112 protein-coding genes and 1 pseudogene (2 of these 113 running past the window's edge) are annotated in these 115,343 nt (G+C 43.9%); 33 read left to right on the top strand and 80 right to left on the bottom strand.

The genetic code is table 11. The features are described from left to right. From MM817_RS06040 to MM817_RS06030, 3 genes are all read right to left on the bottom strand, one after another. A protein-coding gene (locus MM817_RS06040) for an undecaprenyl-diphosphate phosphatase (protein WP_241712575.1) crosses the window boundary here: on the bottom strand, positions 1-485 show its 5' portion. It extends 355 nt beyond the left edge of the window; the window shows 485 of its 840 coding nt (coding positions 1-485); the start codon lies at positions 483-485; the stop codon falls past the left edge of the window. 67 nt (positions 486-552) lie between these two features. Then, positions 553-3,828 (bottom strand): fused isobutyryl-CoA mutase/GTPase IcmF, encoded by a 3,276-nt coding sequence (gene icmF / locus MM817_RS06035; RefSeq protein ID WP_241712573.1) that lies wholly within the window; start codon positions 3,826-3,828, stop codon positions 553-555. Positions 3,829-3,874: 46 nt separating this feature from the next. Then, a complete protein-coding gene (locus tag MM817_RS06030) occupies positions 3,875-4,501 on the bottom strand; it encodes a TetR/AcrR family transcriptional regulator (RefSeq protein ID WP_241712572.1) in 627 nt (208 codons plus the stop codon). A gap of 199 nt (positions 4,502-4,700) precedes the next feature. On the opposite strand from MM817_RS06030, the gene MM817_RS06025 reads away from it, so the two are divergent. Beyond that, positions 4,701-5,714, top strand: coding sequence for a 3D domain-containing protein (locus MM817_RS06025; protein WP_241712570.1), 1,014 nt, complete (start codon positions 4,701-4,703; stop codon positions 5,712-5,714). 98 nt (positions 5,715-5,812) lie between these two features. Here the strand turns inward: MM817_RS06025 and MM817_RS06020 are convergent, their stop codons facing one another. The 3 genes from MM817_RS06020 to MM817_RS06010 are packed head-to-tail and all read right to left on the bottom strand — an operon-like array spanning position 5,813 to position 11,221. Next, the gene (locus tag MM817_RS06020) at positions 5,813-7,588 is read right to left on the bottom strand and encodes an acyl-CoA dehydrogenase family protein (protein ID WP_241712568.1); all 1,776 of its coding nucleotides are present in this window, start codon (positions 7,586-7,588) and stop codon (positions 5,813-5,815) included. 27 nt (positions 7,589-7,615) lie between these two features. Next, positions 7,616-8,794, bottom strand: coding sequence for an acetyl-CoA C-acyltransferase (locus MM817_RS06015; RefSeq protein ID WP_241712566.1), 1,179 nt, complete (start codon positions 8,792-8,794; stop codon positions 7,616-7,618). A 33-nt stretch (positions 8,795-8,827) separates the two neighbouring features. After that, positions 8,828-11,221, bottom strand: coding sequence for a 3-hydroxyacyl-CoA dehydrogenase/enoyl-CoA hydratase family protein (locus MM817_RS06010; protein ID WP_336605152.1), 2,394 nt, complete (start codon positions 11,219-11,221; stop codon positions 8,828-8,830). Between the two features lie 295 nt (positions 11,222-11,516). Between MM817_RS06010 and MM817_RS06005 the strand changes: the two genes are divergently transcribed. Next, positions 11,517-11,738, top strand: coding sequence for a hypothetical protein (locus MM817_RS06005; protein ID WP_241712564.1), 222 nt, complete (start codon positions 11,517-11,519; stop codon positions 11,736-11,738). Between the two features lie 166 nt (positions 11,739-11,904). On the opposite strand, the gene MM817_RS06000 is transcribed toward MM817_RS06005, so the two are convergent. After that, positions 11,905-12,375, bottom strand: coding sequence for a DinB family protein (locus MM817_RS06000; protein WP_241712562.1), 471 nt, complete (start codon positions 12,373-12,375; stop codon positions 11,905-11,907). A 172-nt stretch (positions 12,376-12,547) separates the two neighbouring features. Here MM817_RS06000 and MM817_RS05995 point away from each other — a divergent pair, with 172 nt between their 5' ends. Together MM817_RS05995 and MM817_RS05990 are read left to right on the top strand one after the other, a co-directional pair. After that, positions 12,548-12,889 carry a histidine triad nucleotide-binding protein gene (locus MM817_RS05995; RefSeq protein WP_241712560.1) on the top strand — a complete coding sequence of 114 codons (342 nt, stop codon included), beginning with the start codon at positions 12,548-12,550 and terminating at the stop codon, positions 12,887-12,889. Between the two features lie 75 nt (positions 12,890-12,964). After that, complete coding sequence (locus MM817_RS05990) at positions 12,965-13,177, top strand: hypothetical protein (RefSeq protein ID WP_241712558.1); 213 nt, start codon at positions 12,965-12,967, stop codon at positions 13,175-13,177. Between the two features lie 226 nt (positions 13,178-13,403). Here the strand turns inward: MM817_RS05990 and MM817_RS05985 are convergent, their stop codons facing one another. From MM817_RS05985 to MM817_RS05950, 8 genes are all read right to left on the bottom strand, one after another. Continuing rightward, positions 13,404-13,718, bottom strand: coding sequence for a cupredoxin domain-containing protein (locus MM817_RS05985; protein ID WP_241712556.1), 315 nt, complete (start codon positions 13,716-13,718; stop codon positions 13,404-13,406). A 299-nt stretch (positions 13,719-14,017) separates the two neighbouring features. Then, the gene (locus tag MM817_RS05980; RefSeq protein ID WP_241712697.1) at positions 14,018-14,569 is read right to left on the bottom strand and encodes a phosphatase PAP2 family protein; all 552 of its coding nucleotides are present in this window, start codon (positions 14,567-14,569) and stop codon (positions 14,018-14,020) included. Between the two features lie 64 nt (positions 14,570-14,633). Next, positions 14,634-15,728, bottom strand: a complete 1,095-nt coding sequence (locus MM817_RS05975) for a phospholipase D-like domain-containing protein (RefSeq protein ID WP_241712555.1) — start codon at positions 15,726-15,728, stop codon at positions 14,634-14,636. Positions 15,729-15,926: 198 nt separating this feature from the next. Continuing rightward, positions 15,927-16,178: a hypothetical protein gene (locus MM817_RS05970; protein WP_241712553.1), complete on the bottom strand. Its 252-nt coding sequence runs from the start codon at positions 16,176-16,178 to the stop codon at positions 15,927-15,929. After that, positions 16,179-16,433, bottom strand: a complete 255-nt coding sequence (locus MM817_RS05965) for a hypothetical protein (RefSeq protein ID WP_241712551.1) — start codon at positions 16,431-16,433, stop codon at positions 16,179-16,181. Positions 16,434-16,510: 77 nt separating this feature from the next. Then, on the bottom strand, positions 16,511-18,214 hold the full coding sequence (locus MM817_RS05960; protein WP_241712548.1) for an ABC-ATPase domain-containing protein: 1,704 nt from the start codon (positions 18,212-18,214) through the stop codon (positions 16,511-16,513). Between the two features lie 28 nt (positions 18,215-18,242). Beyond that, on the bottom strand, positions 18,243-19,142 hold the full coding sequence (gene galU / locus MM817_RS05955) for a UTP--glucose-1-phosphate uridylyltransferase GalU (protein ID WP_241712546.1): 900 nt from the start codon (positions 19,140-19,142) through the stop codon (positions 18,243-18,245). Between the two features lie 25 nt (positions 19,143-19,167). Next, positions 19,168-19,497, bottom strand: coding sequence for a MazG nucleotide pyrophosphohydrolase domain-containing protein (locus MM817_RS05950; protein ID WP_241712544.1), 330 nt, complete (start codon positions 19,495-19,497; stop codon positions 19,168-19,170). 74 nt (positions 19,498-19,571) lie between these two features. On the opposite strand from MM817_RS05950, the gene MM817_RS05945 reads away from it, so the two are divergent. Next, positions 19,572-19,904, top strand: a complete 333-nt coding sequence (locus MM817_RS05945) for a DUF1811 family protein (RefSeq protein ID WP_241712542.1) — start codon at positions 19,572-19,574, stop codon at positions 19,902-19,904. Between the two features lie 24 nt (positions 19,905-19,928). Here MM817_RS05945 and MM817_RS05940 read toward each other — a convergent pair whose 3' ends face one another. From MM817_RS05940 to MM817_RS05905, 8 genes are all read right to left on the bottom strand, one after another. Continuing rightward, positions 19,929-20,339, bottom strand: coding sequence for a hypothetical protein (locus MM817_RS05940; RefSeq protein ID WP_241712532.1), 411 nt, complete (start codon positions 20,337-20,339; stop codon positions 19,929-19,931). An 18-nt stretch (positions 20,340-20,357) separates the two neighbouring features. Continuing rightward, complete coding sequence (locus MM817_RS05935; protein WP_241712530.1) at positions 20,358-20,684, bottom strand: peptidoglycan-binding domain-containing protein; 327 nt, start codon at positions 20,682-20,684, stop codon at positions 20,358-20,360. Between the two features lie 84 nt (positions 20,685-20,768). Then, entirely contained in the window at positions 20,769-21,923 is a 1,155-nt protein-coding gene (locus MM817_RS05930; protein WP_241712528.1) for a homogentisate 1,2-dioxygenase, read from the bottom strand. Positions 21,924-21,938: 15 nt separating this feature from the next. Further along, complete coding sequence (locus tag MM817_RS05925; RefSeq protein ID WP_241712526.1) at positions 21,939-22,997, bottom strand: fumarylacetoacetate hydrolase family protein; 1,059 nt, start codon at positions 22,995-22,997, stop codon at positions 21,939-21,941. Between the two features lies 1 nt (position 22,998). Next, complete coding sequence (gene hppD, locus MM817_RS05920; protein WP_241712695.1) at positions 22,999-24,132, bottom strand: 4-hydroxyphenylpyruvate dioxygenase; 1,134 nt, start codon at positions 24,130-24,132, stop codon at positions 22,999-23,001. 195 nt (positions 24,133-24,327) lie between these two features. Continuing rightward, positions 24,328-25,311: a 4-hydroxy-3-methylbut-2-enyl diphosphate reductase gene (locus MM817_RS05915; protein WP_241712524.1), complete on the bottom strand. Its 984-nt coding sequence runs from the start codon at positions 25,309-25,311 to the stop codon at positions 24,328-24,330. Positions 25,312-25,331: 20 nt separating this feature from the next. Further along, complete coding sequence (locus MM817_RS17240) at positions 25,332-26,897, bottom strand: sensor histidine kinase (RefSeq protein ID WP_241712522.1); 1,566 nt, start codon at positions 26,895-26,897, stop codon at positions 25,332-25,334. Beyond that, positions 26,881-27,639, bottom strand: coding sequence for a response regulator transcription factor (locus MM817_RS05905; RefSeq protein ID WP_241712520.1), 759 nt, complete (start codon positions 27,637-27,639; stop codon positions 26,881-26,883). The genes MM817_RS17240 and MM817_RS05905 overlap by 17 nt, the downstream gene beginning before the upstream one ends. A 118-nt stretch (positions 27,640-27,757) precedes the next feature. Between MM817_RS05905 and MM817_RS05900 the strand changes: the two genes are divergently transcribed. Beyond that, positions 27,758-28,933: a serine hydrolase gene (locus tag MM817_RS05900; protein ID WP_241712518.1), complete on the top strand. Its 1,176-nt coding sequence runs from the start codon at positions 27,758-27,760 to the stop codon at positions 28,931-28,933. 19 nt (positions 28,934-28,952) lie between these two features. Here MM817_RS05900 and MM817_RS05895 read toward each other — a convergent pair whose 3' ends face one another. The 4 genes from MM817_RS05895 to hutU form a co-directional block, all read right to left on the bottom strand. Further along, the gene (locus MM817_RS05895; protein WP_241712517.1) at positions 28,953-30,458 is read right to left on the bottom strand and encodes a nicotinate phosphoribosyltransferase; all 1,506 of its coding nucleotides are present in this window, start codon (positions 30,456-30,458) and stop codon (positions 28,953-28,955) included. Positions 30,459-30,479: 21 nt separating this feature from the next. Next, positions 30,480-31,298 carry an inositol monophosphatase family protein gene (locus tag MM817_RS05890; protein WP_241712516.1) on the bottom strand — a complete coding sequence of 273 codons (819 nt, stop codon included), beginning with the start codon at positions 31,296-31,298 and terminating at the stop codon, positions 30,480-30,482. 149 nt (positions 31,299-31,447) lie between these two features. Next, positions 31,448-32,710: an imidazolonepropionase gene (gene hutI, locus MM817_RS05885; RefSeq protein WP_241712515.1), complete on the bottom strand. Its 1,263-nt coding sequence runs from the start codon at positions 32,708-32,710 to the stop codon at positions 31,448-31,450. A gap of 137 nt (positions 32,711-32,847) precedes the next feature. Next, positions 32,848-34,509 carry a urocanate hydratase gene (gene hutU / locus MM817_RS05880; protein WP_241712514.1) on the bottom strand — a complete coding sequence of 554 codons (1,662 nt, stop codon included), beginning with the start codon at positions 34,507-34,509 and terminating at the stop codon, positions 32,848-32,850. Positions 34,510-34,683: 174 nt separating this feature from the next. Here hutU and MM817_RS05875 point away from each other — a divergent pair, with 174 nt between their 5' ends. The 4 genes from MM817_RS05875 to MM817_RS05860 are packed head-to-tail and all read left to right on the top strand — an operon-like array spanning position 34,684 to position 39,616. Continuing rightward, positions 34,684-35,550, top strand: a complete 867-nt coding sequence (locus MM817_RS05875; RefSeq protein WP_241712513.1) for a MurR/RpiR family transcriptional regulator — start codon at positions 34,684-34,686, stop codon at positions 35,548-35,550. 39 nt (positions 35,551-35,589) lie between these two features. Beyond that, complete coding sequence (locus MM817_RS05870; RefSeq protein WP_241712512.1) at positions 35,590-36,843, top strand: Zn-dependent hydrolase; 1,254 nt, start codon at positions 35,590-35,592, stop codon at positions 36,841-36,843. A gap of 40 nt (positions 36,844-36,883) precedes the next feature. Then, a complete protein-coding gene (locus MM817_RS05865; RefSeq protein WP_241712511.1) occupies positions 36,884-38,209 on the top strand; it encodes an amidohydrolase family protein in 1,326 nt (441 codons plus the stop codon). Between the two features lie 39 nt (positions 38,210-38,248). Then, a complete protein-coding gene (locus tag MM817_RS05860) occupies positions 38,249-39,616 on the top strand; it encodes a purine-cytosine permease family protein (protein WP_241712510.1) in 1,368 nt (455 codons plus the stop codon). Positions 39,617-39,675: 59 nt separating this feature from the next. Here the strand turns inward: MM817_RS05860 and hutH are convergent, their stop codons facing one another. Then, positions 39,676-41,217: a histidine ammonia-lyase gene (gene hutH, locus MM817_RS05855; protein ID WP_241712509.1), complete on the bottom strand. Its 1,542-nt coding sequence runs from the start codon at positions 41,215-41,217 to the stop codon at positions 39,676-39,678. 225 nt (positions 41,218-41,442) lie between these two features. Next, a complete protein-coding gene (locus MM817_RS17235) occupies positions 41,443-43,464 on the bottom strand; it encodes a S9 family peptidase (RefSeq protein WP_241712508.1) in 2,022 nt (673 codons plus the stop codon). A gap of 140 nt (positions 43,465-43,604) precedes the next feature. On the opposite strand from MM817_RS17235, the gene MM817_RS05845 reads away from it, so the two are divergent. The 9 genes from MM817_RS05845 (at position 43,605) to MM817_RS05805 (ending at position 54,243) form a co-directional block, all read left to right on the top strand. Further along, on the top strand, positions 43,605-44,657 hold the full coding sequence (locus tag MM817_RS05845) for a sensor domain-containing diguanylate cyclase (RefSeq protein WP_241712507.1): 1,053 nt from the start codon (positions 43,605-43,607) through the stop codon (positions 44,655-44,657). Positions 44,658-44,684: 27 nt separating this feature from the next. Further along, positions 44,685-44,921, top strand: a complete 237-nt coding sequence (locus MM817_RS05840; protein WP_241712506.1) for a DUF1450 domain-containing protein — start codon at positions 44,685-44,687, stop codon at positions 44,919-44,921. Beyond that, positions 44,921-47,131 (top strand): HelD family protein, encoded by a 2,211-nt coding sequence (locus MM817_RS05835; protein ID WP_241712505.1) that lies wholly within the window; start codon positions 44,921-44,923, stop codon positions 47,129-47,131. The genes MM817_RS05840 and MM817_RS05835 overlap by 1 nt, the downstream gene beginning before the upstream one ends. A 92-nt stretch (positions 47,132-47,223) precedes the next feature. Then, a complete protein-coding gene (gene tenA / locus MM817_RS05830; protein WP_241712504.1) occupies positions 47,224-47,886 on the top strand; it encodes a thiaminase II in 663 nt (220 codons plus the stop codon). Positions 47,887-48,045: 159 nt separating this feature from the next. Then, the gene (locus tag MM817_RS05825) at positions 48,046-48,357 is read left to right on the top strand and encodes a winged helix-turn-helix transcriptional regulator (protein WP_241712503.1); all 312 of its coding nucleotides are present in this window, start codon (positions 48,046-48,048) and stop codon (positions 48,355-48,357) included. Further along, complete coding sequence (locus MM817_RS05820; RefSeq protein WP_241712502.1) at positions 48,330-49,541, top strand: MFS transporter; 1,212 nt, start codon at positions 48,330-48,332, stop codon at positions 49,539-49,541. The genes MM817_RS05825 and MM817_RS05820 overlap by 28 nt, the downstream gene beginning before the upstream one ends. Positions 49,542-49,559: 18 nt before the next feature. Beyond that, positions 49,560-50,672: a tRNA 2-thiouridine(34) synthase MnmA gene (gene mnmA / locus MM817_RS05815; protein ID WP_241712501.1), complete on the top strand. Its 1,113-nt coding sequence runs from the start codon at positions 49,560-49,562 to the stop codon at positions 50,670-50,672. 94 nt (positions 50,673-50,766) lie between these two features. Beyond that, positions 50,767-52,887 (top strand): penicillin-binding transpeptidase domain-containing protein, encoded by a 2,121-nt coding sequence (locus tag MM817_RS05810; RefSeq protein ID WP_241712500.1) that lies wholly within the window; start codon positions 50,767-50,769, stop codon positions 52,885-52,887. Positions 52,888-52,935: 48 nt separating this feature from the next. Continuing rightward, complete coding sequence (locus MM817_RS05805) at positions 52,936-54,243, top strand: hypothetical protein (RefSeq protein WP_241712499.1); 1,308 nt, start codon at positions 52,936-52,938, stop codon at positions 54,241-54,243. A 78-nt stretch (positions 54,244-54,321) separates the two neighbouring features. Here the strand turns inward: MM817_RS05805 and MM817_RS05800 are convergent, their stop codons facing one another. The 3 genes from MM817_RS05800 to MM817_RS05790 all read right to left on the bottom strand — a co-directional run bounded on the left by MM817_RS05800 (position 54,322) and on the right by MM817_RS05790 (position 58,611). Beyond that, complete coding sequence (locus MM817_RS05800) at positions 54,322-55,701, bottom strand: glycine--tRNA ligase (RefSeq protein WP_241712498.1); 1,380 nt, start codon at positions 55,699-55,701, stop codon at positions 54,322-54,324. A gap of 113 nt (positions 55,702-55,814) precedes the next feature. Beyond that, positions 55,815-57,512: a M3 family oligoendopeptidase gene (locus MM817_RS05795; RefSeq protein WP_241712497.1), complete on the bottom strand. Its 1,698-nt coding sequence runs from the start codon at positions 57,510-57,512 to the stop codon at positions 55,815-55,817. Between the two features lie 64 nt (positions 57,513-57,576). Then, the gene (locus MM817_RS05790) at positions 57,577-58,611 is read right to left on the bottom strand and encodes a ThiF family adenylyltransferase (RefSeq protein ID WP_241712496.1); all 1,035 of its coding nucleotides are present in this window, start codon (positions 58,609-58,611) and stop codon (positions 57,577-57,579) included. A 233-nt stretch (positions 58,612-58,844) separates the two neighbouring features. Between MM817_RS05790 and MM817_RS05785 the strand changes: the two genes are divergently transcribed. Genes MM817_RS05785 through MM817_RS05770 form a run of 4 tightly spaced genes read left to right on the top strand, consistent with a single transcriptional unit; the run spans position 58,845 to position 61,723 of the window. Further along, on the top strand, positions 58,845-59,531 hold the full coding sequence (locus MM817_RS05785; RefSeq protein WP_241712495.1) for a thiamine phosphate synthase: 687 nt from the start codon (positions 58,845-58,847) through the stop codon (positions 59,529-59,531). Continuing rightward, complete coding sequence (gene thiO / locus MM817_RS05780; RefSeq protein ID WP_241712494.1) at positions 59,515-60,642, top strand: glycine oxidase ThiO; 1,128 nt, start codon at positions 59,515-59,517, stop codon at positions 60,640-60,642. Before MM817_RS05785 ends, thiO begins: the two co-directional genes overlap by 17 nt. 41 nt (positions 60,643-60,683) lie before the next feature. Continuing rightward, positions 60,684-60,884: a sulfur carrier protein ThiS gene (thiS, locus tag MM817_RS05775; protein WP_241712493.1), complete on the top strand. Its 201-nt coding sequence runs from the start codon at positions 60,684-60,686 to the stop codon at positions 60,882-60,884. Positions 60,885-60,931: 47 nt separating this feature from the next. After that, complete coding sequence (locus MM817_RS05770; protein ID WP_272879748.1) at positions 60,932-61,723, top strand: thiazole synthase; 792 nt, start codon at positions 60,932-60,934, stop codon at positions 61,721-61,723. On the opposite strand, the gene MM817_RS05765 is transcribed toward MM817_RS05770, so the two are convergent. From MM817_RS05765 to MM817_RS05735, 7 genes are all read right to left on the bottom strand, one after another. Next, positions 61,709-61,870, bottom strand: coding sequence for a glycosyltransferase (locus tag MM817_RS05765; protein WP_241712492.1), 162 nt, complete (start codon positions 61,868-61,870; stop codon positions 61,709-61,711). The genes MM817_RS05770 and MM817_RS05765 overlap by 15 nt on opposite strands. Before the next feature lie 16 nt (positions 61,871-61,886). After that, positions 61,887-62,393, bottom strand: coding sequence for an SPW repeat domain-containing protein (locus MM817_RS05760; RefSeq protein ID WP_241712491.1), 507 nt, complete (start codon positions 62,391-62,393; stop codon positions 61,887-61,889). A 6-nt stretch (positions 62,394-62,399) separates the two neighbouring features. Beyond that, complete coding sequence (locus MM817_RS05755) at positions 62,400-64,118, bottom strand: MFS transporter (protein ID WP_241712490.1); 1,719 nt, start codon at positions 64,116-64,118, stop codon at positions 62,400-62,402. Between the two features lie 61 nt (positions 64,119-64,179). Further along, positions 64,180-64,620, bottom strand: coding sequence for a helix-turn-helix domain-containing protein (locus tag MM817_RS05750; protein ID WP_241712489.1), 441 nt, complete (start codon positions 64,618-64,620; stop codon positions 64,180-64,182). Positions 64,621-64,726: 106 nt separating this feature from the next. Beyond that, a complete protein-coding gene (locus tag MM817_RS05745) occupies positions 64,727-65,299 on the bottom strand; it encodes a hydrolase (RefSeq protein WP_241712488.1) in 573 nt (190 codons plus the stop codon). A gap of 129 nt (positions 65,300-65,428) precedes the next feature. After that, a complete protein-coding gene (locus MM817_RS05740; RefSeq protein ID WP_241712487.1) occupies positions 65,429-65,605 on the bottom strand; it encodes a hypothetical protein in 177 nt (58 codons plus the stop codon). Positions 65,606-65,752: 147 nt separating this feature from the next. Then, positions 65,753-65,914, bottom strand: a complete 162-nt coding sequence (locus MM817_RS05735) for a hypothetical protein (RefSeq protein ID WP_241712486.1) — start codon at positions 65,912-65,914, stop codon at positions 65,753-65,755. A 377-nt stretch (positions 65,915-66,291) separates the two neighbouring features. Here MM817_RS05735 and MM817_RS05730 point away from each other — a divergent pair, with 377 nt between their 5' ends. From MM817_RS05730 to MM817_RS05720, 3 genes are all read left to right on the top strand, one after another. Next, positions 66,292-66,912, top strand: a complete 621-nt coding sequence (locus tag MM817_RS05730; protein WP_241712485.1) for a cytochrome b N-terminal domain-containing protein — start codon at positions 66,292-66,294, stop codon at positions 66,910-66,912. Next, positions 66,909-67,997 (top strand): hypothetical protein, encoded by a 1,089-nt coding sequence (locus MM817_RS05725; RefSeq protein ID WP_241712484.1) that lies wholly within the window; start codon positions 66,909-66,911, stop codon positions 67,995-67,997. Before MM817_RS05730 ends, MM817_RS05725 begins: the two co-directional genes overlap by 4 nt. A 131-nt stretch (positions 67,998-68,128) precedes the next feature. Continuing rightward, positions 68,129-68,335 (top strand): hypothetical protein, encoded by a 207-nt coding sequence (locus MM817_RS05720; RefSeq protein ID WP_241712483.1) that lies wholly within the window; start codon positions 68,129-68,131, stop codon positions 68,333-68,335. A gap of 96 nt (positions 68,336-68,431) precedes the next feature. On the opposite strand, the gene MM817_RS05715 is transcribed toward MM817_RS05720, so the two are convergent. Continuing rightward, the gene (locus MM817_RS05715; RefSeq protein WP_241712482.1) at positions 68,432-69,697 is read right to left on the bottom strand and encodes an NRAMP family divalent metal transporter; all 1,266 of its coding nucleotides are present in this window, start codon (positions 69,695-69,697) and stop codon (positions 68,432-68,434) included. Between the two features lie 306 nt (positions 69,698-70,003). Here MM817_RS05715 and MM817_RS05710 point away from each other — a divergent pair, with 306 nt between their 5' ends. Continuing rightward, positions 70,004-70,441, top strand: coding sequence for a Dps family protein (locus MM817_RS05710; RefSeq protein ID WP_241712481.1), 438 nt, complete (start codon positions 70,004-70,006; stop codon positions 70,439-70,441). An 83-nt stretch (positions 70,442-70,524) separates the two neighbouring features. On the opposite strand, the gene MM817_RS05705 is transcribed toward MM817_RS05710, so the two are convergent. From MM817_RS05705 to MM817_RS05645, 12 genes and pseudogenes are all read right to left on the bottom strand, one after another. After that, on the bottom strand, positions 70,525-71,661 hold the full coding sequence (locus MM817_RS05705; RefSeq protein WP_241712480.1) for a radical SAM protein: 1,137 nt from the start codon (positions 71,659-71,661) through the stop codon (positions 70,525-70,527). A gap of 7 nt (positions 71,662-71,668) precedes the next feature. Further along, on the bottom strand, positions 71,669-72,034 hold the full coding sequence (locus MM817_RS05700) for a chemotaxis protein CheW (protein ID WP_241712479.1): 366 nt from the start codon (positions 72,032-72,034) through the stop codon (positions 71,669-71,671). Between the two features lie 55 nt (positions 72,035-72,089). Then, positions 72,090-73,028, bottom strand: a complete 939-nt coding sequence (locus tag MM817_RS16910) for a globin-coupled sensor protein (protein ID WP_336605151.1) — start codon at positions 73,026-73,028, stop codon at positions 72,090-72,092. Between the two features lie 54 nt (positions 73,029-73,082). Next, positions 73,083-75,401, bottom strand: a complete 2,319-nt coding sequence (locus MM817_RS05685) for a chemotaxis protein CheA (RefSeq protein WP_241712478.1) — start codon at positions 75,399-75,401, stop codon at positions 73,083-73,085. Then, positions 75,398-75,760 carry a response regulator gene (locus tag MM817_RS05680; protein WP_241712477.1) on the bottom strand — a complete coding sequence of 121 codons (363 nt, stop codon included), beginning with the start codon at positions 75,758-75,760 and terminating at the stop codon, positions 75,398-75,400. The genes MM817_RS05685 and MM817_RS05680 overlap by 4 nt, the downstream gene beginning before the upstream one ends. Before the next feature lie 340 nt (positions 75,761-76,100). Beyond that, a complete protein-coding gene (locus MM817_RS05675) occupies positions 76,101-77,318 on the bottom strand; it encodes an NAD(P)/FAD-dependent oxidoreductase (protein ID WP_241712476.1) in 1,218 nt (405 codons plus the stop codon). 212 nt (positions 77,319-77,530) lie between these two features. After that, positions 77,531-78,664: an MBL fold metallo-hydrolase gene (locus MM817_RS05670; protein WP_241712475.1), complete on the bottom strand. Its 1,134-nt coding sequence runs from the start codon at positions 78,662-78,664 to the stop codon at positions 77,531-77,533. 99 nt (positions 78,665-78,763) lie between these two features. Then, complete coding sequence (locus MM817_RS05665) at positions 78,764-79,336, bottom strand: hypothetical protein (protein ID WP_241712474.1); 573 nt, start codon at positions 79,334-79,336, stop codon at positions 78,764-78,766. Between the two features lie 39 nt (positions 79,337-79,375). Next, complete coding sequence (cydC, locus tag MM817_RS05660; RefSeq protein WP_241712473.1) at positions 79,376-81,148, bottom strand: thiol reductant ABC exporter subunit CydC; 1,773 nt, start codon at positions 81,146-81,148, stop codon at positions 79,376-79,378. 1 nt (position 81,149) lies between these two features. Next, entirely contained in the window at positions 81,150-82,889 is a 1,740-nt protein-coding gene (gene cydD, locus MM817_RS05655; RefSeq protein ID WP_241712472.1) for a thiol reductant ABC exporter subunit CydD, read from the bottom strand. Between the two features lie 4 nt (positions 82,890-82,893). Beyond that, positions 82,894-83,907 carry a cytochrome d ubiquinol oxidase subunit II gene (gene cydB / locus MM817_RS05650; protein WP_241712471.1) on the bottom strand — a complete coding sequence of 338 codons (1,014 nt, stop codon included), beginning with the start codon at positions 83,905-83,907 and terminating at the stop codon, positions 82,894-82,896. 24 nt (positions 83,908-83,931) lie between these two features. After that, positions 83,932-85,321, bottom strand: a pseudogene (locus tag MM817_RS05645) (cytochrome ubiquinol oxidase subunit I). A gap of 218 nt (positions 85,322-85,539) precedes the next feature. On the opposite strand from MM817_RS05645, the gene MM817_RS05640 reads away from it, so the two are divergent. After that, the gene (locus MM817_RS05640) at positions 85,540-86,652 is read left to right on the top strand and encodes a sensor histidine kinase (RefSeq protein WP_241712470.1); all 1,113 of its coding nucleotides are present in this window, start codon (positions 85,540-85,542) and stop codon (positions 86,650-86,652) included. Between the two features lie 11 nt (positions 86,653-86,663). On the opposite strand, the gene MM817_RS17230 is transcribed toward MM817_RS05640, so the two are convergent. The 3 genes from MM817_RS17230 to MM817_RS05625 all read right to left on the bottom strand — a co-directional run bounded on the left by MM817_RS17230 (position 86,664) and on the right by MM817_RS05625 (position 88,794). Then, a complete protein-coding gene (locus MM817_RS17230) occupies positions 86,664-87,317 on the bottom strand; it encodes a response regulator (protein ID WP_241712469.1) in 654 nt (217 codons plus the stop codon). A gap of 146 nt (positions 87,318-87,463) precedes the next feature. Next, positions 87,464-88,195 (bottom strand): hypothetical protein, encoded by a 732-nt coding sequence (locus tag MM817_RS05630; protein ID WP_241712468.1) that lies wholly within the window; start codon positions 88,193-88,195, stop codon positions 87,464-87,466. Between the two features lie 32 nt (positions 88,196-88,227). Then, on the bottom strand, positions 88,228-88,794 hold the full coding sequence (locus tag MM817_RS05625) for a TlpA family protein disulfide reductase (RefSeq protein WP_241712467.1): 567 nt from the start codon (positions 88,792-88,794) through the stop codon (positions 88,228-88,230). A gap of 268 nt (positions 88,795-89,062) precedes the next feature. Between MM817_RS05625 and MM817_RS05620 the strand changes: the two genes are divergently transcribed. Continuing rightward, the gene (locus MM817_RS05620; protein WP_241712466.1) at positions 89,063-90,325 is read left to right on the top strand and encodes a glycosyltransferase family 2 protein; all 1,263 of its coding nucleotides are present in this window, start codon (positions 89,063-89,065) and stop codon (positions 90,323-90,325) included. Positions 90,326-90,606: 281 nt separating this feature from the next. Here the strand turns inward: MM817_RS05620 and MM817_RS05615 are convergent, their stop codons facing one another. The 22 genes from MM817_RS05615 to MM817_RS05510 form a co-directional block, all read right to left on the bottom strand. Further along, complete coding sequence (locus tag MM817_RS05615) at positions 90,607-90,951, bottom strand: hypothetical protein (protein WP_241712465.1); 345 nt, start codon at positions 90,949-90,951, stop codon at positions 90,607-90,609. Between the two features lie 305 nt (positions 90,952-91,256). Further along, positions 91,257-91,628 carry a hypothetical protein gene (locus tag MM817_RS05610; protein ID WP_241712464.1) on the bottom strand — a complete coding sequence of 124 codons (372 nt, stop codon included), beginning with the start codon at positions 91,626-91,628 and terminating at the stop codon, positions 91,257-91,259. Positions 91,629-91,794: 166 nt separating this feature from the next. Next, entirely contained in the window at positions 91,795-91,932 is a 138-nt protein-coding gene (locus MM817_RS05605; protein WP_241712463.1) for a hypothetical protein, read from the bottom strand. A gap of 125 nt (positions 91,933-92,057) precedes the next feature. Beyond that, positions 92,058-93,029: an electron transfer flavoprotein subunit alpha/FixB family protein gene (locus tag MM817_RS05600; RefSeq protein ID WP_241712462.1), complete on the bottom strand. Its 972-nt coding sequence runs from the start codon at positions 93,027-93,029 to the stop codon at positions 92,058-92,060. Between the two features lie 28 nt (positions 93,030-93,057). Beyond that, the gene (locus MM817_RS05595; protein ID WP_241712461.1) at positions 93,058-93,825 is read right to left on the bottom strand and encodes an electron transfer flavoprotein subunit beta/FixA family protein; all 768 of its coding nucleotides are present in this window, start codon (positions 93,823-93,825) and stop codon (positions 93,058-93,060) included. A gap of 67 nt (positions 93,826-93,892) precedes the next feature. Beyond that, positions 93,893-94,498 (bottom strand): TetR/AcrR family transcriptional regulator, encoded by a 606-nt coding sequence (locus MM817_RS05590; protein ID WP_241712460.1) that lies wholly within the window; start codon positions 94,496-94,498, stop codon positions 93,893-93,895. A 144-nt stretch (positions 94,499-94,642) separates the two neighbouring features. Then, positions 94,643-94,888 (bottom strand): hypothetical protein, encoded by a 246-nt coding sequence (locus MM817_RS05585; RefSeq protein WP_241712459.1) that lies wholly within the window; start codon positions 94,886-94,888, stop codon positions 94,643-94,645. Between the two features lie 36 nt (positions 94,889-94,924). Beyond that, positions 94,925-96,250: an NRAMP family divalent metal transporter gene (locus MM817_RS05580; protein ID WP_241712458.1), complete on the bottom strand. Its 1,326-nt coding sequence runs from the start codon at positions 96,248-96,250 to the stop codon at positions 94,925-94,927. Positions 96,251-96,538: 288 nt separating this feature from the next. Then, the gene (gene opp4C, locus MM817_RS05575) at positions 96,539-97,444 is read right to left on the bottom strand and encodes an oligopeptide ABC transporter permease (RefSeq protein ID WP_241712457.1); all 906 of its coding nucleotides are present in this window, start codon (positions 97,442-97,444) and stop codon (positions 96,539-96,541) included. A gap of 11 nt (positions 97,445-97,455) precedes the next feature. Then, complete coding sequence (locus tag MM817_RS05570; RefSeq protein WP_241712456.1) at positions 97,456-98,421, bottom strand: ABC transporter permease; 966 nt, start codon at positions 98,419-98,421, stop codon at positions 97,456-97,458. A gap of 96 nt (positions 98,422-98,517) precedes the next feature. Then, positions 98,518-100,251, bottom strand: coding sequence for an ABC transporter substrate-binding protein (locus MM817_RS05565; protein WP_241712455.1), 1,734 nt, complete (start codon positions 100,249-100,251; stop codon positions 98,518-98,520). Positions 100,252-100,279: 28 nt separating this feature from the next. Beyond that, positions 100,280-101,287, bottom strand: a complete 1,008-nt coding sequence (locus tag MM817_RS05560) for an ABC transporter ATP-binding protein (protein WP_241712454.1) — start codon at positions 101,285-101,287, stop codon at positions 100,280-100,282. A 12-nt stretch (positions 101,288-101,299) separates the two neighbouring features. Then, positions 101,300-102,271 (bottom strand): ABC transporter ATP-binding protein, encoded by a 972-nt coding sequence (locus MM817_RS05555; RefSeq protein ID WP_241712453.1) that lies wholly within the window; start codon positions 102,269-102,271, stop codon positions 101,300-101,302. A gap of 376 nt (positions 102,272-102,647) precedes the next feature. Then, complete coding sequence (locus tag MM817_RS05550; RefSeq protein ID WP_241712452.1) at positions 102,648-103,112, bottom strand: RrF2 family transcriptional regulator; 465 nt, start codon at positions 103,110-103,112, stop codon at positions 102,648-102,650. A gap of 40 nt (positions 103,113-103,152) precedes the next feature. Further along, positions 103,153-103,461: a Rieske (2Fe-2S) protein gene (locus tag MM817_RS05545; protein WP_241712451.1), complete on the bottom strand. Its 309-nt coding sequence runs from the start codon at positions 103,459-103,461 to the stop codon at positions 103,153-103,155. Next, entirely contained in the window at positions 103,461-104,858 is a 1,398-nt protein-coding gene (gene sufB, locus MM817_RS05540; RefSeq protein ID WP_241712450.1) for a Fe-S cluster assembly protein SufB, read from the bottom strand. Before sufB ends, MM817_RS05545 begins: the two co-directional genes overlap by 1 nt. Positions 104,859-104,957: 99 nt before the next feature. Further along, positions 104,958-105,371, bottom strand: coding sequence for a Fe-S cluster assembly sulfur transfer protein SufU (gene sufU, locus MM817_RS05535; RefSeq protein WP_241712449.1), 414 nt, complete (start codon positions 105,369-105,371; stop codon positions 104,958-104,960). After that, positions 105,358-106,584 carry a cysteine desulfurase gene (locus MM817_RS05530; RefSeq protein WP_241712448.1) on the bottom strand — a complete coding sequence of 409 codons (1,227 nt, stop codon included), beginning with the start codon at positions 106,582-106,584 and terminating at the stop codon, positions 105,358-105,360. The genes sufU and MM817_RS05530 overlap by 14 nt, the downstream gene beginning before the upstream one ends. After that, positions 106,584-107,879 carry a Fe-S cluster assembly protein SufD gene (gene sufD / locus MM817_RS05525; protein WP_241712447.1) on the bottom strand — a complete coding sequence of 432 codons (1,296 nt, stop codon included), beginning with the start codon at positions 107,877-107,879 and terminating at the stop codon, positions 106,584-106,586. Before sufD ends, MM817_RS05530 begins: the two co-directional genes overlap by 1 nt. 12 nt (positions 107,880-107,891) lie before the next feature. Continuing rightward, positions 107,892-108,680, bottom strand: coding sequence for a Fe-S cluster assembly ATPase SufC (gene sufC / locus MM817_RS05520; protein WP_241712446.1), 789 nt, complete (start codon positions 108,678-108,680; stop codon positions 107,892-107,894). A 197-nt stretch (positions 108,681-108,877) separates the two neighbouring features. Further along, positions 108,878-109,183 (bottom strand): metal-sulfur cluster assembly factor, encoded by a 306-nt coding sequence (locus MM817_RS05515; RefSeq protein ID WP_241712445.1) that lies wholly within the window; start codon positions 109,181-109,183, stop codon positions 108,878-108,880. Positions 109,184-109,225: 42 nt separating this feature from the next. Next, positions 109,226-109,516 carry a hypothetical protein gene (locus MM817_RS05510; protein ID WP_241712444.1) on the bottom strand — a complete coding sequence of 97 codons (291 nt, stop codon included), beginning with the start codon at positions 109,514-109,516 and terminating at the stop codon, positions 109,226-109,228. A 109-nt stretch (positions 109,517-109,625) separates the two neighbouring features. Here MM817_RS05510 and MM817_RS05505 point away from each other — a divergent pair, with 109 nt between their 5' ends. From MM817_RS05505 to MM817_RS05490, 4 genes are read left to right on the top strand one after another with little or no spacing between them, the layout of a single operon-like run. Further along, a complete protein-coding gene (locus MM817_RS05505; protein WP_241712443.1) occupies positions 109,626-111,149 on the top strand; it encodes a Ppx/GppA phosphatase family protein in 1,524 nt (507 codons plus the stop codon). Between the two features lie 36 nt (positions 111,150-111,185). Next, positions 111,186-111,902 (top strand): dTMP kinase, encoded by a 717-nt coding sequence (gene tmk, locus MM817_RS05500; protein ID WP_241712442.1) that lies wholly within the window; start codon positions 111,186-111,188, stop codon positions 111,900-111,902. Further along, positions 111,899-112,609 (top strand): dTMP kinase, encoded by a 711-nt coding sequence (locus MM817_RS05495; protein WP_241712441.1) that lies wholly within the window; start codon positions 111,899-111,901, stop codon positions 112,607-112,609. The genes tmk and MM817_RS05495 overlap by 4 nt, the downstream gene beginning before the upstream one ends. Beyond that, a complete protein-coding gene (locus MM817_RS05490; RefSeq protein WP_241712440.1) occupies positions 112,606-113,232 on the top strand; it encodes an HD domain-containing protein in 627 nt (208 codons plus the stop codon). Before MM817_RS05495 ends, MM817_RS05490 begins: the two co-directional genes overlap by 4 nt. On the opposite strand, the gene MM817_RS05485 is transcribed toward MM817_RS05490, so the two are convergent. The 3 genes in view from MM817_RS05485 to cax are tightly spaced (at most 26 nt apart) and all read right to left on the bottom strand, a layout consistent with a single transcriptional unit that may run on beyond the window. Next, positions 113,196-113,855 carry a YjbE family putative metal transport protein gene (locus MM817_RS05485; RefSeq protein ID WP_241712439.1) on the bottom strand — a complete coding sequence of 220 codons (660 nt, stop codon included), beginning with the start codon at positions 113,853-113,855 and terminating at the stop codon, positions 113,196-113,198. The two genes, MM817_RS05490 and MM817_RS05485, sit on opposite strands and share 37 nt — an antisense overlap. 26 nt (positions 113,856-113,881) lie before the next feature. Beyond that, a complete protein-coding gene (locus MM817_RS05480; RefSeq protein WP_241712438.1) occupies positions 113,882-114,658 on the bottom strand; it encodes a TVP38/TMEM64 family protein in 777 nt (258 codons plus the stop codon). Between the two features lie 15 nt (positions 114,659-114,673). Beyond that, a protein-coding gene (gene cax, locus MM817_RS05475) for a calcium/proton exchanger (RefSeq protein WP_241712437.1) crosses the window boundary here: on the bottom strand, positions 114,674-115,343 show its 3' portion. Its footprint extends 386 nt past the window's final position; 670 of the gene's 1,056 nt are visible here — the last part of the coding sequence; its start codon lies beyond the right edge, outside the window; its stop codon occupies positions 114,674-114,676.

Below are 115,343 nucleotides of genomic sequence, written 5' to 3'. Positions count from 1 at the left end.
ATGACAATAGCCTGTCCAAACGTCAATTGATTGGCATTTTTTGTTCCAGTCTTGCGCAACAAACGATCTGCCCAAATCAAAATAAGTCCATTGACGAATAGAAAAACCATAGCCACTTGTGGTGTTGCAAACAGAACTGCAATTTTCTTAGCTCCAAGTCCTCCGATAATGACAGCAGGAATCGTCGCAACAATCAGTAGTACGAATTCTTTACGGGCTATGCGAGTACTTTTTAATTTGCCAGCACTACCTTTTGCAAAGACCGACCGAATGAAAAATAGCCAATCCTTTAAAAAATAAATGAACAGTGCAACTGCAGTTCCCACGTGCAACATGACAATAAACGGCAAAAATGCAGGGCTTGATTGAATGTTGGGCCAGTGAAATAAATAAGGGATCAATACGCCATGACCAACGCTACTGATTGGAAATAGTTCAGTAATCCCTTGAACCAAAGCAAAAATCAAAGTTTGCATAAGATGCATACGAAGCGAATTCCCTCCTTTAAATAATGTTCATCGCTACGTATTGTATCATACACAGACTCACAACCTACATATTGCGACGATATTGTCCTCCAACTTCGTAGAGTGCCCCAGTAATTTGCCCGAGACTAGCAACTTTTACCGTTTCCATTAATTCCGCAAAAATATTGCCATGTTCAACAGCTACGCGTTTTAAGCGCTCTAAAGCACCCTTTGCTTCTTCTTGGTGTTGTTTCTGAAATGCACGTAATGTTTCGATTTGATGCTCTTTTTCTTCTCTTGTAGCGCGTGCTAATTCAATTTCTGGAACTTGATAGTCTGCTTCTAGTGTCGTTGGATCAATGAACGTATTGACCCCTATGATTGGCAATTCACCAGAATGCTTCAGCGTCTCATAGTACATGGATTCCTCTTGAATTTTACCACGCTGATATTGCGTCTCCATCGCACCGAGAACACCACCGCGTTCATGAATCCTCATAAATTCATCGAGAACCGCCTGCTCCACTAGATCAGTGAGTTCTTCAATCAGATATGCCCCTTGTGTTGGATTCTCGTTTTTCGTAAGACCAAATTCGCGATTGATGATCATTTGAATAGCCATCGCTCGCCTTACCGAGTGCTCAGTTGGCGTCGTGATCGCCTCATCATACGCATTTGTATGGAGGGAATTACAATGATCATAAATAGCCAACAAGGCTTGTAGGGTTGTTCGTATATCGTTAAAATCAATTTCTTGCGCGTGCAAAGAACGTCCAGATGTTTGAATATGATACTTCAACTTTTGACTGCGATCATTGCCTTTATACAACATCTTCATGGCTACAGACCAGATTCTACGTGCGACACGCCCCATGACTGTATATTCAGGGTCCATTCCATTACTAAAGAAGAACGATAAATTAGGTGCAAAATCATCGATATGCATCCCGCGACTCAGGTAATATTCCACATAGGTAAACGCATTAGACAGTGTGAACGCTAACTGTGAGATGGGGTTGGCACCAGCTTCAGCAATATGATAACCGCTAATAGAGACTGAATAGTAGTTGCGCACACCTTCGTCGATAAAATACTGCTGAATATCTCCCATCATACGTAAAGCAAACTCCGTCGAAAAAATACATGTATTTTGACCCTGATCTTCTTTTAAAATATCTGCCTGTACAGTGCCGCGTACAGATTGTAATGTGACACTTTTTATCGACAGTTTTTCATCAGCAGTAAGAGGCGCTCCTTTTTCTATCTCATGTTTATGCCATTGTTGATTGATCGCAGCGTTTAAGTACATAGCTAAGATAATTGGAGCCGGTCCATTAATCGTCATCGAGACAGACGTACTCGGATGAACAAGATCAAATCCAGCATACAATTGCTCCATATCATGCAGTGTACAGATGGAAACGCCACTTTCTCCAATCTTCCCATAAATATCGGGTCGATAATCCGGGTCTTCGCCATACAATGTGACACTATCAAATGCTGTAGATAGGCGTTTGGCCACATCATCTTTTGAAAGATAATGAAAGCGTCGATTCGTGCGCTCTGGAGTGCCTTCTCCTGCAAATTGGCGCTTTGGTTCTTCCTCTGTTCTCTTTAGTGAAAAAACACCTGCCGTATAAGGAAAGGACCCCGGCACATTCTCTAACAGCAAATAGCGCACCATATCGCCATAATCGCGTAAACGTGGCAATGCAACGCGCGGAATGGAGAGGCCACTTAACGACGTGATATATAATGGTGAACGGGATTCGCGGTCACGCACTTTTGTAATCAGTTCAGGCTGGCGATACCGCTCCACCAATTCTCCAAAACTCTCAATCATCTTCACATATGATGGTTCTATTCCATCCTTAACATCGTCACGAGCCTGCCGTACAGCATCCATGACTTCCTCAGAAACACCGCGTTGTGATAGTGCTTCTAGTGTTCCTTCGATTTGATACCATTTACTTGCTAGGAGGGACTGTTCTTCCACATGAGTGCGATATTTACTCAGTGTCGTTACCACATCGAGCAAATAGTGCGCACGATCACCAGGAATCACGATCGATCGTTCAGGTGAATGGATCGCTTCATCGATCTGTGCACTCCAATTGCATCCACACTTCTCGTCAATCGTTTTTATCAAGGCGTCGTAAAATGTATTCGTTCCGCGATCATTAAATTGACTAGCCATCGTTCCGTAGACAGGCATGCGATCCAAAGGTTCAGAAAACCGGCCAAAGTTACGCTGTAATTGTTTTCGAACATGAGCCAATGCGTCCAATGATCCTTTGCGATCAAATTTATTGATCGCTACAAGATCAGCAAAATCAAGCATATCAATTTTTTCTAATTGCGAAGGCGCGCCATATTCGCTTGTCATCACATACATGCTCACATCGACGATTTTTGATATTTCAGCGTCACCTTGACCAATACCACTTGTCTCAACAAGCACAAGGTCGTAGTTTGCAGCACATAAAACGGCTATCGCTTCTTCTATTACACCTGAAAGCTCTGAGCGTGAATTACGTGTCGCAAGTGACCGCATATACACTTGGGGTTGATAGATGGCATTCATCCGAATGCGATCACCAAGTAGTGCACCGCCCGTCTTTTGTTTTGATGGGTCAATAGACAAGATACCGAGCTTCTTCTCTGGAAAATCACGAGTAAAACGGCGTACTAATTCATCCGTTAGAGAACTCTTTCCCGCTCCACCTGTCCCTGTGATGCCAACAACCACCGTGTGTTTGCCAGTTCTCTTAGTCTCTTCTGTCAATGGAACCAGAATGTCTTCCACAGGTTGGCCTACATCCACACGTTCTTCTAGTAAACTAATGAACTGTGCAACAAGCTGCCCATTTCTTTCGTCAAAAGTTTCATTTTTTTCTAACCATGCTTTTGCCTTATCTTTTGGCGTAGATGCATCCGATAACCGAACCATGTCGTTGATCATGCCAACAAGACCAAGTGCACGACCATCATCTGGTGAATAGATACGCGTCACACCATAGGCGTGTAGTTCCTCGATCTCACGCGGAACAATAACTCCGCCGCCGCCGCCAAATACACGAATATGGGATGCCCCTTGTTCCTTCAACATGTCAATCATATACTTGAAAAACTCGACGTGTCCTCCCTGGTACGAACTGATCGCAATCCCTTGCACGTCCTCTTGAATCGCTGATTCAACAATTTCTCGCACAGAGCGATTATGGCCTAAGTGAATGACCTCCACTCCACACGCCTGCAATAAACGTCGCATGATGTTGATCGACGCATCATGTCCATCAAATAAACTAGAAGCTGTAACAAACCGCACTCGATGCTTAGGGTGATATACCTCTGTTTCCATCTGCTGTCGCTCCCTTTTCCTCTCGATCTCATAGCCAATCATACGACTATATGCCACATAACTCGCGCATAAGGAGAGAAGTTTGAATTTCAGTAAACGCTTCCAGTGTGTAACTGCGATGCAATGTCCATCTTCGAAACGCCCACATCTGTCCTAATACTGTAATATTGTGAGCCATCAATAATACGACATCTTCCGCAATCGAAAATGATCCATCCGCAATACCTGAATGTAATATACTAGAAAAATAGTTGCTGATTTCTTCTTCTCTTTTAAGAACATAATGCATGTATTCTGATGGCAATGATTTTGTTTCTTGATAGATCAATAGAACAAGCTCTTGTAATTCATCAATCACACGGAAAAAACTAGCTAACACCATCGGTAAAATTTCACTTACTTTGGCATCAGAGATCAGTACAGGCAAAAGTTTTTCCTCGACTTGACTATGAATCATATCACACACCAAATAAAGGATGTCTTCTTTTGAATTTACATATTCATATAACGTTCCAGTCCCCAAACCACTTTCCCTTGCAATTTCACGTGTTGTGGTCCCATGATACCCTTTTTGTGAAAAGAGTTTCGTCGCTGCTTGAACAATTTGTTCCCGGCGCAATCGTACCAGTTCAGGATCCTTTACAGGTGTTGCGATGTTTCGAGTGATCGCCATATCTGTGCTCCTCATTGCAAAGTTTAGAACACCATTCGTTTCCGAGCGAGCGCTCAGTCAAACTAATCATACCACACCCTCTTACATGTCGCTAGAGTACCCATCGACTTGTAATAACATACTTTTTTATGAAACAGGTTTAGTAAGTTAAAAACTGGTGCAAAATGCTAGTACGTTCGCTAGGGAGAGTGAGTTCATATTGAAGCGTGTAGCCGTGTTTGTTTTACTGAGTGGTCTATTATTCATGGGGAAAGCCGCATACGCAGATTCTTTTACACAGAACAACACCAATACAACTCAAACTGCCACTACGACAACAACGTACGTGGTGCAGTCCGGGGATACATTAGATTCGATTGCAGCAGCATTTAACACAAATCCAACTGTTCTTGAAACCTTAAATCAATTGAGTAACCCGGATTTGATCTATACCGGAGAACATCTGTTGATCCCTGCACAACAACCCAATGTACCGCCTAATGCACAAGCGTTAGTCTGTACGTTAACAGCATATACAGATGGATACCAATCCACCGGCAAAGTCCCTGGAGATCCTGGATATGGAATAACATCGACAGGTCAAGTTGCTGAACAAGGGTTATCCATAGCAGTTGATCCTTCTGTTATTCCGTATGGAACCGCAGTTTTTATTCCTGGTATCGGCGTTCGCATTGCTGATGACACAGGCGGTGCCATTATTGGTGATCATATTGATGTTTTTTACAACAACCAGCAAACCGCGATGAACTTTGGTGTAAAACCTGATGTTGTTGTCTATTTGCTACCACCTTCAGATGTGACCTACGAAAATGGTCTGCCTATGTTAGCACAGACCATAGATACCAATGTCGTTGGAACAGCCTTAACAGTAGCTAATTCAACTGCAATCTCACCATTGGTTAAGGGATTGCCAACGCAGAATACTCTATCGCAACCTTCACAGGTAAGTTCTGCGCCTAATACAGTATTACCACAACCTGCTACCTTGGCTTTGTCTACTCCGAATAATCCTCTTGCAGAAAAGCAACTGCTCTCTTTCATGCCAAAGGGGATGCTTAGTATAAAAGAAAAACCTTTGACAAAGTCATCAGTAAGCGCCACAACGCCTCAAATTATATCAGCATCACAAAATGACATTCTAGACGTGTGGGTCATTACGCTTGACCGCGATGTACTGCAACCTGTATTAGAAACAGCCAAACAATCCTTATGACGAAATACCCATCCACTCAATCCATAGCAAGTCACAACTAAAAAACTCATATAAGTACAGAGCATGTTCGCTCTGTACTTATATGAGTCATCAATCTACTATGCTAAGTACTGCTCTGATTCAATGATCCGAGCTGCAATACGGCGCTTTAATTCAACCGTATTGGTCGGAGTCATGCGAGTCAATTTACGAAACACAGAAAGTGACGTCTTTAATTCATCGCTTTCTTGCATGGCTGCCAAGGTATCTTTTGCAATCCGCTCTACCTCAGGGAATGTCTCTGCGACAAACAAACGCACGTAGTCTGCCTGAATGTCAGCTGATGCTGTTTTTTTGCTTGCAGCTGTTTTATCAGCGCGCAACACAGCCGTTTCCATTGCATATAAGGCGATAGAAATGTCTGCTAAATTAGCTAAGATCTCTTGTTCTACTTCTAATTTTTTACCGTATTTTTGAACGGCTAAGCCACCAACAAACAAGAAGATTTTACGGGTCATCTCTACAGCATGACGCTCTACAGCCAGTGGCACAGACTCATCTGCAGGTTCAATCATCCCCATCAATTCTTCCTGCAATCCTTTTGCAGCTTGTAACAGTTCAACTTCACCCTTTAGTGCCTTCTTCATCAATGTACCAGGGATGATCATCCGATTAATTTCATTGGTTCCTTCAAAAATTCTATTAATCCGTGAATCACGATACATCCGTTCAATCGGATAATCTTGAATAAATCCTGCTCCACCATGGATCTGTACCCCTTCATCCACCGTAAAATCAAGTGATTCTGAAGCAAATACTTTGTTGATAGAACACTCAATCGCAAATTCTTCAATCGCTTTAGCTGCGATACGCCCTGAATCTGGACCTGTTAAATCTACTTCAGATAATGCCGCGTCAATCGCTCCGGTGGTTCTGTAAGCAATACTTTCTGTAACAAATGCACGCATCGCCATATCAGCTATTTTTCCCTGAATTAATGGAAAAGAAGCAATTGGACGCTTGAATTGTTCACGTGTATTTGCATACTTTACAGCTGTTTCCATGGCAACTTTAATGCCACCCACACATCCGACGGCCAATTTGTAGCGACCAATATTTAAGATATTGAACGCGATCACATGACCCTTACCTGCTTCGCCAAGTAGGTTCTCCACTGGCACATGGACATCCTCTAAAATTAATGGCCGAGTTGAAGATGCTTTGATGCCCATTTTCTTCTCTTCAGGACCTGTTGAAACACCTTGGAAATTGCGTTCTACAATAAATGCTGAAAAATGCTCACCGTCGATTTTGGCGTACACTACAAACACGTCTGCAAACGCAGAGTTTGTAATATATTGTTTCGTGCCATTTAAAATATAATATTTCCCATCAGCAGATAACTTGGCAACTGTACGAGCACCAAGTGCATCTGATCCAGACCCAGGTTCTGTGAGGGCATATGCAGCAAATTTACGGCCAGAAGCCAAATCAGGAAGGTACTTTTTCTTTTGCTCCTCATTACCAAAATAAACGATTGGTAATGACCCAATTCCTACATGCGCCCCATAGGATAATGCAAAAGAACCTCCACGTGTCATGTACTCTGTAATCAAAGAAGACGTAACCTTATCAAGACCTAGTCCATCATATGCTTCAGGTACATCCACTGCGAGTAAACCCAAATCACCAGCTTTATGCAATAACTTGACAGTAAGATCCCAGTCTTGATGCTCTAATTGTTCAGATACTGGAGTAATATCCCCCAATACAAAATCAGATGCTGTTTTTGCAATCATTTTATGTTCATCTGTAAAATCTTCAGGTGTAAAAACATGTTCTGCACTTTGTGGTGCTACAAAGAATGCTGCACCATATTCTCTTGTTTGACTCATCGTCAATTCCTCCTTGAATCATTTGTATTATAGACGTTCAAAAATACCGGCAGCTCCCATGCCTCCACCAATACACATAGTTACTAATCCATACCGTCCGCCAGAACGCTTTAGTTCCTCAAGAATAGTTACCGTTTGGCGCGCGCCGGTACAGCCGAGCGGATGTCCCATAGCAATGGCTCCGCCATTCACGTTAACAATGCTCGGATCCATACCTAAACGGCGAATCACTTCTAGCGATTGCGAAGCAAATGCTTCATTTAGTTCAATCCGATCTATATCTTGTAGCTGTAGACCTGCTTTTTGTAGCGCTTTTGGCACAGCTGCAATAGGACCAATCCCCATGATATCTGGGTCAACTCCTGCTACTGCAAAGGATCTAAATACACCAATCGGTTGTAATCCATGTTTTGCAGCTTCTTCTGCTGACATCATAACAACTGCCGCGGCACCATCACTAGTTTGTGAAGAATTGCCTGCCGTTACAGAACCACCGACGCGAAATACCGGTTTTAATTTTGCTAAGCCTTCCAGTGATGTATCCGGGCGAACGCCCTCATCCGTATCAAAAACAAAGTTTCTCTCAATGACTCGGCCTTCAGCATCCGTATCTCTCAATACGACGTCGAGTGGAATAATTTCATTTTTAAACTTTCCTTCTGCAATTGCAGCAGCCATCCGTTGATGACTCTGCACCGCAAAGGCATCTTGATCTTCTCGGCTTACATTGTAGCGCATGGCAACTTCTTCTGCCGTATGACCCATCGACATAAAAATTTCCGGATAATGGTCTGCCAAATATGGGTTAGGAGAGATATTGTATCCACCCATTGGTAAACGGCTCATGCTCTCCACACCGCCTGCTACCATCACATCGTTCATACCCGTTTGAATCGACAGTGCAGCCGTTGCAATGGCTTGTAATCCCGAACTACAAAATCTGTTAATCGTAACACCTGATACAGAGGTAGGGAGGCCTGCTCTCGTTGCTAAGATGCGTGCCAGATTCATTCCTTGTTCTGCTTCTGGTGTTGCACAACCGAGAATAACGTCCTCGATCAACGCTGGGTCAAGACTAGGAACTCTCTCTAACACAGCTTGTAAGACTGCTGCCCCAAAATCATCTGGGCGGGTCTGTCGCAATGATCCTTTACCAGCTTTGCCAACGGCACTTCTGCCACCTGCGACAATGACTGCTTCTCTCATGTGTGTCCCTCCTTGCTCTATTTGCTTATCGGACTAATTGCGTAATGGTTTACCCTTTTGTAACATGTGCTGCATCCGAGCTTGTGTTTTTGGTTCACCACACAAGGATAAAAACGCTTCACGTTCCAAATCTAGTAGGTATTGCTCGCTGACAACGCTGCCACCGGGTGCTTTCCCACCAGTTAATACACGGATCACATGATGTGCAATCTTTTCGTCATGATCAGATATATAGCCACTTTTCTTCATACCAAACACGCCAATTTTCAGATACGCTGCGCCATTTTCCCCGACCACTTGCACTCCTGTATGGCGCCTTGGAACAAAATCCCGAGCCAATTCCAAACTGCTCAATTTTGCTTGAGCAAGCAATTGATCGCGCGCCACTGTGATGCGATCGGTAGAACGCAAGAATCCAAGTTCAGATGCTTCTTTGGCACTAGTCGATACTTTTGCCATCGCAATCGCTTCAAATGCCTTTTGAACGAGTGGAATAGGAGAAAGATCGGTTCCATTTGGCATACGCTCCATCCAGCGCATCAGCAACTCTTTATTGCCCCCGCCGCCTGGTAGCAAACCTACACCTACTTCAACTAATCCGCAGTAGGTCTCAGCTGCCATTTGCAATTGCGTACCTGCCATGGCAATCTCTGCACCGCCGCCAAGTGTCAATCCATAGGGAGCAATCACCACTGGTTTTTTTAGGTATTTTAAACGCATATTTGCATTTTGGAATTGGCGGATAACCAGATCGATTTCATCCCAATTATCATCCTGCGCTTCCATTAACATCATCATCAAATTAGCGCCAACCGAGAAATTGGCTGCTTCACTACTGATAACGAGTGCCTCAAAATTCTTTTCTACTTCTTGCGCAGCCTTCATCATCATCGATACTACATCTGGGCCAATAGCTTGTTTGAGAGAATGCAGTTCAAGGCAAGCTACACCATCTCCCAAATCCACTAGACTTGCACTCTTGTTTCCCATAACCAAGTGGCCATTTTCCTTTAAAAGAGCCAAATCAATCTTGCGTTCATCATGTTTTGCTTCTTTATATCCACTACCAATAAAAAAACTTTGCACAGTCTGTCCCTGCTGTGCGTAAAAGGATTCACCCTGGCTCAATAAAGACTCAACAAATGCAGGAATGCTTAATCCTTCTGCCTTCATGCGTTCAACGGAGCGACGAACACCTATGGCATCCCACAATTCAAAAGGTCCCAGATCCCAATTGAAGCCCCATTTCATAGCATTATCGATCGCAACAATATCATCCGCAATCACGCCCACTAACGCAGCACTATAGATCAGCGTTTTTTTCATGACATCCCAAATGAATGTTGCAGCAGCATCTTCGCCATATACTAACGTTTGAAGTTTCTTCTGAAGCGTAGGAGCTGCTTTTGCAGCTTCATATGATGCAGATGAAAGTTTTTTACGCGGACGATATGTCATCGTCTCCAAATCTAACGCAAAAATCTCACGACCTTGAGCCGTTTTTTCGCGTTTAAAGAATCCCTGACCATTTTTTTCACCAATCCAACCTTTTTCCACCATCGTCTGAATCACAGAAGGCACTGCAAAAATAGCTTTTTCTTCCGGATCCGTCGATTGATCGTAAACGTTTTCTGCAACATGCAAAAATGTGTCTATCCCTACAATGTCTAGTGTGCGAAATGTAGCGCTTTTGGGTCTACCTAATACAGGACCTGTTAGTACATCCACTTCATCCACACCAAATTGACTTTTTTGCAGTTCATCAAGCGTTACGAGAAGTCCATATGTTCCAATGCGATTGGCAATAAAATTAGGAGTATCCCTTGCAATGACGACACCCTTACCAAGAACATTCTCACAAAATACACGCATGTCTTGAATTACTTCAGTAGATGTATCATGTGTAGGGATGATTTCTAACAGTTTCATGTAGCGAGGGGGATTAAAAAAGTGGGTGCCTAAAAAATGTCTCCGAAAATCCTCAGAACGTCCTTCAGCCATTGCAGTAATGGAGACACCTGAAGTGTTCGAACTGACGATCGATCCTTTTTTACGAAACTCATCTACTTTAGCCAATACTTGCCGTTTAATATCGAGCCGTTCAACTACTACTTCGATAATCCAATCGCATTCTGCAATTTTGTGAAAGTCATCCTCAAAATTGCCTGTCTCAATCATATCCATATCTTTTGTACTATAAAGTGGAGCGGGTTTGGCTTTCGCCAATCCTAGTTTTCCAAAGTTAGCAAGCCGATTTCGGACTGCCTTGCTCTCCAAGGTCAGACCCTTTTTCTCCTCATCAGGCGTTACCTTATTGGGAACAATATCAAGTAATAATGATGGAATACCTACATTAGCCAAATGTGCTGCTATGGCAGCACCCATGACTCCTGAGCCTAACACTGCCGCACGTTGAATAGAGCTCACTCAGTTCAGCCTCCTAACTCCTGCTGGTTCTATGATAACAAACCACTTGCCTTTTGAACATCCTTTTTTGACTGATTGGTCAATTTTCTTTCTAAAGATTATCTTACACTGATTTCAATGGATTTTCTACACTGAATAATTTTTACCTCCGTTCGTTTAGCCTCTTCCTTTAGAGTAATTGATCTTTTTTACGTTACCCTGAACATATAAAATTACACTTGCTCCTGTGATATCTAAACGCATACTTATCCTTTTTCATGCAAACATTATGTACTGAAGATACAGAGGAAGGATGGTGATTCTAACGAATCCATCAAAAGCCCGCAATCAACATGTTGATCAAATCAAAGAGGTGATTGCTAATACAGAGAACAATATCGCAAAGACGGAAGAAATACTTGCTTCCGTTGCGATGTCAGATCTAACAAGAAATAACCTGCAGTCCACCAATACCAGAAGAGAGCACAGTATACTCGAATCGAAAGAAGCACTAGAAGATGAATTCACTCATTCATGATGTGCTTTTATGAATAGAATGATCCTGATGCATATAGCTTGCAAAGTTTGCTATGTATGCACCAGGATCACTTTGTGTCACAGTCATTACTAAGTTGTGGATAATTGTCTTCTGCTCCGCTTTTTTTGTAACATGTTAGTGCAGAGCTATGAACTTTGACACTTTCCTATTCACTTCGTCTCACATAGAACGGTGGATTGACTACTCCACACAAACGAGCGTAGACAAATAATTGCCCTTTATGATGAATTTCATGCTCGCGCATCGCTTCGATCATCTGCAAGCCTGACAAATTATATTCAAAAGCACTACTTGTGTTCACTTCTGCTGCTAGTTGTTCATCTGTTACTGTCTTGTAGATGTCAATCGTGCGTTTCGTGGTTTCTCTCACTACTTCTCGTAGTTGCTCCATACTATTGACTTGCACTGCCAGAGTTGGTTTTGCCAGTTGTCCTGTAACCACAGCATTCACAAACCACTCGCCTACACCAACGATATGTAATGTCAGTTGAGCATACGTCCAAGCGCCATCCCATGGAGTATAATCTTGACTACCTTCAGGAGTCGCCTCGACAAGAGAAACAAGTGCATCTCGATGACGCAACCACGCTTTCATCAGTGAATCGACAGTTTTCATATTGTTTATCCCCCTATTATCACTATATTAATCCTAGTTAATTATGATTATAAAGTCAATGCAATTACAACAACCGAACATCCCTAAGTCATGTACACCCATTGGTTACACACCCATTATCTGATATAATAGAAAAAAACTCATTTCTATCTTGAAAGGATGCCAAACGCCTATGGACTGTATTTTTTGTCGCATTATCAATGGCGAACTTCCATCAAAAAAAATATACGAATCCGAACATGTACTTGCTTTTGAAGATATTCAAAAAGCCGCACCAATCCATGTACTCATCGTCCCTAAACTTCATGTAGAATCTATTCTCGAATTACCTGAAGATCGTCCAGAGCTACTTGTCGAATTACATAAAGCAATAAAAGAGGTAGCAACATTGACAGGCGTTGCGCAAGAAGGGTTTAGATTAGTTTCAAACAAAGGAAAAGCTGCGGGACAAACTGTATTTCATTTGCATTTTCACATCCTAGGTGGCAGAGATCTAGAACTAACACTCGCTTGATCCATTCACCAAGAACTTGCTACATCCTATCTATATTTAGTGTACACTCTTATCATAGGTCTGGAGGGATCCATCATGCCAAAAGCTGAAAATCGCAAGCGCCCAGCAAATTTGCTTGGCAACGTACCAGACAGAGGGAAGCACACCAAGTCTGATGGAGTGATTAACAACCCCGATCGCGACATGGCACAAAATAAAAAACAAGAATTATTGGAGAAGATGAAAACACTCCAAAAGAACATGAAGGCGGAACGCGAAAAATCAATTGATCACACCTCTAAAAAATAACCATTGTTTGATTGAGTTCTATCCAGTTTTGTTTATCGCCAATCTCACACTTTGACCCTCACCACGATATGCTTACTAACAATGCTGCAGCTTACTCCCTACCTCAGTTGGATATACCAACTGAGGTTTCTATGATGACTTTCAATTCTTCATCCCTCATACAATAACTCATAGCTCCATCTATCTTTGAGATAACTTTTACAAACATAACATTCTTTTGATCCTTCTAATGCACATCTATTTTCCCGACTAATCCTTGTTCCTTCTTTCCTCCAGCATCTGAAAAAAAGTCAAAAACTCCTTTTTTGTCTGGTGTAAATTGCACAGTTGTTGTATGATGCACAGAAAGGTTAGGAGAATAGATATAGAATGCCGGAAGAATAAAATTATGTATTTTAGTCCCTTGATTACTTACAGTGATTGTCACGGGTTGATCTATCTGCCCCACAATTTTTTCAGGTGTAAAATGACGATCTGTAATGATGATATGATAGGTCGCCGCATAAGCAAGATGCCCCATCATTGCCACACTGCTAAGCACACACAAACTCCCGACTATCACTAGTTTATAGAAATTCCCAAACATAATCGATCTCCTTTCCGTTCACTGCGGCAAAGATCAGATGCACTACATGCAGGACACTTCATTGACTGATCCCTAAAACATAAAGATTGACGCGATACGCTAAAAACTAGGGTTCCCCTCTCGCACCACTATATACCATAAATTAGCATATGGTTTGATTTGTGTTCTTAAGTTTTTTGCGTATTGATCCATAACATGACTAGCTTTGTGAACTGCTCCCGCCTTTGCTTCGCGTAGAGGCATGAGCTTCTTGGTTAAAACCATACTTTCCAGTACACAAAAGAAATGCACATTCCAATACAAGCACCTGCAACTACATCCGTCATATAGTGCAGTCCAATATACACTCTAGATAATGCAATGAGCACAGCAAGCCCGAGTGTAAACCATATGATCTGGGGAAATGCGAGCGACAAAATCGTACATAGCGCAAATGCGCCCCCTGCATGATTGGATGGAAACGAAGGGTCATTAGGATCTTTATGGACAAGTGGAATCAGACGTTCTGTAACAAATGGCCTCACTCTCCCTACATGCTTTGCGATCGGATCAATTACAAACTTAGTAGTCAGTGCCGCTGCAATAGCAACAAGCACGGCATATAAAGCATAAGGTGCGTCATATGCAGATCTCCCGAACAAAGAAGCAATAAGGATTAGTCCCATCTCAATAAAATATACGACGGGACCGTATCTCCCTATAAAAGAAGCCATTCGATCAACAGTACGGTATCGTCCATGCAACGATTGTATCGACAAATACCATTGTCGATCTCTCCTTTCAATGTGTCTCATAAAAGTACGCATCACATTCTACACATCCTTCTCACCACTTTAGCCTACACCAACTATTACCATGACATGTCACACATCAATACGTATTCCCACCCGAAACTGCTTGTCCACGCGAAAACTGATCCGCAACATCATCATCGATGCTTTTGCCAAATGCATACGCGTCTGTGAGTTCAACATCACCCTCATGATTAATAGAAAATCCATGATAAGAAAAATTAGCACTTCCGATAAACACAATTCGTCCAGCATCAATGGAGAGGATTTTAGCATGAAGATACTCACTATCATAAGGTTGATAATAACAAACGGCTACGCCTGATGCTAAAAGCTCACTTGCAGTCTTGTGATTATAAGGTTCTTTAGGATCGAGTACTACATTGACTTTAACACCACGTGCAACTGCTGCTGCAAGTGCTGATCGCATATCTCGACTTGTAAAAGCAAATGCCTCTATATCAATCGATTGCGTTGCACTCGCGATGGCTGTAAGCATCGCCGGTTCAATCTCCGTATCGTAGAGAAGTGGCAATGGGTACGCCAATGGAACCTCTGGATTGCCTCCAGCCCGCGCATAATCTTGTTGGAAAAGACCCTCGAACTCTGCGGTGGGGTGCGCAAAATAGACTGAAGCATCGTGATTAGCCCAACTGTATGCTCCAAAATTCATGCCACCAAGTAGAGCCTCCATCCCTCCTTTTGTCATGACAACCAGCGACTTAATGTGAGAAATACCCCCTGGTATCGATAACGTGCGTACCAAAATATGATGTGCACGCAAAAACGGTAGCGCTATGGATTGAGAATGCGGTTCAGTTGCATCGAGTACCACTTCTACATTCACTCCGCGATTCTTCGCTTTATTAAGTGCGTCTAAAATATCCATGTCAGAGAGTTCATACATTGTCAAATGGCAAAATGTTGTACTGTGATTGATCATCTGCAAGGCTTCCGGCTTAATCTCTGGTCCCCACAATAAAGTATCATCTTTACTGGTTACTGAATTTGGAAACTGTTGATTGGATGTTGCATTAAGCGTAGCACAACTTGATAGCAAGCACATCGTGCTTGCACTTAAAAACATCAAAGTCAAGCGTTTACCTTTTTTCCTAACCCATACGTCATGTCCAAAAATGCTACCTAAATACTTTAAAAATCCCTTACTTCTCATGCTTTGTTCTCTCCCCTATGAATCTTTAGTTTCAGTAAGCACAATCATTTCCGTGTGATCTGCTCACCTATTCTGTTAGAGAGTGGAGAGTCAATTCCTCTTTTCAATAGCATGATTCCATATCATCTTGAAAACAATAAAAAATCTCCGCATCTACATGCAGAGATTGTAATCGAAGCAGACCAAAGCTATTCATTTTTAAAGTTGTGCAATAGGTGAATATAGACATTTCTGATCTTGATCAAACACTGGCAACGACATATTTGAACGTGAAATCAACGTGACACCAGTTGTATACAACCGCGACCAATCACCCATGCAAAAGCCAGCACCCATCATCATTGTCGAGTGCGAATCCCAACCGTTTTGAATATTTTGTCCGAAGAATTGACCAGTCGCATTGGTCATCGCCGCATTTTGAATATTGCCCACCTGAATAATAGCCGCCATTTAGGGTCCCTGCCAACTGGGTGAGAAGTTATCCTTCACATCTGTATCTGCAATAGGCTGCAAGATGACAGATGGCGTGTATGATAAAATGGCTGTTGTTCCATTGAAATCATAGTTACCCATTACATACCCGGCACCTATCTGCAAAGGTGAATGAGAATCCCATGCATTTTGCACATTTTGACCATAAAAAAAACCAACATCGTTCGTCATGGATGAAATCTGGAACGCACCAACACTGACAAATGCGGCCATGAATTCTTTTCCCCCTCACTCACCACAAGATACCTTATGCAAAAGAGAGGGCACACGTTCATCGCGCACAAAAATCTTTATGTGAGTATTAAGCCTCGAATTCTATTCCATATCATGGCGATTTCAAATGTCCTTGGCAACGTATAGAAACCTGAACAACCTTCCTGAGAACTAATACATGAAAAGCCGTTTTTATATACCTCTTCGATAACGAGTGTTACCACCTGATGAAGTGGAGTCTCTCCATCCACAAAGTACGACAATGCATAGTGAATCATCGCTACAGCTGCACGTGTCTGTGACTCTTCAATGAGTTGTTCCAAAGCACTTAAATCAACAAACTCATCACCGTACTGAACCGTAAACCGCGACTTTACATCCATTCGCTCAATACGTCCGCCCATAGAGTGTACTTTAGGCGTGCGAACACGTACTTGTGCTAGAGGTGCTTTAGTCTCCACTATTCTTTGCGCAGGGTACTCCGATGTCACGCGTTTCGCTTCCATTGTCACATCAATCGGTTTATATTCATCCATGAGTAAAACCATGTCTGCGACATCAAGATAATCACCTGATCCACCGATGACTAATATACTTGAGACACCAAAATCGCGGTAAAGTTCCCGCACACGATCCACAAACGGTGTAATGGGTTCTCTTCCTTTTGCGACAAGTGCCTGCATGCGTGCATCGCGAATCATAAAGTTTGTCGCACTCGTATCTTCATCCATCAATAATACTCGTGAACCCATTTCCATTGCCTCTACGATTGCCGCTGCCTGTGAAGTCGAGCCACTAGCATCTTGCGTACTAAATGCGGTAGTCGACCGCCCTCGTGGAAGGTTTGAAATGAACCCAGAGATATCCACACGGCTCACTCGACGCCCATCTTCTGCACGCACTTTCACTGCCGTCTCATCTGTAATACACCATTCCCGTCCGTCCCCTGCGATATGATGATATACGCCTCGCATGATCGCTTGGAGTAACGTGCTTTTACCATGAAACCCACCACCGACAATTAACGTGATTCCTTTTCTAATACCCATGCCAGTTATTTCTCGTCCACTTGGAAGTGTCCAAGTAACGAGCGTAGACGCTGGTGCTTCAAACGATTGTGCAACTTTTGCATCCATCGGAAATTCGCTCATGCCATTTAAGCGGGCTAACACAGCACCATTGCCTATAAAAGATACAAGTCCTTGCTGTTCTAGAGAGCGCCTAATAAAACACTGATCCAGATATAAAGAAATGTGCTCTTGTAACTCGTCAAATGGAAATTCAGCCCTAGAAAACGCACGATATAAGATAAATGGCAGATCGTCTAAAAACATAGCCTCAGCATCTTTTGCTCGTATTCGCCGACCATTTGCTGGTAATCCTACGGATAACCGTACCTCAATCCCCGTAGCTGTTACAGATACACTACTTCTAGGCAAAATCACTTGAAGAGGCGAAGCAATGATGATCATCCCACTTCGTCCACTTCCCCTGCGCTTTAATCCAAGTTCTTTAAGCGCAGCAGTTAGCCTCCGAGTTAAAAAGTCTTCTAAAGCCACTCGATGATCCATATCACTAAAAAAACGTTCCTCTAATCGCAATATATCTGCATCCACATGTGCACGCACGCGTGTAGGGGGAGCAAACGGGTCAGACTGAACGCGATCAATGAATAAAATATACGGTCCAATATCAAATACACCTTTTAAGTCTCGATATCCCCCATATGGTTTACCATCTAAATTGCGCAACACCCGTAAAAATTGGGATTTGTTCTCCATGTGTTTCGCTCCCTAATCAGACCGACCATCACATGGTAAAAGGTCCGTGCTCTCGCTCTTCTGATTCTAAAATTTCATGCAGGTAATGTAGAACGTCCACTTTCATATCAGAACGAGTCAATGCAAGACCGATAGTAGCCTTTATGTACCCCAACTTATCGCCAATATCAAAGCGCAGTCCATCTATTTTACATGCATATAGTCCATCTTTACACATCAAACTGCGCAGAGCATCGGTCAATTGCACTTCACCTTGCTTGCCTGGCGGAGTATTTTCAATGATAGAGAAAATTTCTGGAGTAATCACATAGCGACCGACAATCGCTAGATTGGACGGTGCTTCATGTTCAAAAGGTTTCTCAATGAGGTCTGTTACATTGTACTCCACCCCATCCGAACTAAGACCTGCAATAATGCCATAACTTGAGACACTTTCCCTTGGCACCGGTTTGACACCCACTACACTCTTACCACAACGCTCATAGATATCCAATAACTGAGATAATGCAGGTTTTGGAGAATAAATAATATCATCGCCTAGCAACACCGCAAATGGCTCCGAACCCACAAATGATTTTGCCATATATACTGCGTGACCTAGTCCTTTTAACTCTGGTTGACGAATATAGTGAATATTGGCTAGCTGTGATATGTGCTGCACCACTTCTAGTGTTGAACGTTTCTCGTGTTCAGCTAAATGCATTTCTAATTCTAATGAACGATCAAAATGATCTTCTATTGCCCTTTTCGATCGTCCTGTGACAATTAAAAAATCTTCTATTCCTGCAGCGACTGCCTCTTCTACAATATACTGAATGGCTGGTTTATCAACCAAAGGCAACATTTCCTTCGGTTGCGCTTTCGTAGCAGGTAAAAACCTCGTACCTAAGCCAGCCGCCGGAATGACTGCCTTTCGAACTTGTTTCATGTTCTTCATTCCTCTCTATTCCTTTTTATTCCTTCCATTCTCGCTCTACGTTATAGCGCATCTTACGTACATATGAGGTCTCCAAATCAATCCCAACATAATTAGATAATTTCACAATATAAGCCAAACAATCAGCTAACTCATCGCGCAAATGATCGCGCACCTCTTCTTCTTTTTCGCTCGAATCAAATTCTGTAACTGCCCTTTGCAACCTACGAACTTCTTTGGCAACTTCTCCCACTTCTTCTACGAGTAACATCACATTAAGAGGAAGATCTTGGGAAAATCCTTTTTCTTTATCTAACCATTGGTGGAATACCTGGCAGTCTTGCAAAGTTGGTCGATCTGGCAACACGGATCAAACGCCCCCTGTGCTTGTCTTCCTCTTATGGTAACATAGAGTGAGAAATCTTTCATGAGGTGAATATCATGCCGAGTCAACTTCTTAGTGACATGTCAAAGGACCAATTACTAGAAGAAATGTCTTCATGTCAAAGAAAAGCAACCGCAGCGCTCAAGGATGGAGTCACTAATGAATATCAAGTATATGAACAGCGTTATTTTTTAGCCAAGTCTTACCTAATAGATCGTACAACGATTGAGTCTGGAACGACTTATGGACTCGCTACAACAACGGATCTCTTTATCGTTGAATATCTAGATGGGATTATGGCCTACGGTACCATTCTTGGTGCAAAAGAAAAACGCGCATTTCCAATCGGCAGGCTCGTACCTCTCGATTTTACGCGCGATTCTTCCTGATTGAAAAGCGATGCAAATTTGCCGTTAGTCATCCACAAACACACTAGCCAGTGCACCCCAGACCTCATGATGTGGTAGTTCATTGTCCATCTCTTCTACATGATCGACAAATACACTAAATGCATCTTCGTCAAAGTCAATGCTCACACGGAGAGTAGGATCTTCTTTATCTCCTATAACGAGCAATCCAACCGGTGCAAGCACCAACGCATCACATTGCTGTGCAGGTACTAATAGATCAATTCCTCGCCCTTGATTGCGAATCCCAATGACAAGATGAGCTTCATTATCATACGGAGCAGCTGCAAACCGTAAGGACAACGGCTGCCTGTCTTCTTTAACCAGATAATCCCTGATCCATCCTTTTGCATCATATGCGTTTATGACAACGTGTTCATCTGAAAGCGTAGGTAACATCTCTGCTTTTACATGCATCTCTTATATTCCATCCTCTTATCCCATTTGGGCCACTGTAAAATGATTGACAAACTGAGGGCCTACTTCATTTTGCAAGATTTGCTGATGAACTGCAACCCCAATCAGGATCGTCCACATGTGGTGATCCATGCGCCCCGTTATGGTCTGATGTTGACTCATCTGAAAATGTTTTAGCGCTTCTTCTGTCCATTGATTAAAATGTTCTGTTACAGGTCCTTGGTAAAATCCTAGTCTACGCAACATATATTGAACAAATCCCACCGCATGCCCATAATCTTGGAAACCGATATTGTAGAGTACATCATCTGGTCCTGCATTTACATTTTTACCACGCCACATCATGGGACATATCCCCTTCACGATAGTCTATGCCCCATCATATGGTCAACTGCCCAAAGTGTGTGCAACAGTCTGACAATCATTCACTTAACGCCAACTGTACATATAGTGTGGATCTTCTACGGAACAGGCGGCAGCAGATAACCCCAGCGGGTGAAATGTATCCATCATCACAGCTAACTCAGCCGTTTCCGTCGCACCCAAGCTCTTCTCCACAACACCAGGTTGTGGACCATGCGCAATGCCCCCTGGGTGTACTGTGACCGAACCTACTTCAATGCCCTTACGACTCATAAATTGGCCATCTACATAATAAATGACCTCATCACTTTCAATATTTGAATGATGATAAGGAACAGGAATCGATAAAGGATGATAATCTAATTTCCTTGGCACAAAAGAACAGATCACGAAATTAGGTCCTGCAAACGTTTGATGAACCGGTGGTGGCTGATGAATGCGCCCTGTTATGGGTTCAAAATCATCAATATTGAAAATATATGGGTAAAGCGCTCCATCCCATCCAACAACATCAAATGGATGATAAGAAAGGGAGTAACTAGTTACATGTTTGCGCGCTCTTACCCGTACTTCAAAATCACCCCGTTCATCGTGTGTTTCGAGTCTTGGCAACCGCAAATCACGCTCACAGTATGGCGCATGTTCCATCATTTGCCCAGCATCGTTGACATAGTGCTTAGGAGCTGTAATTGCACCTTGCGCTTCAATAACAACCAATCGAGTCTCTTCTCCGACAGTTGGTACAACTCGATATGTGGTACCAACCGGCAAAATGATATAATCACCGGCATGATAGTCAAGATGACCAAATATCGTTTCAACTACCCCGCTACCAGTGTGCACAAAGAGCAGTTCATCACCTTCTGCCGACCGATAAAAGTAGGTCATAGGCTCCGTAACTACTGCCACGCCAAACGCTACGTCTGCATTGCCAAGTAGCATGGTTCGCCCTTCCACAGCATCCTTCTCTTTGGTCTCTACCTTCATCGTCTGCAAATGCCGATGAAGTAATGGTCCCCCTACAGTAAACTCGCGAACGACAGGGCCGAGATCTCGCACCGCCTCCACTTTAGTAGGTGGCGTGATGTGATAAAGCAAACTCTGTCTTCCAGAAAACCCTTCTCTACCAAACAACTCTTCTGTATAGAGTTGTCCATTAGCTTGGCGCATTTGTGTATGTCGCTTTTTCGGAATTGTCCCTTGTGTGGTATAAAAGGCCATTGCAACAATCTCCCTTCACGCGATGACGTTCGTTAAACGTCCAATGCGTTCCACTTCTAGCCGCACGCGATCCCCCTGTACAAGCCAAGGTTGAAGCTCTTCTCCAATCTCTAAGATGCAGCCAGTCCCAACCGTCCCGGAACCGATCACATCTCCCGGATACAGTCTAACGCTTTCAGATGCTCGTGCAATCATATCACCAAATGTAAAATATAGATCGCGCATGTTTCCTTCTGATCGCAACACATCATTGACATATCCGCGCATTTGCAATGCAAAGTTAGGCCCATGTCCATTCTCTGTCACTACTTTGCAGTCAATCAATTCATCCCACGTAATTAAAATAGGTCCCAAGGATGTCGCAAAATCTTTTCCTTTTGCAGGGCCAAGCCCCACTTTCATCTCCTTGGCCTGAATATCACGCGCACTCCAATCATTTAAAATCGTCAACCCCGCAGTGACATCTAGCCAATCCTCTGCCTTTACATCAATCACTGACTGACGAATAATCGTAGCTACTTCGAGTTCATAATCTAACCGTGAACATCCTTTTGGACATGGCACGACATCATTATCGCCAAGCAATGCAGATGCATTAGAAAAATAAAAAACAGGGAACTCATACCACTCCGGTTGCATCTCTAACCCACGACGTGCTCGCGCCTGCATAACATGTGCCTCAAACGCATAAAAGTCGCGAAAAGATGGTGGTTTCGGAAGAATAGCCGCTGCCTCCCCCGAAGAAATGCACGGCAGCTGCTGCTCTCTTGTCAATTGCGTCACAAATAACCGCTCGACACACAGCGCATATTGCCACCACTGCTCTCCAGAAGAAAGAAGTGTTAAAAGGGTGGTTGGAGGTGCCGTCATTGGATCCTCTCCATAAGACTCATCCCCTCCAATCCACTTCGCATATGTGCTTTTGCATATTAGTCCATACTGCTGCGCAGGTAAGACTTGACGTAGCATAGACACTGCTGCGAAAAAATCCACTTCTATTTCTCCTAAATCCGTTCGTGCGAGAAAATGCAACCGTTCTTCTTTTGTAGATGCAATTCTCGTAATGAATTTCATCTTATAAATTGCCTCGCAGTTCTTGCTCGCGCTCAATAGCCTCGAAAAGAGCTTTAAAATTGCCTTTTCCAAATCCACGACTACCTTTACGTTGAATAATTTCAAAAAAGACCGTCGGGCGATCCACCACTGGCCGCGTGAAAATTTGAAGTAAATATCCTTCTTCATCGCGATCAAGCAAGATGTTTAATTCTTGCAATTCATCAAATCCTTCTTCTACTTCCCCCATCTCTTGACGCAAATCATCATAATAGGAGCTAGGGGTCTTTAGAAACTCCACACCAGAGGCTTGCAATTCGCGCACCGTTGTCTTGATATCATGTGTCAATAAGGCAATGTGTTGTACACCAGGTCCCTCATAAAAATCGAGAAATTCTTGAATTTGTGACTTTTTCCTACCTTCCGCAGGTTCGTTAATCGGAAGTTTAATACGACCTGATTGGTTAGCCATCACTTTTGACATTAACGCAGAATACTCGGTGTTAATATCTTTATCATCAAAAGAAATAAATTGAGAAAATCCAAGTGCCTTCTGATAATATTTAACCCATTCATCCATTTTCCCTAGCTCTACATTGCCAACTACATGGTCAAACTGAACAAGTCCTTTATCTGCTATAGGAAAAGGCGCCTGATAGGCCACAAATCCCGGAGCAAATACCCCTTGATACGATTCCCGATCAATCAACGTGTGCACTGTTTCACCATACGTACCAATGACTGCCCGCATGGTCGTTCCATGCTCATCACTCTGCTCATAGGGTGCTGTGATCCCTTTTGCTCCACGATTAGTGGATTCACGATAAGCTTCAACTACATCAGACACAGCAAACGCCACATCTTTCACACCATCGCCATGCTTTTGAACAAATTGGCCTACCTCATGATCGGCAGTCAGCGCTGCAGTTACAACAAAGGTGGTACTACCTTGTTTTAACGCATAACTTACACGGTCGCGTGAGCCTGTTTCTAATCCTTTATAAGCAAATGGTACAAAACCAAATGCGCGAGCTAAAAAATAACAAGATTGTTTCGCGTTCCCTACGTAAAATTCAATATAATCCACATACTTAATTGGCAAATGATCTATTTCTTGTCCTACTGCATGCATAGTTTGAGACTCTGTAATTCCCATCATTGTTAGCCTCCTCGTTGAAGGTGAACTTCTCACACCTTCTGCTACCTTCTCTCTTCATAGTAAGGAGAAAACGTTATCAATACAAGAATACGCGTTGCTACACATGCGTAGCAACGCGTATTCGCTGTACTTCGATCAAGCGATAAAGCATCATACCTTACTCACCATTGACTCAGACACAAGCACCCATCTTCAGTCGCGACTCATTCTTCCAGTCGGCAACAAGTGTTCGTAATCAACGACTTGAGTCCATGTAAAGGTTTCCGGTCGCAGTGGGTCAAATTGCAATAAAAAATCCACCACTGCTCGCGTAATTGGCGTTGGCGTCGAAGCACCTGATGTTACGGCTACAGTTTCTACACCTTCCAACCATTCCAGTTGAATTTCCGTAATATCCGCAATTCGATAAGCTTTTACCCCAGCAATCTCAGTTGCCACTTGAGCTAAACGACCAGAATTATTACTGCGCGGATCACCGACTACGAGACATAAGTCTGCACCTTTCGCTTGAGTTGCAACTGCATTTTGGCGAACTTGTGTCGCATCACAAATCTCATTAAACACTTCTGCACGAGGAAACCGCTGCGTTACCTCGTCTACAAGTTCTGCAATATCCCACTGACTCATCGTCGTTTGATTGGTCACGATGATGCGCTCCTGCCCATTCACCCCTTGCACTCCATCGCGACGACCCAAATCAGCAGGAAGCGCTACTACATCTGCTGATTTTTCAACGAGGAAGACATGGTCAGGGGACACGCCCATCGCACCTTCAGGTTCTGGGTGCCCATGTTTGCCGATATAGACAACATCGTAGCCTATAGCTACTTTCTCCTCAATCAACCGATGAGTACGGGTGACATCGGGACATGTCGCATCAATGACTGTCAGCCCTTTGGCATGTGCGCGTTCACGAACGGCCGGAGACACGCCATGAGCTGTAAAGATCACTGTTCCATGATCAATTTGTTCAAGAATTTCCAGGCGGTTGTCCCCATCTAATGTAATGATGGATTGTTTTTCAAAAGCCTCCACCACGTACTGGTTATGCACAATCATCCCCAAAATATAGATAGGTCGCGGTAAATCGGGTTGTTTGGCAACTTGCGATGCAAGCACCATCGCATCCACTACACCGTAACAATATCCCCTAGGTGTAATCTTAACCACCTTCATACGCAGTATCCCCCACTTCCTCACAGCTCAACAAACATTGTTGTTCCAGCACCTTGTTCACTCTCAGCCCAAATCCGCCCTTCATGCACACGTACGATTTCAGCGACAATGGCCAGTCCAAGCCCAGCTCCACCCGGATTGCGATCACGTGAACCTGAAGCGCGGTAAAACCGATCAAAAATTCGTTCAACCTGCTCTTTTGCAATACCAGGACCATTGTCGGACACCATCAACAAGGCTCCTTTTTTCTTACTAGAACGCAACCGAATCTGTACAATACCATATTCCGGATCTGTATGTTGAATGGCATTTGTAACAATATTATATAAAATTTGTTGTAGCATACTTCGATCACAAGCCACGACAACTTGCGCTAAATCGTAAATGATTTGTCTTGCCCCAGCTAATAGTTGGAACTGTGGCTGAAGCGACTGCACAAGCGCGGCCATCTCAACTTGTTCTAACTGAGGAGTTAAGTTCTCCTCTAACTTCGCTAAATGAAGCAGATCTCGCACGAGTTCCTCTAGTCGAGCGGTTTCTTGTTGCATGGTGCGTAGTCCTAGTCGCATACCAGCTATCTTCTCTGTATTCTGAGCCAATCTTGTTACGATATCTTCTGTCATTATCCCATCTGCTTGTCCGTCGCATTGTATCATTTTTAGTTCTTCCACGTAGGAATCCAGTCGCCGCAACAATACATCTGCAAACCCACGAATCGCTGTTAAAGGTGTACGCAATTCATGCGATGCGTCAGAGACAAACTGCTTCATACGGTCTGTGGCTTCTTTTTCTTTTTTTACGGAATTCGCCATTAGGTCCAACGCATCATTAATCATTTCTGCAAGATGGACCGTCTCAAAGGTTCCAATTACAGGCAGTCTTTCATGGAATTCTCCAGCCTTTATCCGCTCTGCTGTTTCAAACAAACGATTTAACGGACGCAGTGGTTTACGAATAATTGGAATAAGTATCATCGCTGTAAAAATGACAACAAATAAACTAATCACGAAAAATCTCAATGTCTGTTGCAACAACATTGGATATAACAAAGACTCGGAATAACCAAGCTCCACATATCCAACTACATGTCCTGCTGTGCTAACGATTCCTAGTAAAAGCATCTGCCCATGCGATTGCATCACATATCCTGTAATGTTCTGAGAGATGCGCGTTTGATTCTGACTCATCAGCACAAACAGATGGGGTCGTAAAGAGACCAAGTCAACCGGATCAAACCGCGACATCCTCTTCCCTATGAGATGCAAGTGTTCATCATACAATCTCACATTGATACCGCGTAAACTAAGCGATGTAAGTATACGTGGTGCAGCTTTTACAAATGATTGCGCAGAAATCCCTTTCTCGAACGCTGATTCAGAAAGAGCATCTCGCATTGCAAACGATAAATTATTTTCATTAGCTACAACTAGCGCACTATGAAGTGATTCAAATTGAATGGCCGCAACTAGTACAATAAGAATGACTACTACAACGACATAGCGCGCGTATAAATCGCTCGTCAGACTATTCTTGACATGCTCATCCGCGCGAACGCGTAGTTGCTGCCAACTACTGAAGATCGACACGATATCCAACTCCACGAACCGTGCGTATCAGTTGGCGCTTTGTGTCATGTAATTTATGTCGTAAATAACGAATATACACCTCAAGTATATTGTCTTCACCAGTAAAATCATCGCCCCACACACGCGACATAATCTGTTCCCGCGTAAGTGCGACTCCAGGTGTTTCTAGTAAAATCTCAAGCAATGCATACTCCGTTTTCGACAGTCCGATAGGAACACCTTCATAACGGATCAACCTTTGTACCTTGTCCACTTCAAATTTACCAACGCGCGTCACTGCAGAAAGCTCTGGAAACTGATTGCGAAATCTTGCTTCAATGCGCGCTTTGAGTTCAGCAAAGGAAAATGGCTTCATCACATAATCATCGGCACCAATACCAAGCCCTTTCACGCGATCGGTAACATCATCGCGAGCGGTTAACATAATAATGGCTACTCGCGCCCGAGCTCTCATTAAGCGGCATACTTCAAAACCATCAATACCAGGAAGCATCACATCTAGTAATACAACATGTGGTTTAAAACTTTCTAGCAATTCGAGAGACTCTTCACCATCTTGTGCGCACATCACATCATACCCTTCATCGCGAAGGCCAAATAAAAGAAAATCTCTAATACTTTGCTCATCGTCTACGACTAAAATGCGTCCTGGTCGAACTAAAGGTGTATCGCTTGAAGAGGACTTTCCTAGGCCAACTCGAGATGCCTGACTTGTTGGTACAATCATTCGAATATCACTCATTAACAACCCGCCTCCAAAAAGAAGTAATCATCCATCGCCAGTTTGTCATCTATGTGATAGATTAACAACATGGGTAAAGAATAATTGTATAAGTTCAATATAGATTGGATGATTTCACATGTATAGTCCTTTTCACAAGTTTCCAGCTAAAAAACCTGCCACAAAGAAAAAAGAATATGGAAAATCACCAAATGCTAGGAAAAATAGTGTAAAACATTCTTCGTCTTCCTTGCCGACACAAAAGCGCAAGCCAATCCAAACGCTTGCATCTGTGTCTTCAAAATCTATGAACCATGGAACAAAGCAACCCAATCATCGACGCACAACAACTGTTAAGAAAAAAAACAAGACAACCTCTCTCAAAGTCTATCGACGGAAACGTCTGCGCTTATTGCGTGCGACGAGCGTGTTGATCGTGGCCATTCTTTTAGGCCTAGGCTTAAAGTGGATGGCCATGACTGGGTTTTCTCAACTCTATGGATCCCTACGGGCAGATGTCTTGCAATTCACAGAAAAATCGCATCCCCTTCCATACACACAAGGCGCATACCTTTCACTAACGCGCGAGATTGAGCTTTACATACAAAAGCAACCAGGAACCTACGGTATTTCTGGAGCTGATTTGGCCACAGGGGCACAGTTTGGATGGCAGACACATCAAGCTTTTAGCACAGCACAGACACTCGCACTCCCAGTTGTTGTTAACCTGTACAGCGAGATCGCTAACCATCAAATAAGTGCTCATACCATTGTTCACGTACAAACTACAGATAAAGAGGCCGGAACTGGATTCATTGGTGGCTTACCATCTGGTACGCCCTTAACAGTCACACAACTTGCACAAGCAGCCATCGTAAACGGAGATGTAGTTGCAACTAACATGCTCATCCGCAAACTGAGTCCAGATGAAATTGACAGCTTCATCAACGGCGTAGGTAGCCACGAGACGTTATCAGACCCGTATCTCGTCACTTCTTATGATTTAACCTTGTATCTCAGTTATTTGTATACCATGGATCAAGCCCATCCACATGCACTGGCACCACTCATGCAAGATCTCGCTCTCGTGAAACAACCATCGAGAATAGCTGCTGGCTTAACTCCAGGTACTAAGATCCTACAAGTGACAGGTGATTGGCCACATGAGTTTCATAATGCCGCTATTTTTTGGATTGCAAATCATCCCATTGCGCTCTCCATATGTAGCAGTAATGTCAATGAAACAGAAGCTAACCACGTTGAAGCACACATCGCGCAACTCGTTGAAACATTTGTAACAAACCAATCAAGGTAAATGCACGCAGAGGCATGGATTAATTCACATGTCCCCTTCGCGCAACCAGATCTCGTTTTAACTCCCAAAGTGGAAGACTTAAATCGACATGATATACATGTGGATTCTTTGGACGTCGTGTTTCGCTAGAAAGCGTAGCTAATTCAAGCCGCGCAAACGAGCGAATCTGCTCGATGGTCGGCATTTCATATACAATTTCTCCGTCTACAAAGATAGGCACCAATAATTCCTTGACCGTATAGTCTTGAATGACTTTTCGTTTATAGGTGTGTATGGGATCAAATAACGTTACAGGTTCCCCTTGTGGTATGGTCTCTTCATCCAGCATGATTAAGTCTGCACTCGCTTTTTGATCAACATAGAAGCGAATCACTTTCTTTTTCCCAGGATTCGTTACTTTTAACGGGTTCTCCGATACTTTTATCCGCGGAATCCAACTGCCATCTCTTTTTTCTGCTGCCAACTTATATACTCCACCAAGTGCTGGACATCCTTTTGCAGTAATGAGAGCCGTCCCCACACCAAAGCCATCGAGCTTCGCACCTTGTAACATCAGATCGCGAATGGTGTCTTCATCCAAATCATCAGAGGCGATGATTTGCGTGTGTCCAAATCCTTCCGCATCAAGCATTTTGCGCGCAGCTTTGGAGAGATAAGCGAGATCTCCGGAATCTATGCGAACACCTAGTAAATCATAGCCTTGTGCCCGCAACTCGTTCCCCACCGTAATGGCATTTGGTATGCCCGAGTGCAAAACATCATAAGTGTCCACAAGAAGGATCGCTCGCTCCGGAAAAGCGTGTACATACGCTCGAAACGCCTCTATTTCCGAATCAAAACTTTGAATCCAGCTATGCGCCTGTGTTCCCGACACGGGGATTGCAAAATTAAATCCTGCAGTGACATTGCTTGTGCTAGAACAACCCCCAATATACGCGGCCCGCGCGCCAAATACGGCAGCATCGCTGTTTTGAGCGCGTCGCAAACCAAATTCACTCGTAGGATGCGCATCTTCGATGACTCCGCCACTGGTCGCTTGTACGATTCTCGTAGCCTTAGTCGCGATAAGACTTTGATGATTGACAAAACACAACACAGCAGATTCAATTAATTGTAACTCAAAAATTCTACCTTCGATACGCACGAGTGGCTCGTGAGGAAAAACCACTGAACCCTCAGGAATCGCATATACTGTTCCAGTAAAACGAAAATTCTTCAGCTCTTCGAGAAACCCTTCGTCAAAAAGTCCAAGACTCCGTAAATACTGAATTTCATCTGGCTGAAACGCTACTTGGTTCAGATACACAACCACTTGCTCAAGTCCCGCACAAATCACGTATCCGTTATCGCATGGATTACTTCGATAGAACACATCAAATACCACATGTTGTTCCATGCGACCACTTTTATAAAATCCATACATCATCGTAAGCTGATATAAATCGGTTAACAATCCTTCTTGTCGGTTCCTATAAATCGGCATTGCAGCGATTTCTTCAATCCGCTTAGCAATGTTTGCACTCATGCCTTCAAGTCCCTTCTTTCCTCACGCGAGAGGCACATCTAGATCCAAATCGCGCAAAAGCTGATCGTGAATCATCCCGTTTGTTGCAGCCACATGTCGCGTAGCTAACGAATAGACGCTACCCGTTACATCACTCACACGTCCACCCGCTGCTTCAACAAGCACAGCCCCGGCTAAAAGGTCCCATGCATTTAAATCATTTTCCCAAAAACCATCCAACCTACCAGCAGCCACGTACGCCAGATGCAACGCTGCGGACCCAAACGCTCGCACATTGCGAACATGATAACCAAACCGCTTAATTTGCTCTGCATTGCGCCCGCGATATGCGCCTGTCGGAAACCCACTCGCCAATATACAACTAGCTAACTCCGCCTCTTTAGACACCTGTATGGGACGCCCATTGCAACTTGCCCCTTGTCCCCGAATGCCTGAAAACATTTCATCCCGCATAGGATCATAAATTACGCCAACCATTCCAATGGAATCAACCACAAGTCCAATAGACACTGTACACGCTGGTAACCCACGGATGAAGTTCAATGTACCATCAATTGGATCGACAACCCATAGCAACTCTTTGGTCGCCTGTTCCACAGCAAGAGCTGCCGCAGTTGCTCCAGGCGCAACCGATTCCTCACCTAACATCGCGCTCGTAGGATACGCCTGTTGTAATACTTCATAGATCGCTTCCTGACAGGCTTTATCTACTTCTGTCACAAGATCATGCGGCGAAGATTTTTGCGAAGTTTGCGCTGGCCTCCCAATCCATCGGCGAATCTGTTCTCCTGCTACGCGGGCGGCATCTTCGGCTACATGTTGTGCATGGTTAAAATCCACAAAACACACCCCTTTTTGCTTCTACAGTCAGTTGAGATCTGACGTAAATTATACAACAAGTGGTGCTCATCTACACAAAACAGTCGATAGGCAAAGCTTAGATATTCGACACGATTTTTAAGCTTTTCACGTGAAACGAAGCACTCTAGCTATACAAGTTGACCTTGTACGTATACTTTAGACACATGTGAAACCCCATAGTGCGTCAACACATATTCTGGATTAGGGGCATCAAAGATCACCACATCAGCAGACCTTCCCGGTCGCAATACTCCAGACATGTGGCCGCGATTAATTGCACAAGCTGCATTTCTTGTCGCAGCTACAAAAACCTCCTCAGGAGTCATGCGAAGCGTCAGTAGAGCTAAGCTCATCGTGAGTGAGAAGTTTTCAGACGGTGAGGACCCTGGATTATAATCTGTCGCGATAGCAACGCCAAGTTTTGCCTCATCCATCATAAAACGAGCGCGAGCAGGTTGTTTTTGTAAATAAAATGAAGTCCCTGGTAAACATACGGCGATCACTCCAGCTTCCGCCATAGCGAGTAACCCTTTGTCACTGGCTGCAAGTAAATGGTCTGCAGACACTGCACCTAGCTCTGCTGCTAACTCAGCACCACCAAGTGCCACTAACTCATCCGCATGAATTTTTAATTTCATACCTTCGTTTTTTGCAGTCTCTAAGAGATAGCGACCCTCCTCTAGAGAAAAAGCGCCTTCATCCACAAACACATCAGCAAACTCTGCCCCTTGTTTATGTAACTCCACATACATGTCTGCGAGTTCCTGAATCAATTGATCGCGATCACCACGTCGATCTGTGGGCACAGCATGCGCAGGCATAGCCGTATGCACAAACCTCAGTGCCATACTGAGTTCCAAAGCCTTCGCCACACGCAGTTGTTTGAGCTCATCAAGCACATTCAATCCATACCCTGTCTTAGCCTCGACGGTAGTGACTCCAAAGGATCGCATCCGCAATGCACTTTGGTGTGCTTGCTCATACAATTCCCGTTCTGACCGTTCTCGAGTCATAGAAACAGTGCTCATAATGCCGCCGCCCGACCGCAAGATATCTAGGTAATCTGCACCTTTTAACCGTAAAGGCAATTCATGTTCACGCGATCCACCGTGTACAAGATGCGTATGTGGATCGATAAAGCCTGGGCAAACAAATCCCTGATGGGCATCTACAACCTCAGTGGCTCCATCTATGAGTCCCCGAAGCTCCTTACTTTTCCCAACGGCCATAATCATTCCTTCATCATCGATGGCAATCGCCGCATCAGTCATAGCCCCCACGTCTCGCATCGCATCGCGTCCACACAACGGCTGTGCATCTGCCTGCTCACTATCGGAACTCATCGTCCACAATAAACCAATATGATCGATCAACCTTTTTACACGCCTCATAAGTAACCTCCCTAGTCTCCCCATGAAAATGCCCCAGTGCAAAGAGTGCACTGGGGGCCACACGTTACACATGTACATCTTGCACCCATCTCAAACTATGCGTACTTCCGACTCGTATACGCTCAGATCATCAGATACTACTCCCACATCGGCACTCGGACGCCGCGCTCCTTGGCTACCTGTTCTGCACGCTCATATCCTGCATCGACATGTCGAACCACGCCCATACCAGGGTCGGTTGTAAGCACCCGTTGTAATTTGCGAAAGGCACGCTCTGATCCATCTGCCACGACAACCATGCCGGCATGAATGGAGTATCCCATTCCCACACCACCACCATGATGAACAGAAATCCAAGAACCACCTGCCGCAGTATTGAGCAGCGCATTTAAAATAGGCCAGTCAGCTACGGCATCACTACCGTCTTTCATACTTTCCGTTTCGCGATTAGGAGATGCAACTGAACCTGCATCCAAATGATCGCGTCCAATCACGATGGGCCCTTTTAATTCACCCTTTTTAACGAGTTCATTCATAGCTAAGCCAAACTTCACACGTTCACCATAACCCAACCAGCAAATCCGCGCAGGTAGTCCCTGAAAAGCAACTTGTCGCTGCGCTTTTTCAATCCACGTGCGCAAATGAGTGTCTTCTGGAAATAGTTCAAGCACCAGCTCATCGGTCCGTTTAATATCTTCTGGATCACCAGATAATGCAGCCCAGCGAAATGGACCCTTCCCTTCGCAAAATAGTGGGCGAATATAAGCTGGAACGAATCCCGGAAAATCAAACGCATCTTTTACGCCTTCATCAAACGCCACTTGGCGAATATTATTCCCATAATCAAAAACGATAGATCCGCGTTGTTTCATGTGTAGCATCAAGCGCACGTGCTCTGCCATACTTGCTTTTGATCGTGCAAGATAAGTCTCAGGATCTGCTGTACGTAGGCGATCCCCCTCTTCTAGCGACAATCCTTGTGGTAAATATCCATAGAGCGGATCATGTGCAGACGTTTGATCGGTTACAAAATCAGGAATGATACCTCGTTCAAGCAATGCTTTGTACACATCCACTGCATTCATATGGACAGCAACTGAAAGCGGTTGTTTGTTAGCTACTGCATCACGCACAAGTACGAGAGCTTCATCGAGATTTCGTGCTAACACATCCAAATACTTAGTTTCTAGACGCCGTTGTATACGGTGCATATCTACTTCAGCAATCAATGCCACGCCATCGTTCATCGTCACTGCAAGCGGCTGTGCACCACCCATACCGCCAAGGCCTGCAGTCAAAGTCCACGTCCCTGCAAGTGTGCCTCCTTTATGTTGTCTTGCAGCCTCTGCAAATGTTTCAAAGGTGCCTTGCAAAATTCCTTGTGAGCCAATATAAATCCAACTACCGGCCGTCATTTGCCCAAACATCATAAGCCCTTTTTGATCGAGTTCATCAAAATGTTTCCAATTGGCATAAGCCGGTACGAGCATAGAATTTGCCAGTAGAACTCGTGGCGCATCTTCGTGCGTCCGAAATACACCCACTGGCTTACCCGATTGAATTAAAAGAGTCTCGTCATTTTCTAATGTGCGCAATGCTCGCACGATCGCATCATATGCTTCCCAGTTGCGCGCCGCTTTTCCCCGTCCACCATAAATCACGAGATCCTCTGGCCGTTCTGCTACCTCTGGATCGAGGTTATTCATTAACATGCGCAGCGCAGCTTCTTGTTCCCAACCCTTACAAGACAGCTCACTACCACGCGGTGCCCGAATCATGCCACGAGTAGATACAACCATTCAACTCATCCTCTCCGAAACGCTAAGTACAATGATCCATGACCACACATACACGTAACTCTTACCTTACCACTATGCTAGCACAGTCAATTTTGTCTTGCAATTACGTCAATTGAATAGTAGCATTTATTTCAGTCATTTTTATGAATCATTCCATTCACAAGGGAGCCTGTCGTGAACCAACCATCTAGCGTCCCATCCACTCTCGAACAATGGTGGCATATCGCGCGTCACAGTTCAGATGTCAATCGCCTGATTGTTTTATACCTAGAAACTCACTATCGCAAAGCTGCCTTTATGACCTCTGCCGAATTGGCAAAGGAAGTCGGTGTAAGTCAAGCCTCGATCTCACGATTTGCGAGTCTACTCGGGTTTTTAGGATATACAGACTGGAATAAAGCGATGCAACAACTGATACGCCAAGAGCTCTCAGCGACCGAACGGCTATGGTTTGCCAATCATCCACAAAGTGATGAAGGAGACCGAGTGGTTCAAAGTGAGCAACATAATCTCGAACAATTACTACTCATCACAAATTCTGCAGCTTTCTCTGCACTAGCAACACAGATGGCTACCGCCCGTCAGGTGATTTTTGTTAGTGCTCGCGCATCAGCTACGCTCATGCCCTATGCGCACTATTTTCTGAGTAAAGTCCGCCCACAAGTATATCAGGCTCACCCGGGCGATACGCTGTGGGAACATCTTCCTATCGCAGAAGTAGACCGTGAATTGATCGTGGTACTTGGATTCCCTCGCTATCCTCGCATTCTCGTAGAATGGCTACAAGAAGTGCGAAAACAACCTTTTACGATCGCCGTCATAACTGACCATGAAGCCTCTCCATTGGCACGCTATGCAGATATTACGCTCGCTGTTCCTGTAGCCACAGCATCCCTCTTTGATTCGTACGCGGCACCAATGACTGCAATTAATTTATTGATTCGCGAGGTAGCACAACAAACAGCTACTCAAAGTCAAAACCGCCTGCAAGCACTAGAATACATCGATCAAACGAAACAAACCTACTATACAGAACCATAGTTTATATTCTTGAAAACTTGTATTAAAGGGGACATGTTGATGAAAATGATACCTCCTCGCTGTTCAATGGAGCGCTTTGCAGAGCGCTTTGAACGCGTCTCACGAATTGGTTCCACAGGCGATGGCGGCGTCCATCGCCCGTTTGGTAGTACTGCTGATCTAGAACTTCGCCATTTGCTACAGACCATAGCGCAAGATGAAGTCGGACTCGCAGTGCATGTGGATCCCATCGCAAATATCTGGGGTATACACGCAGGCTGTGAACAACTACCTGCTATCGCGCTCGGATCTCATCATGACTCTGTCCCCTATGGCGGACGGTTTGATGGACCACTAGGCATCCTTGTCGCATTAGAAGTCATCCAAACGCTCAAAGAACACGGCTTTCCAAACCGTCATCCACTCGCTTTTATTTCGTTTACTGCAGAAGAGCCTAATCCCTTTGATCTCTCTACCATGGGCAGCAGAACGGTTACAGGCCGACTAACGAAAGAACAACTGCATACATCTAAAGACTGGGATGGTCGATCCCTGCAAGAAGCCATTGCAGCTGCTGGTGGTAATCTCGCTCGCGTACACGAATCACACTTGTCAGCAAGCGATCTCTTTGCTTTCTTAGAGCTACATATCGAACAAGGTCGTCGCCTAGAACAGGCTAACATCCCCCTTGGCGTCGTGAATGGCATCTGCGGTATTTACCGTGAACACGTGACGATCCTAGGTGAAGCAAACCACGCTGGTACCACCATGATGCGCGATCGTCACGATGCGCTGCTAGCTGGTGCAAAAGTAGCGTTAGCACTAGAAGCCTTGATCAAAGAATCCCATCGAGATGATCTCGTCGGGACAGTCGGACGCTTTGCTATAACGCCAAACGCTGCTAACATCATTCCTGGCACCTGTGATCTTGTGGTCGAAATTCGTGGTGCTACGACTGAGGACATGCACGCCACTGCTCGGTCATTTGCACAAGCAACAGCAGCTATCGAAGCTGAATACGGCGTTTCTATCACTCGAGAAATCTTATTAGACCAAGCGCCACAGCCCCTAGCTCACGATGTAATCGAGTTGTTACAGCATGCGGCACAAGAGCAATCCACACCATACAGCACCTTATTTAGCATGGCTGGACACGACGCTACACACATCGCGAGTTTTACACGTGCAGGAATGCTATTTGTTCCAAGCATCGGCGGGAAAAGCCATTGTAAAGAAGAACTCACCGATCTTCAGGACGTAGCACCTGCTATCCAAGTATTCATTCAAACCGTCATGGAATTAGATCAACGGTAATTTTGTTTAGCTCATTTTTACAGATGAAAGGATGAAGATCATGATTACTCTCTACAAAGCAGATTACGCATATATCGCAGGACAATTCGAACAAGATCGCACGATTGCTGTACAAGATGATCTGATTATTGCTATTGGACCCTTTGCCGTACTACGTGCAAACTATCCTGATGCTCCTCTTATTGACTGGTCTGGATACGCTATTATGCCAGGTGCCATCAATGCGCACAATCACTCTTTTCAAAGTTTATTGCGAGGCATTGCAACAGATGAGCCCTTCTTAGTATGGCGTGACCAAGCACTGTACAAATACACACCTGCACTCGATGCAAAAACGCTCTATGCTGGAGCATTACTCGCTTTTGGAGAAATGTTGCAATATGGTGTGACCACTGTAACTGACTTTTTCTATGTACATGGCAATGGAACAGAGAATGACGAAGCCATCATGCAGGCAGCAGATGATCTTGGCATTCGTTTTGTGATGGCACGCACCATGTACGACTGGTCAGGTGCCCCTTTATCCTACCGCGAGACCGTTTCAGACGCCGTGTTACGAACGCGCACACTTGCTAAAAAGTACGATGCACACCCACGGATTAGCGTTCATCCAGCACCACATAGTCCTCATGCTGCATCACCTGAGATGATCAAAGCAGGTCATCGTCTAGCACAGGAACTCGATACTCCCTTCCACATTCATGTAGCTGAAGAAATGTTTGAAGTGAACGATATTTTACGCGATTATGGCGTACGTCCCATTCACTATCTAGACCAGCTAGGGGTTGTCGATGACTCGATGATCGCTATTCATCTTGTTTGGCTAGAACAAGATGAGATCGATTTGCTAGGCGCACGCCGCGCGTCTCTAGCCTACTGCCCATCAAGTAATATGTTTTTAGCAGATGGTGTCACGAAAATTCCAGAACTACTACAAGCTGGAGTGCGCATCGGGCTTGGCACAGACGGTGCTTGTAGCAACAACCGCACAAGTGTATTTGAAGAAATGCGCATGACTGCGCTCTTGCAAAAAGTACACCGCCTAGATGCCACAGCCATTCGTGCAAGCGATACGCTTTTAATGGGAACACAGGCTGGTGCAGACATGTTGCGCCTTCGCACAGGCCAATTAACCCCCACTTATCTTGCAGATTTCATAGCAATCGATACCACAGATTTATCTCTACAACCATTTGCGAAAGAACTACTCCCAGCCCATGTTGTCTACAGCATGCAACCAACGGCCATTAAGCGAGTCGTCGTAGCTGGCAAGGAGGTGATGCGAGACGGCACGCTGCTTACTGTCCATCAAGAGCGCATTCGTACTTTAGTCGCTGAGGCACAAGAACATTTTGCCCGCATCTAATTCTTTTCTCACAACACACATTTTGTAGGAGGGAAGTTTATGAACGTTGAACAACGCACGATCGGATTCGTACCAGAATCCGATCGCCGTGGAAAACCTTCTAGTTTGTTTGCCATCTGGTTTTCTGCCAATATGCAAGTAACGACAGTCGTCACAGGTGGCCTTGCTATTATTCTCGGGCTCAATTTGCTTTGGGCCATAATTGCCATAGTACTTGGCAACCTTATTGGTGGCATTTTCATGGCACTTCACTCTGCCGAAGGCCCTAGACTTGGCATTCCGCAGATGATCCAGTCACGAGCCCAATTTGGCGTTATCGGTGCCATATTGCCTCTCATTTTGGTGATACTTATGTACATTGGTTTCTTTGCTTCAAGTGCAATATTAGGCGGAGAAGCACTAACCTCGTTGCTTCACATTCCTTTCGCCGCCTCCATTATTATTGCAAACTTCGCAACCTTCTTGCTAGTCGTATACGGATACGACATGATTCATCGCTATGAGCGGGTAGTATCCTATTTATTCACTATTGTCTTTTTCTTTTTAACTATCAAACTATGTACTGCACCTTCTTTTTCTGCAAGTCTCCACAATCACAGCTTTGACTTTGGACCATTTTTCCTCGTTCTCTCTATTGTCGCGACTTGGCAAATTACATATGCACCTTATGTAGCTGACTATTCTCGATATTTGCCAAAAGATACATCAATCTCAAGTACCTTTTGGTATACCTATCTTGGTTCTGTGATCGGAAGTATGTGGATGATGATCTTAGGAGCTGTAGGAGCACAAACTGCATCACAAGCATTTAATGCAAGCGCATCAAATTACATTGCATCCATTGCAGGACCTCACTTATCCTGGATAGTCGATCTAATCATTCTACTTGGTATTATCGCTGTCAATGTACTTAATCTTTATGGAGGATTTATGTCTATTACTACAACCGTGAGTGCGTTTTCTAAAATTGGCTTTACAAGCGCTTCTCGCACAAGTATCAGTGGCATCATCGCAATTCTTGGGACAGCCATTGCCATTTGGGGACAAGGTGACTTTTTAAATAACTACTCTAATTTCTTGCTTTTACTTCTCTACTTCTTAGTTCCATGGACAGCCATTAACCTTGTCGATTTTTATTTTGTACGCCATGGTCACTATGATATTGATGCTATTTTTCATTGGCAAGGTACATACGGTGCAGTCAATTGGATCGCAATCATCGCTTATGTAGTAGCCATTGCTCTAGAATTCCCATTTATGAATACCGCGTTATATGTAGGACCCATTTCTAAATACTTAGGTGATGCTGATTTTGCTTGGCTTGTTGGACTCATCATTTCAGCTGTACTTTATTACTTTCCCATGAAAATGAAAATACATTCTCAGCAGAATCATTTACCCATGTAACAAGCATACAACAAACAGGTGAACGCTATAGTTAGCGTTCACCTGTTTGTATTCTCCATTCAAACATACATTGGAATAGAAAATGAACCTCGTAGATACAAAAGTTCTTCAGCTAACATTTCTATTTCTTCAGATAAACTACGATCTTCTACCACACTTGGTACTCGCGTTCGAATCGCATCATACAATTGCCTTGTGCGTGGTGCAAGGCGATCCTCAACCTGCTGTAATGCAACTGCTTGCGCTGCTGCAATTGCCTCAATAGCAAGTACTCTTGATGTATTGGAGACTATTTCATCTACTTGGCGCGCTGCAGTCGTACCCATCGATACGTGATCTTCCTGACCTGCAGATGAAGGGATCGAATCCACACTCGCAGGATGTGCTAGCACTTTATTTTCTGAAACAAGCGATGCTGCAACATATTGCAGGATCATAAGACCAGAGGATAAACCGGGATTCTGGGCTAGAAATGCGGGCAATCCACTTAAATTCGGATTGACCAAACGCTCCACGCGGCGTTCTGAGATATTAGCCATCTCTGCCACGCCAATCTTTAGAAAATCCATGGCAAGCGCTACTGGTTGCCCATGAAAATGACCACCTGATATGACTTCTTTAGAGCCAGCAAAAACAAGTGGATTATCTGTTGCAGCATTTAATTCCACTTCGAGCACACCGCGTACATAATCTAAGACTTGACGACTGGCTCCATGAACTTGTGGCATACACCGCAAACTGTAGGCATCTTGTACACGTAGTTCCCCTTGTGTCGTTGTTAGTTTGCTTCCATCAACCCATTCGCGCAAAGATGTAGCTGCTGACTCCTGCCCAGGGTGTGGACGAAGGGCATGCACATTCTTTGCAAAAGCATCTCGAACACCTTGAAGTGCTTCAAAGGTAAGCGCACCAATACCATCCGCTAACTTGATAATATGTTCTGCCTTACTCCATGCGAGTGCACCAATCGCTGTCATAGCTTGGGTCCCATTGATTAACGCCAATCCTTCTTTTGCTTGCAATACGACAGGTTCTAATCCAGCTCGCTGTAATGCCTCTTTACCAGAATACCACGTACCTCGATACTCAGCCCTACCCTCACCCATAAGCACAAGCGCGAGGTGTGCGAGTGGTGCAAGATCCCCGCTTGCTCCAAGTGATCCTTGTTCTGGAATATAGGGGTGAACACCACGTTGTAAGCAATTGACAAGAAGTTGAAGCGTTTCTTGACGAATGCCTGAGTATCCTTTGGCTAGTGCATTTGCACGCAACAACATCATAGCGCGAACCACAGGCATAGACAGCGGTTTTCCTACTGCACAGGCATGACTACGAATCAGGTTTTTTTGTAATTTTACAGTATCCTCTTTGGCAATCGTCACTTCAGAAAGCCGTCCAAAGCCCGTATTCACACCATATACAGGTTTACCTTCCAGCACCAAATCCTCAATAAGTTCTCTACTTTGGCGAATCCGTGGCCATGCATCCTCTGCAATATCAATCTCTATATCAACCGTTCCACTAGCTCCAATATCTGCTGTGGCAATTTCCCATACTTCATCTAAGGTAAGCATATCTCCACTTAGTAGAATTTGTTTCATAACCTTCACTCCTTTACTGAGTCAGAGACAAAAAAATCGGCCACCTGATAAGATCCCTCTTATCAGGTGGCCCGTAATACCGATATGCGGTTGTGATGAACACTGTCTATGCGGCCTCATCATATCCCCGCCCTTCATATCCTTATATCATACGCGTTCTCTTGGATTGCTGTCAAACCTATTACTACACGAACCTTTCAACCACTCAGATGCATATACAATCATCTACACGTAACGTACAAACCATTCGCTCATATAGCGATAGCGTTCCACTCGAAGTGATGGAATCCCCGTACGTGATAGATCGTGACTTGATTTTGGAAAGCGAATGAAAGACACCTCTTTATCTAACATCTTTAGTGCCACATACAATTGTTCTGCCTGTTCAATTGGACAACGAAAATCCTCTTCTCCATGCAAGATTAAGAGCGGAGTTTCTACATTGGATACATACTTCATCGGGGAATGTTCCCATAATTGTTCTATATCTGTCCACGGCGTCTCATACGACGACCACTTCATCTCCCATTCAGTAAAAAAGTAGCCAATATCACTCACCCCATGAAAACTGATCCAATTAGAGATCGACCGCTGAGTGACGGCTGCTTTAAACCGATTGGTGTGACCGACTATCCAGTTAGTCATAAACCCACCGTAGGATCCACCTGTGACACCAATACGAGTGGCATCAAGTGTCACATCTTGCTCCAAGGCATGATCTAAAAGTGAAAGAAGATCTTCATAATCTTTACCGCCGTAATCACCGCGACACGCATCGACGAACGCTTGCCCATATCCACTGCTGCCACGCGGATTACCGTATATAACCACGAAACCCAATGCAGCTAGCAGTTGAAATTCAAAGACAAACGAATGCGAGTACATGGCATGAGGACCTCCATGCACTTCTAAAATAACAGGCTGTAACCCAGTTCCTACACTTTGAACAGGGGGTGTTACTTTAAATCCTTGAAGGGCTTGACCATCCTTTGCAACTGCAGTAAATGTAGTGACTGTGGCAAGTTCTTTTTCGGCAAGCCAGGCATTGGTCATAGTCAACCTTCGCTCTGCACCACCATGTAGGGAGCGCACAAAGAGATCATTAGGACAGGTTGGATCTGTGGCTACAAATACTAGATCCCCTGTCTTTGCACAAAAGTCGAACGAGTAGATCTCCCGCTCACCTTCAACCAATGTTTTATGTACACCATCTACAGTAAACATCGCCAAAGCTACGGCACCGTGTGCACTATAAGGTGCGATCACTGCCCGACCATCTGACGTAAAGAGCGGACCTGGTACACTTTCATGACCGCGCATATCACTCATACCATCAGCTGATAGTCCATAAGGAAATTGTTCTGAAACCAGCGGTCGTATTTGTTTTTCATTATCAATGAGATACATCGTTTGCTGCGTGGCCCCTTGAAACTTCATATCGTGACCAAAAACGGCGATGCTTTGGCCATCTGGAGCATAGACAGGAGCATAGAGTGCACGCGTACCATCGGTCAGGCACATTTTTTCTTGCGTAGCGAGTTCAAGTGTATAAATATCACTAAAAAAATTTCGATCATCTAGTTTTGACTGCGACGAATAGACGATCTTTGTACCATCTGGCGAAAAAGAGAAATCAGATATAGAAACTTCTCCATCTGTCAGTTGTGTTACTTTCCCTGTAGCAATCTCTAGCCATACCAACTGAGATGTCTTTTGATCCCACAATCCCGATCCATCAGCTTTATAATGTAACCGATGAACTTCATAGGGAAGAATGGCATCCTTCTCCTTGCTAGTGGGAGAACCACCAGCTGTTTCAGATGCAATCTGTGTGTCCACAATAGCCACTTTTTCATCGCTTTTCAATTGCACCAACAACGCCATGTGAGTGCGGTCCGGTGCCATCTTTGCCATGCGGACGCCACCTTTCACCGCACTTACCTGACGAGCTTCCCCACCTGTAAACGGCAATAAAAATACTTGTTGCTCTCCCGAAACTCTATCCGATAAAATCACCATCTCATCATTTGTCACATCGACCAATCGATCCTTGTGTTCACCCTGCGTAAACATACGTATCTCATCTGTCCTAAGATCTACTACGGCCATGCGCGACTTATACCCTTTGTGATCTTCTGTAACTGTCTTTAAGGTATATACGACTCGATCCCCATCTGGCGTAATTCGAGGAGTTCCAATCCATTCAAATTGATATAAATCTTCTCTTTGTAACAATGTCTTTTTCACTAGCGATTCCTCATTTCACAAAGTATGTACTCATCTATTTCGCTATTCGAAATGGATCTCCTGCAAGTCTGTACAGATATTACGCAAAAATATATACTAGTTAATATGTTAGCAAAGATTTGCACAAAGGGGGATATAATATGTTAGAAAAGTCGGCGCTTGAACAAGAAATGATCCGCCTGCGTGCGATTAATCAGCTCCTGCATGCCACGCGCAACTCTCTACAGACCTCAGACATCCTCACTGCAGTACGCGATCAAATATATCCCCTCGTTGCATTTGACCGCATCGGAATTTTACTTGCAGAGCCTAAAGGGAAGTACTGTATCGTTCATGAACTAGTGACAAAGGATGGATTATCCTGTAGTGCTCCTGGCGATATTATGCAGATCGAAGGCACTGCGATCGAGTGGGTATTTCGCGAACAACAAACTCATATCAATCAGAACTTGGCACAGCAGCAAGAATTTCTTGAAGATCCTTTTTTGTATGAGCAATCCATTCAAGCCATCCTACGCATTCCATTGTGTAGATCAGAAGAAACTTTTGGCATTATTACCGTGAAATCCACAGAACCACATCACTTTACGCCGGAAGATATCGCATTATTGGAAGATGTGGCAGCCCATTTATCAGCAAGTTTATATACATTAAAAGTACTCATGGAATTAAAGCTCCAAGCAACGACCGATGGCTTGACCGGTGTGTTTAATCGTCGCGCCTTGCATATGATTCACGATCGTGAAAGTTTGATCTCCTTCATGGATACTTTTGTCATAGAACATGCAGTTGATTATGTTGACAATGCGGCTGTTCTTATGATTGATATCGATGAATTTAAACTTTACAATGATACTTATGGTCATGATCAAGGAGATCAAAGACTGATTGCATTTACACAAATTCTGCGTTACTCCACACCTGGTCACCAATTAATCTTTCGGTATGGCGGAGATGAGTTCATTATTTTACTCCCCAATGCAAGCAAAATTGATGCTCACAACATGTCTACAAAAATCCGCCAATCCGCATTAAAAACAGGCGATCATAAAGGTGCGCCGATATCCGTCAGTATTGGTGTCACACATGCACCTTGGGCTGAATTTAGTAATCTTGTTCGCTCCGCAGACGAAGCGATGTACGTCCACAAAAGGAAGCGTCAAGTTGTGACAACAGATGTTGAGTTTTCATGAGTGCATAATTGAAAGGCGAGGTTCTTTTTGATTATTGAAGTTTGTGCATCCAATGAAATGTCCACATGGATACCAAAGTTAGAAGCGCATAACATAGAAGTGATCACATACTCATGCTTGGATCGCTGTGAGTCTTGTTTATTCCATGCATACGCTTACACAAATGGCAAACTCGTCGAAGATGCAGATGCAGAGATCGTTTATGCTGAACTACTACACATACAAGCAGATGAGGATCAGTTGTTTATAGATGAGGACTGGTAATGATGCAAGATGAGCTAGCTAAAGAACAGGCATACTTAGAATACATCAAAACGCATATCAGCCAAGCCGTAGCTAGTGCCAAAAATGGCATTAAGCAAACAAAAGAGTTCACAGAAATCGTTTTAAATACAGTCCTTCAAAATCAATCATTACAACTAGAAAAATCGAGATCACAGCCTTACTTCTCAAAGCTTGTATTTAGTGAACAGACAGCAAATCCGCAGAACGACAGTGGTAAAACAGAAGAACTCTACATAGGGAGATTTGGCTTATTTGATCGAGAGACGCTATCTCCCTATGTCATTGACTGGCGCTCTCCGATTGCCAATCTCTATTACGAGGATTCATTTAAAGCAATCAACATAAAAGTCGAACACGGCTATGAGTTAACTTTTGATGTTCACTTAAAGCGTCAGTTCGACCTCAAAGATGGACACTTAGTGCAATTTTTTGATAGCACTCAAGCGATCCGTACCAATGAACCACTCATTGAGAGATTACGCGCAAAATCAGAAGATCGACTCAAAGATATTGTAGAAACAATCCAGGCGGATCAAAACAGGATTATCCGATCAGATCCATACCAAGTATTAGTGGTTCAAGGCGTTGCAGGCAGCGGAAAAACGACAATCGCATTACATCGCCTTTCCTACCTTGCCTATCAACATAAACATGAAGAATCCTTTAACCGCTTTCTAATCGTAGGTCCAAATCAGCTTTTTATAGATTATATTTCTGACGTTTTACCCAATCTAGGCGTAGAAGGCGTACGCCAAACCACATGGGAATCATTGCTTCATAGTTATTTACCTAAAAAAGTTCGTATCACCTCACAACACAAAAAAGTTCACTCTCTCTATGAAATAGCACCAACAGATCAAGCTCGCATTGCAGCGCGTGCTTCATTACTGCGTGGTCATCTTGCGATGAAAGAATTAATCGATCGCTATGTCAATCACTTAGAACATACAGCCATTCCAGATGAAGATTTTGTGCTAGATCGAAACCATGTCATGACACGAGATGAAATTTCACGCAAATTTCATCACGACTTTGCACACTACCCCTATGTCAAACGACGAGAACGCCTTTTAACAGCACTCAAACAGTGGACAGCCGATTGCTTACTGACCATCGCAACAAACGTAGAGAAGCAATCCCATACCATGAGCTATACCGCCATGGATGAACATATCGCAAAATATAAAGTTCACTATGAACGCAAGTTACAAGCGTATAGCAAAAAGGTGAAAACAGCAGATATTTTCACTATGTACCGCACACTCCTAACCAGTTCAAAAGGCGTGGCATGGCTATTACACCATAGTGGACACAATGAGTGGATAGAAGATTTGCCAGGCATCGTTTTATATTACAAAGAGGTTTTGCTATCTAACCTTACATTTGAATGGGTGGATCTAGGGGGACTTTTTTATTTAACTGCACGCTTGCACGGATTAGAAAAACACAAGCCTTTTAGTCACATCATCGTAGATGAAGCGCAGGATCTAGGTGCCTTCCAACTTTACGTACTACGTCTTTTATGCAATCAAGATGCATTAAGTATTTTTGGTGACCTTTCCCAATCCATCTACACTTTTAAAGGGTTAACCGCATGGAGAGACATCCCTGGTGAGCTCTTTTCAAAACCTGTCCAATTTGAAGTATTGCAGCGAAGCTACCGTTCAACGATTGAAATCATGAATCTTGCCAATCACGTTCTCCAACATGTCCACCAACCAGATCAAGTACTAGCCATACCAGTCTTACGTCATGGGGAAAAACCTTGTCTAACACAGTGGTCATCACGTACTGAAGCACTCGAAGGAATAGTCAAACGGTTAACAACACTTCAAAATGACGGGTTACACAATATTGCCATTATCAGCAAAACGGCACAAGAGTGTACTCAGGTGGGAAAATGGCTTGCTAGTCACTCTCTTTCTATTCATGTGATTTCTGGTAAAGAGACACATTATGAGGGCGGTATCAGTGTAGTACCTATTTATTTTAGTAAAGGCATGGAATTTGATGCGGTCATCCTATTGAATCCTACAAATAAACACTATGTGCAAGATTCCCCTATCGACATCAAGCTACTCTATGTTGCTATGACACGTGCTTTACATCGATTATATATTGATTCATGGGAGCCACTTAGTGAGTTACTCTCTACCGATTCAACATTACTATCAGTAATCGAACCATAACAGAATGGGAAAGATCATTAAACCAATCTATCCTTAGTTAGATGTCCTTGGTATACTGAGTGTAAAATTCCAGAAAAAAGAAGAGTGACTCGATGACTTTTACTGATCAATTACGCCAGGCAGCAGATGATTTATGGAAAAAAAGCTTGACTCACCCATTTGTGATTGAAATCGCCGACGGAAGCCTCCCCACACAGAAGTTTAGCCATTATGTTCAAAATGATTCTTACTATCTTTCTGTGTTTGCTAGAGTACAATCGCGTGCCGCTTCAAAAGCACGCGACATGCATACGATCGCACGGCTTGCTGTGCATGCACAAAGCACCGTCGAGGCAGAACATCTACTGCATAAAACCTTTTTTAACCTATTAGACATTACACCTTCCCCTTCATTCATTCCTGCTCCTGCTGCATACGAGTATACGACACATTTGCTTTCCATATCGGCAGATGGAACACTGGGAGAAATCATTGCAGCTATCCTGCCTTGTTATTGGCTTTATTGGGAAATAGGAGAGAAATATCGCTATAGCCAACCCAATCACCCTATTTACGATCAATGGATTGCTACGTATGGCGACGAGTGGTATGGAAAGCTTGTAGATGAACAAATTTACTTACTCGATCAACTTGCAGAACAAGCTTCAGAAGAACAACAACATCGTATGAAACAACATTTCATGCGCTCCAGTTACTATGAATTGCGTTTTTGGGACATGGCATACCATCTAGAAGGATGGCCACAAGGCATGTAAGTATGATGGTTACAGAGAGAAAATGACTTGCTTCTCTCTGTAATTCATGGATACGTTCTTTTCCGCAAAAAGTATATAACTTATATTTAGTATGTATAATGATTAATTAACTAACTTTTATCAAGCCACTGTGCTACTATGTTTTTGGAGGGATACATTATGTCAAATGAACATTTATGTCCGAAATTCGAATCTGCCTTTGCATTACTCGGTAAACGTTGGACTGGTCTTATTATTCGCGTACTATTAGACGGTCCGAAACGATTCAAAGATATCTCAGATATGATCCCAAATATGAGTGACCGTATGTTGGCTGAACGCTTCAAAGAATTGGAAATTGCAGGGCTGATCACGCGCAGTGTATTCCCTGAGACGCCTGTTCGCATTGAGTACTCATTGACCGACAAAGGTAGGGCCTTAGAGCCTGTCATGGATCAAGTGCAATGTTGGGCCAATCATTGGATGCAATGATTGCTAGCCATTCTCGTCATACACTGCGTAAAGTACGCGGATACTATTTAATCAATGGTGTGGCTGGTGGTATTTTCGGTCCTTATTTATCATTACTTTTCATTCATAATGGATTTAATAGCACAAAAATCGGGGTTATACTTTCCGTTGCTACACTCATGGGGATCCTTGCACAACCAGTGTGGGGACAGATCGTAGATCGATTCCAGATGACGCGAAGCGCCCTTTTAGTAGGCTCTCTCATTCCTGCTTTACTCGTTGCCTTTTATAATTCAACTTGGTTCTACATGGTTCTTTTTATTGGAGTTACTTCATCACTATTTAGCGTTGCACAAACACCTATTGCTGATGCATACGCCGTTCGAACAGCGCGCGAAGCACAAACATCCTATAGTACTGTTCGGATCTTCGGGAGTTTCGGATATGCTGTGGGAGCTTATACAGCTGGTCTATTTTTAGCTCACATCTCAGTTGTATTTTTGTGGTTGCCCCGCGCCATCATTGGTGTAACAACAGCGCTTATTGCATTGACTCTACCTCGTCCAACGACTGCCATTGAATTTAAGCGTTCTGCACTTACAGGAATGCAACATTTTTTGGCCAATCGGCGTTTTTTATTATTTTTAGTAGGTGGCTTTCTACTCAGTGCAACGTTAACGTCATACGACACCTATTTTGCGCTTGCTTTTCACGATATAGGTGGTCCCTTTGATTGGACTGGTATCGCCTTTATGATCGCTTCGCTTAGCAATATTCCATCTATGCTCATCGCATCCAAATTAATTGTGCGATTAGGTCGAGAAAAAACGTTATTACTTGCTGCTCTTGCCTTTTGTACACGTTTTGCGGTGATGGCATGGGTTAAGATTCCATTAGTTGACGTCTTTATTCAAGTACTACACGGCGCTTCATTTGGCTTCTTTTATATTGCGGCGGTTGATTATGTTGCTTATATCTCCCCATCTGATCTGCAAGCGACAGGGCAAAGTATTTTCGGTATGGTATGTGGTGGCATCGCTGTTATGGTTGGAAATTTATTTAATGGTATATTATTGCATGCAGGTGGGCCAAGCCTTATGTACGGTGTTGGAGTCTTAGCAGCAGGCATTGCCGCGTGTTGCTTTTTTGTGCTTATTGTACTAAACCATCGTAAAAATAGACAGATATTACAAGAACTTCATTGATTGGAGGCGACAGTATATATGAGCAAAAAACCACAAGATACTCGCGTCGTCGTCGGGATGTCAGGAGGAGTGGACTCCTCCGTCACCGCTCTGCTTCTTAAAGAGCAGGGGTACGATGTTGTAGGCATGTTTATGAAAAACTGGGATGAAGTTGATGAATCTGGCGTATGTACAGCTGCTGCTGATTATGAAGATGTGCAGCGTGTGTGTGACCAACTAGACATCCCAAGTTATAGTGTTAATTTCGAAAAAGAGTATATGGATCGCGTTTTTCAATATTTTTTAGACGAATACGAACGTGGACGCACTCCAAATCCAGATGTGATGTGTAACCGTGAAATTAAATTTAAAGAGTTATTGCAAAAAGCATTAGCCATTGGAGCCGATTATCTGGCGACAGGTCACTATGCGACATTGCGCGAACGAGAAGGCGAGTGGCTACTCGGGCGTTCACTTGATCAAACAAAAGACCAAACCTACTTTCTTCACACAGTTGAACAGAGTGCATTTGCAAAGACCCTTTTTCCGCTTGGACAACTAAAGAAAACGGAAGTCCGTGACATCGCGTTACGCTCTGGCCTTGCCACCGCTAAAAAAAAGGATAGTACAGGTGTTTGTTTTATCGGCGAACGCAATTTTGGTGAGTTTCTCAGTCGCTACTTCCCCGCTCAACCAGGTGAGATGCGGACCATGTCTGGAACCCTGATTGGAACGCACCAGGGACTCATGTATTACACCATCGGACAACGGCATGGGCTTGGTATCGGTGGATCAAACGGGAGCGGTGAGCCTTGGTTTGTCGTCGACAAGGATATCCATAAAAACATCCTCTATGTCGAGCAAGGATTTCATAACCCACACCTTTATTCAGAGGGATTAATTGCCTCTGATGTGCACTTTATTTCTAATGAGTCACTACCATTCGCAGATACATTTCGATGCACGGCAAAGATTCGCTATCGACAACCTGATCGTAACGTAACTGTCACTCGTTTACCTAACGGCGAGTATCAAGTGCAGTTTGACGAGAAAGAACGCGCTGTAACTCCCGGGCAGTCGGTTGTGTTTTATGCAGATGATCTATGTTTAGGCGGTGGCGTAATCTCACATCCATTAAAAGTTTTAACATGAGCATTTTCTGTATAGCAACAATAGACTCCTTGTTTTATAGTGAAGAGACATATCATAATCGAGCACTACAAACATAGAGCAAGGACGAGGGCATATGAGGCATCCTATTCGGACAAAATCTTTACAAGTTGGTTTTATCGTGCTAGCAGGGGTCGTTTTGTTTCGGATTTGGCACATCCAAACTGCAGATCAATTTCTTAAAGTTCGCGCACAATCACAATGGGAGGCACAAGACAGTGTCCAACCTATGCGCGGCTCAATTTATGATGCAAATAATGGAATTTTGGCGTATGACGCACCATCTTACGATATGGATATTGATCTCCAAGCGATTCAATCTCAAAGTCAAACGAAACGATCTGAACTTGCACAAGGTCTTGCACAATTGACAGGTGCACCAGTTTCCACCATGACATCTGAACTAGATCAACCAAATACGATTTGGTTACGCATGTATCCCTATCTTGTTCATGTACCTCTATCTACAAAAGAGTCTGTGCTACACTTGTTTTCACAACTTGGCATGTCAAACGATGTACACCCGTATAAAACGTATGAGCGAATATACCCAGATGGTACATTTGCCTCAGAAGTCATCGGATTTACAGATCAACATGGACATGGTGCCGCTGGAGTAGAATTACAATACAACAAGTACTTAGCTGGCGTACCTGGCATTTCAACGTTCACTCAAGATACTTTTGGTGATCCTGTTCCTTTTGATCCGATAACCGTTAAACCTGTCCAAAATGGCGATAATGTTTATTTAACGATTAACTCTGTCATTCAGCACTACGCAGAACAAGCACTTGCTGTCGTTCAACAGCGTTTTTCTCCGGCACACGCAGCTATTATTGTCGCTGACCCAACTACGGGTGCCATTCTGGCGATGGCTACGATTCCTAATTACAATCCAAACTACTTTTGGAAATACCCAAGTTCAACTCTCGATACAAACTGGGCGATTTCCGATCCATTTGAACCAGGAAGTACGTTTAAGACAGTTACTTTGACTGGTGCACTTGCGACACACAGTATACAGCTCAATCAAACGTATATGTCAGGGGTAGATGTAGTCGATGGCGTACCTATTCACGATTGGGACGTATACGGTTGGGGTCGTTTGACGTATCTACAGGCCATGATTTACTCGAGTAATGTTGGATTCATTCATATTGGACAAGCTGAAGGTGTACAAAATTTTTATCATTATCTCAATCTTTTTGGCATGACCCGTAAAACAGGGATTGACCTTCCAGGAGAGGGTAATCCAATCATTTTCCCTGAGGCCAATTTAAATCCAGTTGATTTTGCTACCATGACATTTGGGCAAGGCTTAGCGGTCACCCCCATCCAGCAAGTAGCGGCTGTAGGTGCAATTGCAAATGGTGGTAATTTATTGACTCCTTATGTCGTACAAAAAGTAGTCAGTCCAACTGGTCAAGTGGTATACGATCACCACATACAAGTCGTCGATCATGTCGCTTCCGCATCTGTCATGCAACAAGTGACAAATGCCATGGTGCAAGTAGTCAATGAAGATCCGCAAGGAAATGTCGGCGAACTACCAGGTTACACGATTGCAGGTAAAACAGGTACTGCACAGATTCCAAAACCTACGGGTGGATATTATAAAAATTTATATAACTTATCCTTTATCGGATTTGTTCCAGCACACCACCCACAACTTGAAATTTATGTGACTGTTAGTGAGGCGCACAACACAGGTCAGTGGGGAGATTGGGTAGCGACTCCTGCAGCACGCTATGTCTTACAAAAATCTCTTGCTTACTTGGACATTCCACCGCACACTTCATCAACTACAACTGTAACTCATCAATCACCATATATAACAACGCCAAATGTCGTAGGCTTACCTGTACAGACAGCTATCACCATATTGGAGCGAGCAGGTTTTCAAGCACATGAGATTGGGGCAAGTGGACGAGTCGTTCGCCAGTGGCCTGCAAAACAATTCAAGGCAGCTCCTGGATCCAATGCATGGGTATTAACACCATCTAATCAAATTGCAGGAAAAGTTCAAGTGCCTAATCTTACAGGTATGCTCATGACCGAGGCGATGCACGTATGCTCCCTTCTTGGCATTCAAATCATCCCAAATGGTGCGGGTTATGCGCTCTCGCAAAACGTGACACCAGGTCAGTATATACCCGTTGGAAGTACGCTAACTGTCACATTTGGCCCCACTCCCTAAATCGATTGTAGTTCAATATGCATGTCATGGAACAGGAGCGATAAAAGGTTGGAAACTACAACGACCACATGCAAATCATGTGGTTCAGAAATACCCTTTCACCAGGGTTATGTAACATGGTGCGAATGTGGCTGGCATCTGGAACTGCCTCTAGAGTGGAAAGAAAATAAGTCATTAAAAAAGTGGTATCAGCGCGTTGCAGAAGTGCATCAAGACATGATCGCTCAATCACACGCGCACGTTCATTTTAAAGGACCACAGCGATTTGTAGTAACCATGACGATCATTGTTGTTATCTCTCTAGCGATCTACATTGGTCTTGCAATTGCCTTATTTCAGGTACACCTATGGCTTGTCACTCTTTTGGGATTGCTTCTCATTGCAGGGCTACTCATTCCTATACAAGCAGCATGGAAATTTCCAAGTTCTACGAATACAATCATTGATCGCAAACATGCACCGCTCACTTTTGAACAGATGGATCAACTTACAACGACACTTGACACTGCTCCCATTCACCATATATGCATAGAACAACATGGATTTCATATACGCGCCACGCAACCATGGCTACGACGCACAACCGTTTTGACCATCAGTCTTCCCTTGTTATCCATGCTAGATGATGAACTGTTGCTTCTTAGCATGGCACGAGAACAGCTTATTCAGCATTCCTGGCATCACTCTCGAATCGCGAGTGGTCAATGGGCACAAATTATGTTAGATACGGCCTATGAAATCATCATGAACGAGACGCATGCAGAGCATTTAGGAGTTCCAGATGAGCCAGAGCAAGAAGACAATTTGACAGATCAATATCGAACGGTCGTTCGACATGCAAAACGCCGCTCAATGATTCGTTCCTTTCGCCTACTGTCTATTCCATTTGCACTCATTCCAAAATCACTTTCTGGCATGATGGCACAACAACTTACGCTTTTAATTCATCAGTCCATCTATGAAGTAAACGCAAAGGTATCTGAACGTTTTGGCGACCAAGTATGGATGCGTTATATTCAGATGTTGAGTTTAGCCGAACCTATTGCCTATTACTCTAACGTTTTACCAAAAGATATGGGACGAGTAGCGCACAAAGACGCTGTTTTAAACACATTATCCACAATGCCAGAGCGAGAACGCGAACGACTTTTGCGCACGGCACCAGAGGATGGACTCATACGACCTATGCTGTGGTGGCAAGTGACATACACACAAAAAGTGCGAGAACATCCTCCTATCTCTCTAGGACAAAATCAACACGCATCATCTATAGTACTTTCACCATCCTCTAAGCTCTGTGAGGAGTTAATAGAACAAGCTACACGATTACAACGACGCGATGATGACTTCCTATAGAGTACAAATAGCGGCAGAGCGTATGATGCGCTCTGCCGCTATTTGTACTCTATATATCTGACCCAACATATTCTTACATTAAAATGCAGTTTTTTCAAAAAAATATTGCTTTAACTCAGTGACCGGAATACGCACTTGTTCCATGGAATCGCGATCGCGCACCGTCACTGCATGATCATCCTCAGACTGAAAATCATAGGTTACGCAAAACGGTGTACCAATCTCATCATGCCGACGATAACGCTTGCCAATGGATCCACTATCATCATAGTCTACTGAAAAGTCAGCTGCAAGCATACGATAAATCTCATTTGCCCCTTCTGCTAATTTTTTAGACAGAGGAAATACAGCTGCAGTATAAGGCGCTAAGGCCGGATGAAAATGCAAGACCGTCCGTGAATCCCCATCTGGTAAAGACTGTTCTTCATATGCGTCTGCAAAAAAAGCGAGTGTTAAACGATCTGCTCCAATCGAAGGCTCAATACAAAAAGGAATATACGGTTCTTTACCTTCTTCACTCACAGTAAAATCTGTGTGCGCATGCTTACTATGCTGACGCAAATCATAATCTGTCCGATTGGCAATGCCAAGCAGTTCGCCCCATCCAAAAGGAAAACGATACTCCACATCCGTGGTGGCCTTGCTATAATGGGAAAGCTGTTCCACTTCATGATCGCGCAGGCGCACGAACTCATCGCGCAATCCTAAGCTTTGGACAAAGTCCGCACAAAACTGCCGCCAATACGAAAACCACTCTTCATCCGTACCTGGTTCACAAAAAAATTCAACTTCCATCTGTTCAAATTCACGCGTGCGAAAAGTAAAATTACCTGGTGTAATTTCATTGCGAAAACTTTTCCCGACTTGTCCAATGCCAAATGGGAGCTTTTTACGCATCGTGCGTTGAACATTTTTAAAATTAACAAAAATCCCCTGTGCTGTTTCCGGACGTAAATATACTTCATTTGTTGCGTCTTCCGTTACACCAGCATGTGTTTTAAACATCATATTAAATTGTCTAATAGGCGTAAAATCATGAGCCCCACACTGTGGACATTGTACGTTCATCTCTTTCATCAGCGCTTCCATTTCAGAAAACGACAGTCCATCTACAATGCGCTCTTCACCCCGCTCAAAAAGCACGTCTTCAATCAGCTTATCTGCACGGTGACGAGCTTTACAAACCCTACAGTCTGTCATCGGATCATTAAAATTACCGACGTGCCCAGACGCCACCCACACTTCCCGATTCATTAAAATAGCCGTATCTAATCCTACATTGTACGGAGATTCTTGAATGAATTTTCTCCACCAAGCGCGCTTAACATTATTCTTTAAGAGCACACCAAGCGGTCCGTAATCCCACGTATTTGCAAGTCCACCATAGATCTCCGAACCAGGAAAGATAAATCCGCGGTGCTTTGCGAGTGACACCAACTGCTCCATCGTTACAGCCATACAAAATAACCTCCACATTAAGTGACAAAACTGTTCGATCCACGCTCATACCATCTGATTATCGAATCCGCATTTGCCTTTTCTAAGAAGATACCAGATTCGCGATCCCAATGCTACAAACTTTGATCATCCACTTGATCTAACCAAGATTCAATCTTTCCAATGACAGACTCAACACACCCAGGTTCAAATGGAGAGATCAAACCAGCCTTTGCCACTAATTGAGTAAACGACTGGCTACCTCCTGCACGACACAAGCGAAGATAACTATCCCATGCTTGCTCACGATCTTCTTGCATACGCACCCAAAATTGAAAGGCACAAAGTTGTGCGAGTGTGTAGTCAATATAATAAAATGGAACGCTAAAAATATGGTTTTGCTGATGCCAGAATCCACCTTGCTCTAGATAGCTATTGTCTTCGTAATCTTTCGTGGGCAAATATATTTTTTCCAATTGACGCCATTTTGCTTTTCGTTCGAGCGGTGTCGCATCTGGGTTTGCATAGACATAGTGCTGGAAATCGTCAACCAATACGCCATATGGAACAAAGAGTAAGGCTCCACTCAAATGCGCAAACTTATACTTTTGTGTGTCTTCCTCGAAAAACAATTCCATCCACGGCCATGTAAAAAACTCCATACTCATCGAATGAATTTCTGCTGCATCATACGTTGGCCACAAGTATTCAGGAACTTGATACGAACGACTAGAATACACTTGAAATGCATGACCTGCCTCGTGAGTTAACACGTCGACATCACCAGAAGTCCCATTAAAATTAGAAAAAATAAAGGGAGCTTGATGGCTCGGAATATAGGTACAATACCCACCGCCTGCCTTACCCTTTTTGCTAACTAAATCAATTAATTGATGATCTAATAAATAGGAAAAAAATTCATCGGTTTCTGGAGATAATTCACTGTACATGTTGCGTCCATTCTCCACAATCCACTCCGGCTCACCCTTAGGCTTCGCGTTGCCTGATAGAAAGTTAAACCCTTCATCATAGTAACGCAGACTATCCACTCCAATACGACTGCGTTGTCGCTCGCGTAAACGCGTTGCTGCAGGCACTATGTATTGTTTTACTTGCTCGCGAAATACGGCTACTGCCTGTTCATCGTAATCCGTACGATTTAACCGAGCATAAGCCAATTCCACAAAGTTACGAAAACCCAACTGATGAGCAATGCGCGTGCGCGTCTTCACCAATTCATCGTATAACCGATCCAATTCAGCTTCATTTTCTGCCATAAAGCCATACTTGGCTTGCGCTGCTTGTTTACGCACTGCACGATCTGTAGATTGCAAAAACGGAGTCATCTGAGAAAGATTCCGTTCTTCCCCATCAAACAAAATCTTAGCCGAGGAGAGCAACTGCACATATTCACTAGCTAAACGATTCTCTTGTTGTAGATCTTCTATAACAAGCGGTGAGAATGTGCGCAATGTCTGATCAGCCATACGAAATAACTGATCACCCCACTTTGCTTCAAGTTCTCTCCGAAAAGAAGACTGCACGAGAACTTGATAATACTCATTGACAAGGCCTTGATACACAGGGCTCATTTCATCGAAAAAATCTTGTTCTTCTCGGTATACTGCATTGGTTGTATCAATGGAATGACGAATGTATACGATTTGACTCAGTGAATCGAATGTATTTCGCAAATCATTAATGCGTGCCATTACCAGATCTTGTTGTGTGAAATCACTCGCATGCTGAAAAGCATCTAGTTCTTCTCGAAACTTTCGCGAAAAATCCTCCATATCGGGCCGTTGATATGGTAAATCGATAAATGTGAACATTCAACCACCACCTTCTCTATAGTATATCATCACCTGTTAACACATAGAGCACCTCTTATATAACTCATACACCAATATAACGAGCATATAGACTGCGCGCTATTGCAATATCATCCGTTCCATGTATAAGTGCCCTGCCATCTGCAAAGAGAGTGATATGAATATCATCTTCTAATTCCAGGCGTAGTAAGTATTCATTGTAACGGATTGGATATTTCATTTTTAGACGATTGGCAATCTTTTCGATCGGCGTGAGAACGGGTAGTGGCGGTTTTATCTGAATGGTTCTTCTTCCACACATGGATACTGTAAGTGTATCCCTTTTGTCATTGAGTGAACGATAATCACCTTTAACGCAACAAGAGCATTCCTTTTGTGTCTCTCCAAAAACAACCTGTTTAATTTCATTGCGCCAGAGATCAAAATACAATACCCCTTGACGTAAATCGTCAATATTACCAGTTAGGTATTTGATCGTCTCTACAACCTGAAACGATGCAATGATTGATACAATAGGCGCGATTACTCCAACTGTATCACAGGTATCGTGACCTGGATTAGATACCGTTCCAAAGAGACACACCAGACACGGCGTTTCATGTGGTCGGAAAAAAGCAGTCGTTCCATGTGCACTTACTGCCCCACCATAGGCCCACGGAATCCCATGCTTGACTGAGACGTCGTTGATCAAATAGCGCACTTGAAAGTTATCTGTACCATCCAATATGACATCAACATCTGTCAATAACTCCTCTGCATTTTTTGCAGTGACATCGATTACGACAGCCTCAATTTCTACATCACTGTTTGCCTGAAATAACTTTTCTCTTGCGGCAATTGCCTTTGGCATCCCATTGATCGCATCTTGTTCATCGTAAAGCGTCTGCCGTTGTAAATTTGAAGCCTCAATAATGTCACGATCAATAATCCGCACATATCCAATGCCTGCGCGCACGATCTGTGTAGCCATTGCCGTTCCGAGCGCTCCCATACCCACAATAGCCACTCTCGCCTTACGAAGGCGCTCCTGCCCCTCTGAACCGATAGGACTAAATAATACCTGCCTCGAGTACCTTTCCATCTGTTGATCAATGTTCATCATATAATCTCCATCCTCACCTGTTATCGTGGTATCTATTGTACACAAAAACTTGACGAAATGGCAGAACAAGTGTAAATTTTAATAAGATTATAGTTCATTAGACTAAAAGAATACATACCGGTAACGTTTGTTGAATCCAAACTAGAGATTCGGCCGTACCCCTTCTATGGGTGCGGCCTTTATTATGTTTTGATATACTCAATTGCACTTGTCTAAAATGAGGTGACGCCATGCAAGCAGTTCTTCATGTCATTAGTGATCGCAAGCGACACGTCCACCCACTCTTTGATGCACTTCTAGAAAGTGCTAGGGGTGGAGCAGATATCATTCAAATTCGCGAAAAAAAAGCACCAAGTTTAGAGACGTTTGATCTATGCGCGTCACTCGTCGCGTCTTGTACCAAAGAAAGACTAGCAACTCAACTATTTGTTAATGATCGTGTAGATATTGCACTTAGCTTGCCTACGGCAGGTATTCACCTTGCTGCAAAATCACTGCCACTGGAACAAGTCCTCAAGTTACGTGAACAAACTCTGTGGAAAGGGCACATCGGTTGTTCTGTACACAGTGTGGAAGAAGCATTGCAAGCGCAAGAACGCGGCGCAGACTATGTCACCTTTGGACATATCTTTGCGAGTTCATCGCACATTGGACTCCCCCCTAAAGGTGTCTATGCATTAGCAAGAGTTGTAGACGCACTGTCCATTCCCGTGATAGCAATTGGCGGAATCGATGCAACCAATGTACAATCTGTGCTTGCTTCAAAATGTAGTGGCATTGCTGTGATCAGTGCTGTTTTAGCTTCTGATCAACCAAAGCAAACGACACAACACATAAAAAAACTCATGTTACAATCTACTATAGAAGTAAAGATCCCTTGGTTTAAGGAGAGTTTACCGCTTGAAACGAATCTATGATGTGATTGTTATTGGTGGCGGAGTGATTGGTTCAACGATTGCTTGGCAACTAGCCAAAACAAAGCGATCCGTGTTGTTACTAGAACGTGGACAACTCGGACAAGAAGCATCTAGCGCCGCCGCAGGAATGCTAGGTGCAGAATTAGAGATCGACAGAGCCGGTGCATTTTTTCAATTGTGTTTAGAGAGCCGCTCTATGTACCCTGCTTTTTCAGATGAGTTAATAGAACAGACTGGCATTGATATCGAATTAACTCATAATGGAATTTTACGTGTGGCCATGTCTGAAGAACAAGCCATTCACTTGCAACAAACAGCAGATTGGCAACGCGCCGCCGGCGGATCAGCCACGTTCCTATCTGCGGACGATATGATGAACCAGGAACCAGCATTGGCGAAAACATCGGGTGGTCTTTTATTGCCAAAAGACGGTAATGTGAACGCTACCCTAGTGGCCAGAGCAGTAGGAAAGGCAGCTAGCCTCACTGCAGACGTGCTAGAAGGTGCAGAAGTTTATGACATACACAGTTCTTCTGATGAAGTCACCGTACGCACAGCTACAAGCTGCTTTGTAGCAGAGCAAGTCGTCGTTGCAAACGGCGCATTTGCTAATCAATTTCTCCCTGCATTGCATATGCAACCGACATTGATTCCTATAAAAGGACAACTCCTACGCATTCTACCTGTCGGCAGGAGCAAACTGACTCGGACCATCTCACAAGGCCATCACTACTTTGTCCCTAAACGCGATGGTTCAATCATCGTGGGTGCGACTGAAGAACAAGCCTTATATTCTCACACCAACACAGTAGCTGGCGTTGCGCAACTTTTGCAAGCCATTCAAGAAACGCTCCCTGGGTTAGAGCAAGCAACATTTGTCTCCGCCTGGACGGGGCTACGGCCAGCGCTTCCAAGCAAAGAACCACTGATAGGTCCAACTGCCATGAGTTCACGGGTATTACTTGCAGTCGGTCATTATCGCAATGGTATTCTACTTGCTCCAGTAACCGCTTCTATGATGACAGCGATACTGGATGAAAACCCTCAGCCCATGTGGCGTGAGTCATTTCTTCCCGCAAGGAGTTTGATGAGTGAGGAATCGTTGATCTGATGGAGAGTCTGGGCGCTATCACACATAAGGGGGCTACCATTGTGCAAATACATGTCAATGGACAAAGTAAGATTTTGCAAGAATCGATTACGGTGAGTGATCTAATACACAACTACGATTTACAAGACGAATTAGTTGCAGTTGAAAGAAATGGCGACATTGTTCCGAAAGAACAGTTTATCACCCAATTCATCCTTGATGGCGACCACATTGAAATTGTCCGTTTTGTTGGTGGAGGTTGACTTCCATTGTCATTGAGAAAAAAGACCATTGTATGGAGGGATAGAGTATGAACATGCAGCAAGATTCACAGCTTACTATTGCAGGCCGATCTTTTCATTCGCGACTGATGGTTGGCACCGGAAAATATGATGATTTACATCAGATGAAAGAAGCGTTAGACGTATCTGACACAGAGATTGTCACAGTGGCTGTTCGCCGAGTCAATCTGGACCAACAAGAAGAGTCGCTTCTCCACTATATTGATCGCGAACGCTACTTCATTTTACCAAATACTGCAGGCTGTCAAACGGCTTCTGAAGCCGTACGCACAGCACGACTTGCCCGTGCAGCAGGGTTATCCAATTGGGTTAAACTAGAAGTGATCCCGGCAGATGGTACTCTTCTACCCGATCCCATTCAAACCATAGAAGCGGCTCAAATTCTCGTTGAAGAAGGTTTTATTGTCCTCCCGTATACGACAGATGATCACTTAGTAGCCAAACGTTTACTGGAGATTGGTTGTGCAACCATTATGCCTTACGGTTCCCCCATTGGCACTGGACGTGGACTTGTCAGTCAAGATCGACTACGCAGAGTGATCGACCAAGTGGCAGGGCGCGTACCCGTGGTCATCGATGCTGGCATTGGATCCCCTTCAGATGCAGCGCTTGCTATGGAACTTGGTGCAGATGCTGTATTAATCAATACGGCGATTGCAAGAGCCACTGATCCTGTAGGCATGGCTTATGCGATGCAACTTGGCGTAAAGGCTGGTCGTGCCGGATATCTTGCTGGGCGCATACAGAAAACAGACATAGCACAGCCTAGTAGTCCCACCAGTGGCTTAATCAACGCGTAACTGATCTAACCAGGTTCGAACGAGCATAGCCCAACTCAAATGATGCTCTACATATTGACGACCATTACTACCGTATGTAGTAGCCATTTCAGGGTCCTCAATAACCATGCCTAGATCATCGTCTCCATGATTCTGCGATGTAGGCATGGTTATATGACTCAATTTAGTGTGCTCTTTTATCCTCATGGGTTTGTAATTCTTGTAAAAGATTCTGTGCTAATTGCAACAACTCAGTTTGTGAATAGCCAGTCACACTCTCCTGAAGATTGACCCGTTTAGTATTTGAAGTTTGCATCTGTTTAGCGTGTGTATCCAATGATAATTGATCTTGCTGTTTTTCATATAGAGTTTCACGTTGTTCATCATGTACACGCAACGTTTGATGCGATCGGGCATCATTTTCTGTACTTGCAACTGATTTTCCGGGTATATCTAATGCAGACAAGCTCCGAATTTTTTGCGCTTGCACCTGAAATGCAGCCACTACAAATCCTATCGCCGTAACAATCCCAAGTACAGCGATGCACAATCCGGTGTACAGGGTAACATGTATAGCAGATTGGCTATTGTATGCGTGATGAAACCCCGTGATCCAAGGTGATGCCATTAACCATAATCCTATGACAAACTCCACCACGCCGCCAATTCCAGCCCACAAAAAACCCTTCATGTCATATCAATCCTTTCTCACCACGTGTGACGACAAGGAAGAGTGGAAAACCTGACGTTTTGGTTCATGGACATCCATTTCTACAGGATACGGACGTTCAGCCCGGCGTGGTGCTCGATTCTGCACGGGTGAAGATATATGCACACCTTTTGTTTGTTGAGGAAGAGCATTTTGAAGCTGTACAGTAGCAAAATGTAGAATTTCTCCATCAAGTTTACTTCGGCTTTCCTCAGGAATATCTAGAATTCTACGTGCTTCAATGCCTAACACGACGGCTCGCAACAATGCCTCATCAACTCGCTTCTTTTCACCACGCATTGCCGACATTATTGTAGCTATTAACATCAGTCCTGCCATCACCCAAAACGCCATTTGAAGCCCATGGATAAAACCTTGCAGGGAGCTAGACTCTCCTTTCAATCCGACAGCGGTACCTGAAAATATAGCTAACATCGCTTGATGTGGAATGCTAGCTGTCACGATAGGAATCGTAAATGCAATACTCAACATCATGCCCGAATTGGTCGTTAATGACCGAATACCCGAAGCTTCTCCTCGATATTTCGGACCTGCAGAGTTCATAATACTGCTCGAATTTGGGGAATTAAAGAATCCAGATCCAACGCCAATGACTGCCATCCAAACAGCAAGTTGCCAGTAAGGCGTAGTAAGCCCAATGGCAAGCGCAAGACCTGCGAGCCCAACCAGCGTGATCAATAATCCTCCCGTAGTCGGTGCTGTAACGCCTAGACGGTCACTAATCCACCCTGAAAAAGGTGAAACGACAAGCATACCAGCTGCCAGTGGAATCGATAAAATTCCAGCTTCGAGTGCAGTATCTCCCATAGCCCCTTGAAAATAAAAAATCAGCATAAACATAACGGCCATTCTTGCAATTGAATTTAAGGTAGCGGAGATGATCCCCATACTAAAGGCACGATTGCGAAACAAAGGCAAATGCAATAATGGTTGTGGATGCTTGATTTCAATAATCATCCACAGAGGTAAAAATACAACAAAAATTATGCCTCCGATCCAAACCACTGGTGAACCCCAATTTTGGATGGCACCCCACGTCAGAGCAATTAACAATCCTAATGCCGTAAATACATAAGTAACAATTCCCCATACGTCAATTTGGCGACTTCTCCGTTCCCCTACTTCTCTTAAACCCATGACATACAAGGCCCATAGAACAGCGACAATGCCAAATGGAACATTAAACCAAAAAGTCCATGACCATCCAAACGCAGTGGTTAACCATCCGCCAAGCACCGGCCCGATAATCTGTCCGACAGCAACGACCATGACATTGACCCCAAGGGCACGACCAAGTTCTTCCTTAGGAAAGACATCAGCCACAATCGCTGTACTATTCGCCATAACCATGGCACCGGATATTCCTTGAAACACCCGCAAAACAATGAGCCAGGAAGCGTTTGGAGCAAATCCAGCTGCAAACGACACAATCGTAAACAAGGCCATGCCGAAAATATATAATTTCCTGCGCCCAAATAAATCTGCCAAGCTCCCTGCCATAAGGACCATAATGGTTTGTGCCACCATATAGGACAGCATGATCCACATCGCTTGTAACAACGTTGCATGTAGATCGCGTATCAGATCCGGCAATGCAATAATGAGCGTACTAAAATTCAAGGCACTGAGAAGTGCACCAAGACTTGTGACAGATAATATCCACCACTTACGCCGATTGCCCGCCATACAATCCACCCCCACAAAAACCACTGATTACTTTCCATGTCTACTTCGCGATCGTATTATCTTAACGTCGCAGGGTTTTTACGTGTTCAAGACGTTCTAATAGATTTTTTTTCATCTCTTCTAATTTGTTCATTTTCCCATCAATTTGGTTCATAACTTCCATCATCAGATCGATCGATTCATCCACGATCTGTTGACGTTCATCTTCAGATCCACTCTGATAACTGACACGCAAACGATCTAACGCTTCTTGCGCTTGTAAGACATTGCGTATTTCCTGTAAAGAATACCCGAGGTTATCTTTGATTCGTAAAATATAGGATAACTTCTCCACCACATCCTTATCATATAAGCGATGCCCCCCACTCGTTCGGCAGCTAGGTGTAATCAACCCTACTTCTTCGTAATAATGCAATGTCCGCGCAGTCACACCACATTTTTTCACTACATCCTCTACTGAAAAAAGAGTTGAATCGTCCGTAACAATCACCTCTTGCATCATCTTAGCAATGTTGAATCCTTACGTCAACGTATAGTTTATAGAAAATAAGCAGACAAGCACACCTCACGACAACGATTGCCGTGAGGTGTGTTTGTCTGCTTGACGATTACTCTATGGCATTTACAACTTGTTCGGTGGTACGAATGCGCCCAATCCGGGGGAATATATAGCGTAGTGTATGATCGTGTTCGATCTCTGACAACCCTGTCATGGCATCAGATACAAAAATCTGTTGATATTGTCGCTGATAAGCCTCACGAGCTGTTGTTTCTACTCCGATATTCGTTGCAATACCACATAAAACAATCGTGTCAATAGAACGTCGACGCAATTGTAAATCTAAATCCGTTCCAAAAAATGCACCCCATTGATGCTTGGTGACCAAGTGATCCGTAGGCTGCACCTGTAATTCTGTCACAAAATCCGCAAAATCTGCAGGTCGATTCATCGGTGCTTGAGGTGCTGCATCGGTTATTGGATGCAACATATCCTTCCCATCACGCGATCCAACATGAACAAGAACTACAAAACCCTCATGTTCGCGAAAAACTTTCGCAAGCTCTGCACAACGCGAAACTACATCTGACGTAGCATAGGGTGCCCCCTGTAATCCGACAATCCCTTTTTGCAGATCGATCACAACTAAAGCTGTGGATGCTATATTTACTTTTAATTCCATGCAGGTGCCTCCATGTAGGAACTAGATCCTGACCCGATCAGTTCGAGTACTTGTAACTCTCCCTATGGTAGCATGGATCACTTGATCATGCACGAAGACCCCGTGTAATAAAGCGGTATTCTACATGAGCTAATGCCACGTTCTCTTTCGACACACAATAATTAAGTGATCGCGATTTCTTTGCACGTCGATAATTTTAATTTCTGAGCGCTCTACCCGCTCTTTAATCTCCTCGAGAATCGATGTTCTTTCGTCACACGCCTGGCGAGATACCACGTATCGTTCAAATAACTCCGCCGTTTGCATGCCATCTCCCCCAGTCACATAGTATGTTATTATATATAACATACTATGCTAAAAATGACTCGGTTTTTTTGAAATTTTTTTATATTTAATGCATTTCTCGATAATGATGTCATGTATTATTACATTGCCGACTTTTCAACTACTTCGTTAGACGTCATCTTCCATAGCTTTTGTTTTACCACGGATCGCATGTTCCGATATGATTTGGTCTTTTGCATATTGTTCTTTTATTTCTTTATCTGTGAGATCGGTTTCTAAACGATACCTAGATCCATCTTTACGTTCCATCTCTATGCTCCGTACATGCATATTCCATTCCCCCTTCAAAGCTTACCTATATATTACATCACAATCTAACCCTATGGTAATCCGTATGGAATAAAAAACGTTCTATACACTACGTTTCCATGCTCTACAGTGCTTAAAAGACTAATGTCCATAGTTCATATTGACTATGCGTTTCATCCGTAGATTCTATCCACATTGACCAGAGAAAGTAGTCATTATGATCCTTACCGTAACATCACCCATCCATTACCATGAAAATATCGAAAGCGAAGGGAGTGGCACGCGATGGTGAACTTCTCAAATGCGTGGCCCAATTATTACGTCGGCTATCTATGGCTCATTGTTTTCATGATGTTTGTTGCAGCCAAATATCCTCACCATGATCGAGGCGATAAAAAATGAACTGGACCAAAAGCATGCGCACCACTGTTACAGAAAAGTTGACGTGGGATAATCTCTTGCCTTCAGAACAACCCATTTACGTCTCATCACTCGTCTATAGTTTTGGTGTTTTTACATTAAGCAGTCTAGTCTTCACGATTATGTCAGGTGTCATCATGGCGGCATACGGCCCCACTTGGTATCAATATTCTGCTGCGGGGGCGTTTTTTCGTTCGGTGCACTTTTGGAGTGTTCAGGCCTTTTTCTTCTTTATGACAATGCATCTGGTAGGTCAGTTTTTTATGGGATCGTGGCGTGAAGGTCGCGCCATGACATGGGTACTTGGAGCGCTCTCCTTTGGTGTTTCCGTGATCACCGCCTTCACCGGATACCTATCCCGTGGCGACTTCTTTGCACAGTGGAATCAGGTACAAAGTAAGGATGCCTTCAATGGCGCTGGACTCGATGGGTTTTTGAACATCTTAAATAACGGGCAAGTCTACGGTCTCCACATCGCCGTATTGCCACTGATCTTAATCGTTCTTGTCGGTTGGCATATGGTTGCCGTTCGAGCCAAAGGTGTTGTACCACCCTATCAAGCAGTACATGTTCAAAAGAAAGAAGGGGAGAAAAGATGATTCGAAAAGCGCGCTTTGAACGCAATACTCTGCGCTTTCCCCAAAAAGACTTCGATATGGTGAAAGAAGGCATTGTTAGTCTTGGCATCATAGGCGTCGCAGTTGTGATCGTAGCAGCTATTTTCGGTGCGCCGTATCGCCCTGCCATTACCAACCAAGAGATCGCGAATCAAAAACCGATACTCGTGATGCAAACAGCCATGGGTGACCTTGATGGTCAAGGAGAAATGGCCGCCTATGGTCCACCATACAATAACGGTTGGCACGGTGTCGCACAAAACATTCAATCCATTGGTCCCTTTTCACCGCAAACATGGTGGGGTACTCCCTACCATCTCTATACGCCAAATGCGGATGTCATCACACCCTTAACCATGCTTGCAACGGCATCCAACGACACGCCGTTGCAAGCCGCTATACAAACCTACAACGCAGCTTCCTACACGCAGCAGCAAGCATGGGATAACAACTTTACTAACGCATTAAATAAAGCCACTGTGCAAAACGGGCAAGTCGTTGTGCCAAGTGGTCAATACGGCCCGGTGCAACTCATGATGAACGATGAATTGGCTCTCGCGAAGTCTGGATTATTATCTGGTGCACTCGATCGCGAGACCAACAATGGGGTTTATCGTTGGAACATCCAAAATGATCTCTTGTTTTTGCAAGGTCCAGCACTTCATCAATATGCTAAAACGATCGACATGAGAGGTGGGCAATGGGGCATCAACCACGATGAACAAGCGTATCCTGGCCCCTGGTGGTTGACTCCGTACACTTTCTTGTATCAAGTACCGCCAGGATCCACGTCGCCATCCGGCGATGAAATCGTAGCGTACACCATTGCTATTTTGTTCGGACTACTCGTTTTACTGCCGTTTATTCCCGGTCTCAATAAGTTGCCACGCGTACTTCCTGTGCACCGTGCTATCTGGCGAGATTGGTACAAACGGTTAGAGACAACCAACGCCTGTGCATCTTGTCCTCTAGCTACATCGTGCAATAAAGAGTTTCATGGTCCTATGACCGCTGCAGCAGACCATGAGATACCAGCATGCTATGATCAGACAACATCAGTAGGGTAAGGATCGCGTTTCGTATCACAAGATTCTGGCATCCAACCGCATGCATAATCCAGCGAATGAGTAGTTGCCATTGTAAATGAAACCATGGGTGGTGTAAACCATACACCACCCATACAGAGGAGACGACGAAGATGAGTAAGGGACTCAAGTTATGGGTGATTTGGATACTCGCGTTACTTGCAGGAGTCTATGGAACGGCTGTCGTATACCAAGCGATCACGACCACAGCGAAAATAGATTATGTATACGGGATTCCTATTCTCCTCTTTGGCATCTGGGTGACAGGAAACATCTGGGCTTCAGCACGTCAGGCATATCGCCGGCAACGCGTGCAATAATCAACACGAAGATTCACTTGGATCATTCTCATCAGTTCCCCTAATGAAACCAAATCATTAGAGGAACTGATGACAAAAAGTAAGCACTACCTTTCATTAAAAGGTAGGAAAACCAGGTATAACAGTTAACCCGCCGTACACACCAAGTCCTGCAGTCAAAATGACTGTGAAGATCACTACCCATTTGTACCATCCGCGCAAACGATGTTCTAAAGGCAAAGACTTAATGGCGAGTCCAACCAATAACCCCAAGACCAAAGGAAGTAAAAATGCATTGACTACTTCAACTACAATATCTAACGAGATCAAATTATGAACAAGAATGACTACACCTGCTGCTACGATTACAATACAGGTAAAAACACCATAAAACCAAGGAGCTTCCATCACGTGATGCTCCAAAGAGTGCTTTACCCCAGTAACTTCCCCAAAACCCCATGCAAATCCAAGTGCTTCTACCATAGCCGCAACTGCTCCAGCACCTATCATTCCAATAGCGAAAATGTCTCTCCCCAATTGGTGCCCTAAAAATGGTGTGAGCGCCTGTGATAACTGCCCCACGGTATTGAGTGATGCATCCGGGTGAACACGCCCAATCGTAGCTGCAGTAGCGATTAATACAGCTGCCATGATTCCTTGAGTAACCACCGCACCAATCGCCGTATCTAGACGCGCATGGCGATACGAATCTGGACCAAGTCCCTTATCAGTGACCGCAGACTGTTGATAAAAAATCATAAACGGCATAATCACAGCTCCAATACTTGCTGAGATTAAAAAGAGATAGCTTGAATTTGTAAGTGGAATTTGCCCGAGACTCACAAGAATTGTATGTAGATTAGGATGACTAATGATAGCGATTCCAAAGAACACTAATTCAAATAAGCCTACAAATAATGCAATTCGCTCAACACGTCGATACGATCCTGTATAGACCACTACCAATAGAAAGACTGCACCTAAAAGAACGCCAACGATACGAGGAATGCCAAAAAGGACGCTCACTCCTGCCAAACCGGAGAATTCCGTTAATAGCCCACCTGCAGCTGAGATGGTAAGTCCAGTCAGTGAAATCCATGCCCAGATAGGACCAAATGTTTCTCTGATCAGTTCCCCATGTCCTTTTCCAGTGAAAATACCCAATCGAACGGTCAATTCCTGTACCATGTATAAAATAGGCATCAAGATAAATTGTACTAAAAGTAGCTTATATCCCCACTCTGCACCACACTGAGCTGCAGTAATCACACTACCTACATCTGAATCAGCTAACATAACTATCATACCAGGGCCCATCACAAGCAAAAATGATTTCCAAGCTATACCCCTAAAACGTGATGGGGCTGCAGTGTTAGTTTTCAAATTTAATCCTCCATGATCAGCTAGACATCGAGTCAAGCTCCCTGTTTTTAAATTCATGTGGATGACCCTTACGACTTTCTGATCAAGGGATTCTCCGGTGATGAGCTAAGCGCTACTTTAGCAAATGACATTGTTAGTATACACTAACAATGTCATTTGCTAAAGTAGCATGTACATATAAAATATTCTCTACTTCTAGGAATAACTGTGCATAGTCTATAGACGTTGAACAACGCATGTGGTACAATTCCAATGCGAACACAATTTAGAATAAATCTAATCTACCAAAATAAAGGAGATCTACTTATGACAAATAAAATCACGACTCTACTTAATCACCACATTGCCAACTGGACTGTACTTTACGTAAAATTACATAACTACCACTGGTATGTTAAAGGTCCACAATTCTTTACTCTCCATGTAAAATTCCAGGAATTTTATGAAGAAGCTGCCTTACACGTCGATGAACTAGCAGAGCGAGTATTGGCCCTTCAGGCAAAACCGGTAGCTACAATGAAGGAATGTTTAGAACTCTCGAGTGTTACAGAAGCAACAGGACAAGAAGATGCTGAACAAATGGTTCAAACATTGAGTACTGACTTTTCGACCATCATCGAACAGTTGCAAAACGATATGCGAACAGCACAAGAAACAGGTGATGAAACTACGGCAGATATGTTGCTTGCAATTCACACACAACTACAAGCTCATGTATGGATGCTTCAAGCGTTTTTGCAGTAAATGTACATTGCTCATGATGGAAAGCACGTACTTCTGACGTAAGCAGAAGTACGTGCTTTTTGCTGTTATTCATAGCAATAATTTTAGTACAAATGCTCTTTTATCGAATACATGGTAATTGTAGCTGGTGTATTCGTTGAAAGTTTTTCCTTGAATATCTGTATTTCTTTCTCCATCTGTTCGTCAGAAAGCTCACACAATCCTTTTTCATCTATTTTGGCGTGATATGCAGTGTGTTCTGGCATATAAAATGGAGATAAAAAAATAATGTCATCCGATGTAAATGGGATATTCAATAAGGCCTTCCATGTTTCTGTGCGATGTTCTTGCACAAAAGAAGTTCCTCCTGCTCCAATTAGCAAAATAACCCCGACACGATACCCAGCCATTTTTAACGTCGTCACAGCTTCTACAGCCTCTGCTGATGTCCCTGGTTTATCGAGAAACTGACGCAAGCGATCTGCTCCCGTCTCGAAACCTACATAGACAGTTTGTAACCCCATTTCATGCAACATGCGCAATTCATCCATTGATTTATAATCTAAGTTAAATGTGTCCATAAATGTGTGAAAAGATGTAGCCACATCTTCACCTAATGTACTTTTGATCATGTGAATCATGTGCAGCAACCGATCAGTAGGTATAATTAACGCATTGCCATCCCCAAGAAAAATACCTGTTCGATCATCTATACGCTTACCCAAAAAGTCAAGCACATGCGCAAGGTGATGCTGTATTTCTTCTGGAGACTTGATATGGAAAGGACGATCTCGATAAAAATCACAAAACAAACATCGATTGTACGAACATCCATGGGAAACTTGAATCACAAGAGAGTGATATTGATCTGGCGGCAAAATACTAACAGGTAAATAAGTGCGACTGAATCGCTCTTTATCCCTAGACATTTCAGCCACCGTCATTAAAGACAGTACAGGTGTCCACTTATCAGATAGTGCGTGCTCTGTCTGTTGCAATGCTTTTTGTGCAATCTGATACGCTTTCGTGAGAAAGTTTGTCTTTTCCGTGTCAGGTATCTCTCTATAGCGGCGAGCAGGTAACCCACCACTACTTGGAATACGAATATCAAGCATTCGATGATCTAATCCGCGACGCACCACGTGCCCTTTTGCAACAAATAGCATAAATCGTCCAGAGCGATCAAATACGTACAGTTCGTTCCCTTTACGAACCTGTAACTTATGGTTTTGTTCACGCACTATACACTCATCCATTGGCTCCAAGTTCTTCCCATACAATCAATTGATCTTCACGTTGCCACACTCTTTGTTCACCTACCACTTCCCATGCATCAAGCGCACAATCAGCGATATCTAGTGCTTCATCCACGACATACCCGTTGCCTTCAGATATTAACAACCGAGATTCAGCAGTCAATTCCTGTTCTTCAATATGCAATAAGGCCCTTAAATCGCTCACCGCAATCACGCTACCACGCAAATTGGCCACACCAAGTATATGCGATGCTGCCCCAGGGACAGGACGAATCGGAAGCATGCGTTCAATCGATTGTATTTTTTCGACAGGTGTTGCATATTGACTATCACCTAAACGATAAATCACGACTTTCATTCCCTATCACCATCCTCACCATCAGTCGATCAGTTGTACTTGCAAGTACCTACTTCTACTTACGTGCAAGATCATGAGCTACTTCGCGTAGCTCCATAAATGCTGCCGCAAACTCCTCTGTACTAGCTGTGTGTTCCTGTGTCACAGCCGCAATCTCTTCAATAGCTGTACTTAACGTTTCAATACGCTGATTTACGCCTACCAGCTGTTGGCGAATTTGTTTTGCGTACTTTTTACTTTGCTCGGCCATCTTGCGCATTTCATCTGCAACAACGGAAAACCCTCGTCCCTGATCTCCTGCGCGAGCAGCCTCAATGGCTGCGTTTAACCCAAGTAAGTTCGACTGATCAGCTATCTCCTGTACATAAGTTGCAAGTGTCCTTGATTCATCCGCATCTGACTTCACCTGCAACGACTCGGATAAAATATCTTGCAACCGTTCTGCGATGCGAATCGTTGCGGTCGATAGTTGGTCTGAAATTCCCTTTAATTCATCCGTCGAAGCAACCACTTTTTCTCCTACCTCTTGTTGGATTCGTTGTACGTACTGTACATATGCTTCGGTCATCAGTAATTCGCGCAAACGCAGTCGCCGTGAAAATGCTGGGATAACCCGTGGATCATCCATTTCATGTGCATACTCAAACATGTAATTTTGATAAATTTGCAAGGAGGCGATCACATAGCTCTGCGATAATCCAATGCGATAATGGATTTCACCAATGCGCATCACTTCTTGTTCACTCTCCATAGAATTGGACTCTGCCATTTGTAAAAAGAACTGTTTCTGTGCCGTTTTTAACCGTTCAAGGGTTGAATGGTCATCGATGATGTGTCGCAACTCTGGAACAGCATATACTTGGTCATAAAAACGGTCTACGACAGCCTGTGCATGGCGTTCAAAAAATGCATGTTGTGCAGCTAATACGTGAAAATCTTCCTCTTGAATGCCTATGAGTGCTACTACATCTTGAAATCCTTTCACTATATCCACTCGTCCATCCAACCTCTTCCCTATCTACCTTTTATTAAACTGACAATATAACACCTAAAAAGCGCCTGGATCCAGCACCAAAGCAACCTGTCCATCCCCTAGAATGGTTGCTCCTGCGTAATACTTCACATCTTTTACGACCTTTGGGAGTGGCTTCAAAACCACTTCTTGTTGTCCAATCACGTCATCGACCACAAGCCCGATATGATCTCGCCCACGCGCCACAAACAATACATGGCCACGTTCCTGTGCAGGATCGAGCATAAACGTATTCCTTACTCGCACAAGCGGAGTAACCTTGCCACGCCATACGACGACTTCCTGTCCGCCACCTACCTGCTTGACTTCCGGTTCTTCTTGAATTTCCTCAATCGTCGCTAAGGGCACAGCAAAGGGATGCCCATCCATGCGCACCATAATACTCTGTAAAAGAGCGAGTGTAACGGGTAGTGTAATCGTAAACTTCGTTCCTTTGCCCTCTGCGCTCTCCACGTCCACACGTCCTGAGAGTGATTCGATCTTAGCCTTCACTACATCAAGACCCACACCGCGACCAGAAAGATCTGACACCTGATCGGATGTGGAAAAACCAGACGCGAACAACAAGTGATACACCTGTGCATCAGATAATGGATCACTGGCCGATACAAGCCCTCGCTCTACTGCTTTGCGAAATACACGGTCACGATGGATCCCATGGCCATCATCCTCGACCTCAATCACCACTCGATTCCCCATGGGATAGGCGCGCAAATAAATATGACCACTCGTTGATTTGCCCGTTGACTGGCGTACCGTCGCCTCTTCGATTCCATGATCTAACGAGTTTCTCAACAAGTGCATCAGGGGATCGGCTAGTTCCTCGACGACCATGCGATCAAGCTCGGTTTCTTCTCCACTCATGATAAACTCAATCTCTTTGTGTAAACTACGAGCGGTATCGCGCACCATTCTTGGGAAACGTTGAAATACACTGCCCACTGGAATCATGCGTATTGACATGATCAATTCTTGTAAATCGTTTGTCGCTCGACTCATATGAGCCACCGTATCCACAAGGCGCGCATCGCCGAATTCTGTCGCTAAACTCTCAAAACGAGTCTTATCAATGGCTATTTCAGAGAATAAATTCATCAATAAATCAAGCTTGTCCACATCCACTCGCACGGTGGCATTTGTTTTTTTTCCTTTACTTTCTCCTTTTTGCTCCTTCATGGGTGGCTGAACTAAGTTAGGCCCAGACTGCGCCTTCCCATCTTCGACCATCCATTCGCGCAACTGTACCAGTACAATATCCGATACCCCTTCTACAGCGCGTTTGACTCCTTCAACGCCCTCCGTACTCCACATGACAAAGAGGACATCACGCAAAAACGTTTCTTCTTCAATCTCGCGCATACTAGGTCGTGTATAGAGGAGTTGATCTTGGCCACCGATCGCTTCAAATACCATGTACATGCGAGCACTTTTTAACACAGTCTCCTCATGTAAACGCACACCCACCTCATAGACACGCTTGTTTTGCTTTAATGCGAGTTCCACCACTTTGACCACGTAATCGTCATCGGTTACCCTCGTCTTTGGCAACAATGCCACTCCGTGTTCTGCATGTCCACCATCTGTCATGCGCCACTCGCGAAGCGATACGATGACCACTTCGGAGATATCTGCGATTCTCTCCCCGAGTGTCTCTACATCCTCTTGTGTTGCCAACACAAGCGTCACTTCACCGGCATAGTCCCCTGTTTCAAGAACAGTAGCATCAGGAATGGTCAACAAGAGCTCGTTTTGATCAATCCGCTGTAATAATTGGGCAAATCGAGCCATAGGCATGATACATTCTGTTGCAAAGCCGATCTGCACTTCATACACGCGACTGCCTAGTTCCATGGCTTGTCTTGCGATCCCTTGAATCATCTCAGATGGCACATGCTGATTCGTAGCCATCTCTACTTCTTCTCTTGTAGCCGTTGTTGATGCGATCTCCTGTGTAGCCACCTGCACTTGCGCAAGGCTAGTAAACGGATCCACGACGTCAGATATCGCCTCAGCACTCTCTTGACCGGTCTCTTCCACATCAGAAAGTAAGCTTTCTAATTGATCCAGACTATGAAATAACAGATCCACTAATTCAGAATCTACATGGCGTTTTCCTTGACGCACATCATCGAGCACATTCTCCGCCTTGTGTGTCACTTCTCCCATGCGCGTAAAACCCATGGTCATGGCCATGCCTTTAATGGTATGCGCCGCCCGGAAAATCGTCGCGATGGTCTCTGCGTCTTCATGCTTTTCTAAAATCAACATCCCATCCGACCATGCTTGTAGATGCTCGCGCGTTTCGTCAATAAACATCGTCAAATATTCATTCATTTTGCCAATACCTTTTGAATCGCTTCAATCAATCTTGTTTCCTGAAAAGGCTTCACCACAAAATCACTGGCACCACCTTGAATCGCTTCGATCACCATTTGTTGTTGTCCCATGGCTGAGCACATGATCACCTTGGCCTGTGCATCCTGTCCCTTAATTCTTTTCACAGCCTCAATACCATCCATTTCAGGCATCGTAATATCCATGGTCACTAGATCCGGTTTATGCTGTTGATACAAATGAATAGCCTCGTGACCATTTTGCGCCTCAGCAATGACTTGATGACCTGCTCGTTCTACCATTGTTTTTACCATCATCCGCATAAATGCAGCATCATCCACCACTAAAATTCTTGCCATATGTATACAACCCCTTAAAAATAATGTATCCGCATCATCCATACTTCGTACCATAGCACATAAAATATCTACTCTCTTTGTACACTATTTTAGTAAGTTTAGGTAGCCATATACTCGTATTTTCTTGATCATACTCCATATTTCAAGCAGAAACACCGTTTCCATATAGAAAACGGTGTTTCTGCTTAATCAAAATAAAGAAATTTTCATTGATGCACAATAGATTAACTACATCTGATGATAAAGCATGCAATTTACATATCCTCTACATTTTCCACTTCAGCAACATGATCATAAGGTTTACTCGGTTCAATAAAGACAACCACTTAGCCAATGACTTCTATTCTAATCTACCGAGATAGACATTGAGTAAACGTTCTAACATATCAGGTGGCATCTTGCCTTTAAATCGGAGCATATAATCGTCAAATGACTTTTTCATCAAACTAGATACAGCACCATAATAAGCTACATCACGTTGGCCGCCATATAAAGTATTGGAGCGAATTAATGTTGCTTTGTGATTCCCCATGTTCATAATACAAAAAATTTCAGGATCATATGGGAGAACTTCTCCCTGCCCTGTAAGAATTTTTTTCAAATGGCTCGCAACAATGTCGCCTTGTTCAACTGCAAGATGTCCCAGCTTTGGCACAGTACGTGCTGCCCCATCGCCAATCGCATAGATATTTGAATAATCTAGATGCTGAAATTGTTCATTGGTGGGTGCAAATCCAGCTTCGTCTCCAAGGCCTGAATTCACAATCGCATCAGGACCATAATAAGCTGGAATAATAATGGTTAATGCTGATTCAATCACACTACCATCTTCAAATTCTACATGATCCTTTTCAACCTTACTTAGAATTTTGTCTGTGACAACTTCCACTTGATGTTTCTCCGCTAGATTCCCAAAAGCTTCATGCACCTTATCTCCTACATCTTCAAAGAAGATATGTGCCGGACTAAAGCAGATCACACGTGAATCATCCCTCTTACCACTTTTGCGCAGTTCAGATTCAATCATAAATGCCACTTCGCCAATCGGACCTTCACATGCAGCTTTTAAAAAGGGAACTTCAGGAATACGCGTGCCTTGTTTCATCGGCATAGATCCAATGACCACATTTCCTTTTTCAAAAGCCTCAATAGCCTGACTGAGCCTTGGTGCGAGCACATCTGTACACATCGAGTACCCATAGTCAACAAACCCTGGAATTTCTCCAAAGTTCTTCTTTGCTCCTAATGCGATGACAAGAAAATCATAGGAAATGGCCACGCCATCCTCAAGAAAAACGGTCTGTTTTACAGGATCAATGCGCTCTACCCGATTGCGAATGAATGTTCCGTACGACTCAACCACCTTGCGCAAAGGGAAGGTAATATCGCCGACTGTTTTTTCACCCAAAGACACTTCTGGCAATGACGGTTTCACTAAAAACGTTTCCCGTTCATCGATCAGCGTTATTTCCATCTGCTGTTCATGTCTTAACTTGGCCATATGATGGAATACTGTTAATCCACCAAAACCTCCACCTAAAATCACTAGTTTTTTCATACAACACCCTCCTAGAATCACGCAATACATCTTTCGTCCAATATGTACCACTTAATTATACCTGATAGAATACGAGATATTTCAACAAGTTCTTGCCATGTTACCTACAAAAAAGAAAACATCAGTCCATATATCTGTCATATTGACATTCATGAACTGATGCTATAAATAAAATAAAAAGCTTAAAATTACATTCTTTCTACAATATCAAGTCAACCAACCAAGTGTTTTACCGCACAACGATTCGGCCCAATTTCAAGTTCCGTTGCTTCTTCATCTGATGGAAACAGTTCACCGCGATTCACATGTACGATCGTCGTATAATTAGGAGGTGTGAGTCCCAAATTTCCAGCTACTGAATCGGTGAATTCATCCTCAGATACGCCTTGAAGCAAATGATTTGTCGCCCGAATTTCTCCTAATCTCGCACCCACATACCCTTGTTGTGTAACCTCATCTGATCCAGAGTAATGTGCTGGAAGAATGAGTACTTGATCATCTATTTGATTGAGCTTTGTTCGTACTGTATCATAAAGTAGTGCAGCCCATTCACGTGCTTTACCACCAAGATCAGGACGACCTAAGCCACTAACGAATACCGTATCACCTGATAGCAAATACTGATCATTCACAAGAAATGATGTACTTCCAGGTGTGTGTCCAGGCGTTGGAATAGCTATAACATCTAATTTAGAAGTACCGAATGGAATGCGCAATCCATCCTCAAGCGAATGGAAATTTATGCGTCCTTCACCCATTTCACTAGCGGCAATCCAATAATTCGCACCAACTCGACTTGCAAGAGCGCTTCCACCTGAAATGTGATCTGCATGACAATGCGTATCAAGTACTTCCCTAATCTGCACCGAATGTTTAGCTGCAATGTCCATATAGATGTCCGTATGCCGTCCCGGATCGACTACAATTGCATCATCTCCAGAAACTAAAACATAGGATAAACATCCTTTAGCTGGACGAATGACTTGAATTAGTTCGAAATCATCGGTTGATACTACACTAGTTGGATAATAAAATTCACTCCAGGCAGACATCCCATTCCGTAAACTCACTGCATGATAACCATGTTCATTGAGAATATCTGCTGCCTCTTCACTCGCATTGCCATGCGCACACACGCAAACGATTTCTTTATCTCGTGGAATCTCAGTAAATACCTCTGGTCCACTAGCCTTTAATTTTGACGTTTGAATATTTATTAAGTTAGCGTTTTGATGATCAATGTGCCATTCTAAATATGCGGATGTTGCCCGCACGTCTAAAATAATGGTTTCTCTATTATTTTCCATTTGATCGTGTAATTCTTGTGCCGTAATCGACATGCTCATATTTTCACTCCCCTGTCTCATCGTGTACCACTTTGACAAGATTAAATCTATACCCTGATGGGTATAAAAAAAAGGCACAATTGAACTAGTTCAATCGGACTACTTTACCATGCGTTCAGGATTCACTTGTTCTTCGTGTAGATCTGTAAACAGGGATTCCAAGCGCAATAATTCAGCTTCGACTATCTGTAGGTTTTGCTGATCTGTTTCGCGTCCCATGTTATTTGTAAAAAGCAATAAGCGCATACCCAAAAGAGAATTGCGCACTTCATTGACTAACGTCCAGGGTACCACCTGAGAACGCATCGCTTGATCTACATGCGAACGATAGTGTTCGCGCGTATGTTGCACCACGCTGTGATGACTACGACCAAGCCATGCGATCACTACACATCCCAAAAACTGAAAAATGATAGACGGGCAATACATCGAATGATGACTACACCAGACCAGCGATGACAAAGTAATCAGGACGCCTCCCAAAACTGCTGGGACAAATCCAATGGTATAGCCAACCAATCCTGCTAAAAGCACTTCTACACCTGCAAAAATATCGTGCTCTATGATTGCGAGTACAAACAAGACGATGCCAAGTAGCGCTGCAATCAGCGTCATACGCATACGTAAATAACCTAATACCATATCATCGAATAGCGCTATCCTTTGTCGCATCTCGATACCGCCCCCATACTTGCCTTTGACTATCGTTCCCTATGAAACACTGGGTGCCAGGACACTACTTGATGGCACTGTATTATCAATCATCTGCTCCATCTGTTGTAAATCAAATAATGCACGATACCGCCCACAAGACGTAAGAAGCTGTTCATGTGTTCCACGTTCAACAACTTTGCCATCATGAATCACAAGAATCTCGTCCATTCCTTCAAGTCCGATTAAACGGTGCGTGATCATTACAAGACTGCGATCACGTGCCATGTCCTCTATACCCCTTATCACGCGAACAGCTGTGATATTGTCTAATCCGCTCGTTGGCTCATCTAATAAAAAGATATCGCCATCTGCTAAAATCGCACGTGCAATAGCTAGTCGCTTGGCTTCACCACCAGATAACCTTGCACCAAACTCTCCTGCAAGGGTGTCATAACCTTCAACCATTTGTTGAGCCACTTCATCAAACGCTGATATCTCCACCGCTTTGTGAAACTGATCTGCTGTAGCTGTTTTATTGGCAACGCGTAGATTATCAGTTAACGTCGTTTGAAAAACATGCGGCCCTTGCTCAGCTACAGAAAAACATGATCGCACATCTATTGCATCTAATGTGCGCAGCTCTTTGCCACACAACTGGATAGATCCTTGTTCGTATTCATAAAAACGCAATAACAGCTGTACAATGGTGCTTTTTCCGGCTCCACTCTCGCCAACAATCGCTACGTGTTTTCCAAATGGAAGATCTAGATCAAACCCCGATAGGATTTCGGCTTCAGATGATTCATAGCAAAAGTGTACGTCTCGAATCACCAAATCTGGTTTGTACCATGTAGTCATTGCACTCCCTTCTTCATTTACCCTGGATGTAGCCTGCACAAGAGAATCCACTCGTGCAAATGCCTGAAGGGTTTGCGACAAATATTGATACGCCTGAGGTAAACTAGCCGCCGTTTCAAAACTAGCCAGTGCTGTAAGCGCAATAACTGGGAGATCATATCCTGGGATTTTCCCTGTAGCGACGAGAGGAATCGCAATGACCAAACTTACCCACATAGCAACGTGATTGATCAGCACGAGTACCCCCGTCGACATCCCATTTAATTGACTCATAAACCGTTGATGACGCGATATGTTTGTTTGTAATTCAGTTAGTGTTTGTACCGTTTGCTCATACCGTCCAAAAGCTAACAATTCAGCTACTCCTTGCGTAAGATCAAGGGTTAGCGCATAGTACTTTGCCCGCAACTCTACGAGCACTTTCCCACTTGTTCTCCCTGCCAAAAATGCTATGCCTGGTACCACAATTCCTCCAATGAGCAGACTGCTAACTAATGCAACACCAAGACGCACAGAGAACTGCCCCACAACTACAAACGACAAAGCTGCTGATAAAAAGAAAATGATAGCGGGAGAAATGATGCGCAAAAAGAAATTTTGTAACGTATCAATATCTGCAACCAGTGTAGCTAACAGATCGCCCGTGCATTTTGTAACAAATAACCCTGGAGCGAGCGGTTCTATTTTCGAATAGACAAATACTCGCAGATGAGCAAGTATGCGAAATGTGACATCGTGCGAAGCTAATCGCTCAAGATACCGAAATACCGCACGAGATAAGCCGAAAAACCGTACACCGACAATCGGCACCCATAATAAGAGTACGGTTTCAGGATGCAATGCGGCCTTTGCAATGAGATACCCGGAAGTTGCCATCAAGCCAATGCTCGCACCCACTGCAAAAAATCCAGCTATGATGGATAACGTAACTAACCACCAAAACGGACGTAGAAATCCAAGTAACGTGCGCATGTTACGCCCCCTCTCCCGGCTGTAGTGCATGTGCCATCACAAGATCGCGATAGAGCCCTGGCTCACGTACTAAATCTCGATGTCTTCCCGTTTGTCTTATGGCACCTTCTTGCATGACTACAATCTGATCAGCAAGTTGTACCGTGTGCATGCGATGGGCAATCATAATCACTGTATGAGTTTGTCTTAATTGTCGAAGTGCTCTCTGTACAATCCAGTCGGTCTCTGCGTCCAATTGTGATGTTGGTTCATCCAAAATGAGTATTTTGCTGTCCTTTAGAAAAGCTCGTGCAAGTGCGATCCGCTGTATCTGACCCCCACTTAGACGTGCTCCATTTTCACCTACCATGGTCTGATACCCTTGTGGAAAAGAGCAAATAAATTCATCAGCTCCCGCCATTTTTGCCGCTTCCACTAATTCACTTACGCTACAATTCGGGTTTGCCATTTGTATGTTTTGCGCAATCGTCCCAAAAAATAAATGTGGACGCTGTGGCATCCATGCGATCTGCTCCCGCCACCATTCAAGCGGAACATCGCGCAAATCCACACCTCCAACCACAATTTTTCCTGTGGTCGGTTCCGTAAATCCAAGTAGTAAATCTACCAGTGTAGATTTACCTGCACCACTAGCACCAACAATAGCTACCATTTGGCGTGGTAGAATCTCACAGGTGACATCGTGAAGGGTGGCTTCTCCAACTTTTGCATACGTATACCCCACATGATCAAAGAAGATAGAGCTCCATTCGAGTGGTTTGCGCATCATTGCTGGATCCCTCACACTGATGGTGGGTTTTGTTTGAAGAATCTCAACGATTCGTTTTGCCGCAGTCACTCCATCTCGCCCAACGTGATACTGCGTTCCTAACATGCGGATGGGCAGATAGAATTCCGGTGCCAAGACAAGTACAAAAAATGCATTGGAAAACGGCATATCCCCTGCAATTAACCGCAACCCGATCGTCACCGCAACAATGGCCGTACTGAGCGTTGTAAGCAGTTCTAAAACTAAGGCAGACAAAAATGCGATTCGCAAGGAAGACATCGTCGCTAAACGATAATCTTGACTAATGCGCGAGATCACTTCTATCTGATCTCGACTCCGCCGAAATACTTTTAAAGTTGTCAACCCTTGCAAAACATCCACAAAGTGTGCAGATAATAAACTAAGAACTTTCCATTGTCGATCACTTACTGCTTGAGCCCCTTTTCCTATTAGAATCATAAAAAATGGAATGAGTGGCGCAGTCACAGCAAGAATGATCCCCGATAGTGGGTCATTCCAAAACACAAAAGTGAGTACAGTGAGCGGAACAAAGGCTGACAATGCCACTTGGGGTAAATACCTCGCTAAATAGGGCTCAAGTGCCTCTACTCCATCTACTACAGTCAAGGCAAGTTCACCAGTCTGCTCCCCCTTGACATACGTTGGACCGAGTAATCCTACGTGTTGCAAGAGGCTCTTGCGAATATCCGTCTTCACTTTAGCCGCAATCTGTCCAGCAGCCGCTTCACTTCCATAAGCAATACCTGCGCGCAGTATGATCAAAACAAGTAGCGTCGTAAGCGCAGCTGACACCACTTGAAGTGGATCGTGACGCAAGAACACTTGCGTCACGATCTGTGCGAGATAGCGTGCCTCTGCGACAGCTATCAGTCCGCCAATTAACCCTAACCCGACTGTAAGAACCAATAATGTGCGCGCGCTTTTACTGTGTAAAAATATTTTTCGATCCATCATATCAGTAGTCCAAATGATCAGATGGGCTTACGCGTTTTTTAAATACCCAATACGACCAGATCTGATAAGCAAGTACAACAGGAACAAGTGTTAGAGCCACGATCGTCATGACGACCAAACTATAGTGATTAGAAGCCGCATTGTAGATAGTAAGACTGTAGTTCGGATTCAAACTGCTCACCATCACGCGCGGAAAAAGACCAAGAAAAACAGTAATCGTTGAAAGTGCAATGGTTATCCCTGTCATGATAAAGGCCCATCCATAACGCTTTGCTCCAATAAAATAGCGTACTGATAGCAATGCAAGTCCCGCAACAATGGGAATCGGCCCTGGATCAATACCCATTTTGCGAAAAATATCGGTATAGAAGTAGCTAAGTATCACCACGATGAAAAGAAGCGTAGTTGTCGGACCGCCGACTCGCAAAGCTGCTTTTTGTGCACGCTCTTTCACGTCTCCTGTCGTCTTCATGGACAAGAACAGCGCTCCATGCAGGATGAACATCATGACCATCGCTGCACCCATAATCACGGAAAACGGACTAAGCAAATTAAAAAATGTGCCCACATAATTCATACTTGCATTTATCGGAACCCCTTGCATCATATCCGCCAATGCAACTCCCCACAAAAAAGCAGGCCCCGCACTTCCTAACACAATGAGCCAATCCCATACTGCTCGCCATGTGCGATTGTTTTCCTTCCCGCGAAATTCAAACGCGACACCGCGTGCGATGAGTGCTAGCAACATGATAAATAACGCTAAATAAAAGCCGCTAAAGAGTGTTGCGTACCAGTTTGGAAATGCTGCGAAAAGAGCACCTCCTGCAGTAATTAACCATACTTCATTACCATCCCAAAATGGACCAATACTATTGATCATCACACGGCGATCCGTATCTGTCTTACCTATAAAAGGAAGCAGCATGCCTACTCCAAAGTCAAATCCTTCAAGGAAGAAATATCCAACAAATAAAACGGCAATAATCACAAACCAAAACACGTCAAGATTCATGTTCGCCCCTCCTTTACTTCAAAATTAAAACAATGATGGCACAGACTCAGTAATAGATGACTCCATGTTCACACGATCATCTGGCCCTAGCCGAACGTATTTGACCATTAAATAAACATCCACAATCCCCATCACTGTATACACGAGTGCAAATCCTATTAATGTCGTTAGCACTTCTCCTGCAGGTACGGTTGGCGAAACTCCTTGTGCAGTTTTTTGTAATCCAAAGACAATCCAAGGCTGTCTTCCGATCTCCGTCATGAGCCAGCCAGTCGTATTGCCTATAAACGGTAACGGAATAGACCATAACAACCATTTGAGTAATCCTCTGTACTGTGAAATATCTTTTCGACGCAACAATAAATACGTGCCAATAAAAGCTAAAATCATCATTAAGGTACCTGCTAATACCATGATACGGAAACTCCAAAATGTTACATTAACAGGTGGAATATAATTACCAGGTCCATACTTTTGCACATAGGCGGCTTGAATTTGGTTCATCCCTTCTACCTTACCTGACAAATGATCGTACGCTAAAATACTCAGCGCATCGGGAATCTGTATTTTAAATGAATTGTCGTGTTTTGCCGTATTGATAACTGCTACAATTGTCCACGGTGCATGCTCTGGACTTGTATTCCACAGTGCTTCAGAAGCAGCCATTTTCATCGGTTGCGCCTTGATGAGATGCTGTGCTTGTGTATGGCCAATAGCCACGACCAATACACTACTCACCACAGCAACTGTCATAGCCACTTGAAAAGATCTCCTGAATAAATCCACGTGGTTTTTTTTTCAGCAAATGATAGGCACTTACTCCTAAAACAAAAAATGCCCCTGTAACAAGTGCACCCATGATCACATGTGGAAACTCCAACCACAGTTGCGTGTTGCCTAGTATTGCAAAAAAATTCGACATCTCAGCATGACCGTTATGCATAGAATACCCTACCGGTTCTTGCATAAATGAATTAGCGGCAAGGATCCAAAATGCAGAGAGTATCGTGCCTATCGACACAAGCCATATCGATGCAAGATGAATCCGTTTAGAGACGCGATCCCAACCAAACATCCACACGCCAAGGAATGTGGATTCCATGAAGAAAGCGAGCAATGCTTCTATTGCTAGTGGAGCACCAAATACATCTCCAACAAATCGAGAGTAGTTTGACCAGTTCATCCCAAACTGAAACTCTTGCATAATACCCGTGACAACACCCACTGAAAAATTGATGAGGAATAACTTCCCCCAAAACTGCACCATCTTACGATATGTGTTATTTCCTGTTCTTACATAAATTGTTTCCATGATTGCAAGTAAAAATGCTAATCCAATCGTTAATGGAACAAATAGAAAATGATATACAGTGGTCACACCAAACTGCATGCGAGCCAACATCAATTGATCCATAACGCACCTCCTAAAGACACATTCCCTGTTGTGGGTCATCTTTATTAAACGTCGTTCAAAAAATTTATAGGAGATCCAAAATAACCCCTTACTCTAGTCGGTTTGGACTAGAGTAAGGGGGCACAACCCATAGACGGTGCACACGTTATCTGATACTCTAAAGTTACTATGAAGGCACAACTAAAATAACTCTAACACGAGAGGAGGCTCACATAACCGTGAAGTCTCTATTTGAATCTGATCAATTTCTTTTTAAACAGATGTTCGATCGGGCCATTGATGCCTATCTTGTCTTAACCAAGGAGTTACAGGTAGCATACATGAATGATACCGCACAAGCATGGTTTGGCCATTTAGACACGTGGAATAATTCTTTCTGTGGCGATATTTTACATTGTCAAACAGAGACTGGCGATGCGATGAGTGGGACTCTTTGCTTAGGGTGTATTGTACGCGATCTCCATATCTCTCTCGGAGACCGTCAAATGGTGGTCACTAAAAAAGATGGAAGTACGATTTTTGCTAGTATCTCTTATAGCTATATTCCTGTTCAAGATGTAGATCAGGACATGTGTATTTTAATGTCTATACGCGATGTGTCTGTTCAAAAGAAATGGGAAAATGAGCGCCTCGTGAACGAAACGCTACGTTTTACACTGGAGGAACGCGAGAGGATTGCTCGCGACTTGCATGACACGGTAGCACAGAACTTAGCGTATGCTACCATGCAATTAAAATTACTGCGTAAAGAGCAGGTTTTGCCGCACTCTGCAGATTCTGTGGCTCCCACTAATCATCAGTTAGATCACCGACTAAAAGAAATGACCGAGATTTTAGACGAAAGTATTAAAGAATTACGCAATTCCCTCTACGATCTTACTTTTTCTCTAGATACGAATTTGATGGACTTTATCCGCGAGGCCGCAAATAAACTGCATGCAAGAACAGGCATCCAAGTGGAGACGCATCTTATAGACGAAGGTGCGGCATGGTCAAAACAAGTGGATGTACAAGTAGCTCGCATAGTTCAAGAGATCCTGACCAATATCCGAAAGCACGCCCATGCAGCACATGTCGATATCCATGTTGAACGAACCATAAACCATCTTTCCATTCGAATTAGCGATGATGGAAGAGGCTTTGATGTAGATGAAGCATTAGAGCGTAAAGGACATTATGGACTTCATTCCATAATAGAACGCTGTCGTTTATTAGGTGGTGAAGCCGCCGTGGAAGCAAGAGTAGACAAGGGGACCGTATGGCGTCTCTCTATCATAGCAGATCTTTCGGAAATTCCATTACAACTCCCATCATCATTGATCGAATCATGACTTGATCTCATTTACGGATTTTTAGTCAATCCCTCGCGCACCGCATAAGTAGCAGCTTCTACGCGATTAGAAATATGCAACTTATCCAATATATTTCTCACGTGATTGCGTACTGTATTTTCACTAATGTACAGCCTCTTTGCAATATCCTTGTTAGGAGCACCTGTTCCAAGCTCTCTTAGCACCTCAATTTCTCTTGCTGTGAGCGGCTCTACTGCATCGCCGACAATCTCCTGACGCTTTGGACGCGACAGATCAGAGAGGATCTTAAGGGCAAGATTGCTCGGCACAACTGCTTCCCCAAGTGCCACGCTGTGCACCGCATGTAACAACTCATCAGGATCTGCCGTTTTGATCATATATCCTTGCGCACCATGCTTAATCGCATCAAATAAAGCATGTTCTTCCTCGTTCACTGTCAAAATTAAAATTTTTACAGGCACATGTAGCTCTCGAATGCGGCGCGTCGCTTCAAACCCATTCATCTGTGGCATTGATAAGTCCATAATCAAAACATCCGGCTGGAGAGATTGAACAAGTTCCACAGCCTCGCGCCCATTTTCCGCTTCTCCTATTACGTCAAAGTCGGGAGATGTTTGAAGGATACCGATAACACCTTTGCGAAACAGGTGGTGATCATCTACTACAGCTACTCTAATTCCCACAACGCATCTCTCCTCACGTATAACATCATACTACCCTATTTTAATCAAGATACACTTGTGTAACCCGTCTCATCATTCCTTATAGTGTGACACCATTATCTCAATGATAACACCACCGTTTGAACTAACCATCTAGTCCATTTAGACTACGATGCTACCCGATCACGTGTCATTCCCCATAAACCTACACAGGCAAGAGCAAGCAATCCCCACTGCCAAGGAGATAAGAAGCCCCACAGTACATCATGATTGGAAAATAAGGAAACAAACAGCGAACCTATACTATCTAATGCCACAACATAGAATCCAATCACAGTTTTCGAAACCGTTGTATCCCTTGTGCGTAGTGCACTCCAAAGAATCCCTATATTCACACACAGTATGATGACTTCATAAACATTCACTGGTGCAAATTGCCCACCTTCCATCGCAATACCGAACGGACGTGGCATTTGTTGTCCCAACTGTAAATGAAATAAACAATAAGGAATAAGCCCAGCAGTAAAACTGACAACGATCAGATCAAACATGCGACTCATTACCAAATGGCCTCGCCAAATACTATACCCGATATACAAGATGACGACTGCAGTTGCGATCATCCCTGAGGCAGCTGTTGGGGCTGCAAAAAGAACCTTTGCTGGTACTCGAAACAAATCATGTAGGACAAAGAGCATACCAGATACTTTCCACACAACGAGCCACATCGTACAACTAGCAATGAATACATCGATAAAATCATCCACTTCTTCTACATGCTGTTTGCTGGCATACCATTTTGCTGTAAATACAGTGACCAATACAAACAAAAAGGTTCCCAGCCATGAATAATAGAGCGTAAATGGTCCAAGGTGAATGCCTCCATACAGTTCACTCATTATGAGTCCTCCTTTCCACTGCCCTCATTCCCTCACCTCTGCTGTGAAGCTTTACTCTCTGGTGAAATCTTCACTAGTTGAGACAACTCTGCTTGCAGCGTTCTCTGACTCAATGCCCCTTCCACACGATCTACAATGACTCCTTTAGAATTAATGAAGAAACTCGTCGGAATCGAGATGACATCATATTCTTTAGCGACCTTCCCTACGGAGTCTAAGAGCACAGGATATTGAATGCCAACTTTTTTCATAAAAGTTATTACAGCAGAACGCGAATCACTTTCCGTCATATCCACACCAATAAATGTAACTTGCGAGTGATACAAAGCATCCATCTTCACTAAATCTGGAGCTTCCGCCTGACATGGGGGACACCATGATGCAAAAAAATTAATCATAAGCGGTTTCCCTTTCAGTTGTGTTATATTCAACGATTGTCCCTGCACTGTCTCTAATGTAAAGCTTGGAGCTAAATATCCCTCCTCTGGAATGTGAGCTAATTTCCCTGGATGTTGATTGACAATGATTGCACAACCTAAAATGAAAACAAGTAGACCAGTTAACCATGTGCGCCTTCGTTTCATATTTAGTACCATCATTCTCCTAGTATAGCTCATTGGGACAAGCAATTTTGCATTTAATCCACATTTGCCGTACACTTTATAGCATGTATCGAATGATACAAAATGAGTGAAGTGTACTTATTTTTCGCTGGGGTAAGATAAGAATGAACTTTTCAAGTGTTGTTCCCGTCTAACAATCGTAGAGCTTGTTTCCTTTTGAATATCTGTTTTTTGCTATGGTCTCTAGTACCATAAGTTACTCTTATGTAAACCGCAACCATTAGGATGAATGGAGGACGTTTAAATGCCAGTTTGGCTGACGCTGGTCGATGCACTCTGTATTATCGTCCAGATTGCAGCAATTGCAATTGGGGTGTATCAGATTGCAATCTCCCTGTTTTCTCTGAAATCCCCCAAACAAAGCGTGTATCAGTCTCCGCAAAAACGCTTTGCAATTGTCATTCCAGCACACAATGAGTCACAGGTGATCGCACCGCTCATTGCCAATTTACATGAACTTAATTATCCAAATAACCTCTACGACATCTTTGTCATCGCTGATAACTGCGATGATCTCACAGCAGATGTGGCTAGACAAGCAGGCGCCACTGTTTATGAGCGTTCAACGAAAAATAACCGTGGAAAAGGTTTTGCCATCGCTTGGATTCTTGAACAGTTAAAACAACAACCGAAGATCTTTGATGCAATTGTATTTTTTGATGCGGATAATCTGGTCAGTCACAATTTTTTAACGGTCATGAATGATAAATTGCTGAATGGAAAACAAGTTGTACAAGGTTATTTAGACACTAAAAATCCATTTGATTCCTGGGTTTCTGTCTCGATGGCACTCTCTTACTGGTATACCAATCGCATGTGGCAGTTATCTCGCAAGAATCTCGGTTTACCATGTGCTCTAGGTGGGACGGGGTTATGTATTGATCAGACCCTCTTACAACAACTAGGCTGGGATGCAACCACTCTTGCAGAGGATACGGAATTCGGTGCTAAATGCGTTACGATGGGGATTATTCCAGAATGGGCTCACGAAGCTCGCGTATATGATGAAAAGCCACTGACACTTGCAGCCTCCATGCGTCAGAGATTGCGTTGGATGCGCGGCCACTTTCGATGCAGTGAACGCTATACCTTACCACTATTAGGACGTGGGTTGCGAGATCGTAGCTGGGCAAAACTTGATGCAGCAGTGTATCTTTTTCAACCGACGAGTTTTTTAATCATTTTTGCAGCAGCCATTACCTTACTCTTTCAAGCAAGTGGCTCGACCCCGACGTGGCTTAGTACGATCTTTTCCATTATTCCACCGTGGGTAATGATCAGCTTAAATTTTTTAGTTATTTTGCAGATGGTAGTAGCTCTTATTCTTGATGGCGTAAGTTGGGTGGCATTCCTTGCGATTCCACTATTCCCAATTTTCACATTGACTTGGATTCCAGTTATTTTAACTGCACTCTTTACAAGGAAAAATAACACATGGAATCACACGGTGCATACGCGTGCTATTCATCATCATGAATTACAAAGTGCTGAAGCAAAACGCTTATAAAAAAGTTTATTTTTCTATTAGAGCCTATTCAAAAAGGGAGCAGGTAAGACCCGTGCAGTGCAAGGAAGCAAGCCAAGAATGTGGACTGAGCGTACGTTTTGGGTACGTGAGGGAGCGTTCTTAGCGCTGACGCTGCCATGTGCCGGGGAGTTCTGACCCCTTTTTGAACAACCTCTATGAAAAGCAGAGCTGTGACTTTCCCGCACCAAATATCCTGTACCCCCCGGACCTTGGATATGCGTTGGATAGTAGTCACAGCTCTGTTTTCTAACCTAACCTATTTACCAGAAGAGGAAAGATAGCCAGAAGATCGCTCCAAATGCGAGCCACCACCACCAGTATCCTCCGCCCCACCAACCGGCACCTGGAGCGCCGTACCCGCCACCGTATCCGGCACCATAACCTGGATAACCGCCCCCCCACTGTGCGAGAGCCATATCCAGTTTTGCTTCGTCAGATACTTCAAATGTGGCTAAACTAGGAGCGTACTGCGCAGGAACCTTCATCAATACAGAATTACTGCGAACTTGTTGCACCATTCCTTGGTGAAGGCCATAACGAGTACGAAACTGCACCCATCCGCCTTGACATCCTAAGCATTGCTGCCGAACTCCTGTCATCCCCATGACGACAACTCCCCTCTAGTAGACTGGGACTGTCGTGCATTGTGTGGTATAGGTCGGTACCAGCAAGAAGAACAGTACAAAGATAATGAGAAACACTACTGCCCAACGGGTATATCCACCAAAAACTCCCATGATCTTTCATCCCCCAATCATCTTCATTTGTTTGCACATTGTAAGTAATGCGACACAGGCTCAAACCGCGAGGGCGAATATCAGGGGGAATCAATAAATACACATCTACCTACTGAGACAAAAAGAAATCCCGCGTATAATTTGCAGGATTTCTCTTTGCCTTCTACAGTCATTTATATGGCATTAAAGAGAACTCGATGTTTAATCGGTACATCGTAGAGCTCTGCTTGCAATCCAGACGTAATTTTCAACAGAGCACTAACAAATCCCTCTGAGTCACCTTCGATATAAGGATTTGGTAAAAGATAGGCTCGCTCATTAACCGCATACGCTAACTCCGAGTCACCATAGAAGATGATCCCATCGCTTTCTGCCCATAGGACAATAAACTCTCCTGGAATACCTAACTCCGCTTGCATAAAACGAGTCATCTCGCCACATACTTTATTGACTTCGTCAGGACCATAGCCTTTATCCCACATCGTAGTTGAAAATGATTGTTTTTGAAGAAAGTTAGCAAATGACATTACAACTGAATTTGTCATACAAGCGATGCTCTCCTTTATACCCGTATCAAAATAACGACTATCCTTCGATCACCTATCTATTGTAGCACGAGAAGCTTCAAGGAATTTCATCAACAAATAAAAAAGTAGTGCTTACCCACATGATAGGTAAGCACTACTAGGGACAGCACATGTTGTAACAGTATTAATAGCGTAAATCATTTCGTACACTTGCAACAAGACGCCGTGCGATGCGCATCTCCCGCTCTGCAATATCAATGTGACGCAATGCAAGATTAAGTCTTTCTTTTTTCGAACGACGATATCTGCGTACTTTTGTCAATGTCATGACCCCCCTGCACTATTTGACTCCCCCGCTTACCTCATCGTATGACAATACAGTGAAGCGGCGTGGACGAGTACCCTAGGCAGGAGTAGATGATCTCAAAAATCAGCAGTTACTCGCAGTTATGCTAGAACCTTACGCGCCTCACTTGATAAGGCAGGCACTACATCAAACAAATCGCCGACGATTCCATAATCAGCTACCTTAAAGATCGGCGCTTCTGGATCTTTATTAATCGCTACAATAATTTTCGAGTTAGACATACCTGCCAAATGCTGTATCGCTCCAGAAATCCCACATGCGATATAAAGATCAGGTGTTACAACTTTTCCCGTCTGACCAATCTGCATCGAATAGTCACAATATCCCGCATCGCAAGCTCCACGCGATGCCCCAACTGCAGCTCCTAGAACTTCCGCCAATTCATAAAGGGGTTTAAATCCATCCGCACTTTTCACGCCACGGCCACCAGAAACAATGATTTTTGCTTCAGATAAATCCACGCCTGAAGAAGCCTTCTTCAATACCTCGCGCACTTTCGTCCGCAGATTTGCAGGTGCAGCATAGTCGATATTCACAACATCCGCTTGCTCGCTCGTCTGTTCTGGCATCGGTAAGTTATTTGGACGAATCGTCGCAAAAACGACATGCCCGGATGCCTTCACTTTAGCAAACGCCTTACCTGCATAAATAGGACGTGTAAAAAGCATATCATCTCCCGCTAACTCTACGTGGATAATATCTGATACTTGACCGGCCTTGTGTTTAGCTGCAAGTGCAGGTGCTACATCCCGGCCAATCGCAGAATGTGCAAATAGTACCACTTGCGGATCAAATGCTTCTATCGCTTGCGAGACAGCCGCTTCATACGCATCAGGAACATACTGTGCAAGATCTGCATGATCAATGACATATACGTGGTTTGCACCGTGTTCGCTAAGCGGTTGCACGAGAGAAGATACTCCATGACCAATAACGACAGCTGCAACTTCTCCACCATCTGCCAACGTGTTAGCTCCACCAAGTGCTTCAAGAGAGACATTACGCAACTGATTAGCCCGTAAATCAGCGACAACCAATACTTTCCTCTTCACAACAATCACTCCTTTTCACAGATTAAGATTATAAAACTTTACTTGTCTGACGCAGTTCTTTTACTAGTTCTTGCACGCGTGTTGCCGTATCTCCTTCAAGAACGCGACCAGCGCCTTTGGCTGCAGGCAATACAACTTCCACAGTGGTTACCTTACTCTCTATGTGACTGTGATCTAATCCAAGATCACTGAGTGTGAGTTTTGTGATCGGTTTCTTCCCAGCTTTACGAATACCAATTAAAGAGGGATAACGAGGTTCATTGAGACCTTGTTGCGCTGTTACTAACACAGGTAGAGTCGCTTCTACGATCTCTGTGTCGCCTTCTGCATCACGCTGTGCAACCACGTTTGTTCCACTAATCTCTAGTTTAGTAATCGTTGAAATATGAGGAATATCTAGTAACTGAGCGAGTCTTACCGCCACTTGACCAGACCCGTCATCCACTGCCTGATTGCCTGCTAAGATTAAGTCAAAAGGCTTTTGCTTAATGGCACTTGCGAGAACTTCTGATACTGTGTACTCATCTCCAAATGCTGCTTCATCTTCAATGTGGATCGCTTCATCAGCACCCATAGCAAGCGCTGTACGAATAGCCTCTTCTACACGAACAGGTCCAATCGTAACAACAGTAACTTCTCCACCTTGTTCTTCCTTAATCTTCAAAGCTTCCTCAACAGCATATTCATCATAAGGGTTCAAAATAAATTGAACGCCATCCTCTTTAATCGTTCCATGATCTAGTACAATCTTAGCTTCCGTATCAAAAGTCTGTTTGATACATACAATGATGTTCATAGAGATTCTCCTCTACTCATAGTTTCGAATGGATTGCATTGATTCTTTACAACCACAGTGCCACTCATCACTTGCGATCGCCACCAATACCACGTAAAAGCATATCATATACGACATCTGTCTGCGCTGATAAATCATACTTAGCTCCTGTAAATATCCAGGCATTCACTGTTTCATCAATTGTGCCAAAAATCATCCGCCGTGCGATACGCACATCAAATGGTTCGCGAAAGACGCCTGTTTCCTGACCTAATAATAAAATGCGATCCAACATGCGATGATACGGTCGCATCATATCAGATACTTGTTCACGAATTACAGGGTCAGACTGACGTACGTGAACTTGCAGGACAAGAGCTAAATTCGGATCTTGACCAAGCGTCGTAAAGTGCCCTTCGATGAGTTTGTGCAGTGCCATCAGTGGTTCTGGATGTTCACCTTCAAGCCAAGTCGATAACATCACGATTTGTCCGATCGTTTCTCGCAGTACTGAAATAAGAATATCTTCTTTGTTCTTAAAGTAAAGGTAAACGGTCCCGTCAGCTACGCCGGCCTCACGTGCAATCCGAGCCACTTGCGCCCCGTGATAGCCAGACACAGCCATCACTTTAATTGCAGATTGGAGAATGGCGTGATATTTGGCTGCATCCTTACGCTGTGCGATGAGATTCATCTCCCCTTTACTCGAATGGTTGTTCATTCATCTAAATATAGAGTACATGAGCAATCATCACTCGTCAAGAGAAACCACAAAAAAAGAGAACTGCATGTTAACAAGCAGTCCTCTCGATCATAGCCGTATATTCATACTTTTGCATTACACGTTTTGAATGGCGCTGACAATCACTACAACTACCATAAACAATACATAGAGTCGCAATCCCCAGATCGTCACTTTCAGCATCGGACTAAGTGGTCTCAATCCTAATTTACTAATTTTCTCAATAGCCTCTTGGTGTTCCTCAAGCGTTTGCGCTACTAGTTCAGGTCGCTCATGTAATTCTTTTAATTGGTTGCGACCTTGCGGTAATGTATACAGCAATTCTGACGTTGACGTCGACATATTTTTCACCTCGCCTTATCTAGTAAAAGAAGCCATCTATAATTGAAGATTAGGGAAAATAACTGTGATTGCATACAGAATACCTGCAAGGGAAACAAATACACCAACGCCTACACCAAGTATATTTAAAAACCAACCACTGCGGTGTTCACCCATAATCTCTTTGTCATTGACTAAGAGAAGCAGAAACCCAATTGCAGGTGGCATCGTGAGTACAGCTAACACATTGACAATGATGACTACAAACTCCAGTGGGAAGCCCGGAATGAGAACGATAGCTCCACTTAATGCAGCAACCAAAAACAAGATCGAGTAAAATCCTTTTGCCTCACGAAAGGGGCGATTTAAACTATGTGCCTTTTGCGTGACTTCACCAAATGCATACGCAGAAGAAGTTGATATTGCTACAATAGCTACAAGTCCCGCTTCAAGAATTCCAATGGCAAACAATGTAGCTGCAACATGCCCAATATAGGGTACAAGTGCTTGTGCAAACTGTGCGGCACCATACTGACCAGCATTCATGTGATGAATATACAGCGGTGCAGTGGCAATAATACAGGCAACCGCAGCTAGCGCCGCAAGTAACGCTCCTATCCCTGTATCGATACGTCCTAATTTAATGTCGCGCACGGCAAGCCCTTTATCACTAACTGCCCCTTGTTGAAAAAACAGCATCCACGGTGTAATCGTAGCACCAATATCTGATAATAAAATGATCACTGTACTCGAGTTGAGCCCTCCTGAAGGCAATGGAGACCAGTCTAAAAATGAGCCTCCCACTGCACTCCAATCCGGATGAGACATGATGGCAACAGGTATAAAGATCAAATTGAGAAGGGCAAGCCCCATCGTGATTCTTTCCCACGACCAGTATCTCCGCGAACTCAGTGCTACCACCACGACAAGCAAAGCCACACTCACTGCGATATACTTTGAGATTCCAAAATATGAAGCGCCCGCAACAACTGCCACAAATTCAGTAATTAAAGTTAAGACATTCGTAAAAAGCAAATCAATCATTGCAAAATTACCCCAAAACCTACCAAACCGCCGATAAATTAACTCTGCATGCCCAGCCTTAGATACGGCCCCAAGTCTAACTGTAATCTCCTGTGCCACAAAAGCCAACATAAATGTAAAAACGACAAACGGGAGAAAGAATCCAATGCCAAACTGCGAACCTGTCGCTGAATAAGACAACATCGACGGTCCATCATTTTCACCTAACATCACTAAAATGCCTGGACCTACGAGCAACCACAGCAACCGCAGCCGTGACCGTCCTTGTCTTGCTCTACCCACTTTAATCCGATCAAGAGCTCGTGCTGCATCTTCTCGGCTTGGAGCCTGCATCGACATGACCAACATGCCTCCTTTATTGGACTGTAGTGCACCCGCTCATATGACTTGCACATGATCAACGTTCCATGAGAATCATAACCCTAATTTAGCTCGATCACACATATTGTCGTTCAAGAAAAAAAGTTTCCTAAGCGACACTTACATCCTTACTATATTCCTGACGTGCAAAAATTGCAACACCTTACAAATAAAAAAACCAGGCCATTGTTGACCTGGTGTTCTACCCACTATACAACTTACATTTCACTGCACGCAACGGATAAGTTGCGTTTATTCACTTAACGATCAGGAACGCGCTTGTGGATCAAATGCATCTCGCAAACCGTCACCAATAAAATTAACCGATAAGATCGTTAAAATGATCATAGCCGCAGGAGGTATCCATAGATACGGCTCTGTCCGCATATCGATATAATTGGATGCTTGACTCAGCATTCCACCCCACGATGGTACCGTCAGCGGTAACCCAAGACCCAAAAAAGTAAGACCAGCATCTAATCCAACATATCCTGCTACAGCCATACTCACCAAAACGGCTAAACTACTAATGGTATTTGGCAACATATGCCGAAAAATAATACGCCATTTACTAGCCCCAATGGTAACAGCTCCTAGCACATAATCTTGCTCACGCAATTGTAAGAAAATACCCCTCATAAAACGCGCGGGTCCCGGCCACGCAGTCAAAGATACAACAGTAATTAAAATAAGGACCCCTGAAGTATTAAAAATCGCCTCTAACGCAAGAATGAACGGGATAAAGGGGAAATTTAACATAATGTCAACAAAACGCATAAGCAAATTGTCGATCCAGCCACCAAAGAATCCCGAAATCCCACCGTAGACTACCCCGATCAACATGGTCATCACAGCAGCCGCTACAGCAACGGTCAAGTCTACGCGCCCACCATACAGCAACCGCGCTAGATTGTCATATCCTGATCCGTCTGTTCCAAGCGGATGAGCAGCAGACGGCGCCAAGTTCGTATTCATAATATTAATGGCAGTGGGATTATACGGAGTAAAAAGCGGTGCAGCTATTGTGACAAAGACAATCGCTAATAAGATAATGGCACCTGCCAATGCCAATCGATTGCGCATAAAACGTTGTAACGATAATTTCCACGGTGCCTTCACTTTTTCTTTTTTGTTTGATGCATTCATATTTTTTTGCAACGCTTGTACAGCCACTTTATTCACTCCTAGTTGTACCGAATTCGCGGGTCAGCAACCGCAAGCAGGATATCTGCAATCAGATTACCGATCAGGACTGTTATCGCAAAAATAAGGGTAGTCGCTAAAATCACAGGATAGTCGCGATTTAAATTTGCGCTTACAGTGAGTTCCCCCATGCCAGGCCATGTGAAAATTTCCTCAATTAATACGGCACCACTAAATAATCCACCAATATCAAATCCAAACTGCGTGATGATAGGAATAATCGCGTTTCGCAACACGTGACGAAATAACACTCGCCCATCGCGCAATCCTTTGGAGCGCGCTGTTCGAACAAAATCCTGAACGATGACTTGAAGCGTATTGCCCCGTGTTAAGCGGGAATAAAATGCAACGGAAGGTAGTGATAGAGCGAGTGCAGGTAAAATTAAATGAGAGATCCGATCACCAAGATCACCCGACCACGGCACTGCAGGTGTGACTGTACCAAACGACGGTAGGATATTTAGCGTAAAAGAGAAAATGTAGATCAAGAATAATGCAAATACAAATCCAGGTATTGAATACAAGAGCACCGCAATAAACGATGTGCTTACATCAAACCCTTTGTTGACTCGACTTGCTTGTAAAACCCCCATTGGAATACCAATGAGCAATACAATGATCTCTGCAGTAATAGCAAGCGTCAAAGTATTAGGTAACGAGAAGCCAATCAGTCGAGATACTGGTTCTTGGTACTGATAAGAAGATCCTAAATTTCCATGGAGTAAATTCATGACCCAGTTAACATATTGTTGCCATAGTGGCAGATTGAGACCCGCTGCAGCTTCTTTGCGTTGAATCACCACTGACGCATCTTTAATATGAGGATTTTGTGTTAAGGCAAGAAATGCATTGCCAGGCATCAAGTGCATGAGAATAAACACAATAATCGTAATGACAATCAACGTCGGAATTAAGCCAAGAAGGCGGCGAATAATATAGGTTGCCAAAACAAGTATGCCCCTTCCACATCTAGAAGTAGGTGGGGCAGGTCATACAACCTGCCCCTATATGGATACAGTGTAGCTGTGAAACGCGTGACTTCCTTAGCTAGATGGCGAAATCCACCACTTGTATTCATCGAGCGTTCCATATGGCGAGAAGACGACGCCATGCAAGTCTTTGTTGTATGCCGTCACGCTATCCTCGTCAAACAAGAAGTTTTCTGGCATCTGTTGATTGAGCAACTGCTGCCACTGATCGAGTATATTGATTCGGTATTGTAAATTGAACGCTTTACGCGTATGTTGCTCGTGAATCAACTTGTCATTTTCTTTAATGGCAGGATCGTTTGTGTTGGTCCAGTCAATCGAAGTAATATTCATGTCATCGGTTGAACGCCACAGACCGCGCGGATCTGGATCATTGCCAAGATCCCAAGCAAGTAGGAAGGCCTGAATCGGCTGTTTGCCATTTGCATCACCATTAAGTTGATTTAAGATCGTATTAAAGTTGATAGGCGGAAGAATTTTCATGTTAATGTGTACTTGTTGTAGATAATGCTGAATGAAGTCTGCCTGGCGTTCGATGTTAGCATCGCCGCTAGAAATTGTCATGGTCGGTGTAAAGGGTTGACCATTAGGAAGAGTTCTCCAACCATTGACAATCTTCATACCTAGCGAATTGAGCAGTTGGTTCGCTTTCGCAGGATTGTATGCATAAGTACCATTGAGTGCTTGGTTATACCAGAAGTTAATAGGCGGCAGTGGACCATTCTCAACTACCCCATATCCGTCGTATAACGCTTGAACCATCGCAGGACGATTCAACGCATATTCAACTGCTTGACGGAATCGCACATGACTGAATACCGATCCGTATTCTGCATTATTTAAGCGCCAGCCGAGATAATCAAAGGCATTTGAAGGCTCTACATTTACATTTAAATTCGGTAACTGCTTCATTTTTGAGGCATCTGTTGCATGAATGCCAGCGATGGTAACTTGACCTGATGCAAGGTCACCATCAACTACATCTGTACTAACTACTTTCCATACGTTGTATTCAATATGCGGCTTGCCAAATACGTAGTAAGGATTGGCTTTTTGCGTTATTGCTTGACCTGGTACGAGATTCGTCATAATGAACTGACCACTGCCAACTGTCGGCATGCGATCAAATGAAGAACCCTTCCACTTAGACATCGGAATATTCCCAAGAATAGACGATGGGAGTGGTACGATGCCAGAGAGATCAGCTGTTAGCACGGCTGCATCTGCATGCTGCAAAGAAATCGTAAATTCGTGTGAATTGATAATCTTAAATCCAGAAGGTGTTTGGCCATCTGGCAAGTATCCACTAGAAGGAACACCCACAATGTCTGCTAAGATATAGCCGTATGCTCCACCGTCAGTCACGTTGTAGCTTTTTGAAAGCAACCAGTCTACACCAAGTTGTACGTCTTTCGATGTAATAGGCGTGCCATTTGACCAACGGGCTTTTGGATTGATATAGAAGGTGTACATTTTCTTGTTTGGAGCCACTTGCCATTTATCCACAAGGTCGCCAACTAATTGGTCTTTGGCATTATATTGTAGAATGGAATCAAACTGCAGCGACCACGCCTGTGTGGTATAGGCTGAAGTAGATAAATAAGGGATAAAGTTCAAACCAAATGCAGTCGGAAATGTTTGAGTAATAGTGCCACCATTGACTGGTGTTGTTGATGCACTGGATGTATTACTACCATTTGGTTGAGCTGTATTTCCTCCACATCCAGCAAGCAATGCAGATAGTGTAACAACAGCTGCTGCAGAGACCATTGTTGATTTCTTTTTCATCTATTTAACCCCCTGAAATCATGTGATACTACGAGTACAAATGACAAGCGACATATTGTCCTGGCGTGTATTCCTCAAGTTCTGGCCGAATACTGCGACAGACATCCATCACTTTTGGACAACGTGTGTGAAAAGCACAACCATTAGGCGGTTTCGCTGGACTTGGTACATCACCCACAAGCACAATCCGTTCACGTGTGACATGCCGCTTCGGTTCTGGTGCCGCTGATAATAGTGCCTGCGTGTATGGATGAAGTGGACTTGTGTACAAAGAGCCTTTTGGCGCAAGCTCTACGAGTCGACCGAGATACATGACAGCCACGCGATCACTCACGTGCTTTACGACAGCGAGATTGTGCGAGATAAACACATAAGATAAGCCAAATTCTTTTCGGAGATCAGAAAGTAAATTTAAGATTTGCGCCTGAATCGACACGTCAAGAGCAGAAACCGCTTCGTCTGCAACGATTAACTTTGGGTGAAGTGCCAGTGCCCTTGCGATGGCAATCCGTTGCCTCTGCCCACCAGAAAACTCGTGAGGGTACCGCACGCGCGCCTCTGGATTTAACCCAACTGTTGCAAGTAGTGAAACCACTTCGTCTTGAATCTGTGAACGTGTGCCGCGTTTATTTACAATCAGTGGTTCTGCTACTAAAGCCCCTACACTCATTCGCGGATTGAGCGAAGAATACGGATCTTGAAAGACCATTTGAAAATCATGTCGAAGCTTTCGCAATTTCTCGCCTTTGACGTGGCTAATGTCTTGCCCGCCAATCGACAGCGTGCCTTCTGTCGGTTCATAGATCCGCATGATCACGCGACCAAGCGTAGACTTACCACATCCAGATTCTCCAACAAGTCCAAGTGTCTCCCCTTCATTTAGCGTAAAAGAGACATCGTCTACTGCTTTGACTTGCCCCACCGTGTGCCGCAACACCCCACCCATAATGGGGAAATATTTTTTTACATGATCCACTTGCAGGAGTGGTTGCGATGCGGAGGGCTTCTCAGTAAGTTTTGTTTCTACCGTGCTCATCTAAGTCCCCCCTTACCCATTGACCACAGTACAGCGCACTGTATGTCCTGCAGCAATTTCACGCAATTCCGGCATTTGTTCACGACAACGATCTTCCACAAGTGTGCAGCGATCTGCAAAACGACATCCTCCGGGAAAATGTGCTGCGCTCGGAACCGTTCCAGGTATCGTCAACAAACGTTCGCGTTCCTCTTCGATTGATGGAATAGATGCCATCAACGCCTGTGTATATGGATGCACTGGATGATCGAAGATCTCATCTGCAGACGCCGACTCCACTACCTGTCCGCCGTACATGACCACCACATCGTCAGCCATTTCTGCAACTACACCTAAATCGTGCGTAATTAATAGAATCGCAGTGCCATTTTGATCTTTCAAGCTGCGCATCAAGTCCAATACTTGCGCCTGAATCGTCACATCAAGAGCTGTTGTTGGTTCGTCTGCTATCAGTAAGGATGGTTGACAAGCCATCGCCATAGCAATCATCGCACGCTGTCTCATGCCTCCAGACAACTGATGCGGAAACTCATTCACTATCTGCTCTGCGCGAGGAAATCCCACACTGCGCAAAAGCGATATCGCCTGCACCTTTGCCTGAGCCTTCGTCAGTTTGCGATGGCGAATCAGCACTTCACCGATCTGTTCACCCACTTTTAACACAGGGTTTAATGCACTCATCGGTTCTTGAAAAATCATCCCAATGCGGTTGCCACGAACATCGCGCATGGCACGTTCTGAAATGTGTAACAGATCTGTTCCCTCAAGTAAAATCTCGCCTTCTACGATTTTCCCTTGTGGGCCTGGTACCAGCCGCATCACTGAGAGCGACGTCATACTCTTACCACTACCAGATTCACCTACGATGCCAAGCACTTTTCCTGGGTAGACTTCAAAGTCAACCCCATCCACTGCTTTTACCGTAGCATTCTTACTAATGAAATACGTCTTTAAATTTCGAACTTTCAATAATGGTTCAGCCACTGCGCACCTCCGTATGAAGCCTGTTACTTGATGATAAAGCGCGAATCGAGGCGCGAATCCGCTTTAATGTCTGTCTGACTATTAAACTAACATAAATAGTTGATGTCAGGAGTGTAAAAAGTGTGTAAAATTATCGGAAAGTGTACCTGAGATAAAATCTATTTGTCTTCGTAAGATAGACATTAAGTATAATTATCCCTCGAATTCCACCTCGCGGTGAACACCCTTGCTCTTGGCTAGTGGTTGGTACCTACAAACCCCCACAGTGGACTTTCACCTCCTAGTTAATCACCATGCGTGGCGCACATAAAAATAGACCTCCAAAGTTGGAGATCTATCATAGAAATTACCTTTGTCATTCGATCCGTTATCTACTTTACAAATGCATCACTGAGAGCGATTCTACACCTTCACCTTGTGCATCAGCTAGCACATCAGCAAGAGAGATCCCATCGAGCGTTCGCAAGATACTGTCGTTCAGTTTCACCCACACACTGCGGGTCGAACAACTTCTCGCCTTGCTACAAAACTCTTCAGGCAATGGAAAGTCATCACTTACACAACCAATAGGTGCAACATCTCCCTCGAGCAATTTGATGATTTGCCCCATAGAGATATCACTTGGTGCACGCGCCAGCAAATATCCGCCATTTGCTCCACGCACGCTTTGAACAAGCCCTTCTCGCCGTAAAAGAGCAAAGATTTGATCGAGGAAAGCCTCAGGAATAGACTCCATCTCTGCAATCTGACGAAGAGGCAACGGATGATTGGAGGTAGCTACAGCTTCCGCTAAGGTGACAATCGCGCGCAATCCATACTCTGTGCGCTTCGATACTTTCACAGGCGTTTCCTCCTCTTGCAAGTAGTATAAAAAACCGCAACTACTCGACTGTTACGTATACATCATCACCATCGACATGTACATCATATTGTGGCAACTTCGTAATCGCTGGAAAAGCCACCGCTTTACCAGTCTTCACATTAAATTTACCACCATGTTTGGGACAACAAATGATATCCCCTTCAAGATGTCCTTGCGCTAAACTCACTCGGCCATGCGTACACTGATCGCTCACTGCGTACACGCCATCCACAAGTTTAACAAGAAGGATATCTTTACCTGCTATCGTGACACGTTGTAAAGGTTGGTCCTGTAATGCTTGTAATGACGAAACCTTGACCGCTGCCATTAGCCGATCGATCCCTCCATCTCAAACTTGATGAGGCGATTCATCTCGACTGCATACTCCATCGGCAATTCTCTGGTAAATGGTTCAATAAAGCCCATTACGATCATCCGCGTTGATTCCTCACTTGAAATCCCACGACTCATGAGATAAAACAACTGTTCTTCACTCACGCGCGAAACAGTAGCTTCATGCTCTAGTGTGACTGTATTGTTCTCAATTTCATTGTACGGAATGGTATCTGAAGTAGATTCTTGATCAAGAATCAATGTATCACATTTGATATTTGACTTTGAGTGATCTGCTTCTTCCGAAAAAAATGCAAGACCGCGATAAGATACTTTTCCACCGTGCTTACTGATTGATTTTGAAACAATGGTAGATGAGCAATCAGGTGCCGCATGAACCACTTTTGCGCCGGCATCTTGATGCTGACCTTTACCTGCAACAGCAATAGAAAGCACTGTTCCTTTTGCGCGAGGACCCACCATATAGATCGCAGGGTATTTCATTGTAAGCTTCGAACCAATGTTGCCATCAATCCACTCCATTGTTGCATCTGTATGAGCTACTGCACGCTTTGTGACAAGATTGTAGATATTAGGCGCCCAGTTTTGAATCGTGGAGTAGCGCGCGCGACCGCGATCTTTCACAATAATCTCAACGACTGCAGAGTGAAGTGAGTTTGTGCTGTATATGGGTGCCGTACAGCCTTCCACATAATGCACAAAAGAATCTTCATCAGCGATGATCAACGTGCGTTCAAATTGGCCCATGTTCTCTGAGTTAATGCGGAAATATGCTTGTAATGGTACTTCACATCGCACGCCTTTTGGCACGTAGATAAAACTTCCGCCACTCCACACAGCCGAGTTTAACGCGGCAAATTTATTGTCTTCAGGTGGGATAATCGTACCAAAGTACTCTTTAAAGATTTCCGGATGATCACGTAACGCCGAATCAGTATCAGTAAAAATAACGCCAAGATCAGTTAACTCTTTTTGCATAGAGTGATAAACTACTTCTGATTCATATTGCGCAGATACACCAGCTAAAAACTTGCGCTCTGCTTCAGGTATTCCTAAGCGATCAAATGTATTTTTGATCTCCTCAGGAACATCATCCCATGTTTTCCCTTGTCCTTCTGACGGTTTAACATAGTATGTGATCTCATCAAAATTGAGATCAGAGAGATCTCCGCCCCAAGTTGGCATCGGTTTCGAATTAAAAATATCGAGTGACCGCAAACGAAAGTCAGTCATCCAACCCGGCTCATTCTTCATCGTAGAAATTTCTTCAACTACTTTGCGAGAAAGACCTTTCTTAAACTTAACGATCGATATATCCTTATCGTGAAAACCATATTGATATTCGGACAGTTCTGGCATCGCTTTACTCATCAAAAATCCCTCCCAAGGTAACTTCTTTGCACGTACACATCCATTGCGTCTTCATAAGGTTTATTCCAGTTTGACCGATTCTCTTCTTACAACTTTTGCTCATTTCGCTGAACGCTCAAATGCATGCCATGCTAATGTCGCACATTTAATGCGGGCTGGGAACTTAGATACCCCAGCCAAGGACTCGAGATCGCCTAATTCCTCATCGTCAACCTCTTCACCCTTCATCATTTTACGAAATTCTTCCGATAGAATAAGCGCTTCTTCTACCGTCTTACCCTTAATCGCTTCTGTCATCATCGATGCAGAGGCCATACTAATGGAACAACCGACACCTTTAAAGCGCACATCTTTGACAATGTTATCTTCGATTTGCAACTGCAGAGTAATCTCATCGCCACAAGTCGGATTTTTCATGTCAATCGATAATGCATCACCTTCGATCCTACCTTGATTCCGTGGATGTTGATAATGATCCATAATTACTTGTCGATACAAATCATCCAATTGCATGGCCAAAAAACTCCTTTGCAGTTTCTAGGGATTGGACGAGCACATCAATATCTTCTTTTGTATTGTATAAATAAAAGCTTGCCCGCGCAGTCGCAGCGACGTCCAGCCAGTGCATTAAAGGTTGCGCACAATGATGACCCGCGCGAACGGCAACACCTTCTGAATCTAATACTGTAGAAACGTCATGCGGATGAACATGCGCTAGATTAAACGTCACTAATCCACCGCGTTCTCCACGTGGTCCGTAAATAGTGATGTCCGACAATTGGCTTAACCGATCCATCGCATAACGCGTTAAGTCTTGATCCATTTGATGAACAGTATCCATCCCAATCTCGCGCAAATAATCAACGGCAGCTGAAAGCCCTACAGCTCCTGCAATAATCGGTGTTCCACCTTCAAATTTCCAAGGAATCTCTTTCCACGTCGATGAAAACAGCTCTACCGTTTCAATCATTTCCCCGCCAAAATGAACAGGTTCCATTTCTTCTAATACTTTTCGTTTGCCATAGAGTACGCCAATGCCTGTAGGGCCTAACATTTTATGACCCGAAAAAGCGAGAAAATCACAATCCAAATCTTGTACATCGACAGGCATATGTGGAACAGATTGTGCACCATCCACCACCATAATCGCCCCATGCTGATGTGCAATCTTTGCTACTTCTTTAATCGGATTAATCGTACCAAGTACATTTGACACATGAACCATGGCTACAATTTTTGTGTGATCTGTTATGGTATCAGCTACATCTTCTAAACGTATCGTGCCATCTGGCTGCAAAGGAATATACTTTAACGTAGCGCCTGTCAATTGCGCAACTTGTTGCCAAGGAATCATATTGCTGTGATGCTCCATAGGAGTAATGACAATCTCATCACCTGGTTGCAAGCGTGGACGCGCATATCCTTGTGCAATCATGTTGAGTGACTCGGTCGTCCCGCGCGTAAACACGATCTGATTTTCAGATGGCGCATGGATAAATGCAGCAACATTTGCTCGCGCACCTTCATAGGCATCTGTCGCTAACGACCCAAGCGTATGCACACCACGATGAACATTGGAATTGTACTCACGATAATACTTATCCAACGCTTCGATCACCTGGCGCGGTTTTTGCGATGTCGCTGCACTATCTAGATACACCAATCGTTTCCCGTTGACCTTTTGTTCTAAAATAGGAAAATCGCGTCGCAGCATTGCTATATCCATTAAGCCATCTTCCTCTCAAGCACCGTCTCCACTGCCTTACGCACCATATCGATCGGCAGTTTCGCAAGCACAGGATCAATAAAACCCCACACCACCATGCGTTTTGCATCTGTTTCTGAAATACCACGAGACATCAAATAAAACAGTTGCTCTTCATTAATCTGCCCAACAGATGCCGCATGCCCGCATTTCACGTCATTTTCGTCAATCAATAACATGGGTATCGCATTTGCATGACTCTCTCTACTTAGCATCAACAATTTCTCCGATTGTTGACCATTTGAACCACTTGCGCCCTTTAAAATATGGGTGAGCCCACGATAAATGGCCTCTGCAGAATCTTGCATGACACCACGCGCTGTGGTATCACTATCGCTAAACTTGGCGATATGCACCATCTTAGACGTAAGATCAAAATGTGCTTGCTTTGCGCCTAATGCAATCGCATGACTGGTGCTGCGACTTCCTTGACCTTCTAACAAAGAGCCAAATTCCGCCACTGTATATCCTTCACTCACTTCACCCGTAACCCAATCCATCTGTGCATCGCGATATACTTTTGCACGTCGCACCAATACATTGGTCGAGTTCCTCGGAAAATCCTCTAGCGTACCAATCTTCACCCGCGCTCCATCTTGCACCACAACTTCTGTCACACCAACTTGCAACTCATCTGCAATGTCTTGATTGGCCACGTAAATATCGACAAATTCCACTTGGCTTCCCGCTTCAGCTACAATTAAATTGTGTATAAAGGTACCATGTCCACCAGAAGTCGTCACAGAGATCATTTGCAGTGGATGATCAATCACCACATGGCGCGGAAGATAAATAAAAGTTCCATTTCGCCATAATGCACCATGTAAAGCGATCATCTGATTTTCATCTTGAGGAACCACTGAATAAAGATGCTTTTCCACAATGTCACTATATGTGGTAGCTGCTTCTCGTAATGTAGTAAAAATTGCGCCCTGCGCGCTCAATGATTCGATTCCTTGTGAGAAGACAAGCTCGCCATCAGCTAACACGAGAAGAGGACTTGTCAATGCATCATCAGACATAAACGGTTCAGCGATTGTTTTCCACTCTTGCCTATCAGAAACAAGAGCTGCAACGGTATATGCATCTAGCTTACGTTGAGCTAAGTTACTTTTTTCATACCATGGCACGGGAAGTTGCTCATAATGCTCCGCTGCTTTTGCACGCAATGCTACTAAATATCCCGGCTCTTCCATTGCCGCACTCTGCATTTCAATCTGCTTTGCAAAATCTGTTCCACTCTTTAGGACACTCACGTTGTAAACCCCCTATACGCCCGTTGAAACCGTTTCGTCCACGATCCCAAGTTCCTCTTTTAACCAATCATACCCGCGAAGTTCCAACTCTTGTGCAAGTTCACGACCGCCAGAACGCACGATCCGACCTTGCATCATCACGTGAACATGATCTGGGACAATATACTGCAAGAGGCGTTGGTAGTGAGTAATCACAAGAAGTCCGAAGTCTGGGCTGCGAAGTAAATTGACGCCTTCTGCAACAATGCGGAGTGCATCAATATCTAATCCAGAATCAATCTCATCTAAAATGGCTATGCGCGGTTGTAAAACAGCCATCTGCAATATCTCATTGCGTTTCTTTTCTCCACCAGAAAACCCTTCATTAAGATAACGTTCAGCAAAAGTTGGATCAATACTCAGTGCCTTCATCTTTTTTTGTAACTCGCGATGAAATTTTAGCACAGGCACTTCGTTACCTTCGCCAAGCCTTGCATTTTGCGCAATCCGCATAAAATTTGCATTGGATACGCCAGACACTTCACTGGGGTACTGCATTGCTAAAAATAACCCTGCACGCGCGCGCTCATCCACTTCCATATCGAGTAGATCCGCACCATCCAATGTTGCCGTTCCTGCTGTCACTGTGTACTTAGGATGTCCCATCAGCGCTGAAGCAAGCGTGCTTTTACCTGTGCCATTTGGTCCCATAATGGCATGCACTTCGCCGCCACGTACGGTTAGATTCACACCTTTTAAAATTTCTTTGCCTTCAACTGCTGCATATAAATCGTTGATTTCTAATACTGGACTAACACTCATCTCATATCCTCCTAGCCATCTTTGCGCATACATCTTAGCGCGCACTCACATGTCGTTTATTGACTTCTGTTACTCACATTTTAAAGTTGACTATTTTAGTCACCTTTATGCTATCACATGCATCAAAAAATGCAAGTGATCATCAAAAAACTCACGCCATACGGCGTGAGTTTTGACAATTTTATGATGTTTTTAGCCTAGAACAAATAGCGCATGACCATTTTGGCTTCATCAGACATCATATCCTTATTCCACGGTGGTTCAAATGTAAGATCGATCTCCACTTCGTCAACGCCCAATTGTTTTACTCTTTGGATAATCTCTACCTGCAATTCTTCCATGGCAGGGCACCCCATCGTAGTTAGCGTCATCCGCACAATCACGCGTTTGCCTTCATCGAGAATCGTGACACCGTAAATCATACCTAGATTTACTACGTCGATTTGAATTTCCGGATCTAAAACTTCTTTTAATTGCTCGTATACTATATCTTCAGTAATCATTCGAAATCCCTCCCACTGTCATCTTAATCGTAACGAATTCTTTCAACTTTGTCCATCCTGATCTGCTGGTTGCGTGACGTGATGTTTAACCACACGGCGAATCCGGCGCTCTATGACGCTTTTTTCACCGTTCTTTTGGTCTTGCACTTGTTCTAAATAGGATTGTACCTTTTGCACATCTGATGGAGTAATCCGCCAGGAACGATCTGCAAAGAGAAATGTTTCCGCAGAAAGCTCATGTCGATCGCGCAAGACTTCTAATGCATTGCGAATACTACTCATATCACTCACAAGCATCCCTGCAACCTGCTCTACACTGTACCGCTTTGTCATCGTAGAAGCACCTTTCTAAAATCAATTGACTTCAGTTTAACATGCTCTCATATTTTTCGGTATACTACAGCTATTGGTGCGTACACCTCGACTTAAGGAGATAAACAGAGTGACACTTACTGGAATCATGGATATCGGATCAAATTCCATGCGGCTGTCCATCATTAAACAGCAGAGCCATCGTTCTTTCTACGTAGTTGATGAACACAAATCATCTCCCCGTCTCAGTAATGCTCTCTTACCAGACGGAACCTTATCGCAACGTGGCATTGAAGAATTACTGACCCATCTGCGCGAGTTTCAAGGCCTGTGCAAAGCATATGGCGTATCCAATCTAGTAGCAATCGGTACGGCTGCGTTGCGTACTGCAAAAAATCGCGCCGATATTATCGAGCAAGTGCGAACGTCTATTGGGCTTGACATTCGGGTCATTAGTGGTGAAGAAGAGGCGCTTTTGGGATATAGCGCCATTACGCACACTCTGCGTGTAGATACCGCCTACATTATCGACATTGGTGGTGGCAGTACAGAAATTTCATTATTAGAAGGCGGCAGATTAATCGCTACACACTCGTTTCCTTTTGGGGCAGTGACACTTAGTCACAATTGGCCTGCCAATAGTACTCCAGAAAGCATCCAAAGTGCTATTAGTCCAATTGTTGCTACGATGCGTTCCAAACCTTATCTGTCAGCACATCCCGGCATTGAGATTATCGGCATTGGAGGTACTATCCGCAACTTGGCTACTGTGCAGCAGGCGCGAATCAATTATCCATTGTCTATCACGCACAATTACGCTATGAGCACAGAAGAAATACGAGAAACGATCGGTTGGCTCGCGTCATTACCTGTGAGTTTACGCAAAAAAGTTGAAGGATTATCAAAAGATCGCGTCGATCTCATCGTACCTGGAGCCACCATTTTACTTGCGCTCATTGAAGTGTTACACAGCCAACAAGTGCGCGTTAGTGGTCGCGGTTTACGCGATGGCACCTTTTATTCTCATGTCATGGGAGAGCCTACAGTTGACTCTTCCCGAGTACTGCAAGACAGTGTTTTAAATACTTTGCATCGCTTTCAAGAATCTGAAGCACATGCCACACACGTAACAGATCTTGCCTTTGAATTATACCGCGATGCAAAAGAACTTGGCCTGATTCAACCATTAGCAGAGCGAATTTTATATACTGCTGCTATGCTACATCGCATTGGCGTTCATGTCAGCTATTATCATTATGATCGACATACCTTTTATCTGATTTTAAATAGTGCACTGTATGGACTCTCACACCGTGAGATGATACTTGCAGCGGCCGCCGCTTCCTTTAAAGGGCGCAGTAAACTGCGCAAAATATGTGCACCATACCGTCTGCTGCTATCAGAAGAGGATATCCAATTGGCAACTAAGTTAGGTGTACTTATACGTCTAGCGGAAAGTCTGGATAGACGTCACGAACGGCGCATCGATCATGTGACACTTAGGACAAATAATAAACAGGTGCAGATGACCATCTATTCCTCACAAGATGTCGAAGTAGAAGCTGCTGCCGCAAAAAGTTTTGCTCCATATGTCAAAAAAATTTTCAAGCGTACACTGAACATTGAACATGAATCTGTTCAACCAACACGATAAAGACAGTACCAAGTGAAGAAAGGGGCTTTCGTTACTATGCGTTTGCGAAAAGCACGTGGATTAGGGAGAACCATGAATTATCCAGGACGCTTATTTATTGTAGAAGGCAATGACGGTTCGGGAAAAAGCACACAGATTTATTTACTCAAACGTTGGTTAGAAGAACAAGGATATCCGGTGTTTTTTACAGAGTGGAACTCCAGTGAACTCATCAAAGCGGCAACCAAAAAGGCAAAAAAGAAAAATTTACTTACACCTACTACTTTTAGCTTAATTCATGCATCAGATTTCGCTGATCGCTACGAAAAAATGATGTTACCCCATTTGCGAGCCGGTTACATTGTGCTCGCTGATCGTTACGTGTATACAGCCTATGCGCGCGACATGGCGCGGGGATGTGACCCTGATTGGGTCAAAAACGTATACAGTTTTGCCGTAAAACCGACGATTAGCTTTTACTTTAAAACGCCATTAGAGGTTTCCCTTGATCGCATATTAAGCTCACGTCCACAGTTGAAATATCATGAGGCAGGCCTAGATTTAGGTTTATCCAATGACCCGGTCGAAAGTTTTAAATTATTTCAAGGGATGATTAAAAGTAATTACGACAGTATGATCGAAGAAGAGCACTTTATGGTCATTGATGCCACGAAGTCAGTAGAAAAACAACAACAAAAAGTGAGAAAAGCTGTCATGGATCATTTACGGGATTATGTGGCACCAAGTGTATCTCAGGAGGAGCAACGCGCATGAATACTATGCAATCAATGGATGAACGCTTCTACGGTGCAGGACTTCCGTATTTACCAGATTCAAACTACAGCGGAAAACTTATTGTCATCGAAGGTGCCGATTGTTCAGGCCGCTCAACTCAAACTGTGTTATTAAAGAATTGGCTAGAATTTAATGGACATGCCGTCATGGACACGGGTATCAAGCGTTCCGATTTGGTGAGCACAGTCATCGACCAGGCAAAAAAGGGTAACGTGCTTGGCAAAACCACGCTGAGTTTACTGTACGCCACAGACTTTGCGGATCAGCTCGAAAATAAGATCATTCCTGCTCTGCGCGCTGGCTTTATCGTGCTTGCTGATCGCTATATTTTCACACTGATGGTGCGCGACTTAGTGCGTGGAGCAGATCCAGACTGGTTGCATGAACTATTTGGATTTGGCCTTGTACCTGACCTCACTGTATATCTTCAGATGCCTCCTGAAGTACTATTGCACAGGCATTTCCAAAAACGCGGATACTTAGAATACTGGGAATCTGGCATGGATCTGTCTCTCTCAGCTGATATGTTCGAAAGTTTTCATCGCTATCAAACCATGTGCCAACAACAGTTTGACGAATTAGCCCAAGAATTTGACTTTGTCACGTTAAATGGCGCACGCGATATAGAAGAAGTGCAAAAAGATATTCGGTGGCGCGTTTCTCGCCTTCTTGGTGAAAGCAAATGAGTCAAAGTAGTACGCCGTCAATTTTATCTTATCAACATCAAGCCGATATCATTCAACTAGTCAATGTCTACCGCACAGACCGCGCGCATGGCGAACGAGTGATGCAGTTTGCACAGGTGATATTTGAATTAACGAAAGACATGATTGTGGACAAGCGCCAACCACACAAAAGCCAAGAAGAACTGCTCATGCGGCTTACAATCGCAGCTTTATTGCATGATATTGGACATTATGTAAACGATGTTGCACATCATAAACATAGTCGCTATCTCATTGAAACAGCCCGTCAAACTGCAGAGTGGGATGAATTATTACGCGCCGACGTGGCCCGACTAGTCTTTACACATCGCAAAAAAGCGAAGCGTTCATGGCTGATTTCACATTTTAAGAATCGCAGAGAACTCTTTCAACTCTCTGCGATTTTGCGCGTGGCAGATGGACTAGATCGCCAACATGCCAACGGCGTTGAGATTGTACAAGGAAGTGTTCAGCAGGAAAACTATACTCTTGAGTTAACTGGGTTAAAAGAGATCCATGCGAGGCGTATTGAGGAGAAAAAAGCAGATGCTTGGAAGTTTGCTTTTGGTCATTCACTCGCTCTAAAAACAAACCGAATACCATAAAGAAAACCAATGGTTACCATCGTAACAATGGGCAATAGCAGGTGCGGAACATGTGCTGCAAGTGGATCACTTGCGATCATACCACCTGCTACCCAAACGATAATCAGCGCTCCGATGTACATAAATATTCGACTACGAGATATCAGATCTGCAATGAGCGTACTCGCAAACATAATGAGTGCAATACTGACAATCAAACCAAAAACCAGTACTACTTCATTGCCTGCAGCAATACCAGCTAAAGCGACCACATTATCTACACTCATCATAACATCGGCTAGCACAATGGCAGTAATTGCACCTGCCAGAGTTTGGGGTTGTCTTTGCTTACCTTCTGCTATATCTTCATGATTCTCTTTTGGACGGATGAGCGTCCAAGCAATATAGCAAAGTAAAATCCCACCTACCACTTGCAAATACGGTAACGTAAGTAACCGCCCTGCAAATAGCGTAAGCCAAATGCGCAAAATAATCGAGATTGCCGCACCAATCATTACTGCTTTGCGCCTACGCGCTACAGGCAAGCGCAGTGTTGTTACCCCAATCACAAGAGCGTTATCCCCTGATAACACAATATTTACGATAAGAATTTCAAGCACCTTTGTTGCCATCTGTGTCCACACGATGTGCCATCCATCCTTTCTCGCGTTTACTTTTTAAGAACATGTTGTTCATGCTTTTGTGTACGCATGTTACGATAGCGAATCACACTATAGATCACTAGCAACACAGCACTTACAATGCCAATGATCCAAATTTCAAGCTGGTGTGATCGGAAATGTAAAATGCGATGACCTACATAAGACTCTAAGGCGATCATCGGAGCTTGTCCAGCCACTGTCGCTGCTACAAATGGCCAGAATCGCACATGTGCTGCCCCGGCCATGATATCAATAGCGGAAGATGGGAGCCATGGTTGCAATCGCAACGTTAGAATGACAAAAAAAACAGATGTACCGCGTTCTTTAGCTACTTGTTCAAATGCAGACTCAATCTTCGGATGCCGCTTTAAAAACTGCTGCAGTCGTTTACGCAAAAACGTATCCCATGCTTTAACTGCAACCAGATAAAGAAGCAATGCCCCCGTAAAAGCTCCTGCAAATGTAATAAGATACCCCACAATAAGTCCATGTACCGTCGCATTAAATCCAGCCAATAATGCAAATGGAGCAAACGGAACTACAGTCTGTATCACAATCATGAAATAACTAATGACCAAACCAAAGATCCCAGCATGACGTAACATATCAGGAATCTTAAACCAGATACCCGTACGATATAACCAAAAAAAGACCGCTCCTACTATGCCAAAAACCAGTAAAAGAAGTAGACCTTGGCCAATCCGCTTGCCAACCGATCGGATCACACCCTTATACGAGATCATAAGCGTATTCTGCCCATCACGAGCTATTCCATGAGCGTTCACAGAAAAACGTCGTTGTTATGTAAAAAAGAATAACATAGCAAAAATAATATACGTAGCAGCTACCATTAAACCCTCGTACCAATGAGATTCTCCATCAAGTGACACAAGACTCACAAGGATCGTTGCTAAAAAAATTACAATCACTTCAGCTGCAGTAAAAACAAGCGTAAGTGGCCTTCCCATAGCATGCCCTATCAAAACAAGTACAGGTGCTACAAATAAAGCCACTTGCAAACTTGAACCGACTGCAATCTCCACACTACCATCCATTCGGTTATTTCGCGCAAGCAGTATAGCTGTAAAAAACTCTGGCGCAGCCCCAATGAGCGGCACAAAAATAAGACCTACAAACTCTTGTGTCAAATGCAACTGTACAGCAAGAGGAGTCAGAATAGCGACAATTTCATCACTTAAAAAAGCAATGACAACAGTCGTGGCTATCAGAGCCAAAATATGTGGCCACACCGGTTCTTTACTCGCTTTAGAGTGCTCTCCCTGATCTCCTGCAGCTAAGTATGTCCGATGAGTAAATAAAGAAAACACGAATCCCAAAATATAAACCACCAAAAACACAATCGCAATACCTATACTCAGTGGCTCCTTACCAGAAATATGAGGTTGCACGAGTGATTCGATACTCATAATGGTAAGGCCAATCACCGCAACAAAAAGCATGACGCTATTG

This window comes from Sulfoacidibacillus ferrooxidans, from assembly GCF_022606465.1.
GTDB classification, from domain to species: domain Bacteria; phylum Bacillota; class Bacilli; order Alicyclobacillales; family SLC66; genus Sulfoacidibacillus; species Sulfoacidibacillus ferrooxidans.
Note: the sequence above shows the minus strand (reverse complement) of the source record. Positions and strands in the feature narration are given on the sequence as shown.

Coding starts and splice junctions, on each gene's coding strand:
- MM817_RS05905 (WP_241712520.1), bottom strand. CDS start 27,639: ATGAGTGATATTCGAATGATTGTACCAACAAGTCAGGCATCTCGAGTT.
- MM817_RS05615 (WP_241712465.1), bottom strand. CDS start 90,951: ATGGGGATGACAGGAGTTCGGCAGCAATGCTTAGGATGTCAAGGCGGA.
- MM817_RS05740 (WP_241712487.1), bottom strand. CDS start 65,605: ATGCAAACGGCGGAGTTATTTGAACGATACGTGGTATCTCGCCAGGCG.
- MM817_RS05795 (WP_241712497.1), bottom strand. CDS start 57,512: ATGTTCACATTTATCGATTTACCATATCAACGGCCCGATATGGAGGAT.
- MM817_RS05675 (WP_241712476.1), bottom strand. CDS start 77,318: ATGAAAAAACTAGTGATTTTAGGTGGAGGTTTTGGTGGATTAACAGTA.
- MM817_RS05980 (WP_241712697.1), bottom strand. CDS start 14,569: ATGCGTACTTTTATGAGACACATTGAAAGGAGAGATCGACAATGGTAT.
- MM817_RS05825 (WP_241712503.1), top strand. CDS start 48,046: ATGTCAAATGAACATTTATGTCCGAAATTCGAATCTGCCTTTGCATTA.
- MM817_RS05670 (WP_241712475.1), bottom strand. CDS start 78,664: ATGAGCATGTCGATTACGGCACAAGAATTACACGATCAAATGGAAAAT.
- MM817_RS05665 (WP_241712474.1), bottom strand. CDS start 79,336: ATGCGACAAAGGATAGCGCTATTCGATGATATGGTATTAGGTTATTTA.
- MM817_RS05545 (WP_241712451.1), bottom strand. CDS start 103,461: ATGGCAGCGGTCAAGGTTTCGTCATTACAAGCATTACAGGACCAACCT.
- MM817_RS05790 (WP_241712496.1), bottom strand. CDS start 58,611: ATGAACATTGATCAACAGATGGAAAGGTACTCGAGGCAGGTATTATTT.
- MM817_RS05590 (WP_241712460.1), bottom strand. CDS start 94,498: ATGAATCTCATCGCACAGCGTAAGGATGCAGCCAAATATCACGCCATT.
- MM817_RS05940 (WP_241712532.1), bottom strand. CDS start 20,339: ATGCATGTAAAAGCAGAGATGTTACCTACGCTTTCAGATGAACACGTT.
- MM817_RS05495 (WP_241712441.1), top strand. CDS start 111,899: ATGAATACTATGCAATCAATGGATGAACGCTTCTACGGTGCAGGACTT.
- MM817_RS05945 (WP_241712542.1), top strand. CDS start 19,572: ATGCCGAGTCAACTTCTTAGTGACATGTCAAAGGACCAATTACTAGAA.
- sufC (WP_241712446.1), bottom strand. CDS start 108,680: ATGAGTGTTAGTCCAGTATTAGAAATCAACGATTTATATGCAGCAGTT.
- cydD (WP_241712472.1), bottom strand. CDS start 82,889: ATGGATCGAAAAATATTTTTACACAGTAAAAGCGCGCGCACATTATTG.
- MM817_RS05530 (WP_241712448.1), bottom strand. CDS start 106,584: ATGGATATAGCAATGCTGCGACGCGATTTTCCTATTTTAGAACAAAAG.
- MM817_RS06015 (WP_241712566.1), bottom strand. CDS start 8,794: ATGAGAGAAGCAGTCATTGTCGCAGGTGGCAGAAGTGCCGTTGGCAAA.
- MM817_RS05770 (WP_272879748.1), top strand. CDS start 60,932: ATGAACATGCAGCAAGATTCACAGCTTACTATTGCAGGCCGATCTTTT.
- MM817_RS05845 (WP_241712507.1), top strand. CDS start 43,605: ATGTTAGAAAAGTCGGCGCTTGAACAAGAAATGATCCGCCTGCGTGCG.
- MM817_RS05490 (WP_241712440.1), top strand. CDS start 112,606: ATGAGTCAAAGTAGTACGCCGTCAATTTTATCTTATCAACATCAAGCC.
- MM817_RS05515 (WP_241712445.1), bottom strand. CDS start 109,183: ATGATTACTGAAGATATAGTATACGAGCAATTAAAAGAAGTTTTAGAT.
- MM817_RS05975 (WP_241712555.1), bottom strand. CDS start 15,728: ATGAGAAGTAAGGGATTTTTAAAGTATTTAGGTAGCATTTTTGGACAT.
- MM817_RS05580 (WP_241712458.1), bottom strand. CDS start 96,250: ATGTCGATGCAGGCTCCAAGCCGAGAAGATGCAGCACGAGCTCTTGAT.
- MM817_RS05610 (WP_241712464.1), bottom strand. CDS start 91,628: ATGACAAATTCAGTTGTAATGTCATTTGCTAACTTTCTTCAAAAACAA.
- MM817_RS05860 (WP_241712510.1), top strand. CDS start 38,249: ATGAACGTTGAACAACGCACGATCGGATTCGTACCAGAATCCGATCGC.
- hutI (WP_241712515.1), bottom strand. CDS start 32,710: ATGAGGCGTGTAAAAAGGTTGATCGATCATATTGGTTTATTGTGGACG.
- MM817_RS05620 (WP_241712466.1), top strand. CDS start 89,063: ATGCCAGTTTGGCTGACGCTGGTCGATGCACTCTGTATTATCGTCCAG.
- MM817_RS05970 (WP_241712553.1), bottom strand. CDS start 16,178: ATGGCGGCTATTATTCAGGTGGGCAATATTCAAAATGCGGCGATGACC.
- MM817_RS05820 (WP_241712502.1), top strand. CDS start 48,330: ATGTTGGGCCAATCATTGGATGCAATGATTGCTAGCCATTCTCGTCAT.
- icmF (WP_241712573.1), bottom strand. CDS start 3,828: ATGGAAACAGAGGTATATCACCCTAAGCATCGAGTGCGGTTTGTTACA.
- MM817_RS05835 (WP_241712505.1), top strand. CDS start 44,921: ATGATGCAAGATGAGCTAGCTAAAGAACAGGCATACTTAGAATACATC.
- MM817_RS05785 (WP_241712495.1), top strand. CDS start 58,845: ATGCAAGCAGTTCTTCATGTCATTAGTGATCGCAAGCGACACGTCCAC.
- MM817_RS05685 (WP_241712478.1), bottom strand. CDS start 75,401: ATGAATGAATATTTGACGATGTTTATTGACGAAACGCGCGAGCATCTA.
- MM817_RS05995 (WP_241712560.1), top strand. CDS start 12,548: ATGGACTGTATTTTTTGTCGCATTATCAATGGCGAACTTCCATCAAAA.
- mnmA (WP_241712501.1), top strand. CDS start 49,560: ATGAGCAAAAAACCACAAGATACTCGCGTCGTCGTCGGGATGTCAGGA.
- MM817_RS05565 (WP_241712455.1), bottom strand. CDS start 100,251: ATGAAAAAGAAATCAACAATGGTCTCTGCAGCAGCTGTTGTTACACTA.
- MM817_RS05755 (WP_241712490.1), bottom strand. CDS start 64,118: ATGGCGGGCAATCGGCGTAAGTGGTGGATATTATCTGTCACAAGTCTT.
- cydB (WP_241712471.1), bottom strand. CDS start 83,907: ATGAATCTTGACGTGTTTTGGTTTGTGATTATTGCCGTTTTATTTGTT.
- MM817_RS05625 (WP_241712467.1), bottom strand. CDS start 88,794: ATGATGGTACTAAATATGAAACGAAGGCGCACATGGTTAACTGGTCTA.
- MM817_RS05800 (WP_241712498.1), bottom strand. CDS start 55,701: ATGGCTGTAACGATGGAGCAGTTGGTGTCACTCGCAAAGCACCGCGGA.
- MM817_RS05870 (WP_241712512.1), top strand. CDS start 35,590: ATGAAAATGATACCTCCTCGCTGTTCAATGGAGCGCTTTGCAGAGCGC.
- MM817_RS05930 (WP_241712528.1), bottom strand. CDS start 21,923: ATGGCCTTTTATACCACACAAGGGACAATTCCGAAAAAGCGACATACA.
- MM817_RS05630 (WP_241712468.1), bottom strand. CDS start 88,195: ATGAGTGAACTGTATGGAGGCATTCACCTTGGACCATTTACGCTCTAT.
- MM817_RS05915 (WP_241712524.1), bottom strand. CDS start 25,311: ATGAAGGTGGTTAAGATTACACCTAGGGGATATTGTTACGGTGTAGTG.
- MM817_RS05750 (WP_241712489.1), bottom strand. CDS start 64,620: ATGATGCAAGAGGTGATTGTTACGGACGATTCAACTCTTTTTTCAGTA.
- sufB (WP_241712450.1), bottom strand. CDS start 104,858: ATGAGTAAAGCGATGCCAGAACTGTCCGAATATCAATATGGTTTTCAC.
- MM817_RS05720 (WP_241712483.1), top strand. CDS start 68,129: ATGAGTAAGGGACTCAAGTTATGGGTGATTTGGATACTCGCGTTACTT.
- MM817_RS05960 (WP_241712548.1), bottom strand. CDS start 18,214: ATGGAGAACAAATCCCAATTTTTACGGGTGTTGCGCAATTTAGATGGT.
- MM817_RS05585 (WP_241712459.1), bottom strand. CDS start 94,888: ATGTCGACGTCAACGTCAGAATTGCTGTATACATTACCGCAAGGTCGC.
- MM817_RS05710 (WP_241712481.1), top strand. CDS start 70,004: ATGACAAATAAAATCACGACTCTACTTAATCACCACATTGCCAACTGG.
- MM817_RS05760 (WP_241712491.1), bottom strand. CDS start 62,393: ATGAAGGGTTTTTTGTGGGCTGGAATTGGCGGCGTGGTGGAGTTTGTC.
- MM817_RS06030 (WP_241712572.1), bottom strand. CDS start 4,501: ATGGCGATCACTCGAAACATCGCAACACCTGTAAAGGATCCTGAACTG.
- MM817_RS05735 (WP_241712486.1), bottom strand. CDS start 65,914: ATGCATGTACGGAGCATAGAGATGGAACGTAAAGATGGATCTAGGTAT.
- galU (WP_241712546.1), bottom strand. CDS start 19,142: ATGAAACAAGTTCGAAAGGCAGTCATTCCGGCGGCTGGCTTAGGTACG.
- MM817_RS05895 (WP_241712517.1), bottom strand. CDS start 30,458: ATGAGTGCAAACATTGCTAAGCGGATTGAAGAAATCGCTGCAATGCCG.
- MM817_RS05900 (WP_241712518.1), top strand. CDS start 27,758: ATGTATAGTCCTTTTCACAAGTTTCCAGCTAAAAAACCTGCCACAAAG.
- tenA (WP_241712504.1), top strand. CDS start 47,224: ATGACTTTTACTGATCAATTACGCCAGGCAGCAGATGATTTATGGAAA.
- MM817_RS05700 (WP_241712479.1), bottom strand. CDS start 72,034: ATGAAAGTCGTGATTTATCGTTTAGGTGATAGTCAATATGCAACACCT.
- MM817_RS05560 (WP_241712454.1), bottom strand. CDS start 101,287: ATGAGCACGGTAGAAACAAAACTTACTGAGAAGCCCTCCGCATCGCAA.
- MM817_RS05935 (WP_241712530.1), bottom strand. CDS start 20,684: ATGATGTGGCGTGGTAAAAATGTAAATGCAGGACCAGATGATGTACTC.
- MM817_RS05730 (WP_241712485.1), top strand. CDS start 66,292: ATGAACTGGACCAAAAGCATGCGCACCACTGTTACAGAAAAGTTGACG.
- tmk (WP_241712442.1), top strand. CDS start 111,186: ATGCGTTTGCGAAAAGCACGTGGATTAGGGAGAACCATGAATTATCCA.
- MM817_RS06000 (WP_241712562.1), bottom strand. CDS start 12,375: ATGAAAACTGTCGATTCACTGATGAAAGCGTGGTTGCGTCATCGAGAT.
- MM817_RS05865 (WP_241712511.1), top strand. CDS start 36,884: ATGATTACTCTCTACAAAGCAGATTACGCATATATCGCAGGACAATTC.
- hutU (WP_241712514.1), bottom strand. CDS start 34,509: ATGGTTGTATCTACTCGTGGCATGATTCGGGCACCGCGTGGTAGTGAG.
- MM817_RS05745 (WP_241712488.1), bottom strand. CDS start 65,299: ATGGAATTAAAAGTAAATATAGCATCCACAGCTTTAGTTGTGATCGAT.
- MM817_RS05925 (WP_241712526.1), bottom strand. CDS start 22,997: ATGAAATTCATTACGAGAATTGCATCTACAAAAGAAGAACGGTTGCAT.
- MM817_RS05510 (WP_241712444.1), bottom strand. CDS start 109,516: ATGACAAAGCGGTACAGTGTAGAGCAGGTTGCAGGGATGCTTGTGAGT.
- hutH (WP_241712509.1), bottom strand. CDS start 41,217: ATGAAACAAATTCTACTAAGTGGAGATATGCTTACCTTAGATGAAGTA.
- MM817_RS05595 (WP_241712461.1), bottom strand. CDS start 93,825: ATGAACATCATTGTATGTATCAAACAGACTTTTGATACGGAAGCTAAG.
- sufU (WP_241712449.1), bottom strand. CDS start 105,371: ATGCAATTGGATGATTTGTATCGACAAGTAATTATGGATCATTATCAA.
- MM817_RS05990 (WP_241712558.1), top strand. CDS start 12,965: ATGCCAAAAGCTGAAAATCGCAAGCGCCCAGCAAATTTGCTTGGCAAC.
- MM817_RS05680 (WP_241712477.1), bottom strand. CDS start 75,760: ATGGCAAGAATTTTAGTGGTGGATGATGCTGCATTTATGCGGATGATG.
- MM817_RS06020 (WP_241712568.1), bottom strand. CDS start 7,588: ATGAGTCAAACAAGAGAATATGGTGCAGCATTCTTTGTAGCACCACAA.
- cydC (WP_241712473.1), bottom strand. CDS start 81,148: ATGCGCACGTTACTTGGATTTCTACGTCCGTTTTGGTGGTTAGTTACG.
- hppD (WP_241712695.1), bottom strand. CDS start 24,132: ATGGGAATTACAGAGTCTCAAACTATGCATGCAGTAGGACAAGAAATA.
- MM817_RS05725 (WP_241712484.1), top strand. CDS start 66,909: ATGATTCGAAAAGCGCGCTTTGAACGCAATACTCTGCGCTTTCCCCAA.
- MM817_RS05965 (WP_241712551.1), bottom strand. CDS start 16,433: ATGGCCGCATTTGTCAGTGTTGGTGCGTTCCAGATTTCATCCATGACG.
- MM817_RS05810 (WP_241712500.1), top strand. CDS start 50,767: ATGAGGCATCCTATTCGGACAAAATCTTTACAAGTTGGTTTTATCGTG.
- MM817_RS05765 (WP_241712492.1), bottom strand. CDS start 61,870: ATGCCTACATCGCAGAATCATGGAGACGATGATCTAGGCATGGTTATT.